The sequence below is a fragment of the Georgenia yuyongxinii genome, assembly GCF_006352065.1.
Taxonomy (GTDB): domain Bacteria; phylum Actinomycetota; class Actinomycetes; order Actinomycetales; family Actinomycetaceae; genus Georgenia; species Georgenia yuyongxinii.
On record NZ_CP040915.1, the window covers coordinates 3,658,446 to 3,773,788 of the forward strand.

General features: G+C 72.6%; 96 protein-coding genes, 4 tRNA genes and 1 pseudogene (2 of these 101 cut by a window edge). 43 read left to right on the forward strand and 58 right to left on the reverse strand.

The window, feature by feature from the left end; translation table 11 throughout:
• A protein-coding gene (locus tag FE374_RS16625) for a CsbD family protein (RefSeq protein WP_139930344.1) crosses the window boundary here: on the reverse strand, positions 1 to 76 show its beginning. The gene continues 95 nt to the left of window position 1, outside the view; 76 of the gene's 171 nt are visible here — the first part of the coding sequence; it begins with the start codon at positions 74 to 76; its stop codon lies beyond the left edge, outside the window.
• A gap of 212 nt (positions 77 to 288) precedes the next feature.
• Here FE374_RS16625 and FE374_RS16630 point away from each other — a divergent pair, with 212 nt between their 5' ends.
• Positions 289 to 1,032, forward strand: coding sequence for a glutamine amidotransferase (locus FE374_RS16630; RefSeq protein WP_139930346.1), 744 nt, complete (start codon positions 289 to 291; stop codon positions 1,030 to 1,032).
• Between the two features lie 48 nt (positions 1,033 to 1,080).
• Here FE374_RS16630 and FE374_RS16635 read toward each other — a convergent pair whose 3' ends face one another.
• The 9 genes from FE374_RS16635 to FE374_RS16675 all read right to left on the reverse strand — a co-directional run bounded on the left by FE374_RS16635 (position 1,081) and on the right by FE374_RS16675 (position 10,588).
• Positions 1,081 to 2,217 (reverse strand): ABC transporter ATP-binding protein, encoded by a 1,137-nt coding sequence (locus tag FE374_RS16635; protein ID WP_139930348.1) that lies wholly within the window; start codon positions 2,215 to 2,217, stop codon positions 1,081 to 1,083.
• A 50-nt stretch (positions 2,218 to 2,267) separates the two neighbouring features.
• On the reverse strand, positions 2,268 to 3,584 hold the full coding sequence (locus tag FE374_RS16640) for an ABC transporter substrate-binding protein (RefSeq protein ID WP_223173565.1): 1,317 nt from the start codon (positions 3,582 to 3,584) through the stop codon (positions 2,268 to 2,270).
• Between the two features lie 158 nt (positions 3,585 to 3,742).
• Positions 3,743 to 4,687, reverse strand: a complete 945-nt coding sequence (locus FE374_RS16645) for a carbohydrate ABC transporter permease (protein ID WP_230978355.1) — start codon at positions 4,685 to 4,687, stop codon at positions 3,743 to 3,745.
• 7 nt (positions 4,688 to 4,694) lie between these two features.
• Positions 4,695 to 5,579: a carbohydrate ABC transporter permease gene (locus FE374_RS16650; protein WP_456319103.1), complete on the reverse strand. Its 885-nt coding sequence runs from the start codon at positions 5,577 to 5,579 to the stop codon at positions 4,695 to 4,697.
• Positions 5,580 to 5,762: 183 nt separating this feature from the next.
• Complete coding sequence (locus FE374_RS16655; protein WP_230978356.1) at positions 5,763 to 6,143, reverse strand: Uma2 family endonuclease; 381 nt, start codon at positions 6,141 to 6,143, stop codon at positions 5,763 to 5,765.
• 216 nt (positions 6,144 to 6,359) lie between these two features.
• Positions 6,360 to 8,936 (reverse strand): ATP-dependent Clp protease ATP-binding subunit, encoded by a 2,577-nt coding sequence (locus FE374_RS16660; RefSeq protein WP_139930356.1) that lies wholly within the window; start codon positions 8,934 to 8,936, stop codon positions 6,360 to 6,362.
• A 155-nt stretch (positions 8,937 to 9,091) separates the two neighbouring features.
• Entirely contained in the window at positions 9,092 to 9,661 is a 570-nt protein-coding gene (locus FE374_RS16665) for an O-acetyl-ADP-ribose deacetylase (protein WP_139930358.1), read from the reverse strand.
• Positions 9,662 to 9,783: 122 nt separating this feature from the next.
• Positions 9,784 to 10,209 (reverse strand): D-aminoacyl-tRNA deacylase, encoded by a 426-nt coding sequence (gene dtd / locus FE374_RS16670; RefSeq protein ID WP_139930360.1) that lies wholly within the window; start codon positions 10,207 to 10,209, stop codon positions 9,784 to 9,786.
• A 37-nt stretch (positions 10,210 to 10,246) separates the two neighbouring features.
• Positions 10,247 to 10,588: a DUF2516 family protein gene (locus FE374_RS16675; protein ID WP_330998420.1), complete on the reverse strand. Its 342-nt coding sequence runs from the start codon at positions 10,586 to 10,588 to the stop codon at positions 10,247 to 10,249.
• Positions 10,589 to 10,769: 181 nt separating this feature from the next.
• Between FE374_RS16675 and FE374_RS16680 the strand changes: the two genes are divergently transcribed.
• Positions 10,770 to 11,222: a QcrA and Rieske domain-containing protein gene (locus tag FE374_RS16680; RefSeq protein WP_139930362.1), complete on the forward strand. Its 453-nt coding sequence runs from the start codon at positions 10,770 to 10,772 to the stop codon at positions 11,220 to 11,222.
• Between the two features lie 114 nt (positions 11,223 to 11,336).
• Here FE374_RS16680 and FE374_RS16685 read toward each other — a convergent pair whose 3' ends face one another.
• Genes FE374_RS16685 through FE374_RS16700 form a run of 4 tightly spaced genes read right to left on the reverse strand, consistent with a single transcriptional unit; the run spans position 11,337 to position 15,210 of the window.
• A complete protein-coding gene (locus tag FE374_RS16685; protein WP_139930364.1) occupies positions 11,337 to 12,584 on the reverse strand; it encodes an FUSC family protein in 1,248 nt (415 codons plus the stop codon).
• The gene (gene ygfZ / locus FE374_RS16690) at positions 12,581 to 13,753 is read right to left on the reverse strand and encodes a CAF17-like 4Fe-4S cluster assembly/insertion protein YgfZ (protein WP_139930366.1); all 1,173 of its coding nucleotides are present in this window, start codon (positions 13,751 to 13,753) and stop codon (positions 12,581 to 12,583) included. Before ygfZ ends, FE374_RS16685 begins: the two co-directional genes overlap by 4 nt.
• Position 13,754: 1 nt before the next feature.
• Entirely contained in the window at positions 13,755 to 14,438 is a 684-nt protein-coding gene (locus tag FE374_RS16695; RefSeq protein WP_139930368.1) for an FABP family protein, read from the reverse strand.
• Positions 14,439 to 14,487: 49 nt separating this feature from the next.
• The gene (locus tag FE374_RS16700; protein WP_139930370.1) at positions 14,488 to 15,210 is read right to left on the reverse strand and encodes a hypothetical protein; all 723 of its coding nucleotides are present in this window, start codon (positions 15,208 to 15,210) and stop codon (positions 14,488 to 14,490) included.
• 178 nt (positions 15,211 to 15,388) lie between these two features.
• Between FE374_RS16700 and FE374_RS16705 the strand changes: the two genes are divergently transcribed.
• The 4 genes from FE374_RS16705 to FE374_RS16720 all read left to right on the forward strand — a co-directional run bounded on the left by FE374_RS16705 (position 15,389) and on the right by FE374_RS16720 (position 18,737).
• Positions 15,389 to 16,132 (forward strand): winged helix-turn-helix transcriptional regulator, encoded by a 744-nt coding sequence (locus FE374_RS16705; RefSeq protein ID WP_139930372.1) that lies wholly within the window; start codon positions 15,389 to 15,391, stop codon positions 16,130 to 16,132.
• Between the two features lie 462 nt (positions 16,133 to 16,594).
• A complete protein-coding gene (locus FE374_RS16710) occupies positions 16,595 to 17,221 on the forward strand; it encodes a DUF47 domain-containing protein (protein ID WP_139930375.1) in 627 nt (208 codons plus the stop codon).
• 5 nt (positions 17,222 to 17,226) lie between these two features.
• Positions 17,227 to 18,228 carry an inorganic phosphate transporter gene (locus tag FE374_RS16715; RefSeq protein ID WP_139930377.1) on the forward strand — a complete coding sequence of 334 codons (1,002 nt, stop codon included), beginning with the start codon at positions 17,227 to 17,229 and terminating at the stop codon, positions 18,226 to 18,228.
• Between the two features lie 71 nt (positions 18,229 to 18,299).
• Entirely contained in the window at positions 18,300 to 18,737 is a 438-nt protein-coding gene (locus FE374_RS16720) for a septum formation family protein (protein ID WP_139930379.1), read from the forward strand.
• A 4-nt stretch (positions 18,738 to 18,741) separates the two neighbouring features.
• Here the strand turns inward: FE374_RS16720 and pstB are convergent, their stop codons facing one another.
• From pstB to FE374_RS16765, 9 genes are all read right to left on the reverse strand, one after another.
• Entirely contained in the window at positions 18,742 to 19,521 is a 780-nt protein-coding gene (gene pstB, locus FE374_RS16725) for a phosphate ABC transporter ATP-binding protein PstB (RefSeq protein ID WP_139930381.1), read from the reverse strand.
• 87 nt (positions 19,522 to 19,608) lie between these two features.
• Entirely contained in the window at positions 19,609 to 20,667 is a 1,059-nt protein-coding gene (gene pstA, locus FE374_RS16730; protein WP_139930383.1) for a phosphate ABC transporter permease PstA, read from the reverse strand.
• Entirely contained in the window at positions 20,667 to 21,647 is a 981-nt protein-coding gene (gene pstC / locus FE374_RS16735) for a phosphate ABC transporter permease subunit PstC (RefSeq protein WP_139930385.1), read from the reverse strand. The genes pstA and pstC overlap by 1 nt, the downstream gene beginning before the upstream one ends.
• Positions 21,648 to 21,682: 35 nt before the next feature.
• The gene (locus FE374_RS16740) at positions 21,683 to 22,753 is read right to left on the reverse strand and encodes a phosphate ABC transporter substrate-binding protein PstS (RefSeq protein WP_139930387.1); all 1,071 of its coding nucleotides are present in this window, start codon (positions 22,751 to 22,753) and stop codon (positions 21,683 to 21,685) included.
• A 363-nt stretch (positions 22,754 to 23,116) separates the two neighbouring features.
• On the reverse strand, positions 23,117 to 24,253 hold the full coding sequence (locus tag FE374_RS16745; protein WP_230978357.1) for a phosphate ABC transporter substrate-binding protein PstS: 1,137 nt from the start codon (positions 24,251 to 24,253) through the stop codon (positions 23,117 to 23,119).
• Between the two features lie 233 nt (positions 24,254 to 24,486).
• The gene (locus tag FE374_RS16750; protein WP_223173566.1) at positions 24,487 to 25,467 is read right to left on the reverse strand and encodes an NUDIX hydrolase; all 981 of its coding nucleotides are present in this window, start codon (positions 25,465 to 25,467) and stop codon (positions 24,487 to 24,489) included.
• Positions 25,464 to 27,677, reverse strand: a complete 2,214-nt coding sequence (locus FE374_RS16755; protein ID WP_230978596.1) for an RNA degradosome polyphosphate kinase — start codon at positions 27,675 to 27,677, stop codon at positions 25,464 to 25,466. Before FE374_RS16755 ends, FE374_RS16750 begins: the two co-directional genes overlap by 4 nt.
• Positions 27,678 to 27,945: 268 nt before the next feature.
• Complete coding sequence (gene mshD / locus FE374_RS16760) at positions 27,946 to 28,830, reverse strand: mycothiol synthase (RefSeq protein WP_139930393.1); 885 nt, start codon at positions 28,828 to 28,830, stop codon at positions 27,946 to 27,948.
• 112 nt (positions 28,831 to 28,942) lie between these two features.
• Positions 28,943 to 30,925: an acyl-CoA dehydrogenase family protein gene (locus tag FE374_RS16765; RefSeq protein ID WP_139930395.1), complete on the reverse strand. Its 1,983-nt coding sequence runs from the start codon at positions 30,923 to 30,925 to the stop codon at positions 28,943 to 28,945.
• Positions 30,926 to 31,061: 136 nt separating this feature from the next.
• Here FE374_RS16765 and FE374_RS16770 point away from each other — a divergent pair, with 136 nt between their 5' ends.
• Entirely contained in the window at positions 31,062 to 32,081 is a 1,020-nt protein-coding gene (locus tag FE374_RS16770) for a zinc-binding dehydrogenase (RefSeq protein WP_139930397.1), read from the forward strand.
• Between the two features lie 49 nt (positions 32,082 to 32,130).
• Here FE374_RS16770 and FE374_RS16775 read toward each other — a convergent pair whose 3' ends face one another.
• A complete protein-coding gene (locus FE374_RS16775) occupies positions 32,131 to 32,763 on the reverse strand; it encodes a hypothetical protein (protein ID WP_230978358.1) in 633 nt (210 codons plus the stop codon).
• A gap of 314 nt (positions 32,764 to 33,077) precedes the next feature.
• Here FE374_RS16775 and FE374_RS16780 point away from each other — a divergent pair.
• The 6 genes and pseudogenes from FE374_RS16780 to FE374_RS16810 all read left to right on the forward strand — a co-directional run bounded on the left by FE374_RS16780 (position 33,078) and on the right by FE374_RS16810 (position 37,025).
• Positions 33,078 to 33,610: pseudogene (locus FE374_RS16780) on the forward strand (DinB family protein).
• Between the two features lie 409 nt (positions 33,611 to 34,019).
• The gene (locus FE374_RS16790; RefSeq protein ID WP_139930402.1) at positions 34,020 to 34,481 is read left to right on the forward strand and encodes a hypothetical protein; all 462 of its coding nucleotides are present in this window, start codon (positions 34,020 to 34,022) and stop codon (positions 34,479 to 34,481) included.
• Between the two features lie 121 nt (positions 34,482 to 34,602).
• Positions 34,603 to 34,675: transfer RNA gene (locus FE374_RS16795), tRNA-Lys, on the forward strand.
• A 208-nt stretch (positions 34,676 to 34,883) separates the two neighbouring features.
• Complete coding sequence (locus FE374_RS16800; RefSeq protein WP_139930404.1) at positions 34,884 to 35,450, forward strand: DUF2207 family protein; 567 nt, start codon at positions 34,884 to 34,886, stop codon at positions 35,448 to 35,450.
• A 128-nt stretch (positions 35,451 to 35,578) separates the two neighbouring features.
• A complete protein-coding gene (locus tag FE374_RS16805; protein ID WP_139930405.1) occupies positions 35,579 to 36,244 on the forward strand; it encodes a DUF2293 domain-containing protein in 666 nt (221 codons plus the stop codon).
• A gap of 37 nt (positions 36,245 to 36,281) precedes the next feature.
• A complete protein-coding gene (locus FE374_RS16810; RefSeq protein WP_139930408.1) occupies positions 36,282 to 37,025 on the forward strand; it encodes an SDR family NAD(P)-dependent oxidoreductase in 744 nt (247 codons plus the stop codon).
• Between the two features lie 49 nt (positions 37,026 to 37,074).
• Here the strand turns inward: FE374_RS16810 and FE374_RS16815 are convergent, their stop codons facing one another.
• Together FE374_RS16815 and FE374_RS16820 are read right to left on the reverse strand one after the other, a co-directional pair.
• On the reverse strand, positions 37,075 to 37,344 hold the full coding sequence (locus FE374_RS16815; protein ID WP_139930410.1) for a GlsB/YeaQ/YmgE family stress response membrane protein: 270 nt from the start codon (positions 37,342 to 37,344) through the stop codon (positions 37,075 to 37,077).
• A 122-nt stretch (positions 37,345 to 37,466) separates the two neighbouring features.
• Positions 37,467 to 38,897 carry a DEAD/DEAH box helicase gene (locus FE374_RS16820; RefSeq protein ID WP_139931667.1) on the reverse strand — a complete coding sequence of 477 codons (1,431 nt, stop codon included), beginning with the start codon at positions 38,895 to 38,897 and terminating at the stop codon, positions 37,467 to 37,469.
• 287 nt (positions 38,898 to 39,184) lie between these two features.
• Between FE374_RS16820 and FE374_RS16825 the strand changes: the two genes are divergently transcribed.
• A complete protein-coding gene (locus FE374_RS16825; protein ID WP_139930412.1) occupies positions 39,185 to 39,877 on the forward strand; it encodes a hypothetical protein in 693 nt (230 codons plus the stop codon).
• On the opposite strand, the gene FE374_RS16830 is transcribed toward FE374_RS16825, so the two are convergent.
• From FE374_RS16830 to FE374_RS16860, 7 genes are all read right to left on the reverse strand, one after another.
• Positions 39,867 to 41,537 carry a methyl-accepting chemotaxis protein gene (locus tag FE374_RS16830; protein WP_168205728.1) on the reverse strand — a complete coding sequence of 557 codons (1,671 nt, stop codon included), beginning with the start codon at positions 41,535 to 41,537 and terminating at the stop codon, positions 39,867 to 39,869. The genes FE374_RS16825 and FE374_RS16830 overlap by 11 nt on opposite strands.
• A gap of 106 nt (positions 41,538 to 41,643) precedes the next feature.
• Entirely contained in the window at positions 41,644 to 42,501 is an 858-nt protein-coding gene (locus tag FE374_RS16835) for an EamA family transporter (RefSeq protein ID WP_223173567.1), read from the reverse strand.
• 11 nt (positions 42,502 to 42,512) lie between these two features.
• Entirely contained in the window at positions 42,513 to 43,436 is a 924-nt protein-coding gene (locus FE374_RS16840; RefSeq protein WP_230978359.1) for an AEC family transporter, read from the reverse strand.
• Positions 43,437 to 43,516: 80 nt separating this feature from the next.
• The gene (locus FE374_RS16845; RefSeq protein ID WP_168205729.1) at positions 43,517 to 44,326 is read right to left on the reverse strand and encodes an endonuclease/exonuclease/phosphatase family protein; all 810 of its coding nucleotides are present in this window, start codon (positions 44,324 to 44,326) and stop codon (positions 43,517 to 43,519) included.
• Positions 44,323 to 44,739, reverse strand: a complete 417-nt coding sequence (gene msrB, locus FE374_RS16850; protein ID WP_139930418.1) for a peptide-methionine (R)-S-oxide reductase MsrB — start codon at positions 44,737 to 44,739, stop codon at positions 44,323 to 44,325. Before msrB ends, FE374_RS16845 begins: the two co-directional genes overlap by 4 nt.
• A gap of 31 nt (positions 44,740 to 44,770) precedes the next feature.
• Positions 44,771 to 46,555, reverse strand: a complete 1,785-nt coding sequence (locus FE374_RS19985; RefSeq protein WP_230978360.1) for a mechanosensitive ion channel family protein — start codon at positions 46,553 to 46,555, stop codon at positions 44,771 to 44,773.
• An 87-nt stretch (positions 46,556 to 46,642) separates the two neighbouring features.
• A complete protein-coding gene (locus FE374_RS16860) occupies positions 46,643 to 47,140 on the reverse strand; it encodes a GNAT family N-acetyltransferase (protein WP_230978361.1) in 498 nt (165 codons plus the stop codon).
• 106 nt (positions 47,141 to 47,246) lie between these two features.
• Here FE374_RS16860 and FE374_RS16865 point away from each other — a divergent pair, with 106 nt between their 5' ends.
• Both FE374_RS16865 and surE read left to right on the forward strand, forming a co-directional pair.
• Complete coding sequence (locus tag FE374_RS16865) at positions 47,247 to 48,308, forward strand: 1-phosphofructokinase family hexose kinase (RefSeq protein WP_139930422.1); 1,062 nt, start codon at positions 47,247 to 47,249, stop codon at positions 48,306 to 48,308.
• A 140-nt stretch (positions 48,309 to 48,448) separates the two neighbouring features.
• Complete coding sequence (surE, locus tag FE374_RS16870; protein WP_230978362.1) at positions 48,449 to 49,306, forward strand: 5'/3'-nucleotidase SurE; 858 nt, start codon at positions 48,449 to 48,451, stop codon at positions 49,304 to 49,306.
• Positions 49,307 to 49,370: 64 nt separating this feature from the next.
• Here the strand turns inward: surE and FE374_RS16875 are convergent, their stop codons facing one another.
• Positions 49,371 to 49,748 carry a metallopeptidase family protein gene (locus FE374_RS16875; protein ID WP_139930426.1) on the reverse strand — a complete coding sequence of 126 codons (378 nt, stop codon included), beginning with the start codon at positions 49,746 to 49,748 and terminating at the stop codon, positions 49,371 to 49,373.
• A 187-nt stretch (positions 49,749 to 49,935) separates the two neighbouring features.
• On the opposite strand from FE374_RS16875, the gene FE374_RS16880 reads away from it, so the two are divergent.
• The 5 genes from FE374_RS16880 to FE374_RS16900 all read left to right on the forward strand — a co-directional run bounded on the left by FE374_RS16880 (position 49,936) and on the right by FE374_RS16900 (position 54,169).
• Positions 49,936 to 50,008: transfer RNA gene (locus FE374_RS16880), tRNA-Glu, on the forward strand.
• 56 nt (positions 50,009 to 50,064) lie between these two features.
• Positions 50,065 to 50,138 (forward strand) — tRNA-Asp (locus tag FE374_RS16885).
• Positions 50,139 to 50,182: 44 nt separating this feature from the next.
• Positions 50,183 to 50,258: transfer RNA gene (locus tag FE374_RS16890), tRNA-Phe, on the forward strand.
• 366 nt (positions 50,259 to 50,624) lie between these two features.
• Positions 50,625 to 51,584, forward strand: a complete 960-nt coding sequence (locus FE374_RS16895) for an ABC transporter ATP-binding protein (protein WP_139930428.1) — start codon at positions 50,625 to 50,627, stop codon at positions 51,582 to 51,584.
• Positions 51,584 to 54,169: an ABC transporter permease gene (locus FE374_RS16900; protein ID WP_139930430.1), complete on the forward strand. Its 2,586-nt coding sequence runs from the start codon at positions 51,584 to 51,586 to the stop codon at positions 54,167 to 54,169. The genes FE374_RS16895 and FE374_RS16900 overlap by 1 nt, the downstream gene beginning before the upstream one ends.
• Positions 54,170 to 54,206: 37 nt before the next feature.
• Here FE374_RS16900 and FE374_RS16905 read toward each other — a convergent pair whose 3' ends face one another.
• Positions 54,207 to 56,717, reverse strand: a complete 2,511-nt coding sequence (locus tag FE374_RS16905) for an ExeM/NucH family extracellular endonuclease (protein ID WP_230978363.1) — start codon at positions 56,715 to 56,717, stop codon at positions 54,207 to 54,209.
• A gap of 396 nt (positions 56,718 to 57,113) precedes the next feature.
• Between FE374_RS16905 and FE374_RS16910 the strand changes: the two genes are divergently transcribed.
• A complete protein-coding gene (locus tag FE374_RS16910) occupies positions 57,114 to 57,557 on the forward strand; it encodes a phage holin family protein (RefSeq protein WP_230978364.1) in 444 nt (147 codons plus the stop codon).
• Positions 57,554 to 57,820 carry a DUF3618 domain-containing protein gene (locus FE374_RS16915; RefSeq protein ID WP_139930433.1) on the forward strand — a complete coding sequence of 89 codons (267 nt, stop codon included), beginning with the start codon at positions 57,554 to 57,556 and terminating at the stop codon, positions 57,818 to 57,820. Before FE374_RS16910 ends, FE374_RS16915 begins: the two co-directional genes overlap by 4 nt.
• Before the next feature lie 103 nt (positions 57,821 to 57,923).
• Here the strand turns inward: FE374_RS16915 and FE374_RS16920 are convergent, their stop codons facing one another.
• Complete coding sequence (locus FE374_RS16920) at positions 57,924 to 58,133, reverse strand: BldC family transcriptional regulator (RefSeq protein WP_139931671.1); 210 nt, start codon at positions 58,131 to 58,133, stop codon at positions 57,924 to 57,926.
• Between the two features lie 426 nt (positions 58,134 to 58,559).
• On the opposite strand from FE374_RS16920, the gene FE374_RS16925 reads away from it, so the two are divergent.
• A complete protein-coding gene (locus FE374_RS16925; RefSeq protein WP_139931672.1) occupies positions 58,560 to 58,760 on the forward strand; it encodes a DUF3073 domain-containing protein in 201 nt (66 codons plus the stop codon).
• 302 nt (positions 58,761 to 59,062) lie between these two features.
• Here FE374_RS16925 and purM read toward each other — a convergent pair whose 3' ends face one another.
• The 8 genes from purM to FE374_RS16965 all read right to left on the reverse strand — a co-directional run bounded on the left by purM (position 59,063) and on the right by FE374_RS16965 (position 70,374).
• Positions 59,063 to 60,193, reverse strand: a complete 1,131-nt coding sequence (gene purM, locus FE374_RS16930; protein ID WP_139930435.1) for a phosphoribosylformylglycinamidine cyclo-ligase — start codon at positions 60,191 to 60,193, stop codon at positions 59,063 to 59,065.
• Positions 60,190 to 61,764 carry an amidophosphoribosyltransferase gene (gene purF, locus FE374_RS16935; RefSeq protein WP_230978365.1) on the reverse strand — a complete coding sequence of 525 codons (1,575 nt, stop codon included), beginning with the start codon at positions 61,762 to 61,764 and terminating at the stop codon, positions 60,190 to 60,192. Before purF ends, purM begins: the two co-directional genes overlap by 4 nt.
• Before the next feature lie 120 nt (positions 61,765 to 61,884).
• Positions 61,885 to 63,396, reverse strand: a complete 1,512-nt coding sequence (locus FE374_RS16940) for an RNB domain-containing ribonuclease (RefSeq protein ID WP_139930439.1) — start codon at positions 63,394 to 63,396, stop codon at positions 61,885 to 61,887.
• A 33-nt stretch (positions 63,397 to 63,429) separates the two neighbouring features.
• A complete protein-coding gene (locus tag FE374_RS16945; protein ID WP_139930441.1) occupies positions 63,430 to 64,893 on the reverse strand; it encodes an HAL/PAL/TAL family ammonia-lyase in 1,464 nt (487 codons plus the stop codon).
• A 44-nt stretch (positions 64,894 to 64,937) separates the two neighbouring features.
• A complete protein-coding gene (locus FE374_RS16950) occupies positions 64,938 to 65,408 on the reverse strand; it encodes a hypothetical protein (protein ID WP_139930443.1) in 471 nt (156 codons plus the stop codon).
• Positions 65,409 to 65,507: 99 nt separating this feature from the next.
• Positions 65,508 to 65,963 carry a sterol carrier family protein gene (locus tag FE374_RS16955; protein WP_139930445.1) on the reverse strand — a complete coding sequence of 152 codons (456 nt, stop codon included), beginning with the start codon at positions 65,961 to 65,963 and terminating at the stop codon, positions 65,508 to 65,510.
• A gap of 149 nt (positions 65,964 to 66,112) precedes the next feature.
• Positions 66,113 to 67,951, reverse strand: a complete 1,839-nt coding sequence (locus FE374_RS16960) for a bifunctional metallophosphatase/5'-nucleotidase (RefSeq protein WP_139930447.1) — start codon at positions 67,949 to 67,951, stop codon at positions 66,113 to 66,115.
• Between the two features lie 287 nt (positions 67,952 to 68,238).
• A complete protein-coding gene (locus tag FE374_RS16965) occupies positions 68,239 to 70,374 on the reverse strand; it encodes an Ig-like domain-containing protein (protein WP_139930449.1) in 2,136 nt (711 codons plus the stop codon).
• 518 nt (positions 70,375 to 70,892) lie between these two features.
• Here FE374_RS16965 and FE374_RS16970 point away from each other — a divergent pair.
• A complete protein-coding gene (locus FE374_RS16970; RefSeq protein ID WP_230978366.1) occupies positions 70,893 to 72,404 on the forward strand; it encodes an MFS transporter in 1,512 nt (503 codons plus the stop codon).
• A gap of 240 nt (positions 72,405 to 72,644) precedes the next feature.
• Here FE374_RS16970 and gdhA read toward each other — a convergent pair whose 3' ends face one another.
• Both gdhA and purL read right to left on the reverse strand, forming a co-directional pair.
• The gene (gdhA, locus tag FE374_RS16975; RefSeq protein ID WP_139930451.1) at positions 72,645 to 73,982 is read right to left on the reverse strand and encodes an NADP-specific glutamate dehydrogenase; all 1,338 of its coding nucleotides are present in this window, start codon (positions 73,980 to 73,982) and stop codon (positions 72,645 to 72,647) included.
• Between the two features lie 106 nt (positions 73,983 to 74,088).
• Entirely contained in the window at positions 74,089 to 76,401 is a 2,313-nt protein-coding gene (gene purL / locus FE374_RS16980) for a phosphoribosylformylglycinamidine synthase subunit PurL (RefSeq protein WP_139930453.1), read from the reverse strand.
• Between the two features lie 110 nt (positions 76,402 to 76,511).
• Between purL and FE374_RS16985 the strand changes: the two genes are divergently transcribed.
• The 5 genes from FE374_RS16985 (at position 76,512) to FE374_RS17005 (ending at position 84,355) form a co-directional block, all read left to right on the forward strand.
• Positions 76,512 to 77,612: a DUF2804 domain-containing protein gene (locus FE374_RS16985; protein WP_139930455.1), complete on the forward strand. Its 1,101-nt coding sequence runs from the start codon at positions 76,512 to 76,514 to the stop codon at positions 77,610 to 77,612.
• A gap of 114 nt (positions 77,613 to 77,726) precedes the next feature.
• Positions 77,727 to 79,151, forward strand: coding sequence for a glycosyltransferase (locus tag FE374_RS16990; protein WP_139930457.1), 1,425 nt, complete (start codon positions 77,727 to 77,729; stop codon positions 79,149 to 79,151).
• Positions 79,152 to 79,190: 39 nt separating this feature from the next.
• Positions 79,191 to 81,272, forward strand: coding sequence for a transketolase (gene tkt / locus FE374_RS16995; protein WP_139930459.1), 2,082 nt, complete (start codon positions 79,191 to 79,193; stop codon positions 81,270 to 81,272).
• 64 nt (positions 81,273 to 81,336) lie between these two features.
• On the forward strand, positions 81,337 to 82,176 hold the full coding sequence (locus FE374_RS17000) for an alpha/beta fold hydrolase (protein ID WP_139930461.1): 840 nt from the start codon (positions 81,337 to 81,339) through the stop codon (positions 82,174 to 82,176).
• A 10-nt stretch (positions 82,177 to 82,186) separates the two neighbouring features.
• Positions 82,187 to 84,355 carry a phage holin family protein gene (locus FE374_RS17005; RefSeq protein WP_223173569.1) on the forward strand — a complete coding sequence of 723 codons (2,169 nt, stop codon included), beginning with the start codon at positions 82,187 to 82,189 and terminating at the stop codon, positions 84,353 to 84,355.
• Here the strand turns inward: FE374_RS17005 and FE374_RS17010 are convergent.
• A complete protein-coding gene (locus FE374_RS17010; protein ID WP_223173570.1) occupies positions 84,321 to 85,997 on the reverse strand; it encodes a hypothetical protein in 1,677 nt (558 codons plus the stop codon). The two genes, FE374_RS17005 and FE374_RS17010, sit on opposite strands and share 35 nt — an antisense overlap.
• Before the next feature lie 722 nt (positions 85,998 to 86,719).
• On the opposite strand from FE374_RS17010, the gene FE374_RS17015 reads away from it, so the two are divergent.
• The 4 genes from FE374_RS17015 (at position 86,720) to FE374_RS17030 (ending at position 94,125) form a co-directional block, all read left to right on the forward strand.
• Positions 86,720 to 90,739, forward strand: a complete 4,020-nt coding sequence (locus FE374_RS17015) for a Pls/PosA family non-ribosomal peptide synthetase (protein ID WP_139930463.1) — start codon at positions 86,720 to 86,722, stop codon at positions 90,737 to 90,739.
• The gene (locus FE374_RS17020) at positions 90,736 to 92,055 is read left to right on the forward strand and encodes a M1 family metallopeptidase (RefSeq protein ID WP_139930465.1); all 1,320 of its coding nucleotides are present in this window, start codon (positions 90,736 to 90,738) and stop codon (positions 92,053 to 92,055) included. Before FE374_RS17015 ends, FE374_RS17020 begins: the two co-directional genes overlap by 4 nt.
• 147 nt (positions 92,056 to 92,202) lie before the next feature.
• The gene (locus FE374_RS17025) at positions 92,203 to 93,792 is read left to right on the forward strand and encodes a CYTH and CHAD domain-containing protein (protein WP_139930467.1); all 1,590 of its coding nucleotides are present in this window, start codon (positions 92,203 to 92,205) and stop codon (positions 93,790 to 93,792) included.
• A gap of 120 nt (positions 93,793 to 93,912) precedes the next feature.
• Positions 93,913 to 94,125, forward strand: coding sequence for a three-helix bundle dimerization domain-containing protein (locus FE374_RS17030; RefSeq protein ID WP_139930469.1), 213 nt, complete (start codon positions 93,913 to 93,915; stop codon positions 94,123 to 94,125).
• A gap of 57 nt (positions 94,126 to 94,182) precedes the next feature.
• On the opposite strand, the gene FE374_RS17035 is transcribed toward FE374_RS17030, so the two are convergent.
• From FE374_RS17035 to FE374_RS17050, 4 genes are read right to left on the reverse strand one after another with little or no spacing between them, the layout of a single operon-like run.
• Positions 94,183 to 94,920: a 4'-phosphopantetheinyl transferase family protein gene (locus tag FE374_RS17035; RefSeq protein WP_139930471.1), complete on the reverse strand. Its 738-nt coding sequence runs from the start codon at positions 94,918 to 94,920 to the stop codon at positions 94,183 to 94,185.
• A 12-nt stretch (positions 94,921 to 94,932) separates the two neighbouring features.
• Positions 94,933 to 96,390 (reverse strand): dihydrolipoyl dehydrogenase family protein, encoded by a 1,458-nt coding sequence (locus FE374_RS17040; RefSeq protein ID WP_139930473.1) that lies wholly within the window; start codon positions 96,388 to 96,390, stop codon positions 94,933 to 94,935.
• A gap of 46 nt (positions 96,391 to 96,436) precedes the next feature.
• Entirely contained in the window at positions 96,437 to 98,674 is a 2,238-nt protein-coding gene (locus FE374_RS17045; protein ID WP_139930475.1) for an acyl-CoA dehydrogenase family protein, read from the reverse strand.
• Positions 98,675 to 98,698: 24 nt separating this feature from the next.
• Positions 98,699 to 99,427: a TetR/AcrR family transcriptional regulator gene (locus tag FE374_RS17050; RefSeq protein WP_230978367.1), complete on the reverse strand. Its 729-nt coding sequence runs from the start codon at positions 99,425 to 99,427 to the stop codon at positions 98,699 to 98,701.
• A gap of 98 nt (positions 99,428 to 99,525) precedes the next feature.
• Between FE374_RS17050 and FE374_RS17055 the strand changes: the two genes are divergently transcribed.
• From FE374_RS17055 to FE374_RS17070, 4 genes are all read left to right on the forward strand, one after another.
• Complete coding sequence (locus tag FE374_RS17055) at positions 99,526 to 100,860, forward strand: acetyl-CoA C-acetyltransferase (RefSeq protein ID WP_139930479.1); 1,335 nt, start codon at positions 99,526 to 99,528, stop codon at positions 100,858 to 100,860.
• The gene (locus FE374_RS17060) at positions 100,857 to 102,278 is read left to right on the forward strand and encodes a 3-oxoacyl-ACP reductase (RefSeq protein WP_139930481.1); all 1,422 of its coding nucleotides are present in this window, start codon (positions 100,857 to 100,859) and stop codon (positions 102,276 to 102,278) included. Before FE374_RS17055 ends, FE374_RS17060 begins: the two co-directional genes overlap by 4 nt.
• Positions 102,275 to 103,246 (forward strand): MaoC/PaaZ C-terminal domain-containing protein, encoded by a 972-nt coding sequence (locus tag FE374_RS17065; RefSeq protein ID WP_230978368.1) that lies wholly within the window; start codon positions 102,275 to 102,277, stop codon positions 103,244 to 103,246. Before FE374_RS17060 ends, FE374_RS17065 begins: the two co-directional genes overlap by 4 nt.
• A 191-nt stretch (positions 103,247 to 103,437) precedes the next feature.
• Positions 103,438 to 103,917: a hypothetical protein gene (locus FE374_RS17070; protein WP_139930483.1), complete on the forward strand. Its 480-nt coding sequence runs from the start codon at positions 103,438 to 103,440 to the stop codon at positions 103,915 to 103,917.
• Positions 103,918 to 103,930: 13 nt separating this feature from the next.
• Here the strand turns inward: FE374_RS17070 and FE374_RS17075 are convergent, their stop codons facing one another.
• The gene (locus FE374_RS17075) at positions 103,931 to 104,857 is read right to left on the reverse strand and encodes a carbohydrate kinase family protein (RefSeq protein WP_139930485.1); all 927 of its coding nucleotides are present in this window, start codon (positions 104,855 to 104,857) and stop codon (positions 103,931 to 103,933) included.
• A 210-nt stretch (positions 104,858 to 105,067) separates the two neighbouring features.
• Between FE374_RS17075 and FE374_RS17080 the strand changes: the two genes are divergently transcribed.
• The 3 genes from FE374_RS17080 (at position 105,068) to FE374_RS17090 (ending at position 107,690) form a co-directional block, all read left to right on the forward strand.
• Positions 105,068 to 105,370, forward strand: a complete 303-nt coding sequence (locus FE374_RS17080; protein ID WP_139930487.1) for a putative quinol monooxygenase — start codon at positions 105,068 to 105,070, stop codon at positions 105,368 to 105,370.
• A 111-nt stretch (positions 105,371 to 105,481) separates the two neighbouring features.
• Positions 105,482 to 106,813, forward strand: a complete 1,332-nt coding sequence (gene fucP / locus FE374_RS17085) for an L-fucose:H+ symporter permease (protein WP_230978369.1) — start codon at positions 105,482 to 105,484, stop codon at positions 106,811 to 106,813.
• 118 nt (positions 106,814 to 106,931) lie between these two features.
• Complete coding sequence (locus FE374_RS17090) at positions 106,932 to 107,690, forward strand: MerR family transcriptional regulator (protein WP_139930490.1); 759 nt, start codon at positions 106,932 to 106,934, stop codon at positions 107,688 to 107,690.
• Positions 107,691 to 107,694: 4 nt separating this feature from the next.
• On the opposite strand, the gene FE374_RS17095 is transcribed toward FE374_RS17090, so the two are convergent.
• Positions 107,695 to 108,330: a hypothetical protein gene (locus tag FE374_RS17095; protein ID WP_139930492.1), complete on the reverse strand. Its 636-nt coding sequence runs from the start codon at positions 108,328 to 108,330 to the stop codon at positions 107,695 to 107,697.
• Between the two features lie 86 nt (positions 108,331 to 108,416).
• Here FE374_RS17095 and FE374_RS17100 point away from each other — a divergent pair, with 86 nt between their 5' ends.
• Positions 108,417 to 110,078: an ABC-F family ATP-binding cassette domain-containing protein gene (locus FE374_RS17100; protein ID WP_139930494.1), complete on the forward strand. Its 1,662-nt coding sequence runs from the start codon at positions 108,417 to 108,419 to the stop codon at positions 110,076 to 110,078.
• Positions 110,079 to 110,087: 9 nt separating this feature from the next.
• On the opposite strand, the gene FE374_RS17105 is transcribed toward FE374_RS17100, so the two are convergent.
• From FE374_RS17105 to FE374_RS17125, 5 genes are all read right to left on the reverse strand, one after another.
• Positions 110,088 to 110,636: a YceI family protein gene (locus FE374_RS17105; RefSeq protein ID WP_139930496.1), complete on the reverse strand. Its 549-nt coding sequence runs from the start codon at positions 110,634 to 110,636 to the stop codon at positions 110,088 to 110,090.
• Between the two features lie 245 nt (positions 110,637 to 110,881).
• A complete protein-coding gene (gene purQ, locus FE374_RS17110) occupies positions 110,882 to 111,595 on the reverse strand; it encodes a phosphoribosylformylglycinamidine synthase subunit PurQ (RefSeq protein WP_139930498.1) in 714 nt (237 codons plus the stop codon).
• Entirely contained in the window at positions 111,595 to 111,852 is a 258-nt protein-coding gene (locus FE374_RS17115; protein ID WP_139931677.1) for a phosphoribosylformylglycinamidine synthase subunit PurS, read from the reverse strand. Before FE374_RS17115 ends, purQ begins: the two co-directional genes overlap by 1 nt.
• A 278-nt stretch (positions 111,853 to 112,130) precedes the next feature.
• Positions 112,131 to 113,240 carry a fatty acid desaturase family protein gene (locus tag FE374_RS17120; RefSeq protein WP_139930500.1) on the reverse strand — a complete coding sequence of 370 codons (1,110 nt, stop codon included), beginning with the start codon at positions 113,238 to 113,240 and terminating at the stop codon, positions 112,131 to 112,133.
• Positions 113,241 to 113,438: 198 nt separating this feature from the next.
• Positions 113,439 to 114,356 (reverse strand): phosphoribosylaminoimidazolesuccinocarboxamide synthase, encoded by a 918-nt coding sequence (locus FE374_RS17125; protein WP_139930502.1) that lies wholly within the window; start codon positions 114,354 to 114,356, stop codon positions 113,439 to 113,441.
• Between the two features lie 155 nt (positions 114,357 to 114,511).
• On the opposite strand from FE374_RS17125, the gene gndA reads away from it, so the two are divergent.
• Positions 114,512 to 115,343 carry the 5' portion of an NADP-dependent phosphogluconate dehydrogenase gene (gndA, locus tag FE374_RS17130; protein ID WP_139930504.1) on the forward strand. Its footprint extends 623 nt past the window's final position, so 832 of the gene's 1,455 nt are visible here — the first part of the coding sequence; its start codon is at positions 114,512 to 114,514; its stop codon lies off the right edge, out of view.

Consider the following 115,343-nt stretch of genomic DNA (forward strand, 5'->3'; position numbering starts at 1 on the left):
TGGCCTTGCCGGCCGCCTCCTTCGCCTTGCCCTTGGCTTCCTCGGCAGCGTTGCTGATCTTGTCGTCCAGCCCCATGGTGCGCTCCCTTCTTCGTCGTCCCGGTCCGGGATCGCGTCAACGGTAAGTCCGCGACCGCCCACTCGCACGGCGAGCCACCCCCTCCGGCGACATGTCATCTTCCCGGCGACATGCCATCTGTCAGTCCCACCACGTGGACAGAGCCCGACGGCGGTTCCACACTTCGGCGACCGCCTGACGTGGCCGCCGCGACCGGGTTGACTGGTGCCATGCCGACCAAGCCCTTCGCACTGCTCGCCTCACGCAGCGAGGACGTGGCGGCGGACGACGAGTACGCCAGCTTCCTCGCCCACACCGGGCTGCGCCCGGAGGAACTGGTGCGCATCCGGATGGAGTCCGGGCCCTTCGCGCCACTTGACCTGGAGGCGTACTCGGGCGTGCTGCTCGGCGGCAGCCCGTACACCGCGTCGATCCCGGCAGCGCACAAGAGCGACGAGCAGCTCCGCGTGGAGGCCGAGCTGAGCCAGGTGCTCACGGAGATCCACGAGCGCGACTTCCCGTTCCTCGGGCTGTGCTACGGCGTCGGCGCCCTGGGCCGGCTCACCGGCGCCGTCATCGACAGCACCTACGCGGAGCAGACGGCGGCCGTGGAGATCGGTCTGACCGACGCCGGCCGGGAGGACCCCCTGCTGAGCGGCCTGCCGCCATCTTTCGCCGCGTACGTCGGGCACAAGGAGGCCTGCACGGTGCTGCCGCCGGGCGCCGTCCTGCTGGCCACCTCGGCGGCGTGCCCGGTGCAGATGTTCCGGCTGGGCACCAACCAGTACGTCACGCAGTTCCACCCCGAGCTGGACCGCGCGGCGATGGTCACCCGCATCGACGTCTACCGCAACTCCGGCTACTTCCCCGCGGAGGAGGCCGACCAGGTGATCGTGCGGATCTCCCGGGCCGACGTCAGCGACTCCCACCGCCTGCTGCGGACCTTCGTGGAGCGCTACCGCACGGCGCTGTGAGGCGGCCGCACCGTCTGCGCTCGGCGTGCCGCGACCCGCTTCCGCCCGTCACAGGTACTCGAGGTTGACCTCGGTGATGGGATCGAAGAACGAGCAGGCACCCCGGGCGGGACGCACGTGCAGAGTCTGGCCCGCGTGGATCTGCTCGGCGCCCTTCTCGAGCCGGATGGCGACGCGTCCGCCGCGGACGCTCACGCGCGCGCCCGGCGTCACCAGCGCGTCGCAGTAGGCGAAGGCCTCCGCGCCGAGCCGCTCCACGAGGGCCACGCGGACCGGCACGGCAGCCTCCCCGATGGGATCCTCCTCGCCGGCGCCGATGACCTGCCAGCCCTCGGGGCGGACGCCGACGACGACGGAGTCGGTCACCTTCCCGGCCAGCTCACGTGTGAGCCCCAGGTCGATGTCGAGCTCCCGGCCCAGCAGGGCCCGGCCGGCGCGGACCGTGACGCCGTCGATCAGCGTCATCGCGGGCGAGCCGATGAAGCCCGCCACGAAAGTGTTGCCGGGATGCTCGTAGAGGTGGGTCGGTGTGTCGGCCTGCTGCAGGACGCCGTCCTTGAGGACCGCGACACGGTCGCCCATCGTCATGGCCTCGGTCTGGTCATGGGTGACGTAGACGGTGGTCACGCCGAGCTCGCGCTGCAGGGCGCCGATCTGGGCACGGGTCGAGACGCGGAGCTTCGCGTCCAGGTTCGACAGCGGCTCGTCCAGGCAGAAGACCTTCGGGTCGCGCACGATGGAGCGCCCCATGGCGACGCGCTGGCGCTGCCCACCGGACATCGCGGAGGGCTTCTTGTCCAGCAGCGGGCCGAGCTCGAGCATGTCGGCGGCGCGCCGGACCTTCGCCGCGATCACGTCCTTCGGCAGGCGGGCGTTCTCGAGGGCGAACGCCATGTTCTGCCGTGCGGTCATGTTGGGGTAGAGGGCGTAGGACTGGAACACCATGGCCACGTCACGGTCCCGGGCGCGCGTCTCGGACACGTCCTTGCCGTCGATGAGGACGGCGCCCTCATCGATCGGCTCCAAGCCGGCCAGCATCCGCATAGCGGTGGACTTACCACTGCCCGAGGGGCCGACCAGCACCAGGAACTCGCCGTCGTCGATGGACAGGCTGATGCGGTTGACGGCCGCCGGCCGGGTCGGGTCGTAGATCCGCGACGCCTGCCGGTACTCGATCGTGGCCATGGTGTTCCTCTCAGTCCTTCAGCGATGCCCGCGGGCGTACCCGCGTGGCGTCACAGGTTGGGGGTGATCTCGCGGTCGATGACCGCCTGGGTCTCGTCCTGGAGGTCCTGCATGACGGTGGCCACGTCCTCCTGGCCGATGGTGATGCGGTCGAGGGCCGCGCCGATGCGCGCGCCGCCACCGTTCACGAACACGCGCGCGAAGTCCTGCGGCGCGGTGTTCTCGTTGAGCTGGTTGATCGCGGTCATCGCGTTGGGGTTGGCCTCGAGGTAGGCCTGCTCCTCAGGGTGCTCGAGGGCGTCCTTGCGGACCGGCATGTAACCGGTGGCCTGGGTGAACGTGATGGTGTTCTCGGTGTTGGTGAGGAAGTCGATGAACTTCACCGCGTTGACCTTGCGCTCGTCGCTGATGCCCGCGGGCACGGCGAGGCCGGCGCCGCCGGTCGCGGCCCCCGGGGTCGGGCCAGGCAGGTAGGTCGTGATGAAGGGGAACGTCGCGGCCTCGGTCAGGCCGCCGAGGGACCCGGTGGACTGCAGCAGGCCCGCGGCGTCGCCGATGCCGAAGGTGTTGTTGGCGTCCTTGGTGATCTGGATGTGGCCGGCCGCGACCTGCTCCTGCAGGAAGCTGGCCGCCTCGATGGTGGCGGGGTCGGTGAAGGTGGGGGTCCAGTCCTCGGAGTAGGCGCCCCCGAAGGTCCAGACCATGCCCTGGAAGTACCAGTCGAGGTAGGAGGTGCCGTCCGGGACGACGAGCGCAGGCTTGCCGTCGTTCGCCGCCACCAGCTTGGGCGCCCACTCGGCGAACTCCTGCCAGGTCTGGGGCCCGCGGTCCGTCGGCAGGCCCGCGGCCTCGAGAACATCGGTGTTGAAGTACATCAGGGTCGTCGAGCGCGAGTACGGCATGCCGTAGTGGTCGCCGTCGTAGGCGTAGTCCTCACGGAGGGTGTCGACGAAGGAGTCGGGGTCCACCCCGGCCTCGGTCCACAGGTCGTCGAGCGGGGCGGTCGCGCCGGTGAAGGCGAAGTTGAACCAGGTGACGTCCGAGGCCACGATGACGTCCGGCAGGCCCCCGCCCGCGAGGGCGGCGTTGAACTTCTGGCCGAGCTCCTCGTAGTTGGCGCCGGCGTCGATCAGGGTCGCCGGGGTGTCCGGGTTCTCCTCGTTCCACAGGTCGATGATGGCCTGCTCGACGTCCTTGGAGCCGCCGGGGTGGTTCGACCAGAACTGGATCGTGCCGTCACCCTCCTCGCCACCGCCACCGGTCGCTGCGGTGGCGCCCGAGGTGCCGGTGCCCGCACAGCCGGCGACGGCGAGGGTCAGCGCACCGGCGGCTGCGACACCGAGCAGCGTGCGTCGTGAAAGAGCCATGTCAATCCTCCATGTCGTGGGATGCATGCGGTCGCATGCGGGGGTCGGCCACCGGGACCTGCTGGCGGACGACGGGCGGGATGTCCCGCGGTCTGTGTGCCGGCGTGGGCCGGCCGGGCAGCTGCCGGCGCGCGCGGGCAGCGTGGATGGCGCCGGCATCAGCCCTTGACTGCTCCGGCGGTCAGGCCCTTGATCATGTGTTTCTGCAGGAGCAGGAACACGATGAGCATCGGCAGGGTGGTCAGGACCGTGCCGGCCATCACCGGGCCCCAGTTGGTCAGGCCCTCGTTGTCCTGCAGCTGGGTCAGGCCGATGGGCAGCGGCGCGACCGCGTCGGTGTCTGAGATGAGGAAGGGCCACAGGTACTGGTTCCACTCGGTCACGACGGTGATCAGGATGAAGGCGACCAGGGTGGGCCAGGACAGCGGCAGGACCACCCGGAACAAGGTCCGCAGGAAGCCCGTCCCGTCGATCTCGGCCGCCTCGAGGATCTCCTTGGGCAGGGACAGGAAGTGGTTGCGCATGAGGAAGGCCCCGAAGGCCACGCCAGCGAGCGGGACGATGATGCCCTGGAAGGTGTTGCGCCATCCCCACCCGGCGACCAGCGCGTAGTTGGAGATGATCGTGATCTGGTTGGGCACCATGAGGCTCGCGAGGACCAGCAGGAAGAGCAGGTTCCTGCCGGGGAAGCGGAGGAACGCGAAGGCGTACGCGCACAGGACGCCCAGCACCACCTGCACGACCGTGAGCACCGCGGTGATGATGACGGAGTTGCGCAGGTACCGGTCGAAGCGGACCTCGCGCATCACGTAGCCGTAGTTCTCGGGGGCGAACACGGTGGGCCACCACGTGATCGGGTTGGCGTAGATGTCCGGGTGGGTCTTCAGCGAGGTGATGACGATGAAGTACAGCGGGAGCGCGACGGCGAGGAACGTGACGGTGATCCCGGCATAGCCGAGGACCTTCCGGCCGCGGCGGTGGGAGCCGGCGGGCGCGTCACGCCGGCGCCGGCGGCGCTGCGCCGGCGTGAGGACCGGCTCGTCGTCGACCCGGGTGCCCGGGACCGGCACCGCGACGGCCCGGCTGTTGGTGGTCATGGTCATGGCTCTCTCAGTCCTGCTTGTCCTGGAGTCGCACCTGGAGCACGGTGATCAGGAGGACGACGAGGAACATGACCGTGGCGACGGCGGCCCCGTAGCCCGCCCGGTTGTTGACGAAGGTCTCCTGGTAGACCTGGTAGACGAGGGTGGTCGTGGACGTGCCGAAGGGCCCGCCGCCCGTCATGACCTCGATGATGTCGAAGACCTGGAACGAGTTGAGCAGCACGGTCACCGAGAGGAAGAACGTGGTGGGGCGCAGCTGCGGCAGCGTCACGCGCCAGAACTTCCGCCATGCGGTGGTGCCGTCGATCTCGGCGGCCTCGTCGAGGTCCCGGCGCCGGGCCTGCAGGGCCGCGAGGTAGATGACGAAGGTGTAGCCGAGGTTCTTCCACACGTAGGTCGAGGTGATCATGAACAGCGCCCAGCCCGGGCGCTGGTAGAAGTTCGGTGCCTCCACGCCGAGGCGCCCCAGCAGGTCCTGGACCAGGCCGAAGCCGGGGTCGAAGACAAACTGGAACGCGACACCGACGGCGGCCCCCGCGATGACGTACGGGGCGAAGACCATCGAGCGCACGATGTTGCGCCCGTGGAGCTTCTGGTCCAGGAGCAGGGCGAGGGCCAGGCCCAGGGCCATCGAGCCGACGACCGCGAAGACGGTGAAGATCACCGTGGTGCGGACGATATCCCAGCTCACGGGGTTGTTGAACCACTCGACGTAGTTGCCGAAGCCGATGAAGCTGGCGGTCGGCGAGGAGATGTTCCAGTCGTAGAACGAGAGCCGGATGTTGTCGAGCAGCGGCCGGTAGGTGAACAGGATCAGCAGGATCAGGTTCGGCCCGATGAGGAGGGCGGCGAGGCCGGTCTGCTGCCAGCTCCTCGGCCGGCGCCGGGTGATCGGCTCGTCAGGCGACGCGGTCGCCTCGAGTCCGGGGATGGCCGGGGTGGTCACGGTCAATACCGTTGCCGGTCCGCGGGAACCGGATGTGTCCGAAAAACGGCTGGTCGGCTAACTCCTCCCGAATGATCGCCGCTTCGCGCCGGGAAGTGTCACGGGCCAGGCAGAATCGTGACGACCGTCTCAGGTCACGGGGTCCCGCGCATCTCGGCTGATCAGGTCGGCTGGCCGGACGTCGACGGCGAACGGTGCCGTCGCGGTAAACGTCTCCTCCCCCGCCACGTGCGCAACCCGCACGTACCGGCCCTCGATCAGCTCCCAGGCCGTGAGGGCGGGCTCGTCCGGGTCGACCACCCAGTACGACGGTGTCCCCGCGGCCTCGTAGCGCGCCCGCTTGAGGTGAAGGTCGATCAGCCGCGTGCTCGGGGAGAGCACCTCGACGGCCAGCACCGGCGGCGCGGGCAGGTCTCGCTCGCTCAGGTCCGAGCGCCGCGCGACGAGGACGTCCGGCTGGAGCACGGTGTCTGCGCGAACGAGCGGCCGGCTCCGCGGCAGCGTGGTCATGCTGTCCATGGTGCCCCCTGGGTGTCATGGCTACCACTATGGCGGGGACTGGTGACCTGCCACTCGGTTCCTCCACAGGCCAGGAGGGAACGCCGTCGTCCACCTCCGAAGGCCGGCCGGCACCACGGTGACTGGCCGTGACACACCCGGCCACGTACGCCGAAGGGCCCGGCGACCGAACGGTCGCCGGGCCCTCGCCGGTGGAGCGCGGTGCGGTCAGGCCCCGGGCTGGAGCTGTCCGCCGCCGCCGGCGCCGCCGCCCTCGGGCGCCGTCGGCATCTCGCGCTGCTCGACCGTCGTCCCGTGGCCCACGGCCACCGGCTCGGGCTTCTCGATATCCCCGGTGGCCACCCCGGTGAAGAGGAACTCGCCGAGCAAGCCCTCGCCCTGGGCGTCGACCATGATCTTCTGGCCGCGCCGAAGCTCACCGAACAGGATCTTCTCGGACAGCACGTCCTCGATCTCCCGCTGAATCGCGCGGCGCAACGGCCGGGCCCCGAGGACCGGGTCGTACCCGCGCTCGGCCAGCAGCTCCTTGGCAGACGGGGTGAGCTCGATCGTCATGTCCTGGTCCCGCAGACGGGAGTCCAGGCGGGCGATCATCAGGTCGACGATCTGGACGATCTCGTCCTCGGACAGCTGCGGGAAGACGATGACGTCGTCCACCCGGTTGAGGAACTCGGGCCGGAAGTGCTGCTTGAGCTCCTCGTTGACCTTCGTCTTCATCCGGTCGTAGCTGTTGGACAGCTCGCCACCGGCCTGGAAACCGGTGAGCAGACCCTTGGCGATGTCCCGGGTGCCCAGGTTCGTGGTCATGATGATGACGGTGTTCTTGAAGTCCACCACCCGGCCCTGGGAGTCGGTGAGGCGGCCGTCCTCAAGGATCTGCAGCAGCGAGTTGAAGATGTCCGCGTGGGCCTTCTCCACCTCGTCGAAGAGCACCACGGAGAACGGGCGACGGCGGACCTTCTCGGTGAGCTGGCCACCCTCCTCGTACCCGACGTACCCGGGCGGGGAGCCGAAGAGCCGCGAGACCGTGTGCTTCTCGGAGTACTCCGACATGTCCAGCTGGATGAGGGCGTCCTCGTCGCCGAAGAGGAACTCGGCGAGCGCCTTGGCCAGCTCGGTCTTTCCGACGCCGGTGGGTCCGGCGAAGATGAACGAGCCGCCCGGGCGCTTGGGGTCCTTCAGGCCCGCGCGGGTGCGCCGGATCGCCTGGGACATCGCCTTGATGGCGGCGTCCTGGCCGATGATCCGCTTGTGGAGCTCGTCCTCCATGTGCAGGAGCTTGGAGGACTCCTCCTCGGTGAGCTTGAACACCGGGATGCCCGTGCTCATGGCCAGCACCTCGGCGATGAGCTCCTCATCGACCTCGGCGACGGCGTCGAGGTCGCCGTTCTTCCAGGCCTGCTCCCGCTTGGCTCGCCGCTCGCCCAGGGTCTTCTCGTCGTCGCGCAGGCGCGCGGCCTTCTCGAAGTCCTGGTCGTCGATCGCCGATTCCTTGTCACGGCGGACCTCGGAGATCTGCTCGTCGAGCTCGCGAAGCTCCGGCGGGGCGGTCATGCGGCGGATCCGCAAGCGCGCACCCGCCTCGTCGATGAGGTCGATGGCCTTGTCCGGCAGGAAGCGGTCGGAGATGTAGCGGTCGGCCAGGGTGGCGGCCGCGACAAGCGCCTCGTCGGTGATCGAGACGCGGTGGTGCGCCTCGTACCGGTCGCGCAGGCCCTTGAGGATCTCGATCGTGTGGGCGAGCGTGGGCTCGGCCACCTGGATCGGCTGGAAGCGCCGCTCCAGGGCGGCGTCCTTCTCGATGTGCTTGCGGTACTCGTCCAGCGTGGTCGCACCGATGGTCTGCAGCTCACCGCGCGCGAGCATCGGCTTGAGGATGCTGGCGGCGTCGATGGCCCCCTCGGCCGCACCGGCGCCGACGAGCGTGTGGATCTCGTCGATGAACAGGATGATGTCGCCGCGGGTGCGGATCTCCTTGAGCACCTTCTTCAGGCGCTCCTCGAAGTCACCGCGGTAGCGCGACCCGGCCACGAGAGAGCCGAGGTCGAGCGTGTAGAGCTGCTTGTCCTTGAGGGTCTCGGGCACGTCGCCGCGCACGATGTCCTGGGCAAGGCCCTCGACGACGGCGGTCTTGCCGACGCCGGGCTCACCGATGAGGACGGGGTTGTTCTTGGTGCGCCGGGAGAGCACCTGCATGACCCGCTCGATCTCCTTGGTGCGGCCGATGACCGGGTCCAGCTTGCCCTCACGGGCGGCCTGGGTGAGGTTGCGGCCGAACTGGTCGAGGACGGCGGAGCCGGAGGGCTGGCCCTCGGTGGGGCCGCCGGCGGCGACGGGCTCCTTGCCCTGGTAGCCGGAGAGGAGCTGGATGACCTGCTGGCGCACCCGGTTGAGGTCGGCGCCGAGCTTGGTCAGCACCTGTGCGGCGACGCCCTCGCCCTCGCGGATGAGGCCGAGCAGGATGTGCTCGGTGCCGATGTAGTTGTGTCCGAGCTGCAGCGCCTCGCGCAGCGAGAGCTCGAGCACCTTCTTGGCGCGCGGCGTGAAGGGGATGTGGCCCGACGGGGACTGCTGGCCCTCGCCGATGATCTCGGTGACCTGTGCACGCACGGCCTCGAGCGAGATGTCGAGCGCCTCGAGCGCCTTGGCGGCGACTCCCTCACCCTCGTGAATGAGACCGAGGAGGATGTGCTCGGTGCCGATGTAGTTGTGGTTAAGCATCCGCGCCTCTTCCTGGGCGAGGACGACCACACGACGGGCACGGTCTGTAAATCGTTCAAACATGTGCACACTCCTCCCGGCTGCTGCCTCGGCCAGCACCCGGCGGCGACCGGTCTGGGCAGCGTCCACCCAATCTAACGGCGGGGGGCGGCCAGGACTGCCCGTGTTCGCCACAGGCGTGACGGGGCTGGGTCACCTGCCGGACTCCGCGGCAACCGTCAGCCGAGCGCGGCGGCGAACGCCGCGAGGACCTCCTCGTCGAACAGTACGAACCGCACCTCGGTGAGGGTGGCCTCCCCGACGTCGGTGACGGTCGGGCCGCACACCTGCTGGCCGTCGCGGACCTCCTGCCGGGCGGCGAAGGTGCGCACCGCGTCGACGGCGATGCGGGCGACGGTGTCGGCCGGCCAGCCGTATGCGCCGGCGCTGATTGCGGGGAAGGCCACGGTGGGCACGCGCAGGTCCGCGGCGACCTGCAAGGAGCTCGTGAAGCAGGCGGCCAGCAGGCCCGGGTCCGTCTGACCGCGGTGGGCGTTCGGTCCGACGGTGTGGATGATCCACCGGGCAGGCAGCCGATAGCCGGCGGTGGGCACCGCCTCCCCGACCGGCAGGCCGTCCGGCAGCTCGGTGCGGCGCAGCTGCAGGCACTCCTCGAGAAGCTCCGGCCCGGCGGCTCGGTGGATGGCGCCGTCGACGCCGCCGCCCCCGAGGAGCGAGGAGTTGGCCGCATTGACGACGGCGCCGACCTGCTGAGTGGTGATGTCGCCCAGAAGGGCCTCGATCTTCATGCCGCGATTCTCTCCCGCGGCGGGGACACGGCGGGAAGGCAGTGCACAGTCCGCCCGGCTGTGCGGCATCGGCCGCCCGGCTGTGCGCCGCTGGCCGCTCGGTCCGGGGTCAGGCACCGCCGTCAGACTTCGAGGAGCACCGTCACCGGACCGTCGTTGACGAGCTCGACGGCCATGTCGGCGCCGAAGCGGCCCGTGGCGACCTCGACCCCCTGCCCGCGCAAGGCGTCGACGACGGCGTCGACGAGCGGCTCGGCCACCGATCCGGGCGCGGCCTTGTTCCAGGTGGGCCGCCGTCCCTTGCGCACGTCGGCGTACAGCGTGAACTGGGAGATGACGAGCACGGGAGCGGCGGCGTCGAGCACCGAGCGCTCCTCACGCAGAATGCGGAGCTCGGCGATCTTGCGGGCCAGGCGGGCGACCTGGTCCGGACCGTCCTCGTGCGTCACGCCGACCAGGGCCACGAGCCCGGGGCGGGTGAGCTCGCCGACCACCTCGCCGTCCACCCGTACCGCCGCGCGGGTGGCGCGCTGCAGGACCGCCCTCATGCGGTCGCCCGCGGGGCCGGTGCGCTGGCGGGGGTGCTCACCACCCGCCGCCGCCGGAGCGCGGCGGACGCCGTCCGCCGCCGTAGTTGGAGACGGCGGGCCGCACGTCGGCGAGGTACACCCCGGCCGGGATGACGGCGAAGAACTGCAGGAACCCGCCGCCGAGCAGGCCGAGCCCCAGGGGCGGCGGGACGGCGATGAATCCGACGACGGCGGCGGCTGCGGTGAGCACCAGCCAGAAGTTCTTCGTCCGCTTGCCCGCGGCGAGGAACGCGCCCGCGGGCCGACGGGCGCAGTCGATCAGCGCCCATGCCTCGATGCCGAACAGCACGAGGGCGAGCACGAGGAAAAGCAGCACCTGGGCATTTGCGAGCAGCACGGGGCCGAGCCTAACGGCTGCGGTGAGGCGATTGGCGGAGCCGCGGGCGGCGCCGGCACATGCGTCGGGCGCGGTGGCGACGGCGCCTGCGGCACGTGCTGGCGCGGGCTCGGCGCGCACCGCGACAAGCACGTCCCCGGAACCCGCGCGCGAAGACCGGCTTCTGCGTCAGCATGAACCCATGAGCTCTGCCCACGTCTGCGAGCACGCCGGTGCGTGCGTGTCCCGGCGGCGGGTGCTCGTCGCCGGTGGCGCCGGTCTCGTCCTCACGCCGCTCCTGGTGGCCTGCGGCTCGGGCGCGGAGCCGGCGGCGCCGACCCCGGCCGGTTCGGGGCAGTCGGGGGAGCGGCTGGTGGCGCTCTCCGAGGTCCCGGTGGGCTCCGGCGTGGTCGTGGAGACCCCCGGTGGCGAGTCGGTCGTGGTGGCCCAGCCGGAGACCGGCAAGGTTCTCGCGTTCAGCGCGGTCTGCACGCACCAGGGTTGCCTGGTGGCGGTGGAGGGCCAGGAGCTGGCCTGCCCGTGCCACGGCTCACGCTACGCGGCCGCCAGCGGTGAGGTGCTGCAGGGTCCGGCCGAGGAGCCGCTGCCGGCGGTACCGGTCCGGGTCGACGGCGAGGACGTGGTGCTGGGCTGAGTGGTGCGCTCAGCGCCGGCCGAGGTTCGGCGGGCGTCGTGACATGTCGCGGAGCATTTGACATCTCGCGGAGGAGTTGACGCCTCGCGGAGGAGTTGACGCCTCGCGCCCGGGTTAGTCCTCGGCCAGCTGGCCGTTGGCCTGGCTCTGCGACATCCCGGAGATCTGCAGCGCGTCGACCGCCAGGGAGCGCAGCAGCGACACCAGGGTCTGCTGACGCCAGCCCTGCTCGGCGTAGCGGTCCGGGGCGAGCTCGCCGGCCACCGCCGCCAGCTGGCCTCGGGCGTGATCGGGCGGGTCACCGCGGCCGAGCGCCGCGGCCAGGGATCGTATGGCGTCGGCGAGCGTGTCGACGTGCGCGGCGATCTCGGGCGAGGGTCCGTCCTCCTCGATGGCGACCACCGAGCGGCGCGAGACCACCCGGGTGTTCCGCATCGCCCGGTCGGCGAGGGTGCACGCCCGGGACAGCTCCGCGATGGTCGCCCGGTCGCTGCGGAGGGCCGGGTTGACCCGCACGAGCTCGCGAGCGCTGCGCACGGCCGCCGCCCACGCGTCCAGGGTGGGCTGTGACCCGCGCCCCTGGGCGAGGGCATCGGCGGCGAGCTGGGCGTCGCCGGTGCGCAGGCCCCGCGCCAGGGTGGCCAGGACTGCGGCGGTCTCCCCCAGCGCGGTGCGGGCGAGCCGGCGGGGCCGGCGGATGACGTTGACGGGCAGGACGGCGGTCACGAGCAGGGCGAGCGCCGCGCCGACGAGGGCGTCGGACCAGCGCCCCAGCGCACCGTCGGCGATCATCGACGTCGGCAGGGCGACGATGACGATGCTCTGTGTGCCCGCCTGGGTGGTGAGCAGGACGCCGCGGTCGAGGAACTTCGTGAGCACCGCGGACAGCACCAGCACGCAGCCGATCTGGACCGCCCCGGTCCCGAACAGCTGGGCGAAGATCTCGCCCAGCCACACCCCCACCGTGGCGCCCGCGCCGAGCTCGGCCACGCGGCGCAGCTGGCGGTCGGCGGTGTGGCCGAGGGCGATCCACGCCGCGACCGGCGCGAACATCGGTACGTCGTGGCCGAGGAGCTCACCGGAGACGAAGTAGGCCAGGCCGGCGGTCAGGGCGGCGGTGAGGATGGGCACGAAGGCGTCGCGCACCCGCCGCATGCCAAGCCGGGAGCGGACGGTGAGCAGGACCCTCCACCGGCGCAGGTCCATCGACTGGCCGAGGCCGGCGGCGATGAGCCGCGCTGCGCGGGCGGGCCGGCTTAGCGGACGCTGTCCCGGTCCGCCGATGGCCCGGTCGGCCCCGGCCGCGCCCGTGGCGGCCCGGTCACCCTCCGCCCGCCCCTCGGGTGTACCGCCTACGGTCATCTGCGCAGGTCGCGGCGGCGCAGACCCGCGCCCGGACGCTCGGCGGGCCGGGCGTCCGTCACGCCGTCGAGCCCGACGACGATCTCCTGCGCGGCGGCCACGCCGCCGACGTCGAGGTCGGCGTCGGCGGCCACGGACCGCTTGACGACGGCCAGACCGACCGGCCCGAGCTCCTCGTGGCGCACCACCGAGGTGAGGCGGCCGACCACCTTGTCCCCGTGGCGCACCTCGGCCCCGGCGTCGGGCAGCAGGTGGTCGGAGCCGTCGAGGTGGAGCATGACCAGGCGGCGGGGCGGGCGGCCGAGGTTGACCACCCGCGCGACGGTCTCCTGGCCGCGGTAGCAACCCTTGTCCAGGTGCACCCCCGTGCGCAGCCAGTCCAGCTCGTGCGGGATGGTGCGCTCGTCGACCTCCGTCGCGAGGCGGGGCCGCCAGGCCTCCACCCGCAGCGCCTCCCACGCCCACGTGCCGGCGAGCCGGCGCGGCGGCGCGGGCCGGGTGACGTCGTCGCCGTCGCGCGCGGGCGTGAGGAAGCCGGTGACGACCTCGTTGAGCGCGGCACGGCGCACGAGACTCAGCGCGCGGTGGATGTCGATGCCGGGATGGTCGGCGTCCTGGGGGCCGTAGGCGGTCGAGCCCGGGGCCGTACGGGGCCAGGGGTCCTGCCAGGTGAGCAGGTGCGCGGGGTCGGTGGCGAGCTCGAGCCACCCGCCCGCGGCGGTGCCCAGCACGGCGACGTCGTCGTGCCGCTCGACCTCGACCCGGAGCATGAAGCGCATCTTGTCGAGGTACTGCGCCAGGGGGGCGGCGTCGGCGGCCTCGGTGATGAGCCAGGTGCGCTCGCCGTCGTCCTGCACCGCCGGGGCGTGCTCGATGTGGCCGTTGACGTCGAGCAGCAACAGCTCGGTGCTCACGCCGGCCTCCAGGCCGAGCAGGAGCTGGGAGCTGAGGGTGTTGAGCCAGCTGGTCCGGTCCGGGCCCGAGACGGTGACGACGCCAAGGTGTGAGAGGTCGGCCACGCCGTCGCCGCGGGCCAGCGCCCGCTGCTCGTGGACGGGGTCGCCGTAGTGCAGCGCCACGCCGGCGTCGGGGCCGGACGCCTCCACGGCTCCGGGGCGGGTCAGCAGGGGGCTGCGGTAAATGGTGACGTGCTCGTCGACGGTGCTCATCTCACTCCTTGCGGCTCAGTCGCCCCGAGGCGTAGGACTGCAGCTCGCGCCCGAAGGCGGCGAGGTCCATCGCCCAGAGCAGGTCGTGCTGCACGAGCCCGTACATGCGGGTCGCGCCGGACATCTCGGCGGCCGTCACGGTGCGGACGACGGCGTCGGTGCTCAGGTCTACGCGGGGGCCGCGGACGGCGCCGACGTAGACGCTCAGGTGGCCCGACGGGTCGGCCACCAGCACCTCCAGTTCGGTGGCGTCCGGGGCCGGGGCCCCCGCGCCGGTGAGCTCCGGCGCAGTCGTGACCCGGCCCGCGGCGTTCCCGGCACCCTCCTGCCCGGGCGTGGCACCGCTCGCGCCGGCGCCGTTGCCGACGGCGGGCGACGTGGGCTCGACGACCGGCCGCCAGTAGGACGTCTCCGTGGACCACAGCTGCCCGGGAGTGAGCGCCGCGGCGCCCTGGGTGCCGGTCATCTCCTGGGAGATCTCGCCGGACCGGGTGGTGTCGGCCAGCCAGATGGTCGTGACCGCACGCAGGTACGGGCCGCCGTCGTGGTCGAAGACGATCTCCTGGACGAACGCCTGCTCGTCCACGCCGGGGTAGCCGAGCATGCCGAAGCCACGCCACCGGCCCAGGAGCCACGCCAGCGGGTAGCACTCGGGCGCCAGGTCGTCGGGGATGGTGAAGGCCATGGTCCCAGGCTAGCCCGCGGCGCTCGGCCGGGGCCCGCGCGGCCGCCTCTCAGGCCGACAGCAGACCGGCGACGAGGTGCACCGCCATGCCGGGCACGAGCAGGGGCAGCATGGCCGCCGAGAGCGCGGGCCGCACACGGCTGGAGGCGGGGAAGAGACCGAACAGGACGTGCAGCGCGGCGGTGAGGATCCCGACGGCGAGCCCCACGAGCAGGCCCGGCACCGGGCCCACGAGCTCGAGCAGCAGGCCGGCGAGCAGCCCCGCGGCACCGGCCACCACCGTCGCCAGCACGGCGACGAGCTCGGTGCGGGCGGGGACGGCGGTGGCGGCTGCAGCCGCCGCGATGCTCGCCGCCCCGGCCACGACGAGCGACTCGGCGGTCAGCCCCTCCCCCACGGCCACCCAGCCGGCCGCCGAGACGACGACGGCGCAGCCGGTGACGACGCCGGCGACGGACTCGACAAGACGTGGCCGGCCGTCCCGGCGCAGCATCTGGTGGACGAACGCGGCCACGACTGCCAGGCCCGCGACGATGGCGAGGCCCGCCACCGTGCCGAACCGCACGGCCGCGAGCGCGGCGATCGCGGTGCCGGCGATGACCAGGGACGCCCCGCGGTAGGTGGGCAGGTCGATCAGGCGCGGCCAGCCGAGGGCGAAGACCAGGCACAGCAGGAGGACGAGGCCCGTGAGGACGTCCCGCGCCGCGAAGCCCGCCAACGCCAGGACCGCCGCACCGAGGGCCGTGACGGCAGCGCGGGTGGAGGCGCCCATCACCGGCCGGCCGCCGTGCTGCGGGACGCCGCGCCCGATGGCGCGGGGTCGGGGGAGGCAGGCACGAGCCCGATTGTTGCAGATGCCGCCCGCGGACCGGCGGAGCCCGGCGAGCCCGCCGCAGCCCGCCGCGGCCCTGCGGGCCCTAAAGTGAGCCCACCGATTCGGAGGAGGGAAGGTGACCGCACTCCTGCTGCTCACCGCGGGACCCGGTGACGCCGCCGACGTGCTGCCCGCCCTCACGCTCCTCGGGCACGAGGTGACGCCCGCCCCGCCCACGCCGTCGGCCGTGCTCGAGCACGCGGACGCCGCGGCGATCGTGCTGGACGCCCGCAGGGACCTCGTCGCCGCCCGCACGCTGTGCCGCCTGATCAGCGGCACCCTGGACGCCCAGCCCGTGCTCCTCGTGCTCGCCGAGGGCGGGTTCACCGCCGTCTCCACCACGTGGGGCGCGGCGGAGGTCGTCGTCGAGACGGCCGGGCCCGCCGAGGTGGAGGCCCGGCTGCGGTTGATGATCGAGCGCACCCGGGCCACCGCGGCCGACGAGGGTCCCGAGCGGCTGGAGTCCGGCGAGCTCGTCATCGACGCCTCCGCCTACACCGCGAAGGTCCGCGGCCGCACGCTCGACCTGACCTACAAGGAGTTCGAGCTTCTCAGGCATCTGGCCCAGCACCCCGGCCGCGTCCTCAGCCGCGCCCAGCTGCTGCAGGAGGTCTGGGGCTACGACTACTACGGCGGCACCAGGACCGTCGACGTCCACATCCGGCGGCTGCGCGCCAAGCTCGGTGCGGAGCACGACCAGATGATCGGCACGGTGCGCAACGTCGGCTACCGCCTGGACCCGCGCGGGCGCGACGCCGTCGCGTCCGCGGGCGAACCGGGCGCGCCGGCGCCCAGTGAACCGGCCGCCGTCGTGGAGTAGGACCTTCGACCCCGGGCCAGGCTTGTCCGCGACGAGCGAAGTGCCCTTGCGCGACCGCCTCGACCCTGCCGTACAGTGGAGCCCGACGCCGGGTCGCGAAAGCCCCGGGCTCCAACATAAGCCGCCACGAGCGGCCTTCGCGCCGACTGGCGCTCTCCGGCCCGGCGTCCTCGTTCCTCTCCCAGCCCCGCCCCCGCCTCTGCGCTCGTACCGGCGGCTTGGTGCCCGCTCCCTGGCTGCACGCGGCGTTCATGACGGGCTGCACCCGGCGTTCATCACGGGCTGCGTGCGCCGTCGTCGCGCGTCGGCCGGCTCGCGAGCCGTGCACCATGTCGCCGTGACGCGCCCCGTCCGTGAGGGTCACCACAGGGGTGCCGCACGGCCTGGTCGACCGCCGTCTCTGCCCTAGCCTGGTGGCTGCAGTCCGCCCTGTGGTCACCTCGCCCTCACTGGAGCAGCTCGGTGCGCTTCCGCTTCCGCCCAGCCCCGCGTGGGGTTCACTTCTTCGACCTGTACACGGAGTCCGCCGCGCACCTGCGCACGGGGGCCGACCTCCTCGCCAGGATCCTCGGTGCGGACCTGCCCACCCGGGCGAAGCTGGCCGCGCGCCTCAAGGACGCCGAGCACGCCGCCGACGAGGCGGCCCACCAGGTGTACACCGCGCTCGCGCAGACCTTCGTCACCCCGTTCGACCGCGACGACATGTACCACCTCGCCTCCGCCCTGGACGACTGCATGGATGCCATGGACGAGGCCGGTGAGCTCGTGGTCCTGTACCAGCTGGGGACCCTGCCGTCCGGCGTCAGCGAGCAGGTCGCCGTCCTTCGGCAGTGCGCGGAGCTCACCTACGACGCGATGCCCCGTCTGCGCTCCTTCGACGGCCTCGAGGCCTACTGGATCGACATCAACCGGCTCGAGAACCAGGCGGACCGGGTCTACCGACGCGTGCTCGCCGACCTCATGAACAACGCCGAGGACGCGATCACCGTCATCAAGGTCAAGGGTGTCGTCGACGCGCTCGAGGAGGCGGCGGACTCGTTCGAGCGGCTCGCCAACCACGTCCAGACGATCGTGCTGAAGGAGTCCTGAGCGACGTGGACCTCGTCCTGGTCCTGGTCGTGGTGGTGGTGACCGTGGCCCTGGCCTTCGACTTCACCAACGGCTTCCACGACGCCGCCAACGCGATCGCGACCTCCGTCTCCACCCGTGCCCTCACCCCGCGGGTCGCGCTGGTCATGGCCGCCGCGATGAACCTGCTCGGCGCCCTGCTCGGCACGGGGGTCGCGGAGACGATCGGCTCAGGCATCATCACCCCGCCCGACGGGACCTCGGGCCTGCTCGTCGTGCTTGCCGGGCTGGTCGGGGCGATCGCCTGGAACCTGATCACCTGGTGGTTCGGCCTGCCGTCGTCCTCCACCCACGCGCTCATCGGTGGGCTCGCCGGGGCGGGCATGGCCTCGGCGACCACCGTGCACTGGGACGTCATCGCCACCTCCGTCGTGCTGCCGATGGTTCTCTCCCCGCTCATCGGGTTCGCTCTGGCGTACATGGTCATGCTGGTGGTGCTCTGGACGTTCCGACGCCGTCCCTACTCGCCCACCATGCGCGGCTTCCGGCTCACGCAGACGATCTCGGCGGCCGCGATGGCGCTGGGTCATGGGCTCCAGGACGCCCAGAAGACCATGGGCGTCATCGTGATCGCGCTCGTCGCCGGCGGGCTGCACGAGGGCACCTCCATCCCGCTGTGGGTCAAGCTCGCCGCGGCGGCCGCGATCTCCCTAGGCACCTACGCCGGGGGGTGGCGCATCATGCGCACCCTGGGCCGCCGGGTCATCGAGCTGGACCCGGCTCGCGGGTTCGTGGCCGAGTCGGTCTCGGCGGCGGTGCTGTACACCACCGCGTTCCTGCTCCACGCACCGGTCTCGACCACGCACATCATCACGTCGGCCATCATGGGCGTCGGCGCCACCCGCCGGCTCTCCGCCGTCCGGTGGGGCGTTGCGGGCAACATCGCGCTCGCGTGGCTGTTCACCATCCCCGCGGCGGCGCTGATGGCCGCCGGCCTCTACGTGGGCGTCGACCTCATCAGCGGCTGACGGCCCCGGTGTCCGGTCCCGGGGCGGCTCCAGTAGTGTCGCGTCCCACCGGCCGGCAAGGAGGACCGTGCATGCACGCCAGCGCCCGTCTCGTCGCACCACTCCTCGGCCTGCTCGCCCTGGTCGCGGTCTCCGGCTGCGGCGGGGGCGACGTCATGGCCCTGAAAGAGGGCGACTGCCTCAAGGCCGCGGCGTTGGACAGCGACACGGCGGTGTCGGACGTGACGGTGATCGACTGTGCCGACCCGCATGACGCGGAGGTCTTCACCGAGCTGACGCTCGACGACCGAGACTTCCCGGGCGAGAAGGCGCTGCAGACCCGGGCGCTGGAGCTCTGCCGCCCCGAGTTCGAGCAGTTCGTCGGGCGCCCGTACGACGAGTCCGAGCTGTACTACTCGGCGCTGACCCCGACGCAGGAGAGCTGGGAGCGGGCCGAGGACCGCACGGCGCTGTGCATCCTGCTCTCCGACGATCCCGTCATCGGCACGCTGGCGGGTACGAAGCGCTGAGCCGTCACCCGAAGCGGCCGGAGATGTAGTCCTCTGTGTCCTTCACCGACGGTGAGGAGAACATCTTCTCGGTCTCGTCGTACTCGATGAGGTGCCCGGGCTTGCCGGTGCCGGCGATGTTGAAGAACCCGGTCTTGTCCGACACGCGCGCGGCCTGCTGCATGTTGTGGGTGACGATGACGATCGTGTAGTCGTTCTTCAGCTCGGACATGAGGTCCTCGATCGCCAGCGTGGAGATCGGGTCCAGCGCGGAGCACGGCTCGTCCATGAGAAGCACGTCGGGCTTGACTGCGATGGCGCGGGCGATGCACAGGCGCTGCTGCTGGCCGCCGGAGAGGGACGACCCCGGACGGTCGAGACGGTCCTTGACCTCGTTCCAGAGGTTGGCGCCGCGCAGGGAGTCCTCGACGAGCCCCTCGGCCTCGGACTTCTTCATCTTGCGGTTGTTCAGCCGCACGCCCGCGAGGACGTTGTCCGCGATGGACATCGTCGGGAAGGGGTTGGGGCGCTGGAACACCATGCCCACGTGCCGGCGGACCATCACCGGGTCGACGTCGGGGCCGTAGAGGTTCTGGCCGTCCACGATCGCCTCGCCCTCGACGCGGGCACCGGGGATCACCTCGTGCATGCGGTTGAGCGTGCGCAGGAAGGTGGACTTGCCGCAGCCGGAGGGGCCGATGAGGGCCGTGATCGCCCGGGGGTCGATCGTCATGTTGACGTCCTCCACCGCGAGGAAGTCCCCGTAGTAGACGTTGAGGTTCTTGACGTCGATGCGCTTAGACAAGGCAGGTCCTTCCGGGGCGGGCGGTCCCGGCGGTCGCGCGGCCGGGCAGGGGGCAGGGGGCGGGACGGTGGAGAGGCGCGGCAGCCATCAGTGGGCACCCTTCGGCGAGAAGAACCGGCTCACGAGCCGGGCGGCGAGGTTGAGCAGCATCACGATGGCCACCAGGGTCAGCGCCGCCGCCCAGGACCGCTCGATGCCGACGCCGCCCTGCGCGAACTGCCGGTAGGCGAAGACGGGCAGCGTCGCCATGCGTCCCTCGAAAGGGTTGTTGTTGATGTTCGCGATGATGCCCACAGTCATGAGCAGCGGCGCGGTCTCCCCGATCACCCGGGCGATGGCGATCATCACGCCGGTGGTGATGCCGGCGACCGCCGTGCGGAGCACGACCTTGACGACGGTCAGCCACTTGGGCACGCCGAGGGCGTATGCGGCCTCGCGCAGCTCGTTGGGGACGAGGCGGAGCATCTCCTCGACCGAGCGGACCACGACGGGGGTCATGAGCACGGCCAGGGAGACAGCACCCATGAGGGCCGAGCGGTAGGCCGGGCCGACGAGAATGGTAAACAGGGCGAACGCGAAGAGACCGGCGACGATCGAGGGGATGCCGGTCATGACGTCGACCAGGACGGTGATGGCCCGGGCGAGGCGGCCGCGGCCGTACTCGACCAGGTAGATCGCGGTGAAGATGCCGAGCGGGATCGAGATGACCGAGGCGATGCCGGTGACCCAAAGGGTGCCGATGATCGCGTGGAGGACGCCGCCCTCGGTCATGTCACCGAAGATGCCGGTCATGTCCGTTGTCAGGAAGTCCCAGCTGAACAGCGTGAGACCGTTCTTGAGGACGATCCACACCAAGGAGACCAGCGGCACCATGGCGAGCAGGAACGCGGCCGTGACCAGCGACGTCGCGAGGCGGTCCTTGGCGGGCCGCTCCCCCTCGACGGAGCGGGCGACCACCCAGTTCGCGACGATGTAGAGAACCCCGCCAAGGAAGAGGACGGAGGCGACGGTCGGCCGGCCGAAGGCGAGCATCAGGGCGTAGACGAGGCCCACGGAGCCCGCAAGGACCGCCCAGGGCGTCCAGCCGGGGAGCTTGCCCGCACCCGTGCTCAGATCGGTGACGGTGGTGGTGGTGGTGGTGGTCATCAGTTCGCTCCAGAGAACTCGGCGCGGCGCGAGATGATCCACCGGGCGAGCAGGTTGACGCCGAAGGTGATGGCGAACAGTGCGAGCCCCGTGGCGATGAGGACGTCAGCACCCAGGCCGGAAGCCTCGGGGAACTGGTTGGCGATGTTCGCGGCGATCGTCTGATGCTGGCCGGGCTTGAGGATGTTGAAGTTCACCAGGAAGCCGGGCGAGAGAATCATCAGCACGGCCATGGTCTCCCCGAGCGCACGGCCCAGGCCCAGCATCGACGCGCTGATGATGCCGGACCGGCCGAAAGGAAACACCGACATCCGGATCATCTCCCAGCGCGTGGCTCCCAGCGCCAGGGAGGCCTCCTCGTGCAGGCGCGGGGTCTGGAGGAACACCTCGCGGATGGTCGCGGTGATGATGGGCAGGATCATCACCGCGAGCACGATGGAGGCCGACATGAGGTTCTTCGCCGGCGCCTGGAAGCCGGCGAGCGGGGGGAAGAACCCGAGCGTGCTGCTGACCCACTGGAAAGCCGGGTTCATGGTCGGGACGAGCCAGGCCATGCCCCACATGCCGTAGACCACGGAGGGGATGGCGGCGAGAAGGTCCACCAGGTACCCCAGGCCCTGGGCGGCCTTCCGCGGCGCGTAGTGCGAGATGAACAGCGCGATCGCGACGCTCAGCGGCACCGCGATGACCAGCGCGAGGACGGAGGAGAGGAGCGTGCCGAAGATCAGCGGCGCGAGGTACTCCCACAGCCCCTTCCCCGTCATGAAGCCGACGTCGTCGTACTGCGCCTGGGAGGCGGTGATCGCCGGCCAGGAGCGGAAGAGCAGGAAGCCGGCCACCGAGGCGAGGATGATGAGGATGACGATGCCCGCACCGGTGGAGATGCCGGCGAAGATCGGGTTGCCTACACGTCCGGGCGGTCGGCTCAGCCGTAGTTCGGACGCGCCTCGTGGGGCGTCGGGGGCGCTGGCGGTTGCCACGGATCCTCCGGGTTCGCTGTTCGGTGCGGGTGTTGTCACGCGACGGAGATCTGCTCGATCGCGGCCTCGACCCGCTCGCGCAGGTCTGTCGAGATGGGCGCGGAGCCGGCGACGCGGGGGTCGGCGGCGCGCTGCTGCCCCGGCTCGGAGGCGATGTAGCTCAACAGGGCCTTGACGTTGTTCACATCCTGCTCGGCTTCGTACCGGGAGCACGCGAGCGTGTAAGAGACCAGGACGATGGGGTAGGTCCCGGCCGTCTGGGTGTCGCGTGCCAGCTCGATCGTCAGGCGCAGGTCGGTGGCGTCCTCGGTGGCCGGGGAGGCGTCCACGACGGCGGCGGCGGCCTCCGGCGAGAACGGCACGAACTCCTCCCCCACCCCGACCGCCACGGTGCTGAGCGAGTCGGGCACCTGGGCGGCATCGGCGTAGCCGATGGTGCCGGGCGCGGCCTCCATGGTGGTGATGACGCCGGAGGTCTGGGCGCCGGACTGGGTGCCCGAGATCGGCCAGGTCTCGCTGGCCTCGTGCGGCCAGGCGCCGCCCGCGGCAGCGGCGAGGTACTCGGTGAAGTTCTCGGTGGTGCCCGAGTCGTCGGAGCGGTTGACGGGCACGATGTCCAGGTCGGGCAGCTCGACGCCCTCGTTCGTCTCGGCGATGGCCGGGTCGTCCCACCTGGTGAGGTCGCCGTTGAAGATCTGCGCCAACACCTCGGGCGTGAGGTTCAGGTGCTCGGCGTCGAGATCGGGCAAGTTGTACGCCACGGCGATCGGGGAGATGTACAGCGGCAGCTCGATCACCTCACCTCCCAGGCACCGTTCGACGCCGTCGGCCCGCTCCTCGTCGTCCATGGGCGCGTCAGAACCGGCGAACAGCACGGCGCTGTTGAGGAACATCTCCCGTCCGGTGCCCGAACCCACCGGGTCGTAGGAGGTGATCACGTCGGGATGGGCATCCTGGAAGCCCGCCACCCACGCAGTCATCGCGATCTCCTGCGAGGAGGCGCCCGCCCCCGGGAGCGTGCCGCCGTTCCCACCGCACGCGGTGAGGAGGAGGCCACCGGCGAGTGCTGCGGCGACGCCGGCACGGCGTCGGCTCTGTGCCCTCATCCCATCCCCTCCGGCCGCCTGCGGGCGGTGCGCCCGGGCGAGGTCGAGGCTAAGCAGCGACGGTGTCCGTACGGGGGGCGGAAGGTGAACAGACGGTGAACGACCCCTGTCGGGTCTCTCACAGGAGCTGAGCTCCGGAACTCGTGCGGCACCCGGTCGGGGCGGTACCCGCCTGGCCGGCGTCACGCCGGAAAGGTTCGTAGCCATCGAGGCGAAGATACGGGATGCCGGTACCTGCTGTGCCAGGGCCCTGAGCCCCGCGCCGGCGGGCCGAGAAAGGTGCGCGTGCCAGGCGGGGGGCCTGTGTGGGCGGGCCGGCCCCGGAGGACCGGCCCGCCACTCACTGATCAGGAGGGATCAGATTCAGGCGGCCGAGATCTGCTCGATCGCGGCGGTGACGTCCCCGCGCAGGCCGTCGGAGATCGGGGCGGAGCCGGCGACGCTCGGGTCGGCGGCGCGCTCCTGGCCCTCCTCGGAGGCGATGTAGGTGAGCAGCGCCTTGACGTTGTTCACGTCCTGCTCGCTCTCGTACACCGAGCACGCGAAGGTGTAGGAGACCAGGACGATCGGGTAGGCGCCCGACTCCTGGGTGTCGCGGGCCAGGTCGATGGTCAGGCGCAGGTCGGTGGCGTCCTCGGTGGCCGGGGAGGCGTCCACGACGGCGGCGGCAGCCTCCGGCGAGAACGGCACGAACTCCTCACCGACACCGACGGCGACGGTGCCGAAGCCGTCCGGCACCTGCGAGGCGTCGAGGTAGGCGATGGTGCCCTCGGCCGCCTGGAGCGTGGAGACGACGCCGGACGTCTGGGCGCCAGACTGGGTGCCCGAGATCGGCCAGGTCTCGCTGGCCTCGTGCGGCCAGGCGCCGCCCGCAGCCTCGGCGAGGTACTCGGTGAAGTTCTCGGTGGTCCCCGAGTCGTCGGAGCGGTTGACCGGCACGATGTCCAGGTCGGGCAGCTCGACGCCCTCGTTCGTCTCGGCGATGGCCGGGTCGTTCCACTTGGTGACGTCGCCGTTGAAGATCTGGGCGAGCACCTCGGGCGAGAGGTTGAGGTTCGCGGCGTCGACACCGGGCAGGTTGTACGCCACGGCGATCGGGGAGATGTAGAGCGGCAGCTCGACGACCTCGCCACCGAAGCAGCGCTCCGCGCCCGCAGTGAGCTCCTCCTCCTTGAACATGGAGTCGGTGCCACCGAAGAGCACGGCGCCGTTGAGGAACATCTCGCGGCCGGTGCCGGAGCCGGTCGGGTCGTAGGAGACCTGGACGTCGGGGTTGGCCTCCTGGAAACCGGCCAGCCAGCCGTTCATGGCCTTCTCCTGGGAGGAGGCGCCCGCACCGGGGAGCGTGCCGGAGAGGGCCTCGCCCTCGGCTGCGGTCTCGTCGCCGGCCGGGCTCTCCGCCTCGTTGCCGTCGGCGTCACTGCTGCACGCGGCGAGCGTGAGTGCCAGCGCGCTAAGCACGGCCATTCCCGCCACGCGGCGGCTACCTGCAAGCTTCACGGTCAATTCCATCCTCTGTGTCGGTGGGGCCGGCGCGTGTGGGGGTTGCCGACCACGATGCGACGTTAGAGACCGGTGGTGACCTTCCGGCGGGCGCGAGGTGAACGGATGGTGAACTTGCTACGTCGGGTGCGTCACAGTTGCACAAGACCTCCCGACACTCATCGCCCGGGGACGATGACATCTGACGGAGAAGATGACATCTCGCGGGCAAGGGGGCCGGGGCGGGAGGGTCACACGGCGCGGTGCTTCTCCAGGGCGACGACCAGCGCCCGTCGGCGCGGTCGCTGGGAGAGGTGGACCACCAGCATCTCCCCCGTCTTGAGCCAGGGGTCGGACTCCGGCACCTGCTGCATGATGCGGTGCGGCGTGCGTCGTGCGACCTCCTCCACCACGGTGGGCAGCACGGGTCGGTGCGTGCACACGGCGACGGGAACGTCACGGTGGGTCATCTCGTGGTCGACGAGCTCGCGCACCGGGCGCTTGCTCTGCGCGTGCGCGTCCTCGGTGAGCTCGGGACGGAGCTCGGCGCCGACGCCGGTCGCCTCGAGGTAGGGCCGCACGGTCGCCGCGCACCGTTCCCACGGCGAGGTGATGACGTCCTCGACGCCAAAGGCGGCGAGGAGCGGCACGAGGTTCCGGGCCTGCGACTCGCCGGCCGGGGTCAGCGGCCGGGTTGCCTCTCCCTTGTCCCACGCCGACCGCTTCTTGGCCCGCGCGTGCCGGACCACCACCATCGTCCACGTGCGTAGCCGTTCGTCCTGCCACTGGTCGACGAGGACGCCGAGGGGGTCGCGGTCGTGGACGTAGGTGAGCAGGTCCCGTGCCGTGGCGATGTCCACCCAGCGGGCACCGTCTATCTCCGCGGCACCCGCCCGGCTGACCGGGTCGCGGCCGTTGACGCTCTGCGCAGCGTCCCCGAGCTCTTGGGCCGCCCAGTAGCGGGCGGTCTTCGCCCGCCCGTTCAGGTCCCGGTACCGCACCGTCGGCAGGGGCTGGCCGAGCGCCACGTGCAGACCGGTCTCCTCGGCCACCTCACGCACGGCGCACGCGGCGATGCTCTCGCCCTCCTCGAGCTTGCCCTTCGGCCAGGACCAGTCGTCGTACTTGGGCCGGTGGACGAGAAGCACCTCGAGCTTGCGGCCGCGCACACGCCAGACCACCGCGCCGGCGGCCTGGATCGTGGACTGTGCGCTGGTGGTCTGCGACGTCACCGGGTAGCCGCCACACGCCGTCGGGCACGGGCCATGAGCATCTCCTGCAGGTCGTCGAGCCGCCGACCGTCCGGGCCGACGTGGCGCCGGTGCCAGCCGTCGGTCTCCAGGTGCCAGGTCGACGTGGTGTCCGCCACGGACTGCTTCAGCAGCTCGACGAGGTAGTCGACCTGCGCCGGGTCGACGATCCGGATGAGCGCCTCGACGCGACGGTCGAGGTTGCGGTGCATGAGGTCGGCCGAGCCGATCCAGACCTCGGGGTCCCCGCCGTTGGCGAAGGCGAACACGCGGGCGTGCTCGAGGAAGCGTCCCAGGATGGAGCGCACCCGGATGTTCTCGCTCAGCCCCGGCACCCCGGCCCGGATGGCGCAGATGCCGCGGACGACGACGTCGACCGGCACCCCGGCCTGGCTGGCGCGGTAGAGGGAGTCGATCACGGCCTCGTCGACGATGGAGTTGGCCTTGAACCGCACCCAGGCCGGCCGACCGGCGCGGTGGTGCTCGATCTCCCGCTCGACACGCTCGACGAGGCCCGGACGGATCGAGCGGGGGGCCACGAGAAGCCGGTGGAACCGGGTGCGGGGCGCCCAGCCGGAGAGCTGGTTGAAGAGCCGGGTCAGGTCCTGGCCCACATCGCGGTCACAGGTGAGCAGACCGAGGTCCTCGTAGCCACGCGCGGTCTTGGGGTGGTAGTTGCCGGTGCCGACGTGGCAGTACCGCCGCAGCCCGTCCTGCTCCTGCCGCACCACCAGGCAGAGCTTGGCGTGGGTCTTGAGCCCGACGATGCCGTACACGACGTGCACGCCCGCCTGCTCGAGCTTGCGGGCCCAGGAGATGTTCGCCTGCTCGTCGAAGCGGGCCTTGATCTCCACGATCGCGAGCACCTGCTTGCCCGCCTGGGCGGCGTCGATGAGCGCGTCCACGATCGGCGAGTCGCCAGAGGTGCGGTACAGGGTCTGCTTGATCGCCAGCACCCGCGGGTCGGCCGCGGCCTGGGCGATGAACTGCTGCACTGAGGTGGAGAAGGAGTCGTACGGGTGGTGCAGGAGGATGTCCTGAGACCGGATGGCAGCGAAGAAGTCCGTGGGGTTGGCCGACTCGACCTCCGCGAGGCCGTGCGCGGTGACCGGCACGAACTTGGGGTACTTCAGGTTCGGCCGGTCGAGCTCGTGGACGAGGTTGAGGCCGGTCAGGTCCAGCGGGGCCGGCAGGTGGAACACGTCCTGCTCGCCCACCTCCAGCTCGCGCATGAGCAGGTTGAGGACGTGGTCGCTGATGCCCTGGGCCACCTCCAGTCGCACCGCGGGCCCGAACCGGCGCCGCACGAGCTCCTTCTCCAGGGCCTTGAGGAGGTTCTCGGCGTCGTCCTCCTCGACCTCGACGTCCTCGTTGCGGGTCACCCGGAAGGTGTGGTGCTCAACGATCTCCATCCCGGGGAAGAGCGTGTCCAGGTGGTAGGCGATGATCTCCTCGAGGGGCACGAACGCGGTGCGCCCGGTGGCGTCGGCGGGGACGTCCTCGGGGCGGTAGGGGCGACCGGCGGCGTCGACGGCGATGAACCGGGGCAGCAGCGGCGGGACCTTGACGCGGGCGAAGTGCTTCTTGCCGGTGGTGGGGTTGCGCACCACGACAGCGAGGTTGAGCGAGAGACCCGAGATGTAGGGGAAGGGGTGGGCGGGGTCCACGGCGAGCGGGGTCAGGACGGGGAAGATCTGCCTGCGGAAGAACTTGTGGAGGCGGTCCTGCTCGCTCTCGCCCAGATCCTCCCAGTGCAGCAGCTCGATGCCGACGTCGGCGAGCTTGGGCTGGACGTCCTCGGCGAAGACGCGGGCGTGGCGGGCGGTGAGCTCCTTGGCCTTGGTGCTGAGGCCCTCGAGCACCTGGCGCGGGGAGAGCCCGGACGCCGCGGTGACGGCCATCCCGGTGGCGATGCGTCGTTTGAGGCCGGCGACGCGGACCATGTAGAACTCGTCGAGGTTCGAGGCGAAGATCGCCAGGAACCACGCCCGTTCGAGGATCGGCAGGTCCTGGTCCTCGGCCTGCTCGAGCACCCGCTCGTTGAACGCCAGCCAGCTCAGCTCGCGGTCGGCGAACCGGCCCTCGGGGAGCTCGGACTCCTCGCCGGGCCGCGTCTCGTCCTCGGCGGCGGCCACCTGGCGTGCGAGGTTCGCCGACGACGTGGCCACCCCGCCGAGCAGGTGGGCCGTCATCACCTTCTCCCGTGCGACGTGCTCGTCCTCGGCGTCCTCCTCCAGGACGGCCAGGTCCGCCTCGGCGCCGGCCGGGTCGGCGTCGGCCGGGTCGACGTCGGCCACGTCGACGTCGGTACGTGCGAGGGGCTCGTCCGCCGGGCGGTCCCCGACCTCCGTGGCGTCGGCTGCGGTGCGCTCGGAGCTGCTCATGGGATCCATCGTTGCACCCGAACGTGACTGACGGGTGACGGGGCTGCCCCCGTCTCGCGAGCGCTCCGTTGCCGCCTCACCGGTACTGGACGTCGATGGCGACGCAGTGGAATCCCTCCCGCTGGTAGGTGCGCAGCGCGGCGGCGTTGTCCCCTTCCACGTAGAGCGTGGCCCGGGACAGGCCGCGCCGGTGCAGCTCGGCCAGGGCCCGCCGGGTGAGCATCCCGCCGAGCCCCTGCCCCTGCGCCTCCGGGTCGACGCCGAGGGCGTAGATCTCCCCGGACCTCTCGCCCGGCACGACCTTCACCCACATGGACGCGAGCGGCGCGCCGTCCGGGGCGGTGACCGGGCGCACCAGCCACAGCAGGGTCGGGTCGAACCAGGCCTCGGCCTCGCGGGCGCGCAGGTCGGCGACGGTCATGCGGCCCTGCTCGGGGTGCGTGGCGAAGGCCCGGGCGTTGAGCGTGACCCAGTCGTGCTCGTCCCGGTCCGGGTCGAACGTCTGCACCACGACGCCGGGGTGGCGGGGCACGGTGGCGTCGACCGGACCGAGCGGGGCGGACATCTGCAGCAGCTCGCGGACCACGGACATCCCTGCGGACGCCGCGAGCGCCTGCGCGCCGGTGAGGTTGCCGTGCGCCCACACCGAGACCCCGGGGGCGGCGGCGCGGACGGCGTCGAGCAGGGCCCGGCCCACCCCGCGCCGTCGGGCGAAAGGTACGACGGCGAGCTCGGCGCTGGCCTCGTCCCCCTCGCCCGGGTCGAGCTGGGCGTACCCGACCAGGCCGCCGCCGTCGTCGTGCGCGAGGAAGTGGCGGACCGGACGCACCGGGGTGCGCAGCTCGAGGACGGTCTGCTCCGACAGGGCCTCGACACCATCGGCCCGGGCAACCTCGTCGGCGAGGTCCAGGACGTCGGGGGCGGCGACGTCCCCGTTGAGCCGGTCCTCCTGGGTGATCACGCGTTCGTCCCTGCCTCCCTGGGCCCGCGCGGGCCCGAGGCCATTCTGTACCGCACGGGTGACACCCACCGCTGGGGTCTCCCCCGCTGGGGTGTCACCCCCGCCTGGCGGCTCAGGCGCCCGGCGGCATCATCCGGCGCGAGACGTCCGGGACCTGCGCCGGGCCTGGGGAGGCGTCGGCGATCCACGGCCCCGTGCCCTCGGAGGCGTCGATCACGCCGACCTCGGCCCACGTGTACTCGCCGTCGAGCACCTCCGCCGCGAGCTGCTCGTCCGCGGCGTCGGTGTTGGTCCACAGCTCGTCGAAGAGGCGCTCCACCCGCAGCCTGGACTGGCGGGCCCAGGCCCCGGCGAGCTTCACGGCCGCCGCCCCCACCCGCGGGTCGTCCTGGAGCTGCATCTGCGCCCGCACACACACGGCGGAGGTCGCGAAGAGCTCGGCGCCGATGTCGACCACCCGCCCGAGGAAGCCCTGCTGGTGCTCGAGCCGGCCCTGCCAGCGGGCCATGCCGTAGAAGGTGGAGCGGGCCAGGCGCCGGGAGGAGCGCTCGACGAAGCGCATGTGCGTGGCGAGCGGGCCGTACTCGGGATAGGCGGTCGGTAGCTGTCCAGGTCCGGTGAGGAGCGGCGGCAGCCACGTCGCGTAGAACGCCCCGGCCTTGGCCGCCGCCCGGGCCTTCCCGGCGAGGTCGACCTCGGGGTCGATGATGTCCCCGGCGACGGCGAGGTGGGCGTCGACCGCCTCCCGGGCGATGAGCAGGTGCATGATCTCCGTCGAGCCCTCGAAGATCCGGTTGATGCGCAGGTCCCGCAGCACCTGCTCGACCGGGACCGCCCGCTCGCCGCGGGCCTCGAGGGAGTCGGCCGTCTCGTATCCCCGGCCGCCGCGGACCTGGACGAGCTCGTCGGCCACCTGCCAGGCCAGCTCGGACGTGAACATCTTGGCCAGCGCCGCCTCGATGCGGATGTCGGTGCGGCCGGCGTCGGCGAGGTGGCTCGCGAGCTCGACGACGGCCTCCTGGGCGTAGGCGGCGGTGGCCATGAAGGCGATCTTGTGCGCGACGGCGGCGTGGCGGCCTACCGACCGGCCCCACTGGACGCGCTCGTGGGCCCACTCCCGCCCGATCTTCAGGCACCACTTGCTCGTGCCGACGCACAGCGCCGGGATGGACAGGCGACCGGTGTTGAGCGTGGTCAGCGCGATCTTCAGCCCTATGCCCTCACGGCCGAGCACATTGGCCGCCGGGACGCGGACCTGGTCGAACCGGGTGACGCCGTTCTCCAGCCCGCGCAGCCCCATGAAGGCGTTGCGGCGCTCGACGGTGATGCCCGGGGTGTCGGCCTCGACGACGAACGCGGTGATGCCGCCGCGGTGCCCCTCGGAGGCCGGTACCCGCGCCATGACGACGAGCAGCTCGGCGACGACGCCGTTGGTGGACCAGAGCTTGACGCCATCGAGCAGGTAGTAGCCGCCGTCGGTGGGGGTGGCGGTGGTGTGCAGCCGGGCGGGGTCGGAGCCGACGTCGGGCTCGGTAAGGAGGAAGGCGGAGATCGCCCCGGCGGCGCAGCGGGGCAGGAACGCGCGCTTCTGGTCCGCGTTGCCGAACTGCTTGACGGGTTCGGGCACCCCGATCGACTGGTGTGCCGAGACGAGGGCGCCGAGGCTGGCGTTGGCGGTGCCAAGCAGCATGAGGGCGCGGTTGTAGTGGACCTGGCCGAGACCGAGCCCGCCGTACTCGTCGGGGATCTTGATCCCGAAGGTGCCGATCTGGGCGAGGCCGCGGACGACGTCGTCGGGGATGCGGGCGTCGCGCTCGATCTGCCGGCCGTCCACGTGGTCCCGGAGGAACCGCTCGAGCTGCTCGAGGTACGCCTGGCCCCTCGCCTCGACGTCGGGCGCGGGGCGAGGGTGGGGGGCGATGAGGTCGGGCCGGAACCGGCCCAGGTAGAGCTCCTTGGCGAAGGAGGGCAGCTCCCACTCCGTCTGCCGGGCCGCCTCCGCGACCTGGCGGGCCTCCTTCTCGGTGACGTGGGCGCGCTGGGCGCCCTCGGCGTTCTGTGTGCCCTCGTGCTTGACCTGTGTCGGTGCCGCCATCAGACCCTCCCCCGTCGTCGTTGCCGGTACCGGCAGTATCACCTACATCGGCGGGGACCGGAAGGGGATCGGGTCGGCGCCACCCCTACTGGCCGCGGCGGCAGACCGCGACAATGGGCACGCGAAGGGAGACAGCGTGCGCGAGCAGGTCATCACCGGGCACGGCGGGCCGACGCGCCTGGCCGGCCGTCAGGCACCGGATCCCGAGCCCGGCCCGGGCGAGCTGCGTGTCCGCGTCGCCGCCGTCGGGGTGAACTTCGCCGACGTGCTGGCCCGGCAGGGTCTCTACCCGGGCGCGCCACGGCCGCCGTTCGTCCCCGGCTACGAGGCGTCCGGAACAGTCGACGCCGTCGGCCCTGGGGTGGAGGCGTCGCGGATCGGTTCCGACGTCGTCGCCCTCACCCGCTTCGGCGCCTACACGGACGTGCTCGTGGTGCCGTCGGCGCAGGCGCTGCCGCTCCCTGCGGGGCTGACGCCGGAGCAGGGCGCCGCCCTGCCGGTGAGCTACCTGACCGCCTGGGCGCTGCTGGTCGTCATGGGGTCGCTGACGGCGGCGGACACCGTCGTTGTCCACAACGCCGGCGGCGCGGCGGGCCTCGCGCAGCTGGACATCGCGGCGCACGTGGGCGCGCGGGTGGTGGGCACGGCGAGCGCGTGGAAGCACCCGTTCCTGCGTGAGCGCGGCGCCGCGGAGCTGATCGACCCGCGCGCCGAGGACTGGGTGAGGCGGGTGCGGACGCTCACGGACGGCCACGGCGCCGAGCTGATCACGGACCCGCGAGGCGGCCGACTGTGGCGGGAGAGCTACCGAGCGCTGCGGCCGACCGGGCGGCTCGGCGTGTACGGCGTCTCCTCGGCGACGGCGCGGCCCGGCCTGCCGGGCCCGGTGCGGCTCGTCCGGGCGGCCCTGGGCGGGCCGCTGCTGCACCCCATCGCGCTGATGAACCGCAACGTCGGCGTGTTCGGCGTCCACCTCGGGCGGATGTGGCAGGAGACGGAGAAGACCCTTGGCTGGGCGGAGCGGCTGCTCGCCGGCGTCGGGGAAGCGTGGGTCCGCCCCCACGTCGACCGGGCCTTCCCGCTGGAGCAGGCCGCCGCGGCGCACGCCTACCTGGAGGCGCGGCGCAACCTCGGGAAAGTCGTCCTCGTCCCCTGAGCCATGAGCAGTCGAGCGACCGAGCTGCCGTCGGTCGGGCGAGCCGATTTCAGTCGAGCTTCTCGGCGCGGTAGAGCTCGGCCGCCTCCTCGAGCTCCTCGGCGGTCGTCAGCAGCGCGCCGGCGCGGCGGGTGACCCGGAAGGCGAGGTCGTCGTCGTCCTCCTGGATCCAGTCCGCGTGCAGCGCGGAGCCGGTGGCCAGCACGCGGAGAAAGGCCGCCGCGCGCTCCAGGGCCACGGCGAGGTCGCCGTCGAACAGCCCGGAGAGCACCTTGTCCACCAGGTCCCTGACCTCCTGCGGTCCGGGTGGATCGGCAACCCCGGCGACGGCGCCGGAGACCTCGGCGCGCTGGAGACCGAGCCGGTAGCGGCTCGCCACGGTGTCCGGGTCGCGGCGGACCCATTCACGCAGCAGGTACAGCCGCCACAGGGTGCCGGGCAGGGTGGTGTGGGGGCTGCGCGACCACAGGGCGGCGATCTCGTCGAGACCCTCTGTGTCGACGAGCTGGACCAACCGCTGGACGAGGTCGGGGTCGTCGGCGCCCTCACGGCCGCCGTGCACCAGCGCGCCGGCGGTGGTGTGGGCGATCTCCGACCGGGTCGCCGGGTCCTCGTCGCCCTGGATGAGCTCGGCCTCGGCCGGGTCGAGCATCGCCGGTCGCCGGAATCGTCGCTCAGCCATCACTGCTCCTCTCGCCCCGGGTCGGGGTCCGTGTGCGCGGCGGTGGTGGCCGCCGCCGGGCGCGTGCCGTGGGGGCGCGCCCCGCGATTGTCTCGCACGGACCCCCGGCGCGCACCGGGCAGATGGTCTCTTGCGTCAGGGCAGCTGCCAGCTTGGCCACGGTGATGAGTCGCGGCGAGGCCGGGCTGGCGTCGTCACGTTGGAGCGACTCCTCGAGTCCGCCATGGTCCACAACGATGACGCTCCGTTGGTGACCGAGATCATTGAGGCGGTCGCGACGGCGGCACGGACGGTGACCTTTGGGAAGTCCGACGATGACACCTACAGTGAGTAGTCTCACCAGGATCGCCGGCGCCGGGCCCTCACCCAAGAACGATCCGGTAACCAACACCCTTACGTCCGTGCTCGACCAGCAGCGAGCCACCGTGGTCAGGAAGCTCACTGGCCTGTCTGATAGGCAGGCGCGCAGCCGACCAGTGCCGACCTCGACCATGACACCCATGAGTCTGGTCCGGCACTTGGCCGCCGTTGAGCGTGGTGGTTCAGCACCGACTTCGCCGCACTGCGCGTCGCGCCGCCGTGGCCCGACGGTGACCTTGTCCGGGACGGGTTCGAGCTCGGTGACGACGACACGCTGGCGAGCAGCATCGCGCTGTACGTCGATGAGTGCGCCACCTCCCGTCAGGTGTTCGCGGCGGCTCGCGGCCTCGACGAGCCCGCCAAGCAACCGCCGGACCAAGCGTTCAACTTGTGGTTCGCCCTCGCCCACATGATCCAGGAGACGGCGCGTCACAACGGTCATCTCGACCTCATCCGCGAGGCCATCGACGGCTCGACGGGCGTGTAGCGGGGCAGTCTCCGGACCTTGTCGCAGCCGCGCCGCGCTGGTCTCCGCGAAAAGGACCGCGCCCCGCTCGTGCGGGGACCGCTGCTCAGCACGTTCGCGATCTTCATTCATCGCCATGTTCGCTACCGCCGTGTAGCACCGCACCACCACGGCAGGCCTCGGACCCACTTCAGGGCCTCTGGGGGTTCCACTCTTTGACTCCGGCTTGCGGAAACACTGAAATGTGCCCCTCTGCGAGGACAGTCGAACGGAACGACGCGAGGGCGAGCCGGAACGCCGAGCGCTGGCGCCCAGAATGTGCTCGAGTCACCACCTGATCTCCCGCCAGGTGGCAACGGTGGGTCCGGGTAGTGCGCGCCGGTAATGTTCCGGCAGGGCTCGAGTAGCTGCCCGGCGAGAAGGGGGACGGATGAACATCACGCCCGAGGTGCGCCACCCCGGTGAGTACGCACACTGGCAGGGCACGGCCTATCAGGCGACCGGGGCGAGGGGTCTCGTGAGGCTGGTCGCCCGGCAGGAGGACAGTCCGGGTCCTCAGTGGCACCGGGGTGTGGACCCCCGCGGCGACACCGAGTTCACCCGTATCGTCGCGGCCACTGACGTGGACTGGTGGATCCACGTGCACGTCGCCGCCACGTGGGAGGACTTGAACTTCCAGCTCATGCGCGTCGAGAGCGACGGCATGGGCTGGGGCTACGTCGTCGATGACCACCGATGCACCAGTGCCCATGCCACCACCGCCGAACTGCAGGGTGGCGAGCTGAAGCAGGTCGACCGTGGCGAGGTGCACCTCGGCGTCCCGCTGCAGTACCTCGCGAACTTCCGTGAGCGCGTCACCGACCGCAAGGCGTCCGCGCTCAAGAACCGCTAGGTGGGCACGAGAAGCTCGGACGCCGGCTGGCCGCGCGACCAGCCGGACGGCCCCCGCGCGACTGGCATACTTCCGTGGAGGGTTCCGTGGAACGTTTCGTGGATTAAAGAGTGGAACCCCCGGGCCTCTAGCTCAATTGGCAGAGCAGCGGACTTTTAATCCGCGGGTTGCGGGTTCGATCCCCGCGGGGCCCACCTTTAACGGACCTACCCTGGGCACCCCTGGCCGTGCGGCGGCGGGCCCGACCACCGCGGTGAACTACGGTGTGCGGCTCGTGATCAGTCGCTATGTGTCCGTATCGTTGTCGGGGCCGGTCATGGCCGTGGTGACGGCGCTGCTGTGCGCCGTCGTCCTTGTCGTGCCCGTGCTGGTCCTGCCCATTCTGCCGGGAGCACCAGCGCCGTGCGTCTGCCCCGGGCGCTCGTCGCGTTCCTCGCGCTCGTCGCCGTCATGGTCATCGTGTCCGAGAACTCCCCGCAGCTCCCCGGCTCGTTGTGGGCGCTGCTGTTTCTCGGCGCCGGTCTCGCGCTCGCCTACGCGGTGATGGTGCGGGTCACGGCCAAGGCGGCCAACGGACCCAGCGCGCCCGGCCGCGCCCTGTACGACCAGGCGCGGGGGTTCCGGCGCTACGTCGCCACGGCCGAGGCGGAGCAGGTCCGCTTCGAGGAGGGCATCGACGTCTTCTCGCGGTACTTGCCGTACGCGATGGTCTTCGGCGAGGCAGAGCGCTGGGGCGAGGTCTTCGCGCAGCTGGCGGGACAGGGCCAGGCCGCCCCGCCTTCCTGGTACGTGGGATCGCACCTCCGCGACGGAACCAGCGGCTCGTCCTTCGCCCAGTCACTGGGCTCGTTCGCCACTGCCTCGAGCTCGACGCTGAGCTCCACACCAGGGTCCTCCGGCTCCTCCGGGTCCCGCGGAGGAGGTGGTGGGTTCTCCGGCGGAGGCGGGGGTGGCGGCGGCGGTCGCTGACGGCGCGGCCCTGTTGCAGACCGGACCGTGGATGACTTGTCACGGAGGAGTTGACATGTCACGGAGAAGAACCGTGGATGACATGTCACGGAGAAGAGGGGACGCGTGCCGGCGGCCATAATCGGTTCATGGCGGAGGAGCCGCTGACCGATCTGCACCTCGACGTGTACGACACGCGCGAGGGGCCGTGGAACCCTGAGCACGGCGAGATCAAGATCCCGGACGACTGGACCTTCCTGCCCTCCGGGGACGCGTTCGTCACGCGCACTGTCAAGGCGGCGGGCCGGTACTGGCTGGCCTGGCGCCCACGCGGACGCAACCGCCCGCACCGCCGACTCGAAGGCCTGTGGGCGCCGGCGGCGGCTATCGCCGAGGCGCAGGCGGCCGCGGCAGCGACCGCCGAGCGGCGGGAGCGGCAGCGCGAGCGGGGCGCGCGCCAACGCGCCCGGTCCGAGGACCGCTACCGCACCGAGCTCGCCGCCGCGATCCTGGTCTACCTCGGCTTCGACGCCGCGCACGTGGACCTCGCCCACCAGATCGCGGACGGGGCCGCCGGCCATGCGGCGATCGTCGGCAGCGGTCGGGTGGGCCGGACCCGGAAGCTGCCGCTCGAGGACCGCGCGGCCCTGGCGGCGCGGGCGTGGATCCGCCACCGGTTCACCGACTACGAGGACCGGCTGAACAGCCTCTACGGCGACGACCTCCTGCTCGACGAGCTGGACTACCGCGGCATCAAGCACGACGCGCACTCCGCCGTCGACGCCTTCCTCGCCGAGCACCGCCCTCCCTGCTGACCACCGCCGTCCGATGCGCTGTCAGGAGGAAGACACCATGATGCGCATCCTCATCACCGGGTCGACCGACGGGCTCGGCCTCGCGACCGCTGAGACGCTGCTCAGCGAGGGGCATGAGGTGGTCGTGCACGCCCGCTCGGAGGAGCGGGTGCCCGCGGTCCAGCACCTGCTCGACCGGGGCGCGCACTGCCTGCTGGGCGACCTCGCCGACCCCGCCCAGGTGCGAAGGATCGCCGACAGCGCGAACCGGCTCGGCAGCATCGACGCCGTCATCCACAACGCCGGGGTCTGGCACGGGCCCGCGGTCCTGGCGGTCAACGTGGTGGCCCCGTACCTGCTGACGGCGCTGATCCCGGGTCCACGCCGCCTGATCTACCTCAGCAGCGGCATGCACCGCGGCGGCGACCCCCGGCTGAGCGGCCTGGACTGGACGGGACGCACCGCGACGGCGTCGTACTCCACGAGCAAGCTGCTGGTGACCGCACTGTCGGCCGCTATCGGACGCCGGTTCCCTGAGGTCCTCAGCAACGCGGTGGATCCGGGCTGGGTGCCCACCCGGATGGGCGGGTCATCCGCCCCGGACGATCTGCGGCTCGGCCACCGGACGCAGGAGTGGCTGGCCACCAGCAGCGACCCGGCGGCGCTGACCAGCGGGGGCTACTGGTACCACCAGCGCACCCGCGCACCGCACCCGACGGTGAACGACCACCACTTCCAGGACGCGATGGTGCACCACCTGGCCGATCACACCGGCGTTACGCTCGACGCCCTGGACGGCTGATAGGCACGGCAAAGGGCCGGCCGCACGACGGCGGCCGGCCCTGCCCAGGTCAGCGTACGGAGCGGCTCCTGCCGCGGATGCCGAGATAGATCGCGATGAAGACGATCGCCAGCACGATCGAGATGACCCACCTGATCCAGTCGATCCCCGGCGTCTCCTCCACACCTAGGAGGTTGGACAGGTAGTACCCGGCAAGGGCGCCGAGCGCGCCGAGGATGATCGTCCAGATGACACCGATGTTCTGGTCGCCCCGCATGAACAGGCGGGCGAGAGCACCGATCACGGCTCCGAAGATGATCAGGCCGATGAGTTCTCCCATGGTGGGACACCCCTCTCTTCCGTCGTCAGGCCGCAGCATGCGGACGCCGCCGTCTGGCGGCTGACGTCGGAATCGTTGCAGGTCACGTGCGGGTGCGCACGCCGAAACTGCGGGCGCCGGACCTACAGGCCGCGACCGTTCGCGGTCGCACGGCGCCGGGCGTGCGGACGACCGGCCGGCTCCGCGGCGCGGGCACGGGGGGTGCCGGAACGCTCGCCCGAGGTGGTGCTGTGGACCGGGCGCGAACCGCCGTCGGACCGGGCAGGACCGGTCTGCCCACCGGATCCACCACGACCGCGACGGCGGGCCGGGCGGCCTGCGGGTGCGGCCTGACCGCCGACCCGCGCAGGGCGGCGCGCCGGCTGCGGTGCGGGCTTGCGGGAAGCGGCGACGGGCGCGCTGTCCGGCGCGACCGGTGCCGCGATCGCGCCGACCAGGGCGCGTACCCGCTGGTCCGATGCCCCGACCCGTGCGGGCGTGGCGGTGATCTTGGCAGCCCGGGCCAGCGACCGGAAGTCCGCGCGCTGCTCGGGCAGGACCACGGTCACGACGTCGCCGCCGTGGCCCGCGCGGGCGGTGCGGCCCGAGCGGTGCAGGTAGGCCTTGTGCTCGGCCGGCGGGTCGACGTGGACGACCAGGTCGACATCGTCGACGTGGATGCCGCGGGCGGCGATGTCGGTGGCCACCATGACCTTGACCTCACCGGAGGAGAACGCGTCCAGGCCGCGCTCGCGCGCGTTCTGGGACAGGTTGCCGTGCAGCTCCACGGCCGGGATGCCGGCGGAGGTGAGCTGGCGGGCCAGCTTCTTGGCCTGGTGCTTGGTGCGCGTGAACAGGATGCGGCGGGTGGCTCCGGAGGCGAGGGCCTGCACCAGGTCGGACTTCTCCGTGGGCGAGGCGACCTCGAAGACGTGGTGCTCCATCGAGGTCACGGCCGAGGTGTCCGGGTCGACGCTGTGCTGGAGGGGCTCGCGCAGGAACTGCCGGACGAGCTTGTCCACCCCGTTGTCGAGCGTGGCGGAGAACAGCAGGCGCTGGGTCCCGGCCGGTGTCGCCTTGAGGATGCGGGTCACGCCCGGCAGGAAGCCGAGGTCGGCCATGTGGTCGGCCTCGTCGAGGACGGTGATGGCGACGGCGTCCAGACGCACGTGGCCCTGGTTCATGAGGTCCTCGAGGCGGCCGGGGCACGCCACGACGATGTCCACGCCCCGCTGCATCGCAGCGACCTGCGAGCCCTGTTTGACGCCGCCGAAGATCGTCGTGACGTTCAGCCCGGCGGCGGTGGCCAGCGGCGTGATCGTCTCGGCGATCTGGTTGGCCAGCTCCCGGGTGGGGGCGAGCACCAGGCCGCGGGGACGGTTCGGCTGGCGGCGGCCCGGGAGTCGCTCCCCCGAGGGCACGAGTGCCGCGAGACGCGCCACGAGAGGCAGGGCGAAGGCGAGCGTCTTGCCGGAGCCGGTGCGGCCGCGGCCCAGGACGTCACGTCCCGCCAGGGTGTCGGGCAGGGTGGCGGACTGGATCGGGAACGGTGCGTCGATGCCGCGGGCGGTCATGGACCGCACGAGCGACGCAGGTACGCCGAGGGCGGCGAAGGTGGTGGTGGTGGGCAGAGTGGTGTCAGGCACGGAAACGGTACTTCTCTCAGCTGGAGGTCACCGCAGGCATCTCCGCTGTCCGCGTCATCGGCGGCCGGGCCGCCGGCGCTGTAGCCGTGCTGTGCGATGTCGGGGCTCGCCGGTGCGGCGGGCGTCCCTGGTGTCCAGTATCGCACGCGCCGTCCAGTTGCGGAGCGTGTGGTCCGGTGAGACGGCGCACGGCGGTGCGGCCGTAGGGTCGGGGCGTGGGCGAGCAACCCGGCTGGAGCGACCGCGACCGTGCACTGTGGGACACCTGCGAGATGGTGGCGGCCCGCGTGCGCGGTCTCCCGGTGCACCCGCCGGTTCCGGTCGGCTCCCCGGTGCGTCCGGTGGCCGACGGCGAGACCTTGCTGGCCGCTGGGCCGGTCACCCGGTACGTGGTCCAGGCGGGGGACGGCTCCTACCGGCGCAGCTCGGGCTTCTTCTTCGCCACCGGTGCGGTGGGACTGGCGGCGACGGCGGCCGTGGCGGCCGGGCAGGTGCTCGGGAACTCCCGCCGGAAGAAGGCGGCACGTCTCGACGCCGCCCCGCGCTGGGTGCCGGCGGGCACCGGCCTGCTGACGGTCTCCACCCACGGCTTCTACATCTCGGCCCCGGCCGGCCTGGCGCCCTGGTCCTTCGCGGCGGTCGGGGCGTGCGAGGTGGGTCGCCCGGGCCTCGTCGACCTGTCTGGCCAGTCCACCGCGGGACCGGTGCGCTGGCTCCTGGAGTCCGACTGGGCCGAGCTGCTCTTCGCCATGTGGGCCCTGGCCGCCCACCCGACGCACCCGCAGCTCGCGACGGGGGCGTGGCTGCCGCCCGGCTGGCTCGAGCACGCGGCCCGGCTGCGGGGCGGGGCGGCAGCCACGGCGGTCAGCCAGCTTCCGGGCCCGGACACGGGTCTGTTCAGAACCTGAAGACGCTCACGCGCTCGCGCAGCTCGTCCGACATGCGGGCGAGCTCGTCGGTCGAGGCCTCCATGTGTCCCGTGACGTCGGACGTGGTGCGGGCAGCGGTGGCGACCCCAGTGATGTTCTGAGCGATCTCCCGGGCCCCGGTGGCAGCCTCGGCGAACGACCGGGACATCGCGTTGGTCGTCACGGTCTGTTCCTCGACCGCGGAGGCGATCGTCATCTGATAGTCGTTGATCTGCCCCACGACCTCACTGATCCGGCCGATGGCACCCACCGCCACGCCCGTCTGGGCCTGGATGGCCTCGATCCGGCGGGCGATGGACTCCGTCGCCCGCGCCGTCTCGTGGGCCAGCTCCTTGACCTCCGAGGCTACGACGGCGAAGCCCTTGCCCACCTCGCCGGCACGGGCGGCCTCGATCGCGGCGTTGAGGGCCAGCAGGTTCGTCTGCTCCGCGATGGCGGTGATGACCTTGACGACGTCGCCGATCTCCTGGGAGGACTCCCCCAGCCGGGTGATGACGCCGTTGGTGGCCGCCGCGTGCTCGGTCGCCTGGGCGGCGACCTTCGCCGCCTCGGCGGCGTTGTGCGCGATCTGCCGGATCGACACCTCCATCTGCTCGGCGCCCGCCGCGGCGGACTGGACGTTGTGCGAGATCTGCTCGGTGGCCGAGGCGACCACGCCCACCTGGGCCGAGGCTTCCGCGGCCCCAGCGGCCACGTGCGTGCTGCCGGCGGAGAGCTCCTCCGCGGCGGTCGCGACGGCCTGCGCCGTCTGGCTGACCGCGGCCATGGTGCGGCCCAGCTGGCGCATGGACGCGCCGAGCGAGGCGGCCATGTGCCCCAGCTCGTCTCGCGCACCCACCTCCGGGAGCGCAGTCAGGTCGCCGCGGCCGAGCGCGGCTACCGACGCGCCGACCGTCCGCACGGTCCGGGTGATCTGCCTGACGATGAGGGTGGCGATCAGGCCGCTGGTGGCGAGGCCGACGATCAGTGCGACGACGAGGTTGCGCTCGGCACGAGTGGCCTGTGCCGCCCCGTCCTCCATGGCGTCGGTGGCGTAGTCGTCCTCGGCGATGAGCGAGGACCGGATCAGGTCGCTGACGTTCTGGGCCAACGGGTGGAGGGTCCGCTCGAAGTACGCCTCGGTCGCGGCGCCGTCACCGGACCGCACGTGTTCGGCCCATCCGGTCCGGACCGCCCCGTGGTAGGCCTCCAGCGCCGTCCGGATCGGGTCGACGAGACTCGGGTTCGCCGCCGTGGGGCGGTACACCTCGAGCCGCTCCAACGTCACGGCCGCCCGCTCGTCGAGCTCGACCAGGTGCTGCTCGACGGTCACCGGCGAGCGCATCGGCAGGGCGAGGGCTTGCGTGCGGCTCTCGGTGAACAGCCGTTCGGCGCTGACGAGATCCAGGACCGACGCGGTCGAGAAGTGGTACTGGTCGTCCATCGCCCCGGCAAGGCCCCGCACGTTGAGGATGCCGAGCGCGGCCATGGTGAGCGCGACGATCCCGAGGATGCCGACCGCGCTGATGATCTTGCGGCCGATCGGCCGGTTCGCGAACCACGCCCGTGCCCGGCCGCGGCCTCGGCCCTCGGCGCGGTCTCGCGTCTGATAGCGGCCACGCAGTGGCATGGGACGGACAGCCGTGGCGGCGTCGGCCATGTTGCCCTCCCCGTCGAGCGCGAGACACGCAGTCCTGTCAGACATCGACCCCGCGGCGACACCCATGACGAGAGCCGGCTGTGATCTTGGTCACACACGGCCCCGGTCACCGGGCGCTGCGGCGCCGCGGCGGGCCTGCCGACGGTTGCGCGGCCAACGCCACGGCGACGCTTATCAGCACCAGCCCGAGCACCTCTCCGGTGGTGGGCACCTGCTCGAGCACCACGAGCCCGACCAGCAGGGACGTCGCCGGCAGCAGCGAGGTGAGCAGCGCGAACGTGGCCGCGGAGAGCCGGGTGAGGGCGACCTGCTCGATCGCGTACGGCACCAGCGAGGAGAGCACGCCCACCCCGACCACGGCCAGCAGGAGGGCCGGGTCGGCCAGGGGCTCGCCGGCCGTGCGCGCGGCCACCGGGACGTAGACCAGCGCGCCGGCCGTCATCCCCACCGCCAGGGAGTCCAGCCCGCTGCGCCCGGCAGCGATCCGCCGGCCCAGGACGATGTAGACCGCCCACGCCGCCCCGGCCGCGAGCGCGAAGCCGACCCCGACGGCGGTGCCGGGAGCCGACCAGTCCAGGCCGAGCCCGGAGATCGACAGCACGCCGAGCAGCGCGACGCCGATCGCGAGCCGGATCCGCCAGCCGCGCCCGCCGATGGCCGCGACGGCCACCGGCCCGAGGTACTCCAGGGAGACGGCGGTGCCGAGGGGCAGGTGGTCGATCGCCACGTAGAAGAGCAGGTTCATCCCGGCCAGCACGAGGCCGAACAGCGCCGAGCTTCCCAGGTGGCGCCACGTCCAGGCCCGGCGCCACGGGCGCCGCCAGGCCAGCAGCAGCACCGCCGAGACGGCGATGCGCCACCACGCCACCGTGGTGGCGGGCATGAGCGTGAACAGGCCGACGGCGATCGCGGCCCCCACGTATTGGCTCAGCCCGGAGAACATGAACAGCGCGGGAGCCGGCACCCGCCCACGGTTCACGTCAGCGCTCCCGCGAACGCGACGACCACCGGGATGCAGACCAGCGTGCTGAGCAGCACCGTGTCCCGCACGAGCGGGACCGCCCGGCCGTACCGCATGGCGTAGACGAAGACGTTCTGCGCCGTCGGCAGCGCCGCGACGACCACGGTGCCGAGCAGGTCCGAGCCGCTCAGTCCCATGACCTTCCACGCCAGGACGTAGGCGACCGCCGGCGCGAGGAGGGTCTTGAGGCCGACGGCGAGCCACAGCGGCCCGCGTCCCGCGCCGGTGCCGGGCAACGGCGACCCACGCAGGGACAGCCCGAACGCGACCAGCATGGTGGGCACTGCCATCGCACCGACCATCTCGATCGGGGCGAGCACGAGATCGGGGAGCCGCCAGCCGGTGACCGAGAACAGCAGGCCGAGCGCGACACCGATGACCAGGGGGTTGCGCACCGGGGTCAGCAGGACGTGTCCGAGGGAGGTCCCGCGCCGGCCGGTCTGCAGATCGAGGACGGTGAAGCTGACCGGCACCATCACCAGCAGCTGAAGCAGGAGGATGGGCGCGATCGCCGCCGCGTCGCCGACCGCGAATACGAGGATCGGGATGCCGAGGTTGCCCGCGTTGACGTAGCTGGCGCTGAGTGTCCCGAGGGTGAGCTCGGCACCGCGCCGGCCCAGCAGGAACCGGGCGACCACGACGTACACCAGCGCGGCGACCGCCACGGTAACGACGTTGACGAGGGCGCCGGCGGAGAAGATGTCGGTGACGTCGGCGCCTGCGACGGTGAGGAACATCAGCGCCGGGGTGGCGGCGAAGAACGTCAGCCGGGACAGGACGAGGTCCGCGTCCTTGCCGAGCACCTCGAAGCGACCGAGCAGGTACCCGAGGACGACGATCACCGCGAGGGTGGCGAAGCCCGTGAGCACTGCTCCCACGCCGGGTCCCCCTTCCTGCGCCGCTCCGGCGGCCCGGGTCATCCTCCCATCCACGGCCGTCCGGGCCGGGCACCGCTGGGTCAGGGGACCGGCACAACCTCGGCGCTGAGCGCGGCGTGGTCCGAGATCGTCAGGTGGTGCGCCCGTCCGGTGCCGGCGGGGCGCACGCCATCACCGAGCAGATGGTCGAGCTGGGTGCGCGGGCGGGCGTTGGTGAAGGTCGGGGCCACCGCCAGCGCAGTCCACCCGGTGACCTCCTCGACCGCGGCGGGCGGGAGATTGAGGTCCCCGCCGAGCACTCGCGGGCCAGGCAGCACGGCCAGCGCCCGCACGCACCGGGCCAGCTGCCGCCGGGCCACGTCGGGAAACACCGACAGGTGCGTCACCGCCACGGTTGTCGGGCCGCCAGGTGTCTCCACGACGGCGGCCAGGCACACCCGGCCTGCGTCCACCTGCGGGAACCACCCGCCCAGCGACCATCCGAGCAGGTCCGCGCCGCGGCGCAGCCGGACGCCGCCGCCACGCAGCCGCAGCGCGTGCCAGGAGCGCACGGGGTAGCGGCTCAGGAGCGCGACGCCGTAGGCGGGCCCGTCGACGGACGAGCGTCGCGGCCGGCGGGCCAGCCCTGTGGCGGAGCCGGCCAGCGAGGCGGCGAACCGGTGGTGCGGCAGGTCCAGCTCGCGGGCCAGCAGCGCCGCCTGGTCCACCCGTCCCGAGCGTGGCTGGTGCCGGTCGACCTCCTGGACGAGCACGATGTCCGCGTCCACCGCGCGGAGCTCTGCGGCCGCCTCGGTGAGGCTGACGCCGTCGGCCGGCTGACCGACCCGTGGTGAGCCGACCGCGGGCAGGGCGTGCTGGAGGTTGACGGTGAGCAGCCGCAGGGCCGTCACGGTGCCGGCGCGCCGTCCGGCCGCTCCTCGAACGTCAGGGAGACGGAGTTCATGCAGAACCGGTCTCCGGTGGGCGTCTGCGGCGCGTCGTCGAAGACGTGGCCCAGGTGGGACCCGCAGGCGGCGCAGCGGACCTCGGTGCGCACCATCCCGTGCGAGCGGTCCACGATCAGCTCGACGGCGTCGCTCTCCTTGGGGGCGTAGAAGCTGGGCCAGCCGCAGTGGGCCTCGAACTTCGTGGCCGAACGGAACAGCTCGGCGCCGCAGGCGCGACAGCTGTACACGCCGGCACGGTCCTCGCCGAGCAGCTTGCCGGTGAAGGGACGCTCGGTGCCGGCCTCGCGCAGCACGTGGTACTCGAACTTGTCGAGCTCGGCGCGCCACTGCTCCTCGGACTTGGAGATCTTGGTCATGGCTCCATCCTGCGCTGCGAACGCGTCCGCGTCACGCCGGCCCGTCTGCGTCGTCCGGCGCCGCGTCCTTGCCGTGGACCGCCCCGCGCCCCCGGCTGTCCTCCCGTTTGCGCTCGGCCACGGCCTCGCGCTCCTCGAGCACCTCCTGGGCCGGACCGCTGAACGCCTCCGCCCGCTCCTCGGCCTCTTTCGAGCCGCTGAAGAAGCTCGCCTCGTGCCCGACGGCCGTGCCGGTGGGCTGCAGCACGGCGGTGCTCGCCGACTCGTCCTCGGCGCGGGGCCGGCGGACACGCAGCGGTGTCCGGGTGGCCGGGCGGGTGGGGACGGGTGTGGTGGCCGAGCGGTCGTCGGCCGCGTGGTCGCGCGCCGCGTGGCTGCCGGCGTGGTCGCGCGCCGCGTCGTCGTTCCCGTGGTCACCGCCCGGTCCCGGCTCGCCGGGCAGCGCGAGCGCGCCCGGCTCGATGAGCTGGGTGGTGTCGGTGGAGGGGCGCGGCCGCAGGTCCGCCCGGCGCAGGCTCTCCCCCGAGCGGGCGCGGCGCCGGTCCTCGCGCTCGGCCCGGCGCCGGGCGCGCCGGGCGGCGAGCTCACGTTCGCGCCGCACGTCGGTGTCCTCGGGCAGCGGCGGCGCGAGCAGGGTGTCGTCCGCTGCGGCCGTCGGCGCGCCGTCCAGCTCGGTGAGCTCGTTCAGCTCGTCGACCACCTCCCGGTAGCGGGGGTCGGAGCGCTTGTCGGTGACCGTCACGACCTCCTGCTCTTCGAACCGCTGCCGGGGCAGGGCGTAGGGGGCGACAGTCTGCAGCCAGTCCACGAGGTTCTCGCGCAGGAAGTACTTCAGGTCGGTCAGCGTGCCGGCGTCCTTGCCCGAGACGAGGGCCCGCATCGTCAGCGTGCCCCCGGTGGCCTTGTCCACCTGGAGCAGGCCCACCCGCTCGTCCCACAGGTCCGTCTGCCGCAGCAGCCGCTCGAGCTCGGCACGCATGGCCGGGACGGGCACGCGCCAGTCGGTCTCGATCTCCACGGTGCCGAGCAGCGCCGGCGCCTGCCGCGTCCAGTTCTCGAAGGGCTTGGTGGTGAACTCGGTCGACGGCATGATCATCCGCCGGTCGTCCCAGAGCCGAACCACCACGTAGGTCAGCGTGATCTCCTCGATGTAGCCGAACTGCCCCTGGACGATGACGATGTCGTCCACCCGGATCGCGTCGGTGAAAGCGAGCTGAAGTCCCGCGAAGACGTTGCCGAGCGTGGTCTGCGCGGCCAGGCCGGCCACCACCGAGAGCAGACCGGCGGAGGCCAGCAGGCTGGCGCCGGCGGTCCGGGCCCCCTCGAAGGTGAGCAGTGCCGCCGCGATCCCCACGACGACGATGACGGCGACCCCCACCCGCCGCAGGACCTGCGCCTGGGTCTGGACCCGGCGTGCCCGGGTGGTGGCGCCCGTGCGGGCGATGCGGGCGAGCGCGGCGTCCTCCACCACGCGGACCATCGCGGCGACGAACCAGGTGACCGCGGCGATCAGGACGATCAGCAGGGCGTGCTGGGCGAACGTACGCCAGGTTGGCTCGACGATCCCCCGCGGGACGGGGGTGGCAAGGACGAGGCCGGTCCACGCGCCGATCACCACCAGGATCGCCTGCAGGGGCCGTCGGCCACGCCGCACCAGCACGCCGGCTACCGGCCGGCGCCTGGCGACGACCCGCATGGTCCCCGTGACCACGTAGCTGGCCAGGAGCCCGGCGATCACGCCACCGGCCACCCACAAGGCGACGGACAGCCACTCGACGGCGATCTCGGCAGTCTCTTGGAGCTCGGCAGACCTCATGGTCCCAGGCTAGGTCGGCGCGCCCGTCGGGCACCCCACGGGATGCCCGGCTGGTACCCGAGTGGATACCCGGTACTTGCCGGGACCTCAGAGGTCCTTGCCGAGGAACACCGTCACGTACGGGTTGTCCTCAAACGGCTGCGTGGCGGTGTACCCGGCGGACGCGTAGAGCGAGATCGCCTCGGTCAGCGACTCGTTGATGCTGAGCACCACCCGCCGCCCGCCGAGCGCCCGGGCGCGGTTCTCCAGCGCGCGCAGCAGGAAGCGCCCCAGCCCCTTGCCGCGGGCGTCGGTCGCCAGCCACATCCGCCGCAGCTCGACGTCGCCGTTCGGGAGCACCCGCACCCCGCCGCACCCGAGCACGGTGCCGGAGGCGAGCTCGGTGAGCAGGAGGAAGTCACCCCTGGGGGGCGTGACGTCGTCGGGGTCCACCTGCTCGGTCAGCTTCGGGTCGAAGCCGCCCTCCAGCCGCCGGTCGAGCTCGGCGAAGTAGGACGAGAGGGCGCGCGCCGCGCGGTCGCTGGCCGCCTGCCCCTCGATGATGCGCACGGGCGGCGTGCTCGTCGTCTGCTGCGGGCTCGTCATGCCCATATGGTGCCTCCGGCGGCTCCCCTCTGCCTACCGGTGGGGAGCGGTCAGAATGCCGCGGCGATCCCTCGCGTGCAGCGCGTGCGGCCCCTACTCTCCGTGCATGGACGGCTTCGCCGCGCCGCTCGGTGCGGCCTTCCCCCTCGTCCCGGAGAATCCCCCGGCCCGGCCGCACGGTGCCGGGACGCCGGGAGCGGCGCCCGACGTCGTCGCGGGGACGCAGCAGCGGCCCAGGATCTGCGTGCTCGCCCCGACCCCGCTGCTGGTCGTGGAGATCGCCGAGACCGAGGGGCTGCCGGACCGGACGGGCCGGCAGGCCGACGTGCACATGCACCCCGGCGGTCAGGGGCTGTGGGTCGCGCGGATGGCGGTGTCCCTCGGTGCCGAGGTGACGGTGTGCGGGCCGTTCGGCGGGGAGATCGGCCCGCTGGTGGCGCAGATGCTCATCACGGACAAGCTGACCATCCACGGGGTGGCCTACAACGGCGGCAACGGCGCGTACGTCCACGACCTGCGCGGCGAGGACCGCGAGACGGTCGCGCACATGCCGCCGTTCTCCCTCAACCGGCACGAGCTGGACGACCTGTATGGCACGGTGCTCGTCGACGCCCTGGAGGCGGACGTGCTGGTCGTGACCGGGGCCGAGCCGGCCGACGTCGTCCCGGCGAGCTTCTTCGGCCGCATCGTGCGGGACCTGAAGCAGGCCGGCTGCACCGTCGTGGCGGACCTGTCCGGCGAGGCCGCGATATCCGCCGCGAAGGCCGGGCCGCACGTGCTGAAGATGAGCCACGAGGAGGTGTGCGCCGCCGGCCTCGCACCCGACGCCGAGGAGGCCTCGCTGCTCGCCGCTGCGCGAAAGCTGGTGGACCGGGGGGTGCGCGCCATGGTGGTCTCCCGCGCGCAGGAGTCCTCCCTGCTGGTCACGGCCGAGAGCGTGCGCCTGGTCGAGGGGCCCGTCATGACCCCGCTCGACCACCGCGGGGCCGGTGACTCGATGACCGCCGGGCTCGCCGTCGGCCTCGGTCGCGGACTCGACATCGCCGACGCCGCCCGGCTGGGTGCGGCGGCGGGCGCCCTTAACGTCACCCGGCGCGGCCTGGGCACGGGCCGGCGGGACCAGATCGAGCGCTTCGCCCGGCGCATCACTGTGCGGGAGTCGCCGTAGCCGGCCGGTCGCGCAGCCCGGGCGCCGACTGCCGCAGGTTGCCGGTGCGGGCGGCGTCGGATGCGTGCAGCGGCACAAGCGGGAAGATGGTGGCAACCGGCTCGGTCCTCTAGAGGAGATGGTGCAAGGTGCGAGTGCTGGTGACCAACGACGACGGCATCGCCTCAGCCGGGCTGACCGTCCTCGCAGAGGCCGCCCTCGAGGCGGGCCACGAGGTCGTGGTCGCGGCCCCGCACCGCCAGTACTCGGGCGCGAGCGCGGCCCTGACCGCGCAGGAGCAGGACGGGCACCTCGTGCTCGTCGACGAGCGGCCACCCGGACTGCCCGACGGCGTCACCGCCTTCGGGGTGAAGGCGGCCCCGGCGCTCATCACCTTCGTCGCGGCCTTCGGCGCGTTCGGCCCCAAGCCGGACGTGGTGATGAGCGGGATCAACCTGGGCGCCAACACCGGGCGCGCCACCCTGCACTCCGGCACGGTCGGGGCGGCGCTGTCCGCCTCCTCGCACGGCATCCGTGCGATGGCCGTCTCCATCGCGTCCGCCAAGCCGCAGCACTGGGACACCGCCCGGCAGGTCTCCGCGCGCGGGCTGCACTGGCTCGTCGAGCAGCCCTGGCACGACCGGGTCCTGAACATCAACGTCCCGGACGTCGCCCCGGACCGGCTCCGCGGCCTGCGGGCGGCCTCCCTGGCCAGCTTCGGTGCCGTCCAGGCACGGGTGAAGGAGAAGGGCAGCGGCTACGTCCAGCTGACCTACTCCGGCGCGGAGGCCGAGGAGGAGCCCGGCACCGACCACTACCTCCTCGCCCGCGGGTGGGCCACGATCTCCATGGTGCGCGCACCGGTGGACGACGAGACGGGGATCGTGCTGCCCACGTTCGACGGCGCCGTCGCCGGTGACGACGCGGAGAAGATCCACGTCAGCACCGGCACCGTGATGTCCTCCGGGGACGACGCGGTGGCCGGGGAGATCGCGGAGGACGACGAAGAGAGCGCCTGACCCGCGCCCTCGGGCGTCACGCGTCAGGTGTCGGGTGTCAGGTGCGGGTGTCGGGTGTCGGGTGTCAGGCCCAGCCGAGCTCGTGCAGCCGATCGTCGTCGATCCCGAAATGGTGCGCGATCTCATGCACCACGGTGATCGCCACCTCCTCGACGACCTCGTCGGCGCTCTCGCACATGCGCAGCGTGGGGCCGCGGAAGATCGTGATGCGGTCCGGGAGCGAGCCGGCCGCCCACCACGAGTCCCGCTCGGTCAGCGGGGTGCCCTCGTAGATGCCCAGCAGGTCGTCCTCGTCTCCCTGGAGCTGCTCGGGGGTGGGCTCGTCCTCGACGAGCACCACCACGTTGTCCATCTTCTCGGCCAGCTCCTCCGGGATGAGGTCCAGCGCGTCCGCGACCGCCTCCTCGAAGGCCTCCTGCGTCATCTCCACCACGAGCCCCATCTTGCCTCCCCGGGCGGCGGCCGTTCTCCGGAGGGATCGCACCGGTTCCCTTCCAGTCCCCGCGGCGGCACTCCGGCGCGTGACCGGGAGCACACCTTGCCGACTTTGCTCCCCGACCCTTCTTCCCCGTATGCTGACCGAGGTCTTGGGGCGCTCCGGCGTCACGGGTAGTCCACAGCAGTAACGGGCCCCCATCGTCTAGCGGCCTAGGACCCCGCCCTTTCACGGCGGTAGCACGGGTTCGAATCCCGTTGGGGGTACGCACCACCAGCAGGACAAACTGAATACGAAGTACCAGGCTCCACGCCTCACACGAGGCCCCGTAGCGCAGTTGGTTAGCGCGCCGCCCTGTCACGGCGGAGGTCGCGGGTTCAAGTCCCGTCGGGGTCGCCGGTACGGACGCCCAGTCCGAGAGGACTGGGCGTTCGTGTCAGGGCTCTGTAGCTCAGTTGGTAGAGCGTTCGACTGAAAATCGAAAGGTCACCGGATCGACGCCGGTCGGAGCCACCACAGAAGGCCCCGCACTTCCGAGTGCGGGGCCTTCGTCGTCCCGGATGGGGATCGCTGTCGCAGACTCGGCACAGGAGCGACGTGATTTCTCGCGGCCCAGCCCGACATCGCAGCACCGTCACACCCGACAAGACCGGCCCGCGCCAACGGGGTCGATTGCGACGATGTTGCCGTCTCCGTAGCCCGCCAGACAGCAAGTTCGTCGCAGTGGGGAGGACGCCACGCGCACGAGCCCACCGAGTGCGACGAAGGTGCGGCCAGTCGGGCAAGAACATCGTCACGCCGGACGGTGGACGCTGCGCGGAGACCTGTGGCAAAGCGTCATTGAGGACGACGGCGCTCCCGTCCCTGAGCGAGAATCGCCGCATGGGCAAGCACAGCACCGGTGAGCCGGACGGTCCCGCCGCCGGGCATGCGACAACGACCGCTCGGGAGCACTCGACAGACGTCCCCGAGGCGGCCCGCGACGAGACGTCCCGGCTGGATAGTGCGGCCCGCCCGGCCGGCCCTCCTCCCGACGGGCTCCGACGCCGTCCCACCCCGGTGCACACCCCCGCCGAGCCCGCACCCGACACCATCGCTTCCGCGCGCGGCCTGACCAAGGTTTATGGCGCCGGTGACACCCAGGTGCGCGCGCTCGACGGCGTCGACGTGGACCTCGCACGCGGCGAGCTGACCGCCGTCATGGGTCCGTCCGGCTCGGGCAAGTCCACCCTCATGCACTGCCTCGCCGGCCTGGACTCCCCGACCGCCGGCTCCGTGGTGGTCGACGGCGTCGAGATCTCCCGGATGAACCAGCGCCAGCTGACCAAGCTCCGGCGCACCCGGATCGGCTTCGTGTTCCAGGCCTACAACCTCGTGCCGACGCTCACCGCCGCGGAGAACATCCGCCTCCCGCTGGACATCGCCCGCCGGCCGGTCGACCACGAGCGCTTCGACGCCGTCGTGCGCGCCGTCGGGCTGCAGGACCGGCTCCACCACCGGCCCAGCGAGCTCTCCGGCGGGCAGCAGCAGCGGGTGGCGTGCGCGCGGGCGCTCATCGCCGAGCCCTCGGTCGTCTTCGCGGACGAGCCCACCGGCAACCTCGACTCTCGCTCCGCGGCGGAGGTGCTGAGCTTCCTGCGCCGCAGCGTGGACGACCTGGGCCACTCCGTCGTCATGGTCACCCACGAGCCCATGGCCGCGGCCTATGCCCATCGGGTCCTGTTCCTGGCGGACGGCCGGCTCGAGGCCCAGCTGCTCGACCCCGACGAGGCCGCGGTGCTCGACGCACTCGGCGAGCTCAGCGTCGCCCGCGAGCGCCGGCGCGCGACCGAGCCCGCCTGATGCTGCGCGTCGCGCTACGGGAGGTCCGCAGCCACCTCGTCCGGTTCCTGCTCAGCGTGCTGGCGGTCACGCTCGGCATCGCGTTCGTCACGGGCACCTTCTCCCTGCGCGCCATGCTCGCGGACACGTTCGGCTCGATCATCGCCTCGACCACTCAGGGCGACCTCTATCTGCGCGGCGCCCCGGAGACCGGGGGTCCTCAGGAGTCCGACGGCGGTGAACCGTCCGGCGCGGGCGCCGCACCGGGCGGCACTCTCACCGAGCCCCGTGATCCCGTCCCCGCCACCCTGGCGTCCGAGGTCGCCGGGCTCGACGGCGTCGCCCAGGCGGTGCCGGACCTCCTGGGCACCGTCGTCCTGATCGGCGCCGACGGGCAGGCCGTCGTCAACGGTCAGGCCCCCTCGCTGGGCAGCGTGCTCCGCGAGAACGACCCCTCCGGCACCCTGCTGGCCGGCCACGCACCGCGGGACGCCGGCGAGATCGCGCTCGAGACCACCACGCTCCAGGCCTCCGGTCTGCGCCTCGGGGACACCACCCGCGTCGTCGTGGGCAACGGCCGGCTCACCGACGTGACGGTGGTCGGTGAGGTTACCTACGGCAACCCGATGGTCGGGACCACCCTCGTCCTCGTCGACCCGGCCACCGGGGAGGCGGCGTTCGCCCCGCAGGGCCTCGTGCCCCAGGTCGCGATCTTCGCCGACGCCGGCGCCGATCTCCCCGCGCTCGAGGAGCGGGTCGCCGCCGCGGTCCCCGACGACGTCGAGGTGGTCACCGGCGCGCAGCTGCGGGACGAGGCTACCGAGGCCATCAACCAGCTGCTGGGATTCCTTGGCACCTTCCTCCTCGTCTTCGCCCTCATCTCGCTGTTTGTCGGGGCCTTCATCATCGCCAACACCTTCGCGATGGCGGTGCGCCAGCGGCAGCGGGAGTTCGCGCTCCTGCGGGCCGTTGGCGCCTCCCCCGGCCAGGTGCTCACCACCGTGCTGGGCCAGGCCGCCGTGGTGGGCGCGGTCGGCTCGGCGGCCGGGGTCGCCGCCGGTGTCGGTCTCGTGGCTCTCCTGCGCGTGTGGCTCGCCACGATGGGGATGGAGCTGACCGGCGACGTCGCCGTCACCCCCGCGCAGGCGGGAGCGATCGTGGCGCTCGGCACGGGCATGGCCATGGTGGCTGCGCTGCTGCCGGCCCGCCGCGCGGCGGGCACCCCGCCGGTCGAGGCAATGCGCGACGACGTCGTCGTGGTCGAGCGCTCGCTGCGCCTGCGCGCCGCGGTCGGTGCCGTGGTCCTGGCCGGCGGCGTGGCGGCCACCGTGGTCTCGGTCCAGCCGGAGACCACCCGGGCCGGCACCTGGCTCGGCGTCGGCGCGGGCGCCGTGCTGCTCGGCGCGCTGGCCGTCTCCCCCGCGATCGCACGGGCGGTGCTGGCGGTGCTCGCCGCCCCGTTCGTCGCCCTGGCCCGGCCGATGGGCCGGCTGGCCCGCGGGAACGTCACGCGCAACCCGCGCCGGACCGCCAGCACCGCCGGGGCGCTGATGATCGGCATGGCGCTGGTGGGCGCGTGCGCGGTGCTCGCCGAGTCGGCGCAGGCCTCGACCAGCGCGATCGTCGCGACCGAGTCCCGCGCAGACTTCTGGGTGCAGTCCGCCACCCGCGCCGTGCCGCCGCAGGTGGCGACGGACATCGCCGCGCTCGACGTCGTGGCCCGCGCGGACACGGTGACGGTGGGCCAGGCCACCGTCACCGAGGCCGACGGCACGCAGGAGGGATTCCGGGCGGCCGGGCTGCCGGCTGGCGCCCTGGGGCAGACCATCGAGGTCGCCGTCGACACCGGCTCACTTGCCGGCCTGGCCGAGGGTGAGATCGCCGTGTCGCGCACCGCCGCCATCGAGCACGGCTGGTCCGTCGGCGACGTCTTCACCCTGCCCACCGCCGACGGCCCGCGCGAGGCCCGGGTGGGCGCCGTCATCGAGTCTCAGCTCCTCGCTGCCCCGCTGATCATGGACTCCGCCCTCTTCACGGCAGTGGTCCCGGACATCGAGACCGTGGTGCTTGCGGTGCTGGTCGACGGGGCGGACGGGGTGAGCCAGGACGAGCTACGGACGGCGCTCAACGGCGTCGTCGAGCCGTACGTGGTGCTGACGGTGCAGGACTCAGCGGAGCTGACCAGCTCGCTGGCTGAGCAGGTGGACCAGGCGATGGTGATCCTCTACGCGCTGCTGGGGCTGAGCGTGGTGATCGCGGTGCTGGGGATCGTCAACACCCTCGCCCTCGCCGTCATCGAGCGCACGCGTGAGATCGGGCTGATGCGCGCCGTCGGGCTCGGGCGTGCGCAGCTCGGCTCGACGATCGTCATCGAGTCGGTGCTCACCGCCGTCTTCGGGACGCTGCTCGGGGTGGCGATCGGGGTGGGGCTGGCCTCGGCCCTGCCCAGCGTGTTCGCCGAGCAGGGCCTGACCGAGCTCGCCGTGCCGTGGGACCTGCTCGGGGTGATGGTGCTGGTCTCGGGGGTCGTGGGCGTGGTCGCGGCGGTGCTGCCCGCGTGGCGGGCGACGTCGTTGCCGGTGCTGCAGGCGGTCGCGGACGAGTAGCCGGGTGCCGGCCAGGCCGGCACCCGACCGTCGCCTGCTACCCCTTGCCGCCCTTCTCCCAGGCGTGGTCCGGTGCCTTGCCGGGCAGCACATCCAGCCCCACGATCACCGGGTCGTGGTCGCTTGAGCGGAACGGTGAGGCGTCGTAGAGGTTGGTGACGTTGTAGTTGTGCCGGCTGTACTCCAGGCCGACCGACTCCCCGGCGTTGATGTTCCAGATGTCCGCGCCGGTCACCAGCTTCGTGGCTGCCTGGTTGGCGAAGACGTGGTCGAGGGAGCCGACCAGTCCGTCGAAGGAGTAGGTGTCCTCCTCGGTCCTGGTCTGGCCGATGTTGGTGTAGCCCGCGTCCCCGAGCACCACGAGCGGGTCCTCCTCGGTGTAGGAGTTGAAGTCGCCCACGAGGAAGACCGGCGTCGCCCTGTACTGGGCAGCGAACGCCACGAGTGCCTCCGCCTGCTTGACGCGGTCGGCGTTGGACAGGCCCTGCCCCTCGTCCACATCGTTGCCAGGGCCCACGCCCGACCCCTTGGACTTGAAGTGGTTGGCGATGACGACGAACTCCGGACCCTTGGGCTGGCCGCCGGGGTTGAGCGCCCGGAACGCCTGGGCCAACGGCTCACGCGCGTTGGCGAACGCCGCGTCCCCGACGAGGATCTGTGACTGGCCGACCGGCGCCACCCGCTTGGTCTTGTAGATGAACGCGTTCCGGATGATGTCCTCGGCTGCGGGCACGTTCGCCGGGGAGGGCACGTAGGCCCAGGTCCCCGCGCCGGCATCGGCGTTGAGCGCGTCGACCAGGTGCGAGAGGGCGGTGTCGCGGCTGCCGGTGAAGATGAAGGAGTTCTCGATCTCGGCCAGCGCGACGACCTCGGCGTCGAGGGCGTTGATGGCTGCGACGATCTTGGCCTGCTGGCGCTCGAGGTCCTCATCCTCCGCCGCGCCGCGCGGGTCGCACCGGTCCCGGACGGTGACCGGGTCACCGACGCGGTCGCTGAAGTACCGGCACCCGGCCACCTCGTCACCGGTGGTGGTGAAGTAGTTCAGCACGTTGAAGAAGGCCAGCTGGATGTCGCCGCCGACCTGCTCGGGCGCGGCCTCCCGGGTGTTCTCGAACGTCGCGGGGGCCGCACCGTTGGTCCCCGTCACCTGGGTGGTTGGCTGGAAGTTCCACTGGAAGCGGTAGTCGAGGATCACCGGGTCGGTGAAGGTGACGGCCGCACCCACCCGGACGGGGTTCTCGAGGCTGAGGTACGGGATCGGCGTCTGGTGGTAGGGCTGGTTGAAGTTGGTGTAGTCCCAGCTCGAGCCGTCGTCGAGGGTGACGGCGCGCGCGGCGTTGCCGGCCGCGACGGCGTCGAACGCGGCCCGGTCCGTCACCGGGTTCGCGGTCTCGCTCGGCTGCACGAGCGGCTCGGTGCCCGCCGCGAGCCCCACGGAGCCGAACCGGTTGGTGTCGAAGGTGTCGGTGACCGTGTACTCCCCCTGCGGGGCGACGAGCATGCCCTCGAAGACCTCACGGCCGGCGTCGGTGGCTGGAAGCGCGATGGCGGCGGGAACCACCGGATCAGCCGGTTCGTCGAGGACGGCCCACTCGTCGGCGGTGATCTCGGTGAGCGTGCCGAACTCCGACACCTCCCCGGTCACCTCGAGGTACTGCCCGACCTCGGCCTGCTGGGCGAGGTCGCCGGAGAAGACGAAGATGCCGTCCGAGGCGTCGTGACCGGTGAGGTCGGCGCCGGTGCCGGGGGTCTGGAGGTAGACACCGTCGAAGTTGCCGGTCGGGTACGCGGCAGTGACGACGCCGCGCGTGACCACCGTGCGGCCGACGAGCGGCGAGGCTGCCCCGGTGCCCTGGATCTCGGCGATCGTGGCCTCGACCGTCTCGTCGTCGCCATCGCTGCCGGAGCCCTGGGGGGTGGGTGCGCCCATGGTGAAGTCGGCGGCGTTGTTGTCGGTGTCGGCGAAGGCCGTGCGCGACCACGACAGCGGGGTGGCGTTGGTGCCGGTGGTGGCCGCCACCGCGCCCTCGAAGGTGTTCGAGGTCCCGTAGCCGATGAGGTCCACGATCTGGGCGTTCCCGGCGACGTTGCCGGTCGGCAGGGTGACCGCGGACGCGGCTCGTACGAGAGCGACGGTGCCCGTGGTGCCCGAGGGGTTCAGCGCACCGGCCACGAGGTCCACCTCGGGCACAGCCTCCCCCACGCCCCCGTTCGAGCCACCCGAGACGAGGAAGTGCCCGCCCGCCGCGATCGTGCCGGACAGGGGCACGGTGTTGTTGCTGCTGCCCGACGCGGTGGCCGCGCGGTACTGCAGGCTCAGGCCTGCGAGGTTCACCGGAGCGTCGGTGGGGTTGTACAGCTCCACGAACTTGTGCGTGAACGGCTGGTTGGCGCTGCCACCCCGGGCGTAGACCTCGTTGATGACGACACCGCTGCCGTCCGGCGCGGCGACCGCCGGGATGACGGCGACGGGCGCCGCGACCAGGGCACCAGCTGCCGCTGCGGTCACCCCCGCTCTTCTCAGGAACGACATATTGCGTGGACTCACGACCATCTCCTTCGTGCCGGACGAGCCGGCAAATGTCCGGGGGTGGGGAGGATCCCCTCTTCCTCTACCTCTTCCGGAGCGGGCATCGTCGACCGCGCCGGAGCGCCATTCACCCAGATGGTCACAATTCGGTCAAGGGTTTCCGCGCACCTCAGCCGAGAAGTCATGCGCGGGCCATCGGCCGTTCGCTGACCGGACGCTGACGCTCAGAAAAGTCCCCTGGGCCGGGAGTAGTCTCCACTGAAACAGCAGCACCGCCCACCACAGGAGCCACAGACGTGAAAGCTTTGCGCCCATGAGCGTGCACAGCAGGGCGGGTGCCGCAATCATGGGATGTCCGGACCGGTCCGCCCAGCAGGCGCCCCACCACCGGCCACGAACGAGGAGACGATCGCGGTGAGCACATCCGCAGAGCACACCACCCCGGTGGTCGAGGCGACGAAGGTCGAAGGGCCCGGCAAGGGACGTAGTGTCGGGGAGCTCATTGCCACGGTGTCCGAGCAGTTCTCGCGGTTGATCCGCGACGAGCTGCAGCTTGCGCAGGTCCAGCTCGCCGAGAAGGGCAAGCGCCTGGGCATGGGGGCCGGCCTCCTCGGCGGAGCGGCGATCGTGTCGCTGTACGCCGTCGGCGTGCTGCTGGCCGCCGCGGTCCTCGGCCTCGCGACGGTGCTCCCGGCGTGGCTGTCAGCCCTGATCATCGGCGTGTTCCTGCTCATCGTGGCGGCCGTCGTCGGGTTCGTCGGCAAGAAGGCGATCGATGCCTCCAAGCGGTTCGCTCCCAAGCCCCAGGAGGGCCTCAAGGACGATCTCGACGCCGTGAAGAAGGGGATCCAGAAGTGAGCGAAGAGCGCAAGCGCACGGCCGAGGAGATCGAGGCGGACCTCGCTCGCACGCGGCGGGCCCTGACGAGCACCGTCAACGAGCTCTCCGACAAGCTGGACCCGCGCAGCCAGGTGGAGGCGGCGCGCACGGCCGCGCAGGCCAAGGCACGCACCTTCGCCGACGACGTCAGCAGCGGTCAGCCCAAGGCGCTCGCGATCGCGGGTGGCGCCGTGGCGTTCGTGGGGCTGCTCGTCGTCGCCGCTGCACGCCGCCGCGGCTGATGGCCGCGCCCGCGCGGTAGCGTCCCGCGGGCCACACCGCCCGCATGGCAGCCGAACGGCCGTGACCGCCGCCCTTGGCGACGGTCACGAACGTGCGGTGAACTCAGATTGCGGTGGGGTGGTGCGCGTCGACCAGCCCGCTGGCGGCAAGCAGCTCCTCCACCTCACTGCGGCGGAAGCGGCGGTGCCCACCCAGGGTGCGGATCGAGGAGATCTTCCCGGCGTTGGCCCAGCGGGTCACGGTCTTGGGGTCCACACGGAACCTCGCCGCCACCTCGGACGGGGTCAGCAGCTGCTCCGTCGTGCCTTCCATCGTGCTCATGGGAAACCTCCCGGGGTCGTTATGGCTCGCGCCTCCCGCGCGCTGCTGTTTGTCAGTCCATCACGGCTCCGACGGCTCCACCCGGGCCGATGGTCCCGACAAACTGGACTATTGCCGCGTAGGTTCGTTGACCGCGTTGAGTGTCCGTATCTGCGGGCGCCGGCCGGTGCGAGCCGCCGTTCCCCCAGCGCTGCAATTCCACGGCGCCTGAGCCGCCGCCCAGACCGCCTCATGGTGAGACGAAGCCTCTTGCCTCTTGAGCACGTGAGAGACGACCCACAGCGCTCGGAGGTGTTCAGGAATGGCTGTAGGGCGCTTCGACCATGTACCGTGGCACCACGACACAGATGACCATAAACACGGGGCCGCACCAGTAGAGGTGCCTGCCCCGGTTCTACGTTGGAGGGGGTCGACGCCATGGGGCGCGGCCGTCAAAAGGCCAAGCAGACGAAGGTCGCTCGCAAGCTGAAGTACTTCAGCCCCGAGACCGACTATCGAGCCCTCGAGAAGGAGCTCACGTCGCGTACTGACGACGACGGGTACGGCCAGATCCCTCCCGCCACGGACGACTGGGAAGACACCGAGGACCAGGGCTGGGACATCCGTTCCGCCCATTGATCGTCGGCGTTCCCCGGCCGTCCCTGCACATCGCGGCGCCGGTTCGCAGCAGGTGGCCGATGCCCGCGTAGAGCGGGCACTGCTGCGTCCCGCCCGCGCCGCTCGGTGAGCGGCGCGGGCCCTTCCGGCGTCACTCGTGTGTGGCGCCGGCCGGCTGCTGCCGGGATCGGGTCGAGGGGCAAGGCACGGCAGGCCGGTCACGGCCCGCCGTGCCGACGTGCCTGCCTTCGGGCCGGCGGGCCGACATCTCGCGGAGAAGATGACATCTCGCGGCGAGAGGGGGCTCTGCTCGTGCGGGGTGGTCAGCTCGTGCGGTACTCCCCCACGAGGCGCACCGCGCCGCCGTCGACACCCTTGGTGCCGCGGACGACGTCGGGCCCGGCGACCCCGTCGTCCTGGCGCACCGAGCCGAGCACCCATGCGTCGATGCCGCGCGCGCGCACGGCCGCGAGGGTGGCGTCGGCGCTGTCGGGTGCCACGACGGCGACCATGCCCACCCCGAGGTTCAGGGTGTTCTGCAGGTCGTTCCACGGCACCTGGCCGAGGCGGCGGACGAGGTCGAAGATCGGCGGGACCACCCAGGTGGACCGGTCCACCTCGGCCACCAGCCCCTGGGGCAGCACCCGGGCAAGGTTGGCGGCGAGCCCGCCGCCGGTGACGTGGCTGAACGCGTGGACGTCGACGGCGTCGTCCCCCACCAGGTCCAGGCAGGCGGGCGTATACAGGCGGGTGGGCTCGAGGAGCTCCTCACCGAGGGTGCGACCGAGCTCGGGCACCTCGCGCTCGTAGCCCCAGCCGGCGACGTCGAAGACCTTCCGCACCAGCGAGTAACCGTTGGAGTGCAGGCCCGAGGCCGCCATTGCGACCACGACGTCACCGGCGCGCACACGCTCGGCGCCGAGCACGGCGTCGGCCTCGACGACGCCGGTCGCGGCGCCGGCGACGTCGTACTCGTGCTCGCCGAGCAGCCCGGGGTGCTCGGCGGTCTCCCCACCGAGCAGCGGGGTGCCGACGAGCGCGCAGGCCTCGGCGATGCCTCGGACGATGTCGGCGACCCGCTCGGGGACCACCTTGCCGGTGGCGATGTAGTCGGTCATGAGCAGCGGCCGGGCGCCGACGACCACGATGTCGTCGACGACCATGCCGACGAGGTCGTGGCCGATGGTGTGGTGGACGTCCATCGCCTGGGCGACGGCGACCTTGGTGCCGACCCCGTCGGTGGAGGTGGCCAGCAGCGGCCGGCGGTAGGCCTTGAGGTCGGAGACGTCCACGAGCCCGGCGAAGCCGCCGACGCCGCCGACGACGCCGGCGGTGTGCGTGGCGCGCACGGCGTCCTTCATGAGCTCGACGGCGCGGTCCCCCGCCTCGGTGTCCACACCGGCGGCGGCGTAGGTCAGCGGCGCGGTCTCGCCGGCGGGGCTGGTCTCGGTCACTGGGGGGCTCCGGTGGTCGTGGGCGTCGGGGTGGCCCCGCTGACCGCTTCCGCGGGCACGCCGGGGGTGTCGGCCCCGGCGACCGGCGCGTGGCCGGTGTCGGGGACGGACGGGGCGTCCGCCCCGGAGACGGTCGCGCCGTCGCGGATCGTGATCGGGTAGCTGCCGGTGAAGCACGCGGTGCACAGCCGCTCGCGCGGCACGGTGGTGGCCTCGATCATCCCGTCCAGGGAGATGTACCCCAGGGAGTCGGCGCCCAGGGAGGCGCGGACCTCCTCCGAGCTCAGACCGTTGGCGATGAGCTCGGCGCGGGTGGCGAAGTCGATGCCGTAGAAGCACGGCCACTTCACCGGCGGGGAGGAGATACGCACGTGCACCTCGGCCGCGCCGGCCTCCCGCAGCATCCGGACCAGGGCCCGTTGGGTGTTGCCGCGCACGATGGAGTCGTCGACGACGACGAGGCGCTTGCCGGCGATGACCTCCTTGAGCGGGTTGAGCTTGAGGCGGATGCCGAGCTGGCGGATGGTGTCGGTGGGCTGGATGAAGGTGCGGCCCACGTAGGAGTTCTTCACCAGGCCCTGCGCGAACGGGATGCCGGACTCCTGGGCGTACCCGATGGCCGCGGGGGTGCCGGACTCGGGGGTGGGGATGACGAGGTCGGCCTCCACCGGGTGCTCGCGGGCCAGTGCCCGTCCCATCTCGGTGCGGGCGGCGTTGACGGACACCCCGGCGATCTTGGTGTCGGGCCTCGCCAGGTAGACGTACTCGAAGACGCACCCGTGCGGGGTGGGGGTGGCGAAGTGCCGCGACCGCAGCCCGTCGGCGTCGATGATCAGCAGCTCGCCGGGCTCGACCTCGCGGACGAAGGTGGCGCCGACGATGTCCAGCGCGGCCGTCTCGGAGGCCACCGCCCAGCCGCGTTCGAGCCGGCCCAGCACCAGCGGGCGCACGCCGTGGGCGTCGCGGGCGGCGTAGAGGGTGTGCTCGTCCATGAACGTCAGCGAGAAGGCCCCCTCCAGGAGGGGCAGCACCTCCATGGCCACGTCCTCGAGCCGGTCCCCGGCGGCGGTCCGCCCACCCAGCAGGGCGGTGACCACCGCGGTGTCGGTGGAGGAGCCGCGCCCCAGCTCCCCGCGCAGGTCCTTGCCGAAGCGTTCGCGCACCAGGTCCATCAGGATCCGGGTGTTGGTGAGGTTGCCGTTGTGCCCCAGGGCCACGGTGCCCGACGCCGTCGGGCCGAGCGTGGGCTGGGCGTTCTCCCACGAGGAGGAGCCGGTGGTCGAGTAGCGGGTGTGGCCGATGGCGATGTGGCCCTTGAGCGACTGCAACGCCCGGTCGTCGAAGACCTGGGACACCAGCCCCATGTCCTTGTAGACCAGGATCTTCTCGCCGTCGGAGGTGGCGATGCCGGCGGACTCCTGCCCGCGGTGCTGGAGGGCGTAGATGCCGAAGTAGGTCAGCCGGGAGACGTCTTCCCCGGGGGCCCAGACGCCGAAGACCCCGCACTCGTCCTGCGGGCCCTTCTCGCCGGGGAGGAGGTCGTGCGAAAGCCGTCCGTCGCCGCGTGCCACGTCCCCCATGGTCCCACACCGCTCCGTGGCCGGCTGCGGTGTCCACCACCGGTGCGCACCTGGTCACACGGTTTGTCACCGGCCGCGCCCGCCGGGCGTCACGCCGGGACCAGCCGGGTGTCACGCCGGGGCGAAGAGCACCTTCCGGTCGGCCACGTCCACCTCGACCAGGCGCACCTCCAGCTGCTCGCCCAGCGGCAGCACGTCGCCCTCGATGCGAGCCCGCACGGCCGGCTCGCGCAGCACCACGATGCCGCGCTCGGGGCGCGCGGGTCCGGCCCCGGGACCACCCGCGCCGGGGTCGCGGTCGTTGCCGTCCACGTCGACGACGACGCCGTCGAAGGTCTGCCCGACCCGCCCGTCGAGCACGAGCGCCTCGATGGCGTCCAAGGCACCCCGCTCGTACGCGTTCGCCCGGCGGGTCGCGCCGGCCATGATCTCCGGCAGCTGCGGGAGGGCCGCGCGCACCCAGTCCGGGACCGCGGCGCCGGCGCTGTGCGCCAGGCACACCTCCAGGCCGTAGCGGTCGACGAGCCGCCGCAGCGGCGCGGTCACGTGCGCGTACTCGGCGGCGATGGCCGCGTGCTCGGCCGCACCCGCCGGCGGGACGGGCTCGGCGCCGTCGACACCGAAGGCGAGGTAGCCCGCGCCGCGGAAGAGGGTCGTGGCCTCGGAGAGGAACGCGGCGTGGGCGGGGACGTTGGAATCCAGGGTGGGCAGCAGCTCGGCGTAGGTGGTGCTCGCCGGCCAGCTCAGGCCGAGGGCGACGGCGGTGCGGCGCAGACGCGCGACGTCCCGGGGATCGGCGGGCGGCAGCGTGCGCAGGACGCCGACGCCGGCCTCCCGCATCAGCCGCGCCGCCGCGATGCCGGTCAGGAGGGAGATCTGCGCGTTCCAGCCTTCGACGGGGAGCGTCGCGCGGTGCCGCAGCACGTAACCGTCGTTCTCGGGCACCGCCTCCTGCTCGGGGATGTCCAGCGAGACGGCGCCGCGTGCCCGCTCACGTGCGATGCGCAGCTCCCCCACCGTCCGCAGCAGCACGGGCAGGTCTGCCGGGACGCTCGGTGGCAGCGAGGCATGGCCGTCGTGCGCGGCCTGCACCTGCTCGTAGGTGAGCTGGGCCCGGGACCGGACCCGGGCACGGGTGACCCTCACCGTGGCCGCGTCGAGCGTGCCGTCGGCGCGGACCCGCAAGCTCCATACGCAAGCCGGCCGGTCCTGACCTTCGAGCAGGCTCGCCACGCCGGCGCTCAGCTCGGGCGGGTGGAGCGGGTAGGAGCCGGTGGGGCCGTAGACGGTCACCCCGCGCTCGTGGACCTCCTGGTCGATCGCGCCGCCGGGCTCGACGAAGGTGGCGACCGAGGCGATCGCGTAGCGGACCAGGTAGCCGTCGCCGTCGGCCTGGATGTGCAGGGCCTGGTCGAGGTCCTTCGAGCCGGGTGGGTCGATGGTGACGAAGGGGACGTCGGTCGCGTCGGCGCCGGGCAGCGCGGCGGTGGCCGCCCGCCGGACCTCCGCGAGCACCGGCTCGGGGAAGTCGGCGGGGATCTCGAGCTCGGCGCGCAGGCCGTCCAGGGCCTGGCGCACCTCGTCGGACGCGGCGGCGGGCAACCTCAGCTGGCGTGCGGGCACAGCGGAAACCTTAGCCGGGCCGGGTCCGGGTCCTCAGATGGAGGGGAACCGGCTCCGGAGCTCGACGTGCACGGCGTCGGCGTAGGGCGCGGCGGCGGCGATGGCCTCCTTCACCGTGGCCAGGACGGCCGCCGTGCCCGCTCCGGTGACCGACGCGGCGGCCTGGGCGAGCACGTCGTGGGCGAGGAGGAGCTCGATCGCGAGCAGGTCCTCGAGCATGTGCAGTGCCTCGTCCGTGCGGCGCACGGCGAGCGGCGCGCCGGTGCCGTGGTCCTCCACGCCCAGGTCGAGGGGCGGGACGCCGAGGGTGGCGGGGGCCGCGGCCTGCACGAGCTCGGGCAGCAGGGCCGCGGCGGTGGGGCGCAGCTGGAGGCCGTACACGGACGGCGGGGGCGTGCCCTCCGGCATCTGCCGGAAGAAGGCGTCCCAGAGCTGGACCGTCCGGCGCTCGCTGAGCTGGCCCACGTGGGCGACGGCGATCCGCAGGGCGTCGAAGGCGATGGCCAGCACCATCGGGTGAAAGTTCCCGTTGCTGAGCAGCGCGTCGTCGGGCACCGACACGAGCGGGTTGTCCGCCGCAGCGTTGAGCTCGGTGGTCACCGCGCGCCCCGCCGCCGTCACGTACTCCCGCAGCGCGCCGTGCACCTGCGGCACCACCCGGAACGACAGCGGGTCCTGGACCGAGCGGGCACCGCCCGGCGCCGTCAACGCGCTTCCCGCGAGCACGTCGCGGAGGTGGTCCGCGGCGGCGACCTGCCCGGCGATCCCCTTCGCCCGTCCCACGGCCGGGTGGAGCACCGTGAGGTTGGCTCCGGTCGCCTCCATCGACAGCGCGGCGGCGACGTCGGCCGCCTCGGCCACCCGGGCGGCGCGAGCGAGGACGAGGGCACCGTGGCCGACCGAGACGCCGTTGGCGGAGATGAGCGCGAGGCCGTCCTTCCCACCCAGCTCGAGGGGCGTGATGCCGGCCCGGCGCAGCGCCTCACCGCCGGGGAGCACCTCCCCGCCGTACTCGGCGCGGCCCGCGCCGACGGCGACCTGCGCCATGCTCGCCATGTGCCCGAGGTCGCCGGCGCCCACCGACGAGGTCTCCGGGACCACGGGGTGGACGTGCGCGTTGAGCATGTCCGCCAGGATCTCGGCCGCCGGTACGCCGGCGCCCGAGCCGCCGCGGGCGATGCCGTTCAGGCGCACCGTGAGCGCGGCCCGGACGACGTCGGTGGGCAGCGCCCGGCCGATCCCACCGCTGTGGGACATGACCAGCCAGAGCTGCTGGTCGCGGATCTCCTCGTCCGTGAGCCGGGTGTCCTTGCCGTGGCCGACCTGGGTGGTCAGGCCGTAGACCGCCTGGTGGGCGCCCAGCGTCCGGTCCACCACGGCGCGGCCTGCGGCGATCCGTGCGCGGGTGCCGTCGTCGAGCTGCACCCCGGCGCCGGAGACGACGCCGAGCAGATCCGCGATCGACAGTGGCGACTCACTGATCGTCACGGTGGCCATGACCGTCCTCCGGTGGTCGAGCGACGAGCGCGTCGCCCGGGATGTTACGACCGCGCCGCCGGGGGCGCCTCACCGGCGGCGGGCACATCGCGGGTCGGCGTGTCGAGAGCACCGGGCGCGGCCCGGCGTCGCCAGGAGCGGCGGTCGAGCACGATGGCGACACCGAGGCCGGCCAGGCCGCCGGTGACGCCGAGTCCGATGAAGAGGAGCCAGAAAAGGTCCGACCGCGCCAGGTCGCTGGGCGGGGTGAGCAGTGCCAGGGCGAGGGAGAGCAGGGCGCCGAGGACCACCCCGAGGAGGATGAACCGGCCGAAGCGGGGGGCGTGCCGGACGGTGGCGGGGTCGACCCGGTACTCGCTCGCGTCGACCTCCGCGGCGGTTGCCGGCGGCCCGGCGGGCTGGGCGGTCGGTGCGGACGGTTCCGACCCGGCGTCCGGACCGTCCGGGAGGGCCGCGCGCGCCTCCGGCGGGACGCCGTGGGTCGTCGTCCGAGGGTCCTGATCCGCTGCGCTCACCCGACCAACCTACCCGCCGGGCTCCGCGGGGACGGAACCCGGCGCCCTCAGGGCCGGGCGCTGCGGTGGCCGGCGTGCTTGGTACGCCGGAACCGCCGGTCAGCCCCTGGCACGCACCAGAGGCAGGACGGGGCTCAGGTCGGCGCGTGTGCCGGAGGCGAGGACGCGGCCGGAGGCGACGGCGTCGTCCCAGGCGAGCCGTCCCGTCGCCAGGGCGAGCCACGTCTCCTGGTCCGTCTCGACGACGTTGGGCGGGGTGCCTCGGGTGTGGCGCGGGCCGGCGATCGCCTGCACCGCCCCGGCCGGTGGCACGCGCACCTCGACGCTGTTGCCCGGCGAGCTGGTCGCCAGCTCCTCGAGCGTGAAGCGCACGGCGGTGCGCACGACGGCGGTGGGCAGGTCCGCCGGGACGGGCGCGCCGCCGTCGTCCGGGCCGTCCACGTCCGGCCCGCCGCCTCCTGGGCCACCGTCCTCAGGGCCGTCCTGCCGTGCGGTCAGCCACCGGGTGAGGGCGGCCATCCCGTCGGTGGGGTCGATGCGTCGGCGCGGGGGCACGGCTCCACGATAACCGGCGCCCGCGTGGGCGGCTCGCGCCTGAAGTACTCGCTCGGCACGCGGTCCACGACGCACCCCGCACCGCGCACGACGGCGGGGCCCGCCCCGAGAGGATCCTGGGGCCGGCCCCGCCGCTGATGTGCCGGCAGTCAGCCCAGCTCGTTCACCCGGTCTGTCCCCGGCGGGGCGATCGGGCCCTCGGAGCCGAGGTAGGCGATGAGTGCGTCGAGGTCGCCACCACCGCCCACACGCAGGCTCGGGTCGATCTCGTTGAACACGGTGAAGCTGTCCCCGCCGTCGACGAGGAAGTTGTTCACCGTGACGAGGTACGTCGCGGCCGGGTCGATCGGCACGCCGTCGAGGGCCATGTTGGTGACCTCGATGCTGCCCGGGGTGCACACGCGCCCGTCCAGTGTCCGGGTGACGTCGTAGGTGAAGCCCGCCGAGACCCCCATGTGCAGATACCGAGGCTGGCACTGCTGGAGGAGCATCCGGTGGATCTGGTCACCGGTCATGGGGATCGTGCTGAGCAGGTTGCCGAAGGGCTGGACGTTGAAGGCCTCGGCGTAGGTCACCACGCCGTTGCCTTCGGCGCCGCTGGCCGCGTAGAAGAGGTCCGCGCGGATACCTCCGGGGTTCATGAACGCGATCTGGGCGCCATTGTCCTGAGTGGCCCAGAGCTGAGCGTCGGCGATCATGTTGCCGAGATCGGACTCGGCGCCGCGGTTGTCCGAGCCGCCGGTCTCGTACTGGCGCCGGATGTCCGCGGTGATCTGGCCGACCTCGACGTTGCCGACGACGTCGGAGAGCGCCTTCCACTTGGCGATGATGTCCGTCTGCTCCTGGTCCTTCGCCACGTCCTGGCTGACCACGTGGTTGACGGCGGTGACGGCGTCGCGTCGCACGTCGCCGGTCTTCCGGCTGATCGTGAGGTTGACCTCCGAGACGATGCGGCCGAACGAGGCCGCGCTCGTCACCCGGCGGGGCTCGCCGTCGGGGTCGTCGATCTCGCAGTTGTAGGCCTGGTGCGTGTGCCCGGTGAGGAGGACGTCGATCTCGGGGTCGAGGTTCTGCGCGATGTCGACCACCGGACCGGAGATCCCCACGCACTGGTCGTAGGTGCCTGTCTGCGCACCGCCCTCGTGGAGGAGGACCACGATGGCCTCGACGCCCTGCCGCTGAAGCTTCGGCACCAGGGCGTTGGCGGTCTCGACCTCGTCGAGGAAGTCCCAGCCCACGATGCCGGACTGGGCCACGAGCGCGTCGGTGCCCTCGAGGGTCATGCCGATGAAGCCGATCTTGGCGCCCTGGAACTTCTCGATCCAGTACGGCGGGAGCGGCGTCTTCCCGGTCTCCTCGTTCTGGACGTTGGCGGCAAGCCACTGGAAGTCGGCGCCGGGGTACGGCTCGTCGGGGAAGTAGCAGCCGTCCACGGGGTGGCAGCCGCCGTCCTGCATGCGCAGCAGCTCGGTGACGCCTTCGTCGAACTCGTGGTTGCCGACGCTGGAGACGTCGAGCCCCATGGCGTTGAGCGACTCCACCGACGGCTCGTCGTGGAAGAGGCCGGAGAGGAAGGGCGAGCCACCGATGAGGTCGCCCGCCGCGACCGTCAGGGTGTTGCCGTGCCCTTCGCGCAGCTGCTCGAGGTGAGTCGCGAGGTACTCGGCCCCGCCGGCCGGCACCGTCCCGATCACGCCGGGGGTGTTCGCCTCGAGGTGGCCGTGGTAGTCGTTGAACGCGAGCAGCTGGATGTCGACGTCGCCCGGGCGGGGCTTGTCGTCGTTCTTGCCCTTGTCGTCGTTCTTGCCCTTGTCGTCGTTCTTGCCCTTGTCGCGGTCGCTGTGGCTCGTGTTGTGGTCACTTCGGCCACCGCGGTCGTCGGCGGGGCCACCGGCCGTCGCGCCGCTGGCTATGAGCGCGACCGAAGCTAGCGTCACCCCTGCGGTCAGCGTCACACGCTTCAGCAGCCCTCTTCTTCCTCTGGACATGACACTCCTTTGTGGTGGTCCATCGAGTGGGCCGAGGTTAGCGGTGGGCCGCGTCCGAGGGAAGACGTCGCGTAAGGCACCAGGTCAGGACAGGTTCCCGAGGGGTAGGGCAGTCAACTGCCGGAGCTGGTGCCGCCGTCGGCCCGGGCCGCGGACCTACAGCGGGCGACGACGGTCAGCACCCGGCCAGGACGGCGGTGGGCCGCCGGAGTCACCCCGGCGGCCCACCCACTCCACATGTCCAGCCACGCCCGGCCGGATCTCAGCGAGCTCCGGCAGGCCGCGTTTCATCGCCCGAGCAGGCCTCCGAAGATCGACCAGATCAGGTCGATGATGCCCCGGATCACCCGCCCGATGACACCTCCGTGCTTCACCACGGTGCCCTCGACCTCGGCCGTGGTGTCGTTGAAGTTTGAGTTGGAGTCGAAGGCGAGCTGCACCGCGTGCGTGCCCGGCTTCCAGCTCTTCGGCGCGGTGAACGTCGCGCTGAAACTGCCGTCACCGGCGAGGCGGACCGCCCTGCCGACGTTCTCGCCGTCGACCACGAGCCGGATGGTCCCCTGCGGCTGCCCTTCGTTGCCCGGCAGGGCCGTGACGCGTCCCTCGACGGTGACCTTCTCGCCGGCCTTGAACTTCGCCGGGGTGAGCGCCGCCTCGACCTGGACGTCCGCCTTGACCACCTGGAGCTTGGCCGAGACGTTCGCGTCGGTGTAGCCCTCGCCGGAGAACGCCGCGTTGAACCAGTAGCCGCCGTGGTTGAGCGCCCAGCCGTGGACGGAACCGAACGCCTCCGTCGTCACCGCCACGGTGGCACGGCCGTCGACCACCTCCGCCTTCGCGGTGCGCCCGTTGAGCATGAAGGTCACGGTGCCACCCGTGACGGGCAGGCCGTCCTCGGTGGCAACAGTGGCGACAAGCTCGCCGGTGGTGCCGTAGGTCATGGCCGCGGCGGACGCCGACACGGTCACTGCCTGCGCTGCCTCGATCACCCGACCCTCGGCGTAAAAGTTCCACAGGCGGAAGCTGCCGTCACCGAGGTAGCGCACGCCGACGCGGTGGAGCCCGGGCTTGGCGTCCTCCGGGACGGTCCAGTCCAGCTCGTAGGCGCCGTCCTCGCCCAGGTTCACCGGAGCGCCCAGCGCGCCCCCGTTAGGCCCGTTGTCCCACAGCTGGACCTGACCGGTCGGTGCCTTCTCGTTGCCCGGCTCGGCGGTGACGTTCCCGGTGATCTTCACCGACTCGCCGGCGGTGAACTCGCCGGGTTGGAAGGTGGCGAAGTTGTCGATGTCCGCCTCGAAGACCTTGTACCGGCCGCTCGCCTCGGACGGCGCCACGCCATCTGCCGAATAGGCGACAGTCACGTCGTAGTACCCCACCGCGCGACCGGCCGGCACCTCCAGCACCGCCTGCCCCTCCCTGACGGCAACGGGGGACTGCGCCTCGTCGCCGATCGTGAAGACGACCTCGCCGGACGTCGCGGCCGCACCGTCCACCGTCACGGAAGCCTGAAGCTGGCCGGCGCGGCCGTACTCGATCGCCCGGTACTCGTAGACCGTCTCGGACGTGGCCGCCGGGGCCTCGACGACCGTCCCGCTGGCGTAGAAGTTGGACTTCGTGAAGTTGCCGTCACCGTGGTAGCGCACCCAGACCCGGTGGAGGCCGGGCTTGGCGTCCTCCGGTACCACCCAGTCGAACTCGTACGCGCCGTTCGCGGCCAGCGCCACCGGGTCGCTGAGCGGACCGGCGTTCGCCCCGGTGCTCCACAGCTGGACCTCGCCGGTCGGCGTGCCGGCGGCAGCCCGTTCCGCGACGATCTTCCCGACGACCTTCACGGTCTCGCCGGCCTTGAAGTCGCCGGGCTGGAACGCGGCCGAAGGCTTGACGCCAGCCTCGGACACCTTGAACCGCCCGCTCGTAGAGGACGCCTCCACGCCGTCGGCCGAATAGCTGACCGTCACGGGGTAATAGCCCCCGGCCCGACCGGCCGGCACCGTCAGAACCGCCTGCCCGTCCGTGACGGCGACCGGGGCCTGCGCCTCGTCACCGATCGCGAAGACTGCCTGGCCCCCGGTCGCGGGCGCGCCATCCACCGTCACGCTGGCGCTGAGCTGGCCGGCCCGGCCGAACTCGATCACTTGGTACGCGAACGCCGTCTTGGAGACGGCCGCGGCGTCCGACGCAGCCGGGGCCGCCGGGGCTTCCGGGGCTTCCGGGGCTGCGGCCGGCGGCTTGGCCGCAGGCGTGCTGATGGACTCGGGCGTGCTCGGGGCGACCTCCCGGGCGGTCGGGACCTCCGGCGTCGCCGGCGGGGTGACCGCCTGCGCGCCGGGGACCACCGCGAGGCTGAGCGCGACCGCGGCCGCAGCCACGCTCAGCGCGCGCCCGTGGCCGGCTCGGCGGCGCGCGTCATCTATGCCGTTCATGGGTTCCCTGTTCTCGAGAATGTTCGGGGCGGACGCTAAAGGATTCGCCCCCTGCGCCAATCACGCTAACCATCGGACGGATCCTCCCGGAAATTGTTGTTTAGTAGTTCCCCGGCCGTTCACCGCCCCGGCCTTCAGTGCCTCGGAGAGGACATCTCAGCCATCTCCCGGACACCTCTGCGGTTTGCTGCGCGCGGCGGCACAGGGGCCGTTCCCGGTTGTCGGCCGCGCCCCCCGCGACCGGTACCGCGACGTGGGAAGCGACGGCCCGTCGTCGGCCCGGGAGTGCGGCCCAGTGGACAGAGAGTCGCGATGGATATGCGTCGACGCGGTGAAACCTGCTCTTACCGACCGACACCTGCCGTTCAACAGGCAGGTCTCGGCGCAACAGGCAGGTCTCGGCGCAACAGGCAGGTCTCGGCGCGGCGGCGACGCGGCGGCACAGGGCCCTATTTCCGGCTTTCCGCGCGGGACGATCCGGAGGTGCCGGCCGTGCGCGTCCCTGCTACACCAGTGCGGTGACCCCTCCAGCCACCCCCTCACCCGACGGTGGCGGCGCCCGGCACGACGCCGCCGACCGGGCGCGGTGGCGCGCGTTCGCCATCTGCCTCGGCGCCGGGTTCATGACATTGCTCGACGTCTCCATCGTCAACGTCGCGCTGCCCTCCATCGAGGCGTCCCTGGGCGCCGGACCGAGCGAGCTGCAGTGGATCGTCGCCGGTTACACGCTCGCCTTCGGGTTGTCCCTGGTGCCCGCGGGCCGCTTCGGGGACGTGCTCGGCCGGCGAGGCGTGTTCGTCGTCGGGCTCTCCGCGTTCGTGCTGTCCTCGGCCGCGTGCGGGCTGGCGACGACGGCGGAGATGCTCGCCGTCACCCGGCTCGTCCAGGGCATCAGCGCCGGGGTGCTCAACCCGCAGGTGGTGGGGCTCATCCAGCAGCTGTTCACCGGACGGGACCGGGCACGCGCATTCGGGTACTTCGGGGCGACGGTCGGCATCTCCACCGCAACCGGGCCCCTCGTGGGCGGAGCCCTGCTCGCCCTCTTCGGGGAGGCGGAGGGGTGGCGCGCGGTCTTCCTCGTCAACGTCCCGATCGGGGCCGTCCTCGTGCCGCTGGCGCTACGCCACCTGCCCCGGCCCGAACCTGCTGCCCGCACCCACCGTGCCCGGCTGGATATCGACGTCGTCGGCCTGGTGCTCATGGCGGCGTCGGTCCTGTGCGTCATGCTGCCGTTCATCGTGGCGGCCGAGGGCCGGGCGGCGCCGTGGTGGCTGGTGGGTGTGGGGGCGGCCCTGTTCGTGGTCTTCGCCTGGTGGGAGCGGCGCACTGAGCGGGCCGGGCGCGCGCCCGTGGTGACCGCCGCCCTCGTCCGGACCCGCTCGTTCACGTTCGGCGCGGCGATCGGCACCGCCTATTTCGCCGGCTTCACCACGATATTCCTCATCGGCACGCTGTACCTGCAGACCGGGCTCGGGCTCACGCCGTTCCAGGCCGGGCTCGTGCAGACACCGTTCGCCCTGCTCGGGGCACTGTCAGCCGGGCAGAGCGCCTGGCTCGTGGGCCGCTTCGGGCGCTGGGCGGTGGTGGGCGGGATCGTGGTGATGGCCGCCGGCATCGTCGGCCTGGATGTCACCGCCAGCCGGTTGGACGGCTCCGCGGCCGCCCTGGCCATGGCGGCGTGGATGGCCCTCGCCGGGCTGGGCAACGGCGCGGTGATCTCCCCCAACCAGGCACTCACGCTCGACGAGGTGCCGGTCGCGCAGGGCGGTACCGCCGGCGGGGTGCTGCAGACCACCCAGCGGATCGGGACGTCGGTGGGGGTCGCCGTCGTCACCTCGGTCTTCTTCGCGACCCTGGCCCGTGGTGGCGGCGCCGGCCCGGCGCACGGCTACGGCGTGGCGTTCCAGGTGGGGCTGCGCGTGACGCTGGCGCTGATCGGGGTGGCGCTCGTCGTCGCCGTCGTCGATGCGCTACGACGGCGGCACGTGCCCGGCACGTTCAACCCTGCAGGTGCTCCTCCACACGCCTGACCTTCTCGGTGAGCGGGCCACGCGGTGGTGGAGCGACGGAGAAGGCAACGAGCATGCCAACCAGCGTGCCGGAACCCCGGTGCCGCCGTCGCGGGCGCATCGGCGGGCCGACGGCGCATGGCCCACCATGCGCCCTCGGCCCGCCGACCAGCCCTCGACGCAGCCGACCAGCCCGCGGTGAAGCAGGCCCGATGAGAGCCCTCGAACACGTTCTCTCGGGCCACCGGAGGGCCGTAGGGCTCAGATGATCCCGTGGTCGATGACGGCGTCGGCCACCTTCGTGAACGCGGCGATGTTCGCACCGAGCACGTAGTTGCCCGGCTCGCCGTACTCCTCGGCGGTGCAGGCGCACTCGTCGTGGATGCGCTCCATGATGATCTCGAGCTTGGAGGCGACCTTCGCGAAGCTCCACGGGTCGCGCGCGAAGTTCTGCGCCATCTCCAGCGCCGAGGTCGCCACGCCACCAGCGTTGGCCGCCTTGCCGGGCCCGAAGAGCACGCCCGCGGAGCGTAAGGTCTCGACGGCGTCGGGGGTGGAGGGCATGTTCGCACCCTCCGCGACCGCGACCACCCCGTTCTTGACGAGCGTCTCCGCGGCGTGGTGGTCCAGCTCGTTCTGCGTCGCGCACGGCAGCGCGACGGTGGCGGGCACGTCCCACACCCGCCCGCCCTGGACGAGGCGGGCGCCGGGCCGGCGGGCGACGTAGTCGGCGACGCGTCCCCGCTCGACCTCCTTGACCTGCTGGAGCAGCTCCAGGTCCACCCCGGCCTCGTCGACGACGTAGCCGGTGGAGTCGGAGAACGTGACCACCTGGGCGCCGAGCTCCTGCGCCTTGGCGATGGCGTAGATCGCCACGTTGCCGGAGCCGGAGATGACGACCCGCTGGCCCTCCATGTGCTGGCCGCGGGTGGCGAGCATGCGGTCGGCGAAGATCACGGCGCCGTAGCCGGTGGCCTCGGTGCGGGCGAGCGAGCCGCCCCAACCGATGCCCTTGCCGGTCAGCACGGCACTCTCGTACCGGTTGGTCAGGCGCTTGTACTGCCCGAACAGGTAGCCGATCTCCCGCCCGCCCACGCCGATGTCACCGGCCGGGACGTCGGTGTATTCGCCGATGTGCCGGTGCAGCTCGGTCATGAACGCCTGGCAGAACCGCATGATCTCGCGGTCGCTGCGCCCGTGCGGGTCGAAGTCGGAGCCGCCCTTGCCGCCGCCGATGGCCAGGCCGGTCAGCGCGTTCTTGAAGATCTGCTCGAAGCCGAGGAACTTGATGATGCCCAGGTTGACGCTGGGGTGGAACCGCAGGCCGCCCTTGTAGGGGCCGAGCGCGGAGCTGAACTGTACGCGGAAGCCGCGGTTGACCTGCACGTCGCCGTTGTCGTCGACCCACGGCACGCGGAACATGATCTGGCGGTCCGGCTCGCAGATGCGCTGCAGCACGGACAGCTCCTGGTACTCCGGGTGCTTGCGCACCACGGGCCCGAGCGTCTCGAGGACCTCCCGGACGGCCTGGTGGAACTCCGGCTCCCCGGGGTTGCGGCGCAGGACCTTGTCGTAGGCCTCCTGGAGCTCATCCAGCACGGGTGGTCCTTCCATCGTCGATCTGGCCGCCGGAGGTTCGGCCGGTGACATCTCGCGGAGGAGATGACATCTCACGGAGAAGATGACATCTCGCCGCACACGCTCGTCAGCCGAAGTACCGCGGCAGGGTCGCCGCCGAGGTCTCCTCGAGCTCGTGGAGGGGGAGCCGGAACGCCCCCGTGACGGTCAGGCTCGGTTCGCCCTCCCCGCCGGTGGTGCCGATCTTTGCCACGGGAACCCCGTGCGTCGCGCACAGGTCCAGGATTCTAGCCTCCTGATCGGGGTCCACGGCGACGAGCGCCCGCGCCCCCGTCTCGGCGAACAGCAGCGTGGCCAGGTCGACCCCGTCACGGGCGGCGACGTCGGCCAGGTCCACGCTCACGCCCACCCCGAACCGCAGCGCGGCGTCGGCCAGGGACTGGGCGAGCCCGCCGGTGGCGAGATCGTGCGCGGCGTGCACGGCGCCGTCGGCGGCGGCGCCCACGAGCACCTCGGCCAGGGCCCGCTCGGCGGCCAGGTCGACCTTCGGCGGCAGCCCGCCGAGGTGGTGGTGGACGACATCGGCCCAGGCGGACCCGTCCAGCTCGGTGGCGGTGGTCCCGAGCAGGAGCACGGACAGACCCGGCCGGGTCCAGCCCGACGGCGTGGCGCGGGCGACGTCGTCGAGCACCCCGAGCACGCCCACCACCGGGGTGGGGTTGATCGAGGAGTCGAGCCGGCCGGGCTCGCCGGTGCCGTTGTAGAGGGAGACGTTGCCGCCGGTGACGGGGACCCCGAGCTCCTGGCAGGCGTCGGCCAGGCCGGTGATCGCCTGGACCAGCTGCCACATGGCGTCCGGATCCTCCGGGGAGCCGAAGTTGAGGCAGTCGGTGACGGCGAGCGGGCGGGCCCCCACCGTGGCAACGTTGCGGTAGGCCTCGGCGAGGGCTTGCCGGGCGCCGGTGTACGGGTCGAGCTTGGTGAACCGGCCGTTGGCGTCGGTGGACAGCGCCACCCCCAGGCCGGTGGCCTCGTCCACCCGGACCACGCCGGCGTCGTCGGGCTGGGCCAGTGCGGTGTTGCCCTGCACGTACCGGTCGTACTGGTCGGTGACCCACGCCTTCGAGGCCAGGTTCGGCGAGCCCACGAGCGCCAGCACCTGGGCGCGCAGCTCCTCCCCGCTGACGGGCCGGGGCAGGGCCGCGGCGGAGTCGGCGTTGAGCGCGTCCTGCCAGTCGGGCCTGGCGTAGGGGCGGTCGTAGACCGGGCCCTCGTGCGCCACGGTGCGAGGGTCGACGTCGACGATGCGGTGCCCGTGGTGGTCGATGGTCAGCCGGCCGGTGCCGGTGACCTCGCCGATGACGGCGCTCTCGACGTCCCACTTCGCCGCGATGGCGAGGAACGCGTCGAGCTTGTCCGGGGCGACGACCGCCATCATGCGCTCCTGGGACTCGCTCATGAGGATCTCGCCCGCGGTGAGGGTGGGGTCACGCAGCAGCACCGTCTCCAGGTCCACGTGCATGCCGCCGTCGCCGTTGGAGGCCAGCTCGGAGGTGGCGCAGGAGATGCCGGCCGCGCCCAGGTCCTGGATGCCCTCGACCACCCCGGCGGCGAAGAGCTCGAGGCAGCACTCGATGAGCACCTTCTCCATGAAGGGGTCGCCCACCTGCACGCTGGGCCGCTTCGCGGGCATGCCGCCCTCGAAGGTCTCGCTCGCCAGGATCGAGGCGCCGCCGATGCCGTCCCCGCCGGTGCGGGCGCCGAACAGGACCACCTTGTTGCCGGCGCCGGAGGCGTTGGCCAGGTGGATGTCCTCGTGCCGCAGCACCCCCAGGCACAGGGCGTTGACCAGCGGGTTGCCCTGGTAGGAGGGGTCGAAGTCGACCTCGCCGCCGATGTTCGGCAGCCCCAGGCAGTTGCCGTACCCAGCCACGCCCGCGACGACGCCGTGCACCACCCGCGCGGTGTCGGGGTGGTCGACGGCGCCGAAGCGCAGCTGGTCCATGACCGCGACCGGCCGGGCGCCCATGGAGATGATGTCGCGCACGATGCCACCGACACCCGTGGCCGCACCCTGGTAGGGCTCGACGTAGCTGGGGTGGTTGTGCGACTCGACCTTGAAAGTCACCGCCCAGCCCTGCCCGATGTCGACCACGCCGGCGTTCTCGCCGATACCGACGAGCAGGTGCTTGCGCATGGCGTCGGTGGTCTTGTCGCCGAACTGGCGCAGATGCTGCTTGGAGGACTTGTAGGAGCAGTGCTCGGACCACATCACCGAGTACATCGCCAGCTCGGCGGCGGTGGGCCGGCGGCCGAGGAGGTCGACGATCCGGTCGTACTCGTCGGGCTTGAGGCCCAGCTCGCGGTAGGGCAGCGCCACGTCGGGGGTGCTGGCCGCGTGCTCGACGGTGTCCGGCAGGTGCTCGGCCACGCTGGTCATGGGGGTTCCTCCGCGGTCGCTGGGCCGGTTCTCGCCGCCCAGGGTACCCGCGTGGAATCTGCTCTCCAGGGGCCGTCCGCGCCACGCGTGACGTGCGCCATGATGGGGCGATGCTCCCGGAGATCACCGAGGCCGTGGACCTGTGCCTGCCCTCCGGGGCCCTCGACCCGCGGGCGATCGGCTGGTCTCGGGTGCCGCTGCACCGCGCGAACCTACGCACCGGCAACCCGTTGGGCCGGGCGGCCACCTGGTCGCGGACCAAGCGGTGGGAGTACTGGTGCGTGATCACCCCCGACCACGTGGTCGCGCTCTCCGCGACGAGCCTGAACTACGCCGGGATCTACCAGGTGTGGGTGCTCGACCGGCACACCGGCGAGGAGATCGACTGCAGCGTCACCGACCCCCTCTCGCGGGAGGTGCGCATGCCCAGCGTGTGCGGCGGGGGCCCGGTGCGTGCCCGCAGCGGCCCGGTCGCCATCGCCGTCGACCCGGTGCCGGAGGTGGTCCGTCCCGCGGACCCGCGGGCCTGGTCGGTACCCGTGCACGGCCCCACGCACCCCGAGCGGCCGCCGCGGCCCGGGGCCCGGCTGCGGGCGGTGACGCCGAGGGTGCGCGTGGACCTGCTCGTCGACGTGCCGGCCGGGCACGAGTGCCTCGCGGTGGTGGTGCCCTGGAGCGACCGGCTGTTCCAGTACACGGTCAAGGACGTCACCCTGCCGGTGCACGGGCGCCTCTGGCTTGACGGCGAGGAGATCGCCGTCGGCGGGGACGGGCGGACGGACACCTGGGCGGTGATGGACTACGGCCGGGGTCGGTGGCCGTACTCCGTGGTGTGGAACTGGGGCGCCGGGTCCGGGGTGGTCGACGGCGTCGCCACCGGCCTGCAGCTGGGCGGGAAGTGGACCGACGGCACGGGCTCGACCGAGAACGCCCTGGTGCTCGACGGGCGCCTGCACTACCTCGGCGAGGATCTGTCCTGGGCGTACGACGCCACCGACCGCACGGCGCCGTGGTTCGTCACCGGCCCGCGGGTGGAGGTGCGGCTGACCCCGTTCCATGAGCGGAGCGCTCGGACGAACCTCGGTGTGGTCTCCACCGAGACCCACCAGTGCTTCGGCACGTGGTCGGGGTGGGTGGTCGACGACGACGGCGTGACCCGCAGCGTGGACGGCCTCGTCGGCTGGGCCGAGGAGGCCGCCAACCGCTGGTGACCGCTCCACTCCCCCGCGACAGGTCGTCTCCTCCGCGAGGTCACGTTCTCCGCGAGAAGTCGTCCGGCACCGAGCCCCCTCGCGCCAAAGCCCGTTCAGGAGTTTGATCGGGGCATGTGGACCGTCGACGTCGACCCCTCCCCGCTGGCGGCGCTCGCCGCCCAGCTGGACGACGTCGCCGAGCGGCGGTTCACCGCCGGCGCCGAGCGGGCCCGCACCCTGCTGGCCGGCCGGCGCGTGTGGAACGTCAGCGCCACCGCGACCGGCGGAGTCGGCGAGCTGCTGCGGACGCTGCTCCCCTACGTGCGCGACGCCGGGATCGACGCGCGTTGGCTCGTGGTCGACGGCGACGAGCAGTTCTTCCGGATCGCCACCCGACTGCACCACGTGCTGCACGCCCACCCCGTCGACGGCGGGCCGCTGGGCGCCGAGGAGATGGCCCACTACGACCGCGTGCTGGCCCGAAACCTCGACGAGGTGCGGGAGAACATCGCCGCCGGCGACGTCGTGCTCCTGCACGATCCGGCCACCGTCGGCCTGGCGCCCGAGCTCCGCCGTCGCGGCGCGCTCGTGGTGTGGCGCTGCCACATCGGTACCGACGCGCCCGACGGCGTCACCGACCTGGCGTGGGCCTTCCTCGAACCCTCGATCGCCCAGGCGGACCGCGTGGTGCTCTCCCGCGCCACCTACCGGCCCGGCTTCCTCGACGCCGCCGTCGTGCGGGTCATCTCCCCCTCCGTGGACCCGCTGTCGGCGAAGAACCGCATGCTCGAGCCCGCAGAGGTCGAGCAGCTGCTGCTGGACGCCGGCCTCCTCGCCGGTGACGTCCCGGCCGGGGCGCCTGCCGCCGTCGCCGCGTCCGGAGACGACGGCGGCCCGCCAGTCTCCGCCGACGTCCCCACCGGCGCCACGATGCGCGCCGGCGGCCCAGTCCCCGCGAACGCCCGGATGCTGCTGCAGGTCTCGCGCTGGGACCGCCTCAAGGACATGTCCGGGCTGCTCATCGCGTTCGACGAGGGCTTCGAGGACCTGCCCGAGGACGTCCACCTGCTCCTCGCGGGCGAGGAGGTGGCGCCGCACGACAGCGCCGCCGCCGAGATTCTCGCGGACTGCCTGCAGATGTGGGAGGGCCTCGAGCCCGCCGTCCGCGCCCGCACCCACGTGGCCTGCCTGCCGCTGGTCGACCGGGAGCGCAACGCCCTCCTGGTCAACGCCCTGCAGCGCCGCGCCGCCGTCATCGTGCAGAAGAGCCTGGCGGAGGGCTTCGGGCTCACCGTGGCCGAGGCGCTGTGGAAGGGCCGGCCCGTGGTGGCGACGGCCGTCGGCGGCATCCAGGACCAGATCGCCGACGGCACCAACGGCCTGCTGGTCAAGGACCCGACCGACCTGCACGGCCTCGTGGCCGCCGTTGCCCGGCTCCTCGCCGAACCGGCTTTCGCCGAGCAGCTTGGCCTGGCCGCGCACGACCGGGTGCGCCGCGACTTCCTCTCCGACCGGCACCTGCTCCAGTACGTGGACCTCCTGGACGAGCTCCTCTGACCTTCGCCCGCCGCCGACCCACCACCGAGGAGAACTCCCATGGCTGCGAGAACCGACGAGGCCACCGAGCGCGACACCTGGCGGTCGGTGAACACCCTGCGGACGCTGGCGATGGACGCCGTCCAGGCCGCGAACTCCGGGCACCCGGGCACGGCGATGGCCCTCGCACCGGTCGCCTACACGCTCTGGCAGAAGTTCCTGCGTTTCGACCCCGAGCTGCCGATCTGGGCGAACCGGGACCGGTTCGTGCTCTCCGTCGGGCATGCCTCGGCGCTGCTGTACGGTCTGCTCCACCTCTCCGGGGTCAAGGCCGTCAACGCCGACTACGAGAGCGTGGGCGAGCCGGCGGTGACACTGGACGACATCAAGGCGTTCCGGAAGCTGGACTCCAAGACTCCCGGCCACCCGGAGTACCGGTGGACCTCGGGCGTGGAGGCCACCACCGGGCCGCTGGGCACCGGCATCGCCACCTCGGTGGGCATGGCCATGGCGGAGCAGTGGCTCGCTGCCACCTACAACCGGCTCGGCTACGACCTCTTCGACTACGACGTCTACGCCCTGTGCGGGGACGGCGACCTCATGGAGGGCGTCGGCGCCGAGGCCGCGTCCCTGGCCGGGCACCAGCGACTGGGCAACCTGTGCTGGCTCTACGACTCCAACGACATCACCATCGAGGGCAGCACCGAGCTGGCGTTCACGGAGGACGTCGCCACCCGGTTCACCGGGCTCGGCTGGGCCGTCGAGCACGTCGCCGACGCCAACGACCTCGGCGCGCTCGAGCGGGCCCTCGAGGCGTTCCGGGCCCGCACCGACCGGCCCACGCTCATCATCGTGCGGACCGTCATCGGCTTTGGCGCCCCGAACAAGCAGGGCACCGCCTCCGCGCACGGCGAGCCGCTCGGCGTGGACGAGGTCCGCGCCGCCAAGGCGTCTTATGGCTGGCCCGAGGACGCCCAGTTCCTCGTGCCCGACGAGGTCTACGCCGACTTCGAGCAGGGTGTGCGGGCCCGCGGCGCTCGGCTGCGGCGCGAGTGGGAGGCCCTCTTCGGCCGATACTCCGGCGAGCATCCCGACCTCGCCGACCAGCTCAACCGCATACAGAAGCGCACCCTCCCCGACGGCTGGGACGAGCTGGTCGAGGAGTTCCCCGCCGACGCCAAGGGGCTGAGCGGCCGCGACGCCAGCGGGAAGGTGCTCAACGCCGTCGCGCAGCGGGTGCCCTGGCTGCTCGGCGGGTCGTCGGACCTGGCGCCGTCGAACAAGAGCCGGCTCACGTTCGACGGCGCGGGCGACTTCGGCCCCGACGACCGGGCCGGGCGCAACCTGCACTTCGGGGTCCGGGAGCACGCGGCCGCGGCGGTCACCAACGGCCTGGCCCTGTCCAAGGTGCGTGCCTACCAGGCCGGCTTCCTCATCTTCTCCGACTTCCAGCGCGGCGCGCTGCGGCTCTCGGCGCTCATGGAGCTGCCGGTCATCCACCTCTACACGCACGACTCCATCGGGGTGGGCGAGGACGGCCCCACCCACCAGCCGGTCGAGCACCTGGCGTCGTTGCGTGCCATGCCCGGCATGATCGACATGCGCCCGGCGGACGCCAACGAGGTGGTCGAGGCGTGGCGCACCATCATGCCGATCCGGCACGAGCCCGTGGCGCTGGTGCTCTCTCGCCAGCCGCTGCCCACGCTGGACCGCACGAGGTACGCCTCCGCCGCGGGAGTGGCCAAGGGCGCCTACGTGCTGGCCGGTGACCCCGGCGCGACGCCGGACGTGATCCTCATCGCCACCGGCTCCGAGGTGAGCCTCGCCGTCGCCGCCCATGAGCAGCTCACCGGCGAGGGCATCGCCTCCCGGGTGGTGTCCATGCCGTCGATGGCCCTGTTCGACCAGCAGTCCCAGGAGTACCGCGAGCAGGTCATCCCACCCGCGGTGACCGCCCGGGTGGTGGTGGAGCAGGGGTCGTCCTTCGGCTGGCACCGCTGGGTGGGCCCGGCCGGGCGGGTCATCGCGATGAGCACGTTCGGCTCGTCCGCACCGCTGAAGGACCTGCAGACCAAGTTCGGGTTCACGCCCGAGGCGGTCACCGCCGCCGCACGCGAGCTGGTGCGCGGGTCGGCCGGCTAGGGCGGCCGCCGCTCACCCGGCGCGAATGATCCCGGTGGGAACCCGCGGTGCCACGATCGCGGTCATGACGAGCGACGGCGCGGGGTGGGTCCGGGAGACCGTGTCGCTGGCCGGCCGGTCCGTCTTCTACCGGCGAAGCCAGGGCGACGTCGGAGGCGTCCCGATCGTCCATGTCCACGGGTTCGGGATCTCCGGCTCGTACCTCATGCCCACGGCCCGGCTGCTGACCGGCCAGGGGGTCAACGTGGTGCCGGACCTGCCCGGGTACGGCCACAGCGAGCGGCCCGAGCGCACGCTGGGAATTCCCGCCCTGGCGGATGCCCTCCTGGCCGTGCTCGACGCCCTCGAGCTCGACAAGGCGGTGCTCCTGGGCAACTCCATGGGCTGTCCCATCGTCCTCCAGGTCGCGCACACGGCGCCCGACCGGGTGCACCGCCTGGTCCTCGTCTCGCCGGCGGGCGGGGTCCAGAACCAGCCACTGTCGCGCGCGCTGGGCCAGCTCGCGGCCGACGTCGTCCGGGAGAGCCCGCGGATGGCCAGCGTCGCGGTGCCGGACTACCTCCGCTTCGGGCCGGTCAACACGCTGCGCCTGTTCGCCCAGCTGACGCGGTTCCCCTCGCTCGCACGGCTCCTGACTGCGCCGGTGCCCTCGCTTGCCGTCCTGGGCTCCCGGGACCCGCTCATGCCGCCACCGCACCGGGTCAAGGCGATCGCGTCCCTGGCGCCGCCGCACGTCAGCGTGGCGCTCATCCAGGGCGCCGCCCACGCCCTCAACTTCAGCCACCCCGGCGAGCTGGCCAACATCATCTCCTCCTGGCTCGCGGGGCGGCCCATCCGGGACGACCCCGACCAGCCGGGCTTCGCGCGTGTGCTGACGATCCCCCGGCTCGTCGCCGCGGGATAGGGCGAGCACGGTGCAGGACGCGCACGGCGCGGCGCCCGGGCCGCCGTCCCGGTCCCGTCTCGGGTGGCGCCTGCTCCGCCGTCGGAGACTGAAGTCGTGGACCGAGCTCCGGCGTCTGGCGCTGAGCCTCCTCCTGTCCTGGCTGGTGCTCTCGGTGACGATCGCGGTCATGCCGGGCGTCGGTGCCACCACGCGGGTGGACGTCCTGGTGGCGGCGCTCCTTCTCGGTGTGCTCTCGGCGGCGTTGCAGCCGGTGGTGACGGCGCTCGCGCTGGTGGTGGGGTGGGCGGGCGTCCTGCTGGCGGGCCTGTTCACCGAGGCGATCCTCTTCTACGCGGCCCTGACCCTGACGCCGGGCATCACCGTCGACGGGTTCTGGAGCGCCTTCTGGGCGTCGTGGGTGTTCTCGCTCCTCGTCACGATCGTCACGTGGCTCGTCACGGCAGGGGACGACACGGCGTTCCTCACCCACATGCTGCGGCAGTCGCGTCACGCCCGGGCCGCAGCCGCCCCGACCATGGTCCCCGGCGTGATCTTCCTCCAGGTCGACGGCCTGTCGGCGCCCCTGCTGCGGTGGTCGATCCGCAGCGGCGACCTGCCGACCATGAGCCGGTGGGTGCGCTCGGGGAGCCACACCGCGGCGCAGTGGCAGGTGCAGCTGCCCTCGACCACGCCGGCGAGCCAGGCGGGCGTCCTGCACGGCCGCAGCGCAGAGATCCCGGCGTTCCGGTGGTACGAGAAGGAGTCCGGCCGGCTGCTGGTCTCCAACCGGCCCCGGGACGCCCTGGTGATCCAGGAGAGGTTGTCGGACGGGCACGGCCTGCTCGCCGACGGCGGGGTCAGCATCTCCAACATCTTCACCGGCGACGCCCCTACTGCCCTGCTCACCATGAGCGCCGTGACTGCGCGCGGAGCGGGCAGGGGCCCGTCGCGCGGCTACGCGACGTTCTTCATCAACCCCTACGGGCTGGCCCGCTCACTGGTGCTGTCGGTAGGGGAGATGCTCAAGGAGCGCCATCAGGGGCGCCGGCAGCGCCGTCGCGGCGTCGAACCGCGGATCGACCGCCGGGGCTCCTACGTGGCGCTGCGCGCGGTGACCAACGTCCTGCTGCGCGACCTGAACGCGGGGCTGATCGTCGAGCAGATGATGGCGGGCACTCCGTCGGTCTACTGCGACTTCACCGACTACGACGAGATCGCCCACCATGCGGGCCCCACCCGGCCCGAGTCGCTGGCCTCGCTGGAGGGACTCGACCACCTCATCGGCGTGCTGCAGACCGCGGCGGAGCAGGCGCCCCGGCCCTATGAGCTCGTCGTGCTGTCCGACCACGGGCAGAGTCAGGGCGCCACCTTCCGGCAGCGCTACGGGCACACCCTGGAGGAGCTGGTGCGAGACCTCGTGGCGGGCCGCGGCACCACGGTCGCCGCCGCCACCGACGTGGCGGAGACGGCCGGGCCCGCGAACACCCTGCTGTCGCAGGTGGGGCAGCAGGGCGGCGCCACGGGAAAGGTGGTGCGCCGGGCCCTGCGGGGGCGTTCCGTGGGCGACGAGGTGCACCTCGAGGGCCGGTCCGCCGACGGCCCGGACCTGCTGGGTCCCGCGACGGGACATTCCGACGCCGACGTCGTCGTCATCGCGTCCGGGAACCTCGCGATGATCTACTTCACCGGCTTCGCCGGGCGCATGACGCAGGAGGAGATCGACACCGCGTACCCGGGACTCGTCCGGTCCCTGGTCGCTCACCCGGGCGTCGGGTTCGTGGTGGTGCGCACGGTGCGACACGGGTTCGTCGTCCTTGGTGACGGCGGGACGCACTACCTCGACGAGGACCGGGTGACGGGACGCGACCCGCTCGGTCCGTTCGGGGAGCGGGCGGCCGCGGAGGTACGACGGCACGCGGGGCTGGCGAATGTCGGCGACCTGGTCGTCAACAGCCCGGTGTACCCGGGGACCGGCGAGGTCGCCGCCTACGAGGAGCTCGTGGGCAACCACGGGGGGCTCGGGGGCTGGCAGACCGAGGGAGTGCTGCTGCACCCGTCCGCGTGGACGGCGGACGGCCCGTTGGTAGGCGCCGACGCCGTGCACCGCCAGCTCGTGCGGTGGCTGAGTGCCCTCGGGCACCGGTCCGCGCTCGCCGAGGCCGTCATGCCTCCGCCGCGCGGCGGGGGCGCAGGTTGATCAGCAGCACCGCGACGAACGGCACGACCACGCCCACCAGCATGGCGAGCACCATGCCGACCGTGTCGGTGGCGACGAACGGCGCGACGACGGCGGGCAGGTAGGCGGTGGCCTCCGTGCCGGTGGCACCCACCACGAGGCCACCGAGCGTGGCGGACCCGAGCGCGACGGCGAACACGCGCTTGTCGGCGAAGAGGAAGGGGTAGGACGCCTCGACGAACGTGCCGAACCCGAAGTTCACCGCCGCGCCGGAGGCCGCGAGCGCCCGCTCGCCCGAGGTGCGCGGGCGCACCACGTTGGCCAGCGTGATGCCCAGGGACACCATGACGAGGCTGACCATGTCGACCGCCCCGAAGAAGCTGTGCCCCTTCTCGCCCATCTCCAGCAGCACCAGCGGCAGGATCGCGGCGTGGTAGACCCCGCCCATGATGGCGGGCCAGATCACCAGTCCCGCCAGCGCCCCGGCCAGCAAGGGGTTGAGCGCGACGAGGTACTCGATGGCGTCCTTGACGCCCTCTCCGAGCGCGTTGGTCAGCGGCGCCAGGGCGAGGAATACCACCAGCCCGGCGGCCAGCCCGGACAGGCCGCCGGCGACGATGTTCGCCGTCGTCACCGGGAACCGGCGGGCGAGGGTCCACCGCAGCAGGTACGCGACCAGCGCACCGGCGAGGATGCCGCCCACGAGCCCACCGATGATCCCGCCCGCGGTCGAGAGCACCCCGGCGACGACGCCCGCGACGAGCCCGACCTCCCCCAGCCCGGACACCCGCCGCGCCGCGACCGCCGCGACGACGACCGGCAGGCCGGCGATGAGCGCGTCGAAGACAGGGGTCAGCGCGTCGAGGCCAGGAATCTTCCCGACGGCGAGGATCAGCGCGAGCGCGATGAAGGCGGGCAGCGAGCCGACCATGATCCCGCGCACGGAGATCCGCCGCCAGGGTGAGCCGGTGGCGTCCTGCGCCTCCGCCGAGCCCAGCACCGGGCGGTAGCGCGTGCCGAAGTACCGGGCGAGGCCGGCGATGTAGGACACCGCACGGGTGGTGCTCGTCGAGCCCGTGGTCCCCGACGCGGCGACCAGGTTCAGTCCCAGCGCCTGGGCTGCGGCGATCGAGCTGCCACCGGTGCCGGCGGCGGGCAGCCCCGCGGCGACCGCGGCCCCGACCGTGGCGGCGTTGACGCCCTTCGGGGCGGCGCTGACGAGGACGAGCGCGTCGACCTCCCCGGCCGCCACGGCCCGGGCGAGCTCGGCGTCGTACGCCGCAGCGGTCGCATTGACCTCCGCGAGGGTCCCGCGGGCGGCGACGGTCACCTCGATGTTGCCGACGCCGACGCCGTCGCCGTCGCCGTCGCGCAGCGTGAGCAGCTGCGCGGGCGTGCTGTCCTTGACGGCGTCCATCGACGCCCCGGCCGCCACCAGCTGCACGGCGCTCACCTTGAACCCGCCGGCCTCGGCCTGACGGAAGATCTCCGCGAGCAGCCGGTGCGGCTCGTCACCGCCGTGGCTGAAGAGGTTCCCGCCGGTGCTGCCGACGACGGCGATGCGCCGCGGCGCGGCCTCGTGTGCGAGGGTGGAAGCCCTGTTCGACGCCGGGGCGACCGCGCCGCGTTCGGGTGCCGCTTCGGGCGTGGTGTGCTCGGGCATGACGACTCCAGGGACGGGGATGGGAGCGCCCGCACGATAGTGCGACACCTGCCGCCGCCTCCGGCCCGTCCAGCGCTGGGATGAACGTCGTCACACCCCGTTGGTCGCCGCGGCCGCGGGTGCGGTCGGGCTCGGTCTGCCGCGCGGGTGTCCGCACGTCGGGCCCTGCCAGGAAGCCGGACATGACGTCGGGTCTGCCGAACAGTCGTCAGGTTTACGTCGACCCTCACGGTCGGGCCCGTCACGGCCGCCGGCGACTACTCGATCGGGCGCCTCCGCGGGCCCCGCCGGCCGCCTACTTCGGCACCGCCGTGGCGAGCCCAGATCGACGCCGCTCTCCCGCGACATCGCTCGCACTCGCACCCGCGTCTGCCCCAAGCGGTGCGCGTGGCCGATGCACCGCCCTCGTGAGAAGAGCGTGACCAGGTAAACCCGACACTGGTTCGGCAAACCGGGCGCCAGGTCGGCTCCGCTGACAGAGCCTCGCAGCGCACATCGGCAAGCGCCCAAACAAGACCCACCGAGCACGCAGGAGTGAGGAGTGGGAGGGCCGCGGTGCCCCCGGTTCCCGACCGTACGGTGGGATTGACGCGCAGCCGCTGCCGCACCCGCAGCCGGTCTTCGATGCCGCCGGGCGCGCGTTCACCACTGCGTGAGAACATCACCCCCACCGGCCTGCCCGCTCCGGCGTCCGCTCGCCCGCATCAAAGAGGACCCACCCCATGTCACCAGCACCGCTGACCGCCGACCCGTTACTGGCGGCGCACCGGGCACCCGCGGTGCGCACACTCGTCGAGGTCTTCGAGGCGACTGCCACGAGCCACCCGACAGCCACCGCCATCGACGACGGCGACGAGGAGCTCAGCTACGCGGCACTCCTTGATGCGGTGCGGGCCCGCGCGGCGAGGCTGACGGCGGCAGGTGTGCGCCGCGGCGACCGCGTCGGGATCCGCGCCACCTCCGGGGCGGTCGACCTGTACCTGTCGATCCTCGCGATCATGTTCGCCGGGGCGGCGTACGTCCCGGTCGACGCGGACGACCCCGACGAGCGGGCGTCCCTGGTGTGGGAGGAGGCAGGCGTCGTCGGCGTCGTGCACGACGACGGCCACCTCACCCGACCCGACGGCACGACCCTCTCCCGCCGTCCGGCGGGTGCCGCGGAGGGCGAGGTCGACGCGGAGGGCGAGGTCGACGCGGACAACCTCCGCGACGCCGTCCGCCCCACCCCGGCCGACGACGCCTGGATCATCTTCACCTCCGGCTCCACCGGCAAGCCCAAGGGCGTGGCCGTCTCGCACCGCAGCGCTGCCGCCTGGGTGGACGCCGAGGCGCGCCTGTTCCTCCAGGAGGACCCGCTCCGCCCCGGCGACCGGGTCCTGGCCGGCCTGTCCGTGGCCTTCGACGCCTCCTGCGAGGAGATGTGGCTGGCCTGGCGGCACGGCGCCACCCTCGTGCCGGCGCCCCGCGCCCTCGTGCGCACCGGCACCGACCTGGGCCCGTGGCTCGTCGAGCGCGAGATCACCGTGGTCTCCACCGTCCCCACCCTCGCGGGCATGTGGCCGGTGGACACCCTCGACGGCGTCCGGCTGCTGATCTTCGGCGGCGAGGCGATCCCGCCCGAGCTGGCCACCCGGCTGTGGCGGCCCGACCGCGAGCTGTGGAACACCTACGGCCCCACCGAGGCCACCGTTATCGCGTGTGCCGCGATCCTCGAACCCGACGAGCCCGTCCGCATCGGGCTGCCCCAGGACGGCTGGAACCTAGCCGTCGTCGACGCCGCGGGCGAGCCGGTGGCCGAGGGTGAGACCGGCGAGCTCATCATCGGCGGGGTCGGGCTGGCCCGGTACCTCGACCCGGACCTCGACGCGAAGAAGTTCGCGCCCATGCCCTCGCTCGGCTGGGAGCGCGCGTACCGCAGCGGCGACCTGGTCCAGCTGGACCGGGCCGGCCTGATCTTCGTCGGCCGGGCCGACGACCAGGTCAAGGTCAACGGCCGCCGCATCGAGCTCGGCGAGGTCGACTCCGCGCTGCTCGCCCTGCCCGGGATCGCGGCCGCGGCCGCCGCGGTGCGGCGCACCCCGGCGGGTACCGCCGTGCTCGTCGGCTACGTGGTGCCCGCCGGCCCCGACGGGCTGGACACCGCCGAGCTGCTCGCCGCGCTGCGCGAGGAGCTGCCCGCGGCGATGATCCCGCTGCTCGCCGTCGTCGAGTCCATCCCCACGCGCACCTCCGGCAAGGTCGACCGTGACGCGCTGCCCTGGCCGCTGCCCGGCGTCGAGGCGGGCGCCGGCGCGTCCTCGCTGACCGGCACGGCCGCGTGGGTCGGTGAACAGTGGGCGGCGGTGATCGGCGTGCACCCCTCCGACGCCGAGGACGACTTCTTCTCCTACGGCGGCTCCTCGCTCACGGCCGCGCAGCTGGTCTCCGCGCTGCGGGTGCGCTACCCGCTGGTGACGGTCGCCGAGGTCTACCGCCACCCCGAGGTCGGCGACCTCGCCGCCCATCTGGAAACGGCCTACCCCGACGCCGCCGCCTCGGACCTCGGCACCGCCCGCACGGTGCGCCCGGTGCCGCTCACGAGCCAGGTGGCCCAGCTGGTCGCCCTCGTCCCGCTGCGCACCCTCGTCGGGCTGCGCTGGCTCACCATCCTCGCCGCGATGAACAACGTCCTCGCCTGGGCGTGGCAGGTGCCGTGGGCCCTGCCGGTCTCGTGGTGGTGGGTGGCCGCCGGCTGGCTGCTCACCGTCAGCCCCCTCGGCCGCATGGGCGTCAGCGCCCTCGGGGCCCGGCTGCTGCTGGCCGGCGTGCGGCCGGGCACTTACCCGCGCGGCGGCGGGGTGCACCTGCGGCTGTGGGCCGCCGAGCGGCTCGCGGAGGGCTTCGGCGCGGTGACGACGGCGAGCGCCCCCTGGGTGGCGCTGTACGCCCGGGCCCTGGGGGTGCAGATGGGCCACGGTGTCGACCTGCACGCCGTCCCGCCGGTCACCGGCCTGCTCACCCTCGGCCGGGAGTGCGCCATCGAGCCCGAGGTCGACCTCGCCGGGCACTGGGTGGACGGGGACCAGGTCCACATCGGCCACATCACGGTGGGTCCGCGTGCGGTGGTCGGCGCGCGCAGCGTGCTCTACCCCGGTGCCCGCGTGGGCGCCGGGACCGACGTGGCCGCCGGCTCCGCCGTCCACGGCCGTACCGGCGAGGAGGAGTACTGGGCCGGCTCGCCCGCCGCCCGCGTCCACCAGGCGCGCCATCCCTGGCCGCCGCACCGGCCCCCGGAGCGGCGCGCGTGGCAGCTGGTCTACGGGCTGTCCGGGGCCGTGCTGGCGGTGCTGCCGGTGCTGGCCGTCGCCGCCGGTTTGTGGGTGGTCGGCCTGGCGGTGCGCGACACACCGAGCTTGGGGGCCGCCGTCGGGCCGGCGCTCGCCGCCGGCGTGGCCGGCACGGCACTGGCGTACGTGCTCTACGCGGCCGCGATCGTGATCGCCGTGCGGCTGCTCGGCATCGACCTGACCGAGGGTTTCCACCCGGTCCGCTCGCGGGTGGGCTGGCAGGCCTGGTGCACCGAGCGGCTCATGGACTCCGCCCGCACTGTCCTCTTCCCGCTGTACTCCTCGGTCATCACCCCGGCGTGGCTACGGCTGCTCGGCGCGCAGGTGGGCGAGGACGTCGAGGCCTCCACGGTCATCGGGATCCCGAGCATGATGCGGGTGAAGTCCGGCGCGTTCTTGGCCGACGACACCATGGTCGCCCCCTACGAGCTCGGCGGCGGCTGGGTGCGGGTGGCCCCCGCCAAGGTCGGTCGCCGCGCCTTCCTGGGCAACTCCGGGATGACGGCGCCCGGGCGCACCGTGCCCAAGAACGGCCTGGTCGCCGTCCTGTCCGCCACGCCGGCGAAGACCCGGGCCGGCTCGAGCTACATCGGCAGCCCGCCCGTGCTGCTCCCCCGCGCCGCCACCCTCGACGACGGCGAACGCACCTTCGCCCCGCCTGCCCGGTTGCGCCGCGCGCGGGCGCTGGTGGAGCTGGGCCGCGTGGTCCCCGCGCTGCTGGTGGGTCTGCTCGGGCTCGGGGTGGTGCTGACCCTGCAGGCGGTCGTCCTGGTCGGGGGTTGGGGTCTGGCCGCGGTGCTCGGTGGCGTGGTGCTGCTGGGAGCGGGCGTCGTCGCCGCCGTCCTCACGATCCTGGCCAAGCGTGTGCTCGTGGGCCGGGTCCGGGCCGGTGAGCACCCGCTGTGGAGCTCGTTCGTGTGGCGCGGCGAGGTCGCGGACACGTTCACCGAGATGCTCGCCGCGCCCTTCTTCGCCGACGCCGCCGCCGGCACCGTAGCCCTGGTGTGGTGGCTGCGCGGCATGGGCGCCCGCATCGGGAAGGGCGTGTGGAGCCAGACCTACTGGCTGCCCGAGGCGGACCTGGTGCGCCTCGGCGCCGGCGCCACCGTGGGGCCCGGCTGCGTGGTCCAGACCCACCTCTTCCACGACCGCATCATGAGCCTGGACGTCGTCACCCTGGGCGACGGCGCCACGCTCGGCTCGCACGGAGTGATCCTGCCCGCGGCCACCCTCGGTGAGGGCAGCTGCGTGGGCCCCGCCTCCCTCGTCATGCGCGGCGAGGGCGTGCCGGCCGGCACCCGGTGGGTGGGCAACCCCATCGCGCCCTGGCAGGACGCCGGCCACACCGGGGCGGCGGACGACGGCGGCGCGGACGACGGCGGCGCGGACGTCCAGGGCGGGGCGGACGTCGCATGAGGGCCGACTCCTACGACCCGCGCGGCTGCCCCGACATCCACGTCGAGCACTACGACCTGGACCTGATCTACAAGCTCGCCGGCAACCGGCTCAGCGCCACGGCGGTGCTGCGGGTCACGGCGCTGACCAACCTGCAGCAGCTCGAGCTGGACCTGACCGGCCTGACGGTGAAGAAGGTGTCCGTCAGCGGTGCCCGCCTCGCCCGGTATGCGCACCGAAGCGGCCGGCTCCAGCTACGGCTCGCGGCCGAGGTGCCCGAGGGCGCCACGTTCGAGGTGACCGTGCGCTACGACGGCCATCCCGTACCGGTGCCGAGCCCGTGGGGCACCGTGGGGTGGGAGGAGCTGACCGACGGCGCGCTCGTGGCCAGCCAGCCCACCGGGGCGTCGTCGTGGTTCCCGTGCAACGACCGGCCGGCGGACCGGTCCACCTACCGCACCTCGGTGACCACCGACAACGGCTATTACGTGCTCGCCCACGGCACGCTCGTCGCGCACCGGGCGCGGGCCGCGACCACCACCTGGGTGTACGAGGAGCGCCACCCCACCGCGGCCTACCTCGCGACCGTGCAGATCGGCCGCTACGTGGCGCTGCCCCTCGGGGACTCCCCGGTGCCCCAGCACGCCCTCGTGCCGGCCACGCTGCGCCGGCCGGCCTCGCGGCTGCTCGCGCGCCACGGCGAGATGATGAGGACGCTCACCGAGATGTTCGGGCCGTACCCGTTCACCGCGTACACCCTGGTCTTCACCGAGGACGAGCTCGAGATCCCCGTCGAGGCCCAGGGCATCTCGGTGTTCGGCGCCAACCACGTGGTGCCCACCGACGGCGACGAGCGGCTCGTGCCCCACGAGCTCGCGCACCAGTGGTTCGGCAACTCCGTCTCCGTGACCACGTGGCAGCACATCTGGCTCAACGAGGGGTTCGCCTGCTACGCGGAGTGGCTGTGGTCCCCGCACGCCGGCGGCCGCGCCACCGACGCGATGGCCCGGCACTGGCACACCGTGCTCGCCCGCGCCCCCCAGGACCTCGTGCTGTCCGACCCCGGCCCGGCGAACATCTTCGACGACCGCATCTACAAGCGGGGCGCCCTCACCCTCCACGCGCTGCGGCTGACGGTAGGCGACGAGGTGTTCTTCGACCTCGTCCGGGACTGGACCGCCCGATACCGCTACCGCAGCGTGACGACGGCGGACTTCCGTGCCCTGGCGCACGAGCACGCAGAGCTCCGCGGCGGCGAGGCGCTGGCCGGCGCCGTCGGCGCGCTGCTCGGTGCGTGGCTGGACCAGCCCAGGCTGCCCGCGCTGCCTCTCCGGTAGCGGGGGGGCAGGACGCCCGCCGTGCGCCCGCCCGGCCGAAGCGGTCACCGCCCGGGCCCTCTGGCCCCCGCCCACCGGCGCTGCGACGATGGGCGGGGCAGGGGCGCGGTCGGTCGGCCTCTCGGCACGCGGCGGAAGGGGCACGACATGGCAGACGGTTCCACGCCCACCCAGGTGCGCGAGGTGGAGCGCAAGTACACGATCCCCAAGGGCCAGGCGCTGCCACCGGTGACCGATCTCCCCGGTGCACGGGCCGAGCCCGTCGAGCTGGCCAGGCTCGTCGCGCGCTACTTCGACACCCCCGACCTGCGGCTGCTGCGGCTGGGCATGACGCTGCGCCGTCGGGAGGGCGGGCCGGACGAGGGCTGGCACCTGAAGGTGCCCGACGGCGGCGCCCGCACCGAGGTGCGCCTGCCGCTGGACGCCGGCGGCGCGGCGCACCCGCCCGAGGGGCTCACCCGGCTCCTCCGCGCCGTGGTCCGCGGCCGACCGCTCCTCGAGGTGGCGCAGATCGCCACCGAGCGCCGTCGGCACGGGTTCCTCGACGGCGAGGGGCGCGACGTCGCCGAGGTGGTCGAAGACCGGGTGCGGGCGACTGTCGACGGGCAGACCGGCGAGCTGCGCTGGCGGGAGATCGAGGTCGAGGACCACACCGACGACGGCGGGCTAGCCGGCACGATCGACGAACGGCTCACCGCCGCGGGCATCCTGCCCGCCCAGAGCCCGTCCAAGCTCCACCACGCCCTGGCGACGGCCGGACGACCGGTGGAGCCCGAGACCTCCGACGGTGGCCACCCGCTGCGCAGGTACCTGCGCGAGGAGCTGGCCAACCTGGTGCTGGCCGACGTCGGGGTCCGGCTCGAGGCCCACGAATCGGTGCACTCGATGCGCAAGGCGGCGCGGCGGCTGCGCAGCGCCCTGCAGTCCTACGGCCCGGTACTCGACGCGGCCGAGCGGGCGGCACCGCTCGTCGAGGATCTGCGCTGGCTGGGGCGGCGGCTGAGCGAGGCCCGGGACGTCGAGGTCCAGCACGAACGGGCCCTGACCCGGATCGCGGACTCGCCCGTGCCGCACCGTGAGGCGGTGCAGGCGCGGCTGGAGGAGTTCTTCACCCAGCGGGGCGCCACGGCCCGCACCCTCATGCTCGAGACGCTCGACAGTGCCCGGCACGTCGAGCTCCTCGACGCGATGGAAGCCCTCGTCGGCGAGCTGGACGCGCGAGACGCGCGGGACGAGCTGGACGCGCGGGACGGGCTGGACGGCGCCGCTCCCGCGACGCCCGCGCGCCGCCCCGCCAAGCGCCGGCCGGCCGACCTCACCCCTCGCGCGGTCGCCCGCACGCTGCGGAAGCAGGCCCGCAAGATCGACACGCGCGTGGCGAAGGTGCGCGAGGCGGCCTCGCCCGAGGAACGCGACGAGGCCGTGCACCGCGTGCGCAAGGCGGCCAAGCGCCTGCGCTACGCGATCGAGACGGCGAGCCCGCTCTTCCCTAAGAAGGCCAAGCGGGCACTGACGGCGTTCGACGACCTGCAGGACATGCTGGGCGAGTTCCAGGACGCCACCGTCGCGCGCGCGCACCTCCTCGAGGCCTCGGCCGACCAGGGCCACTCGGCGGAGTCCAGCTTCGCGCTGGGCATCGCCTATCAGCGTGAAGTCGAGATCGCCGAGGCCCAGGTGGCCGAGCTGCGCCCGATGTGGAAGGGGGCACGCCGGCGGGCCCGGCCGCTGTGGAGCTGAGGGCCTGCCGGCGGGCCCGGCCGCTGTGGGGCTGAGCCTGCCGAGCACGATCGTCGCAGGTCGCGCCCGCCCCGACTTGTCGGGCCTTGTCGCCCAGGCGCAGTGCACCGACGATGGACCATGGCCTCACGGGCAGACGAGCTCCATCAGCTCGACATGATCATCGAGCGCCTGGCCGGCGCCCACGCGGGGACGCCGCGCGAGCACATCGTGGCGACCGTGCACGCGGCCTACGCACGGTTCGACGCGAGCCCGGTGCGGGACTTCGTGCCGATGCTCGTCGAGCGGGCCGTCCGGCGGCAGCTCGGTTCCCCGGTGGCACAGGCCTCCTGACGCCGCCAAAGGTCCACGTCGGAACGGGCACCTCCGGAGCGCGCCCGTGCCCGCGGGTCAGAGCCGAACTCTCCTGAGCGCGGCGGATCCGTCGTGCGTGCGCACCGCGATCGGTCCCGGGCCGAGGAGGGCGACGGCGCCCGCCACGCCCGGCTCCAGGGACAGGTCAGCCAGGGCGACGGCGATCGGGTCCCCCACACCGGTGCGCACCGCTGCACCCGGCAGCAGCCGCGGCCCGCCCGGCCCCGCCAGCTCGAGCCGCGCGGGCTCCAGGTCCAGCCCGCACCCCAACGCCTTGAGCACCGCCTCCTTACGCACCCACGCCCGGGCCAGCGCCGGGCCGCGCCGTGGCGGCGGCAGCCGGTCGTGGGCCGCACGCTCCGCCGGGGAGAGCGCGACGTCGGCCAGCTGCGCCCAGGTCACAGCGGCCTCCGCCTCGACGTCGACGCCGATCTCCGCCCCGTCCGCGAGCGCCACGAGGGTCAGCGGACCGGACCGGGTCACGCTCACCTGGGGCCCACCACCCTGGCCGCCGGCCGGCGTCCCGTCCACCCGGACCTGCCCGTGCGGCCGGCCGCACTGCGGGCAGGTCGCGTCGAGCGGCACGACGTCTGGGGCCAGACCGAGCCGGGCGCTCAGGACGCGGCGTAGCAGCACGCGGGCAGCGACGAACCGGGCGGCCCGGTCAGGTGGCAGCGCGGCGGCCCGGTCCCGCTCGAGGTGGTCGAGCTCGTCCCCGACGACGGTGATGCCGGCCGGGAGCAGCCAGATCTCGACCTCCCGGGCGGCACGCACCCGGCCATCCTGTCAGGCGGTCCGCTCCCGGTCGTCGTCGAGCAGCCGGAGCCACACCTCGCTGAGCGTGGGGTAGGCCGGGACGGCGTGCCACAGCCGCTCCAGCGGCACCTCGCCGACGACCGCGATCGTCGCGGCGTGGAGCAGCTCGGCAACGTCCGGGCCCACGAAGGTGACGCCGAGGATGACGTCCCGGGCGTCGTCGACGATGAGCTGGGCCCATCCGGCGTAGTCGTCGGCGAGGATCGACGCGCCGGCGACGTCGGCGAGGTCGGCCGTCACGGTCCGCACCGCCCGGCCCTGCTCCCGGGCCGCGGCCGCGGTGAGCCCGACGTGCGCGACCTCCGGGTCGGTGAACACCACCTGGGGCACGGCCACGTGGTCGGCCGTGGCGGCGTGCGCGCTCCACGGGGCCGGCTCGCCGGCCGCCCGGCCCGCGGCCCGGGCGCCGATGACCTCACCGACGGCCCGCGCAGCGTACTTGCCCTGGTGGGTCAGCGGAGCACGCCCGGTGACGTCGCCGGCGGCGTAGAGCCAGCCGGCGGGCACCGCGGTGACCCGACCGGAGTCGTCGACCATCAGCGGGCCGCCGTCGGACCGGTCGATCCCGACCGTCTCCAGCCCGAGCCCGCGGGTGCGCGGGCGCCGGCCGGTCGCCACCAGCAGCTCGTCGCCCACCAGCGCCGTGCCGTCCTCGAGGTGGAGCACGACCGGCCCGTCCGGGCCCTCGGGCCGTTCGGCGCGGACCGCGGAGCTGCCGGCGTGGACGTCCACGCCGGCACCGGCCAGGCCGCGGGCCACCCGCTCGCCGACCTCCGGCGCGAAGCTGGACAGCACGCGGCTGCGCGCCACGAGGCTGACGGCGGCGCCGAGCCGGGCGAACGCCTGACTCAGCTCGGCACCGGCCACCCCGGCGCCCAGGACGACCAGGCGGCGAGGTACCGCCGGGGCGGAGGTGGCGTCCCGGGTGGTCCAGTGCCGGGTGGCCGGCAGACCTTCGACCGGTGGCGTGGTGGACACCGAACCGGTGGCGAGCACGACGGCGTGCCGCGCGCGGAGCACCTGCTCGCCGTCGTCGCCGCTCACCACGACGCGGCGCTCGCCGTCGAGCCGGGCGGTGCCGCGGACCAGGTCGAGTCCCGCACCGTCGGCCCAGCGCACCTGGGCGCCGTCGTCCCAGTGGTGGGTGAAGGAGGTGCGCCGCGCGAGGACGGCCGCGACGTCGGGCATGCCGTCCACCGCCGACGCCGCGCCCCTGACGTCCCGGGCGGCGGCGAGCACGCGACCGGGGCGCAGGAGCGCTTTGGACGGCATGCACGCGTAGTAGCTGCACTCCCCGCCCAGGAGGGCCCGCTCCACGAGCGTGACCTCGAGGCCCCGGCGGTGGGCGTAGTCGGCCACGTTCTCACCGGTCGACCCGCCGCCGATCACGACGACGTCGACGGCGCGTTCGGTCAGTGTTCCGGTCATCCCCCGACCCTGGCACGCCCGCGGGCTGCCGGCGAGACGTCCTCCGTCAGTCGGCCGGCTGGGCCAGGCCGGACTTCTGCTGGCTGGCGTGCAGCTCCTTCTCGTTGACCGGCTCCTGCCCGGCTGCGCGCAGCCGGCGGTAGTACGCGCGTGCCTCCTGCTGCCGCTCGGTCTCGACCCCGGTGGCGATGGTGGCCCGCAGGTGCGCCGGCGTGTACCCGAAGGCCTCCACGAGGTCCGTCGCGTGCGGACGCAGCCGCACCAGGAGCCGGTCGACGTAGCTGGTGACCGTCTTCGCCCGCTGCGCAGTCAGGCGGCCGTTCATCAGGTACCAGGCGAGGTTCTTCTCGATGAGCGTCAGCCCGAACAGGTCCCGCAGCGTGCCGAGCACCTCCCGGGTGTGCGGGTCGCGCACCGTGGTCAGCGCGGCGGTGAAGGCTTCCCACTGCATCAGCTCGCCGTGGGCGCGGGCCGCCTCGATGAGGTCGTGCTGATGGGCGTTGAACAGCGCGGCCGCCTCCACGGCGGGCGCCGTGCGGGCCGGCCGAAGCGCCGTGGCGATCTCCGCGACCATCGCCTCGACCCGGTCCTCGAGCAGCTCGCGCTGGGTGTCCGCCGCGCGCAGGTGCCCGGCGGAGCGGGCGCGCGAGCCGGTGTCGAGGATGGACTGGGCGGCCCGGCGCAGCGGCGTGCGGTGCAGCGTCATGTCCGCGGCCCGGGCGGCGACGTACCGCGCCGCCCCGGCGATGTCGATGCGCGCCATCTCCTTGCCGTAGTCGGTGAGCAGCCGCTTGCCGACCAGCTGGAGCAGCACGTTGTTGTCGCCCTCGAATGTGACGTAGACGTCCATGTCCTGGCGCAGGCCGACCAGGCGGTTCTCCGCCATGTACCCCGCACCGCCGCAGGCCTCGCGGGCCTCCTGCAGGGCGTCCAGCGCCAGCCAGGTGGTCAGCGGCTTCGCGGCCGCGGCGAGGGTCTCGAGGTCCTGGCGGTCGGCGTCGGTGTCGTGGGCGCCGGAGAACACCTCGTGGAAGCGGTCGAGCATCTGGTGGTGGGCGAACGTGGCCGCGTAGGTGCGGGCGAGCAGCGGCAGCAGGCGGCGCTGGTGCTGCTGGTAGTCCAGCAGCACCACCTCGTTGTGCTCGTCCGCCCCGGTGAACTGGCGGCGCTCGGTGCCGTAGGTGACCGCGATCGCCATCGCCATCTTGGCCGCGACCAGCGCGGCCCCGGAGAGGGAGACCCGGCCCTGCACGAGCGTGCCGAGCATCGCGAAGAACCGCCGGCCCGGGCTGGCGATCGGCGAGGAGTAGGTGCCGTCCGGGGCGACGTCGCCGTACCGGTTGAGCAGGTTCGCGCGCGGGACCCGCACGTGGTCGAACCACAGCTGGCCGTTGTCGACGCCGCCGAGCCCGCCCTTGAGGCCGTCGTCCCGCCCGGCCACCCCAGGCAGGAAGGTGGGCTCGCCGTCGTCGACCTCGGCGCGGATGGGCACGTAGAAGGCGTGGACGCCGTGGTTGACACCCTTGGTCACCAGCTGCGCGAAGACGACGGCGGCACGTCCGTGGACCGCGGCGTTGCCGATGTACTCCTTGCGGGCCGCCACCACCGGGGTGGTGAGCACGAACTCCTCGGTGCCGGCGTCGTAGGTGGCCGTGGTGGCGATGGAGGCGACGTCCGAGCCGTGGCCGATCTCGGTCATCGCGAAGCAGCCCGGCACGGTGAGGTCGAGGATGCCGGGCAGCAGCCGGGCGTGGTGTTCGTCGGTGCCCAGGTGCAGCACCGCCGCGCCGAACAGGCCCCACTGCACGCCCGCCTTGATCTGGATCGAGGGGTCGGCGGCCACGAGCTCCTCGAAGGCGGCGAGGCTGGCGCCGGGGTCGTCCCCGCCACCGAACGCTGCCGGGTAGGCGCGGTGGACCACACCGCGGCGCGCGAGGTCCTGGATCTGCGCGAGGGCCCGCTCACGGTGCTCGGCCAGGGGCAGCCCCTCGATCTTCTGCATCGCGGGGTCGAGCGCGAGGTCCCGTGCCTCCCGGCGCACCTGCCACCACCGCCCGTCCAGCAACCGGCCCAGCGCCGCGCCGTCGATCCGCTCGGCGGGCTCGGTCCGGGTGGCGCCCGGGCTCGGTGGGGTGGGTGCGCTGGCCGGGGACGCCGCGCCCATGAGGGCGACGGCGTCGGCCGGGCTCGCGGGCGAGAGGGCGTCGATGGAGTCCGCCGGTGCGGTGGCCGGGGGTGGTGTGGTACCGCGGGCGGTGCCCCCGGATGCGGTCGTCGTGCTCATGGGCTCCACTTTCGGGTGGGAGGGTCAGGGGCTGCGGCGGCGGGCACGGCGCGTGACGCCCACGGCGCCGTCCCACAGCCAGTCGGACAGGTGGGCGGTGAGCTCCTGGCGCGTCATGCGGGCCAGTGCGGCGTCGGTCCCGGCGCGTCCGGCCGGCCCCACGATCTGCTCGGTGATCCACCGCTCGGCGGCCGAGCGGACCAGCCCGACGACGCCGGACGCCCAGAGGCTGGCCACCGCGAGCGTCTCGTCGTCCACGTCCGTGCCGGGCGGCTCGGTGCCACGCAACGCGGGCAGCAGGGAGTCGGCGACGAGGTCGTTGACCTCGGCGACGAAGCCGCGCAGGTCACCCGCCTGGGTGGGTGCCTCGGGCCTGGTGACGAACGCGTACACGTGGGGGGAGGAGGCGACCATCTCCAGGTAGACCGTGACCATGGCGGAGATCCGCTCGCGCGGCCCACCCACGTGCGCGGCAGCCTCGGCGAGCGCCTCGCGCATCCGGTCCAGCACCGCCTGCCCGACGGCGGTCTGCAGACCAGCCTTGTCGGTGAAGTACCGGTACAGGATCGACTTCGAGGTGCCGATCTCGGTGGCGATCTCCTCCATCGAGACGTCCGGCCCGCGGTGGTGCACCGCCCGGCGCGCGGCGTGGACGAGCTCGGCGCGCCGCGAGCTGCGATGTCCCGCCCAGCGGGTGGCCCGCCCGTCCGCGGCCTCGTCCCCGGGAGCGCCGTCACCTGTGGTCGGTATCACGATACCGACGGTATCAGGTACTGTCGGTATCGCACTGGTGGTCCAGGACCAAAGACCCATGACAACGGCCGCCGCACCCTAGCCAAGAGGACGACGACGTGACTGACTCCCCGCGCACCGACGGCGCCCAGCGGGCCGCCGTCGTCGGGTCGAACCGCATCCCCTTCGCCAAGGCCGGCGGCTCGTACGCCGAGGCCTCCAACCAGGACATGCTCACCGCCGCCCTCGAAGGGCTCGTGGCCCGCTTCGGGCTCGCCGGGGAGCGTCTGGACGAGGTCGCCGCCGGCGCCGTCCTCAAGCACCCCAAGAACTTCAACCTCACCCGCGAAACCGTGCTGGGCTCCTCGCTCGACCCGCACACCCCCGCCTACGACGTGCAGCGTGCCTGCGGCACCGGGCTCGAGGCGATCATCGGCGTCGCCAACAAGATCGCCCTCGGGCAGGTCGAGGTGGGCGTGGGCGGCGGCGTCGACTCGGCCTCGGACGCCCCGATCGTGGTGAGCGAACGGCTGCGCCGGGCCCTGCTGGAGGCCAACCGGGCGAAGTCGCTGCCCGACCGGCTCAAGGCGCTCGCCAAGGTGCGCCCGCGGGACCTGGCGCCGGTCGCACCGGACGTCGCCGAGCCGCGCACCGGGTTGAGCATGGGTGAGCAGCAGGCGCTGACGACGGCGCGCTGGGGCATCGCCCGTGAGGACCAGGACGCCCTGGCGCTCGCCTCGCACGTCAACCTCGCCGCGGCCTACGAGCGTGGGTTCTTCGAGGACCTGCTCACTCCCTACCGCCGGCTCACCCGCGACGAGTCGCTGCGCCCCGACACCTCGCTCGAGAAGCTGGGCAAGCTCAAGCCGGTCTTCGGCAAGCACGCCGCCCCGGGCGGCCCGGCGCCGTCGATGACCGCCGGCAACTCCACCCCGCTCTCCGACGGCGCGTCGGTGGTGCTGCTCGCGTCCGACCAGTGGGCCGGGCGCCGGGGGCTGCCGGTGCTCGCCCACGTCGTCGACGCCCAGGCCGCCGCGGTGAGCTTCGTCGGCGGGGAGGAGGGCCTGCTCATGGGCGGTGCCTACGCCGTGCCGCGGCTGCTCGCCCGGAACGGGATGCGCCTGGAGGACTTCGACCTCGTGGAGATCCACGAGGCCTTCGCCTCGACCGTGCTGGCCACGCTCGCCGCGTTCGAGGACCCCGACTTCGCCCGGCGCGCCGGGTTCGACGCGCCGCTCGGCGCCCTGGACCGGTCCCGGCTCAACGTCACCGGCTCCTCGCTCGCCGCCGGACACCCCTTCGCGGCGACCGGCGGGCGCATCGTCGGCACGCTGGCGAAGCTGCTGCACGAGCGCGGCGAGTCGCAGGTGCGCCCCGGGCGGCGGGCCCGTGGCCTGATCTCGGTGTGCGCGGCGGGCGGGCAGGCCGTGACGATGATCCTGGAGGCGGCGTGAGCGACACCTATCTGGACCTCGTCAGCGGCGGCGCGGGCGCGCGCGTCGCGAAGAAGCTCGGCCTGCCGCGCCCGGCGCGGCTGCGCCGGACCGACCCGGCGGCGGTAGACGTGCCGCTCACGCCGGGGCCGGTGCTCGTGCTCTCCGACGCCCGGTCCACCGCCGACGCCGACGCCGTCGCCGAGGGTCTGCTGGGCTGGGACCTGGACGTACGCCGGGACACCCGGCTCGGGCAGGGCCGCTGGGGCGCCGTCGTCCTCGTGCTCACCGGGCTCGCACACCCGGCCGACCTGGCCACCCCGGCGCTCGAGCTCAGCGGGGTCCTCCGGCAGCTGGCGGCGGGGGCACGGGCGGTCACCGTCTCAGGCGCCGCGCCGGCGCCGGGCGTAGAACGCCACGCCGCCGCCACGGGCGAAGGCCACGCCGCCACGGGCGGCGACCCGGCCGTCGCCGCCGCGCGAATGGGCGTGGACGGGTTCCTCCGCTCCCTCGCCAAGGAGATGCGCGCGGGCGCCACCGCCAACGGGCTCGTGCTGGCCGACGGCGTCACCGTGGGCGCCCCGGCGGTGCGCGGTGGTCTGCGGTTCCTGCTCTCAGGGCGCTCGGCGTTCGTGGACGGCCAGCTGATCGCCGTCGCCTCCGACGGCGGCAGCGAGCCGTCGGACTGGGCCAGGCCGCTGGCGGGCACCGTCGCCGCGGTGACGGGCGCCGCGCGCGGCATCGGTGCGGCGACCGCCCGGGTGCTGGCCCGCGACGGCGCGCACGTGCTCGGCGTCGACGTCCCGGCGGCCGGGGAGGGGCTGGCCGCCGTGATGAACGAGGTGCACGGGACGGCACTGCAGCTGGACATCACCGCACCCGACGCCGCCGAGCGCATCCTCGCCGTCGCCCGCGAGCGCTACGGGCACCTCGACGTCGTGGTGCACAACGCCGGCATCCTGCGCGACAAGCTGCTGGCCAACATGACCCCCGAGCGGTTCGCGGACCTCCTAGCGGTGAACATCACGGCCCCGCTGCGGATGAACGAGACGTTCGCCCGGCCAGGGGTCCTCGGCGGCGCCGGTGCAGCCCCGCGGATCATCTCCCTCGCCTCGACCTCCGGCATCGCCGGGAACCGCGGCCAGACGAACTACGCCACCGCCAAGGCCGGCATCATCGGCATGACCCGGGCGCTCGCCGAGCCGCTCGCCCGGGCGGGCGGCACCGCGAACGCCGTGGCGCCGGGGTTCATCGAGACCGACATGACCGCCACGATCCCGACGGTGCCGCGCGAGCTGTCCCGCCGGTCTAGCTCGCTGCAACAGGGCGGGCAGCCGGTGGACGTGGCCGAGGCCATCGCGTTCCTCGCCTCCCCCCAGGCCGGGGGCATCAACGGGCAGGTGCTGCGCGTGTGCGGCCAGCTGATGGTGGGTCAGTGAGCGGCGCGGACGGCGACCGGGCCGACGCCGTCGTGCGCCCGCTCGCGGACCCGCCCGCGGACTACCGCGAGGAGGTCCTCGCGGCCATGCCGTCGCTCGGCCGCCTCTACGCCAAGGCTCTGGCGCGCAGCCGCACGCTCGTGCTGACCTCGCGGCCCCTGGCCCGGCACGGGCTGCCGCAGGTGGTCCTGCGCGTGGACGGCGTGCGGGCTGACGCGGCAGGGCTCTCGCAGTACCAGCACCTCGTGGGCGAGCCCGGCACCGACGTGCTGCCCACCGGGTACGTCCACGTGCTGGCCTTCCCGCTGGCGATGGCGGTGATGGTTCGGACGGACTTCCCCCTGCCGGCGGTCGGGATGGTCCACGTGGCGAACCGGGTCGAGCAGCACCGCGCGCTCCACCTGGACGAGACGCTCACCGTGCGCGCCTGGGCCGAGAACGCGCGCGGCCACGCACGGGGCACGCAGATCGACCTCGTGGTGGTGGTGAGCGTCGACGACGAACCGGTGTGGCGCGGGATCTCCACCTACCTCGCGCGACGGCGGCTGCCCGGCCTGACCGCGCCCGAGGCGGACCCGGGCGTGGCCCACCAGCCGGTGCCGGCCACCGCGACGACGCTGTGGCGCCTCGGCGCGGACGCCGGGAAGCGCTACGCCGAGGTCTCCGGGGACCGCAACCCCATCCATGTCTCCCGCCTGGGCGCTCGGCTCTTCGGCTTCCCCCGGCCGATCGCCCACGGTATGTACACCGCGGCGCTCGCCCTGGCCGGCACGTCGCCCGTGCGGGGGATGCCGCTGGTCTGGACGGTGGACTTCGCCCGGCCGGTGCTGCTGCCCGCCACGGTGGGGTTCGCCACCACCCGCGACGGGGACGTGGTGCGCTACGCCGCCTGGTCTGCCCGCACGGGCAAGCCGTACCTGATCGGGACGGTCACGGCCCGCCTGACTGAGACCGTCACCCGCCGATAGTGCTTCTGTCGTCCACCCGTCACCCATGTGCACCTGCGCACCGAGGTGCGGTCGCGTCTGTGGCGCGGGGCGCGATTGTGTGGAGAGGTGGTGGACACGGCCCCGGGCGAGCGGCGACGCGCGGGGATATCCTGCAGGTGTCGACCGGCTGACCGGCTCGGCGGACCCTGTCTCAAGGGAGCGAGGGCGTCATGAGCGAGATGGGCACACCTCCGGCACCGGCAAAGCACTTCCTGGTGGTCGCTTACCAGACGCTCGGGAGCCAGGAGCTCAGCGAGGCCATCAGAGGACGCATCGCCGCGGGACCGGCGGACGTGTGGGTAGTCGTCCCCGCCACCCACCTGGTCGAGCTCGCGCCCTTGCCACCGCCCATGCCCACGATGGGCGGCGTGGCGTCCATCCCGGACCCCGAGCACGACCGCCAGGTCGCCCAGGGCAAGCTCGACACCGCGCTGCAGCAGTTCACCGCCCTTGGTGCGAAGGTCGGCGGCGAGGTCGGTAACGCCGACCCCGTGCGGGCGGTGAAGGACGTCCTCCGGCGCCGGCAGGTCGACGAGATCATCGTCGCCACGCTGCCCGCCCACCTGTCGAAGTGGCTCCGGCAGGACCTTCCGCACCGCTTGGAGCACCGCTTCCACCTCCCGGTGACCCACGTGGCCGCGGCGGCATAGGGGCCGGTCGGGCTCACCGCCCCTTCGCGACGGCGTCCAGCTCCTCGCGGGTGGGCGGGTCCGCCCCGGGCCGGGAGCACGTGATGGCCGCGACCATGGCCGCGGCGTCGACGATGCTCAGCAGTGTGGTCCGGTCGATCCGCGCGAGCGCCTCCCGGCGCGGCCCGCCGAGCAGGTCGGCGCGGCGCAGGCCGTCCAGCAAGCCGGAGCTGAACGAGTCCCCGGCCCCCACGGTGTCGACCAGGTCGATCGGGACGGCGGGGCGGCGGACCTCCAGGTACCGGGTGACGGCGTAGACACCCTCGCCGCCGCGCGTGATCACCACCAGCGCGGGCCCGGAGGCCAGCCAGGCCCGGGCGACGTCCTCGTCGGGGCGGCCCGGGTAGAGCCACCGCAGGTCCTCGTCGCTCACCTTGACCACGTCGGAGAGTGCCACCAGCCGCTCGATCTCCGGACGCGCCGACTCGGCTGCGCCCAGCAGCGCCGGCCGCACGTTCGGGTCGTAGGAGATGGTCGCCCGGCCGCGTTCGCGCTCCCGCTGGACGAGGTCGATCACGTGACCGTTGCCCGGCGGCAGCGCGGTCGCCAGGGACCCCGTGTGCAGGCACCGGGTCTCGACCGGCAGGGGCGCGAGCGCACCGACGTCCCACTCGATGCGGAAGTCGTAGGAGGCGACCCCGGCGGCGAGCGTCGCGATGGCCAGGCTGGTTGCGATCTCGTCATCGGGACCGGCGACGCGCACGCCGCTGCCTTCGAGGTGCGAACGCACCATGTTCCCGAAGGCGTCCCGGCCGAGCCGTGTCACCAGCGTCACCGGATTACCCAGGCGTGCCAGACCGAGCGCGACGTTGGCGGGGCTGCCACCGGGGTGCGCCACCCATGTCCGCCCGCCGCGCTGACCGACAAGGTCCACCAGTGCTTCCCCGACCACGACGAACATCGCTCTACCTCGTCCCCCGACGATGACGCGCGTCTTTCCGACGCGCCGGGATCAGCATGTGTGCCCAGCAGACCAGCGTGCCTGCCCAGCATAGGGAGGGCGGGGGCGCGTCGCGCGGGGGGCGCCGGCGGTCCCGACGTCACCCGTACTGGGGTGGCGAAAATCGGGCCCCGGCGCGAGTGTGCGCCCGACGAGGAGTATGAAGGAGCCATGAGCGAGCAGGGTGGCCCTCTCTTCCTCGTGGTGACGATCAAGCCGCGCCCGGACAAGAGGGCGGAGGCCGAGGCGCAGCTGCAGTCCATGCGCCGTCACACCCTTGAGGAGCCCGGGTGCGTCTTCATGCACCTGGTCCAGCCCGAGGACGACCCGGACAACTGGGTGATGCTCGAGATGTTCCGCTCACGGGCGGCCTGGAACGAGCACATGCGCCAGCCGTACAACACCGAGGGCAACAAGATTCTGGAGGACCTGCTGCGCGAGCCCTCGGACCTACGGTTCCTCACCGAGAAGTAGACGCGCCTCGCCGTCGCCGTGCCCGATGGCGCGACGCCCTCCGGGGTGCTTACCTGAACTCACGCAACGTCAGCAACACGTGCAGCCCTATGTGAGCGTCAGGTGAGTGACATGGCGGACATGGCCGTTCCCCAGCAGCAGCCGATCGAAAACACCAAGAAGGCCGGCCTGGTCTATCCCGGCCTGGGCGTCCCGTTCGTCCTACTCATCGCCTGCTTCGCGGCGTGGGGCTCGGCGGCCAACCTCACCGACGTCCTCGTGGGCGTCTTCCGGCACATCTTCACGATGTCCAACTTCCAGTCGGCGCTGGTGCAGTTCGCCTACTACGGGGCCTACTTCTCCCTCGCGATTCCCGCGGCCTTCATCAACCGGCGCTACGGCTACAAGACGGGGGTCCTCACCGGTCTCGGGCTGGCCGCACTGGGCGGATTGCTGTTCATCCCCGCGAGTCGGCTGCTGGAGTACGGCTTTTTTCTCATAGCCCTCTTCGTGCTCGCCGCCGGCCTGTCCATCCTCGAGACGTCGGCGAACCCCTTCGTCATCGCCATGGGGCCTGAGGAGAACGCGACACAGCGCCTCAACCTCGCCCAGGCGTTCAACCCAGTGGGGGCGAACGTCGGCGTCCTCATGGGCGCGCTGCTCATCCTGCCTCAGATCACCCCGGAGGACGACAAGGCGAACATGACTGAGGCGCAGCTGCGCCAGGCCCAGGAGAGCGACCTGTCGCTGGTGCTCAATCCGTACATGGGCATTGCCGCCGTGCTGCTCCTGATCTGGCTGCTGATCGCCTTCCGCAAGATGTCCACGCCGGCCGAGCGGACAGAGTCCACGGAGGTGCGCAAGGGGGCGCTGGGCCGCCTGTGGCGCAACCGGCACTACCGGTACGGCGTGGCGGCGCAGTTCTTCAACGTCGCCGCGCAGGTGTGCACGTGGACGTTCACCATCCAGTACGCCCAGGACGTCGTCGGGGTCTCGGTTGCCAACTCCGGTTGGTTCCTGCAGGCCAGCCTCATCCTCTTCCTCATCACGCGGTTCGTCATGGTGTACCTGCTCGGCATCTTCCGGCCGACGAAGCTGCTCTTCGCCATGGGCGCGCTCGGCGTGGTCCTGGCCCTCATCGGGGTCTTCTCGCCCAACCTCGTCGGGCTCATCGCGATCGTGGCGATCTCCATCTCGCTGTCCCTGATGTTCCCGACCATCTACGGCGTCGCCCTCCAGGGGTTGGGTCAGGACACGAAGTTCGGTGCCGCCGGCCTCGTCATGGCCATCCTCGGCGGCGCGCTGCTGCCGATGGTCCAGGGCCGCGTGATGGACGCGGCCAGCACGAACTTCTCGTTCATCGTCCCCGCGATCTGCCTCGCCCTGGTCGCCGCGTACGCGCTGTTCGACCTGCGCACCGCCCGCACCAGCCACACCCTGGCGGCCGAGGGCAGTCACGCCTGACGTTGGCGCCCACCGGGACACCGGCCGCGCGGCGGCCACCGTCGTCCGGCTCACATCGCCTGTTGACTTTGACGCGACGTCAACCTTCATGCTGGTGCGTGAAGGAGGGACACCGGCGATGGAATGGTCGATCACCGAGGTCGCCCGGGCGACGGGGACGACTAGCCGCACGCTGCGCCACTACGGCCAGCTCGGCTTGCTCGAGCCGTCCCGGACCGGTCACGGCGGGTACCGCTACTACGACGAGGCCGCGTTGCTGCGCCTGCAGCGCATCCTGCTGCTGCGCGACCTCGGCCTGGGCCTGCCCGCGATCGGCGAGGTGCTGGCCGGCCAGCGGGACATCACCGCCGCGCTCGAGACGCACCTGGACCTGCTCGAGCAGGAGCGGGACCGCCTCGAGAGGCAGATCGCGTCGGTGTCCCTCACGATCCGCAAGAGGAGAGGAGGAGAGCAGCTCATGGCACAGGAGATGTTCGACGGGTTCGACCACACCCAGTACAAGGAGGAGGTCGAGCAACGCTGGGGGAAGGAGACCTACGCGGCCAGCGACAGCTGGTGGCGCGGACTTGGGAAAGACCAGCAGCAGGCGTTCCACGCTGCGGCCGAGGCACTCGGCACGGACTGGACCGACGCGGCCCACCGCGGCGTCGACCCGTCCTCGCAGGAGGCGCAGGCGCTGGCGCACCGGCAGCTCGAGTGGCTGCGTGGGATCCCTGGCACACCGGGCGGCGGCTCGGCCGGTCCGACGAAGGAGTACTTCGTCGGCCTGGCGGAGATGTACGTCGCGGACCCGCGTTTCGGGAAGAACTACGGCGGGGAGCAGGGGGCCGCGTTCGTCCGTGACGCGATGACGGTCTACGCCGAGCGGCACCTGTAAGCGCTCACTGCCCGACCGTGAGGATCACGCAGGTCGGGGCGACGGCGGACTCGTTGCACTCCCTGAGCGTGTCATCCGTGCGGGCCGCCCGGATCCGCACCGACGACGCGAGCTCACCGGGCAGGGTGAGCGTGGCCTCGTGCTCCACCCGGCCCAGCGGGGAAGGCCGCAGCGTGGTGACCAAGACCTGCTCGGCGAAGTCCGCGCCGGCGCCCACCTCCACCGCGATGCGCTGGTCGCTGTCCAGGCTGTCCGCCTTCACCACGAACGCCAGCTCCGCCCCGCCGTCTGCCGTGGTGGCGAGGGACACCGAGGTGAACGTGGGCCGGCCGGCGGTGTTGGCGGCCGACGCGGCGGAGAGCACGGCCAGGAGCAGCGCGAGCAGGTAGGCGACGGCGGCGCCCGCCAGCAGGGCGGCCTCCCGCCTGCGCTGCTCGACGAGCAGGGCCAGGAGCGAGAGCCCGATCGCCACGACGGCCGCGACGGCGGCGGCGATCAGCGGCAGGTGACCGGCGTCGTCGTCGAGCGTGGCCCAGATGCGGTCGCTGTTGAGGCCCAGGAGCGTCATCAGCCCGGCGACGGCGGCGATCGTGCCGATCATCGCCTGCGCGAGGACATCGAGCCGGCGGGTGTCCTCCATCGCCCCTCCTGACCGGCCGGGCCACCAGGTCCGGCCCACGATCCTCCCGCTGCTACCTGGCGTCAACGCTCACGTACGCTCATCCCGTGCCAGCCACCCTCCACGTCACCGGCTTCGGTGCTGCCCACGGCGCCCGTCCGCTCTTCGCCGACCTCACCTTCACCATCGCCCCGGGCGACGTGTGGGGCCTGGTGGGCGCGAACGGCGCCGGCAAGTCGACCCTGCTCGCGGCGCTGGCCGGGCTGCCCGGTGGCGCGGAGCTCTCCGGGACGACCACCCTCGCGCCGCCGGAGGCCACGATCGGGTACCTCGCCCAGGAGCCCGAGCGCCGGCCCGGCGAGACCGTCCTCGATCTGCTGCAGCGGCGCACGGGCGTCACCGCCGCCACCGCGGAGATGGACGCCGCCGCGCACGCGCTCGGCGACCGCCCGGAGGATGCGGCCGTCGGGGCCCGCTACTCCGCCGCCCTGGACCGGTGGCTCGCCCTGGGCGGGGCGGACCTGGACGAACGCGCCGAGGCCGTCGCCGCCGACATCGGCCTCGGGGTGACCCTGGACGCGCAGATGACCACCCTCTCCGGGGGTGAGGCCGCACGGACGTCGCTGGCGGCGCTGCTGCTCTCCCTGCACGACGTCCTGCTGCTGGACGAGCCGACCAACGACCTGGACCTGGCCGGCCTGGAGCGGCTGGAGCAGTTCGTGGCGGGCTCGCGGGCGCCGATGGTGATCGTGAGCCACGACCGGGAGTTCCTGGCCCGGTCTGTCACCGGCATCGTGGAGCTCGACCTGGCCCAGCAGCAGGTCAGCGTCTACGACGGCGGCTACGAGGCCTACCTGGCCGAGCGTGAGCTGGCCCGGCTGCACGCCCGCGAGGCGTACGAGGAGTACACCGGGCGGCTCACCACTCTCAAGACCCGGGTGCAGACCCAGAAGTCGTGGGTGGACAAGGGCGTGCGCACGGCCCGCAAGAAGGCAGCCAAGGAGCCCGACAAGCACGTCAAGGCCCACGCGATCTCGCGCACCGAGAAGCAGGCGGCCAAGGTCAGCCAGTCCGAGCGGGCCATCGAACGGCTGGAGAAGGTGGAGGAGCCTCGCAAGGAGTGGGACCTGCGGCTGTCCATCGCGGCCGCCCCGCGCAGCGGCAGCGTCGTCGCCACGCTCGACGGCGCTGTCGTGCACCGCGGCGGGTTCACCTTCGGGCCGGTGACGGCACAGGTGGACTACGGCGACCGGATCGTCATCACCGGCGCGAACGGGTCAGGCAAGTCCACCCTGCTCGCGGTGCTGCTGGGTCGGCTCGTGCCCGACGGCGGGCGGGCCTCGCTGGGTGCCTCGGTCGCCGTCGGCGAGGTGGACCAGGCCCGCGCCCTGTTCGACGGGCCCGACCCGCTCTCGCGCACGCTCGGCGACCTCGTGCCGGACTGGCCGGAGGCCGAGGTCCGTACCCTCCTGGCGAAGTTCGCGCTGGGCGGGGAGCACGCCCTCCGGCCGGCCTCCTCGCTCTCCCCGGGCGAGCGGACCCGCGCGGCGCTGGCCCTGCTGCAGGCGCGCGGGGTCAACCTGCTGGTGCTGGACGAGCCGACGAACCACCTGGACCTGCCGGCGATCGTCCAGCTCGAGCAGGCGGTGGAGTCGTTCGCGGGCACGGTGCTGCTCGTCACGCACGACCGGCGCATGCTCGCCGAGGTGCGGGCCACCCGGCGCTGGCGCATGGACGGGGGCGGGCTGACCGAGCTCCCGACCGACTGAGCCGCGCGGTCAGTCGACCTTGACCGCGGAGATCTCGAACTCCAGGGTGATCTTCTCGGAGACGAGCACGCCGCCGGCGTCGAGAGCGACCTGCCACTCCAGTCCCCAGTCGCGACGGTTGACGCGGCGCGTCCCCTCGAACCCGGCGCGCAGCTTGCCCGCGGCGTCTCGCTGGACGCCGACGAGGTCGAGCGGGATCGCCACCTGCTTGGTGACGTCGCGGATGGTGAGGTCGCCGACGACCATGAAGGTGTTCTCCTCGACCTCATCCACGGTCGTGCTCTTGAAGACGATCTCGGGGTAACGCTCGACGTCGAAGAAGTCGGCGCTGCGCAGGTGCTCGTCGCGCTGGGCATTGCGGGTGTCGATGCTGCCGGTCTTGATCCGGACCTCGACGGTCGACTCCTGGTGGTTGTCCGCGTCCACGTAGATGCGGCCGCTCACCTCGTTGAAGGCGCCGCGCACTTTCGTCACCATCGCGTGCCGGGCCGAGAACCCCACACGCGTGTGGTCCGGGTCGAAGACCCACTCCCCGTTCACGTCCGCGTTCAGCGCCATCTGGGTCCTCCTCGGTGAACGTCTGCGCGCGAGTATGTCAGACGCGTGTCGCCGACACTAGCGCGCTGACCTGCACTGCGGGATCGATTTCGGACCCACCGGGAAGCGCCGGCGACCCTTTCGCCGCACGTCACGGCGTCTTGGATCTCTCGGAGAAACGACACGTCGCTTCCCGCAGGGGAGGGACGTCGTGACTTCTCGCGGAGAAGTTGACATCTCGCGGGTGGGACCTGGAGCGGGCGGGGTCAGGCGCCGACGAGCGAGCCGATCACCGAGGTGAACAGGGCAAGACCGTCGGTGCCGCTGCGGGGGGCGTCGCCCATGTCCGGTCCGAAGCCCGCCTCGACGGCATGCTCGGGGTGCGGCATGAGCCCGACCACGTTGCCGCGCTCGTTGCTCACCCCGGCGATGTCGCGCAGGGAGCCGTTGGGGTTGTGCCCCTCATAGCGGAAGACCACCTGCCCCTCGCCCTCGAGCCGGTCGAGCGTGGCGTCGTCGGCCACGAAGCCGCCCTCGCCGTTCTTCAGCGGGATGGTGATGACCTGGTCGACCGCGAGGTCGGCGGTCCATGCCGTCCGCTCGCTGACCACCCGAAGCTGCTGGTCGCGGCAGATGAACTTCTGGTGGTCGTTGCGGATGAGCGCGCCGGGCAGCAGGTGCGCCTCGCACAGGATCTGGAAGCCGTTGCAGATGCCGAGCACGGGCAGCCCGCCGCGGGCGGCGGCGACCACCTCGGTCATCACCGGGGCGAAGCGGGCGATGGCACCGCAGCGCAGGTAGTCCCCGTAGGAGAAGCCGCCGGGCAGGACGACGGCGTCGACGCCGTGCAGGTCCGCGTCGGCGTGCCACAGCGACACCGGCTCGGCGCCCGCCAGCCGCACCGCGCGGGCGGCGTCGCGGTCGTCGAGGGTGCCGGGGAAGGTGACGACGCCGATGCGGGCGCCCGTGGCGGCGGCCATCAGCGCTGCCCGTCCGCGTCGTAGACGCCCACGACGTCCTCGATGATCGGGTTCGACAGCGCCGTCTCGGCGGCCTTGCGCGCCGTGTCGAGGAGTGCGGGGGTGACCTCGCCGTCGACGCTGAGCTCGAAGCGCTTGCCCTGCCGCACGCCGGTGAACGCGTCGAGCCCGAGCCGTGGGAGTGCACCGGCCACGGCCTTGCCCTGGGGGTCGAGGATCTCCGGCTTGGGCATGACCTCGACGACGATGCGTCCCATCATTGCGCTCCTGGTTCGGCGGTCGGCGGCGCAGCCAGGGTAGCCCTTCGGCCGGGCGGGCCGCAGGTGGCGTCCACCGTGGGCGAGAGCCGCGCCACAGCCGGTCCCTCTGGCCCGCCGGCTGACGGCGAGAGCGGCCGCCGACGGCGACGGCGCCCGTTCGCGGCACGCGCGGGTGGCCAACCACCCGCCCGAGCCGCATGGACCCGCCCTCGTCGAGAGCGGCCGCCGACGGCGCGGCGAGACGTCACAGCCTCGCCCAGAAGCGAACCAGCGCGTCAGACCCGGTACTGCACTGCCAACGGGCAGGCCCACACGTCCAGGCCGCCGCGGCCCACCCGGTTGACGTAGTCATGCACCGCTCGTAGGGACTGCGCGAGAGTGGTCTCGGTGTAGCGCACACCGAGCTCCTCGCAGTGCGCGCGCACGGCCGGGGCGACCTTCCGCAGGTTCGGGCGGGCCATCGACGGGAAGAGGTGGTGCTCCACCTGGTAGTTCAGCCCACCCATGAAGGTGTCGACCCAGCGCCCACCGGAGACGTTGCGGCTCATGAGGACCTGGCGGCGCAGGAAGTCGATCTTCACGTCCGGGGGCACGATCGGCATCCCGATGTGGTTGGGCGCGAAGGCGAGTCCCATGTACAGGCCGAAGACGGCGAGCTGGACACCGATGAACGCGGCGGCCTTGCCGGGCGGGAGGATGTAGAAGACCAGCGCGACGTAGCTGACGAGCCGGACGGTGATGAAGCTGAGCTCGACCCAGCGGCGCTTGACCTTCTCCCGGCCCACCGCCCGCTTGATGCCCTGGACGTGCAGGTTGACGCCCTCGAGGAGCAGCAGCGGGAAGAAGAACCAGCCCTGCTTGGTGGCAAGCCAGCGCGTCAGGCGGGTCTTGCGGGCCGAGGCGTCCTCAGGGGTCCACACCAGCACGCCGGGCTCGATGTCGGGGTCGGCGTCGACCTTGTTGGGGGCGGCGTGGTGCTTGTTGTGCTTGCGCTGCCACCAGCCCAGCCCCATGCCCGCGAAGAGGTTGATGATCACCAGAGAGACCCACTCGTTCCACTTGCCCGAGACGAAGATCTGGCGGTGGGCGGCGTCGTGTCCGAGGAACGCGATCTGGGTCAGCAGGAGTGCGAGGACGACGGCGGTGACCATCTGCCACCACGTGTCGCCGACGAGCACGAAGACGACGGCGAGCGCGAGGCCCGCCGCGGTCAGGCCGATCATCTTGGACCAGTAGTACCCGTAGGCCCGGCGCATGAGGCCCGCGTCCTGGACCCGCTGGGTGAGGTTGGTGAAGTCGCTGACCTGCCGCTCACGGGCGCTGCCCGGAGCGCGCCGCGGGGCCGGCGTCGGATCGGTGGGGGTTTTGTCGAGCGTCTGGCTCATGCCGCCGCCTTGGTGTTCGAGGGGGCGCGACCGGAGCCGCACTGTCGGGCAAGGACACCCGCCACTGCCGAGTGTGGCACGGATCGCACGGTCGCGACAGTCGAAACCTACGGTGCCGTAGCCGGCACCGGACGAGCTGTCCGGCTGCCCCGTCCGGCCGGTCGCGAAGCCGAGACGGGAGCCGCGGCGCTCCGCGGCTTAGGCCACGAACGCCTTGCCGGTGAGCTGCTCGTACGCCTCGACATAGCGGGTCCGTGTGCGCCTGATCACGTCGGCCGGCAGCGGGGGCGGCGGCGCGTCGCCACGCCGGTCCCAGCCCGCGTCGGCCGAGACCAGCCAGTCCCGGACGAACTGCTTGTCGTAGCTCAGCTGCGCCTGACCGGGCCGGTAGCTCGCGGCGCCCCAGAACCGTGAGGAGTCCGGGGTAAGCACCTCGTCGCCGAGGACGATGTCGGGCTCCCCCGGCAGCGGTGAGGCACCGAACTCCAGCTTGGTGTCGGCCAGCAGGATGCCGCGCTCGGCCGCGATCTCGGCGGCCCGGGCGTACACCGCGAGGGTCAGCTCCCGCAGCTGGCGGGCCACGCCGTCGCCCACCCGCTCCGCCGTCTGCTCGAACGTGATGTTCTCGTCGTGCTCGCCGACCTCGGCCTTGGCGGCGGGCGTGAAGATGGGCTCGGGCAGCTTCTGGCTCTCGACGAGGCCGGGGGGCAGCGGCACCCCGCACACGGAGGACGTGGCGGTGTACTCGGTCATCGCCGAGCCGGTGATGTACCCGCGGGCCACGCACTCGATCGGGTACATGCGCAGCTGCCGGCTGATCATGGCCCGGCCCGCCACCGGCGCGGGCACGTCGAGGGAGACGACGTGGTTGGGGACGACGTCCTTGAGCTGCTCGAACCACCACAGGCTCAGGGCGGTGAGGATCTTGCCCTTGTCCGGGATCGTGCTCGGCAGTACGTAGTCGTAGGCGCTGATGCGGTCCGAGGCCACCACCAGCACGACGTCGCCCGCGGCACCGGCGGAGGCGTCCTGCGGGACGTAGAGGTCTCGGACCTTGCCCGAGTAGATGTGCGTCCAGCCCTCGAGGTCGGGGTGGGCCCCCGCGGCGGTCGTCATACCTGCCATCTTGGCAGCCCGCCGGCGACGGCGTCCGCCCGGTCCCGGCATACGACCCCGGGGCAACTCATGGCACCCTGCAGCGCTCGGTGGGGCCGACGCGTACCGTTCCTGGCGAAGCGACCCTGCCCAAATGCCCTGGAGGATGAAGAGACATGGCAAGCGAGAAGCCCGTCGGTGTGGCCGACATAGGCGTGACCGGCCTGGCAGTCATGGGATCGAACCTGGCCCGCAACTTCGCCCGCCACGGGCACACCGTAGCCATCCACAACCGCAGCTACGCCAAGACCGAGCGCCTGGTGTCGGAGCACGGATCGGACGGCACCTTCGTGCCGTCGGAGTCCGTCGCGGAGTTCGTCGCCTCGCTGGCCAAGCCGCGCGTCGCCGTCATCATGGTCAAGGCGGGCGCCGGCACCGACGCCGTCATCGACCAGCTCGCAGAGCACATGGAGCCCGGCGACATCATCGTCGACGCCGGCAACGCGCACTTCCCCGACACGATCCGCCGCGAGCAGGCGCTGAAGGAGAAGGGCCTGCACTTCGTGGGCTCGGGCGTCTCCGGCGGCGAGGAGGGCGCGCTGAACGGCCCGTCGATCATGCCGGGCGGGACCAAGGAGTCCTACGACCGTCTCGGGCCGATGCTGGAGTCGATCTCCGCGCACGTGGACGGGGTGCCCTGCTGCACCCATGTCGGCCCCGACGGCGCCGGCCACTTCGTCAAGATGGTGCACAACGGCATCGAGTACGCCGACATGCAGCTCATCGCCGAGGCCTACGACCTGCTTCGCCTGGGGCTTGGTGCCTCCGCCGGTGAGATCGGCGACATCTTCGAGGAGTGGAACTCCGGCGACCTCGAGTCCTTCCTCATCGAGATCTCCGCCGACGTCCTGCACCACACCGACCCGCAGACCGGCAAGGCGTTCGTCGACATCATCCTCGACCGCGCCGAGCAGAAGGGCACCGGTCGCTGGACCGTGCAGAACGCCC

Coding starts and splice junctions, on each gene's coding strand:
- FE374_RS16630 (WP_139930346.1), top strand. CDS start 289: ATGCCGACCAAGCCCTTCGCACTGCTCGCCTCACGCAGCGAGGACGTG.
- FE374_RS16635 (WP_139930348.1), bottom strand. CDS start 2,217: ATGGCCACGATCGAGTACCGGCAGGCGTCGCGGATCTACGACCCGACC.
- FE374_RS16640 (WP_223173565.1), bottom strand. CDS start 3,584: ATGGCTCTTTCACGACGCACGCTGCTCGGTGTCGCAGCCGCCGGTGCG.
- FE374_RS16645 (WP_230978355.1), bottom strand. CDS start 4,687: ATGACCATGACCACCAACAGCCGGGCCGTCGCGGTGCCGGTCCCGGGC.
- FE374_RS16655 (WP_230978356.1), bottom strand. CDS start 6,143: ATGACCACGCTGCCGCGGAGCCGGCCGCTCGTTCGCGCAGACACCGTG.
- FE374_RS16660 (WP_139930356.1), bottom strand. CDS start 8,936: ATGTTTGAACGATTTACAGACCGTGCCCGTCGTGTGGTCGTCCTCGCC.
- FE374_RS16665 (WP_139930358.1), bottom strand. CDS start 9,661: ATGAAGATCGAGGCCCTTCTGGGCGACATCACCACTCAGCAGGTCGGC.
- dtd (WP_139930360.1), bottom strand. CDS start 10,209: ATGAGGGCGGTCCTGCAGCGCGCCACCCGCGCGGCGGTACGGGTGGAC.
- FE374_RS16680 (WP_139930362.1), top strand. CDS start 10,770: ATGAGCTCTGCCCACGTCTGCGAGCACGCCGGTGCGTGCGTGTCCCGG.
- FE374_RS16685 (WP_139930364.1), bottom strand. CDS start 12,584: ATGACCGTAGGCGGTACACCCGAGGGGCGGGCGGAGGGTGACCGGGCC.
- ygfZ (WP_139930366.1), bottom strand. CDS start 13,753: ATGAGCACCGTCGACGAGCACGTCACCATTTACCGCAGCCCCCTGCTG.
- FE374_RS16695 (WP_139930368.1), bottom strand. CDS start 14,438: ATGGCCTTCACCATCCCCGACGACCTGGCGCCCGAGTGCTACCCGCTG.
- FE374_RS16700 (WP_139930370.1), bottom strand. CDS start 15,210: ATGGGCGCCTCCACCCGCGCTGCCGTCACGGCCCTCGGTGCGGCGGTC.
- FE374_RS16720 (WP_139930379.1), top strand. CDS start 18,300: ATGCACGCCAGCGCCCGTCTCGTCGCACCACTCCTCGGCCTGCTCGCC.
- pstA (WP_139930383.1), bottom strand. CDS start 20,667: ATGACCACCACCACCACCACCACCGTCACCGATCTGAGCACGGGTGCG.
- FE374_RS16740 (WP_139930387.1), bottom strand. CDS start 22,753: ATGAGGGCACAGAGCCGACGCCGTGCCGGCGTCGCCGCAGCACTCGCC.
- FE374_RS16755 (WP_230978596.1), bottom strand. CDS start 27,677: ATGACGGCCCACCTGCTCGGCGGGGTGGCCACGTCGTCGGCGAACCTC.
- FE374_RS16765 (WP_139930395.1), bottom strand. CDS start 30,925: ATGGCGGCACCGACACAGGTCAAGCACGAGGGCACACAGAACGCCGAG.
- FE374_RS16775 (WP_230978358.1), bottom strand. CDS start 32,763: ATGGCTGAGCGACGATTCCGGCGACCGGCGATGCTCGACCCGGCCGAG.
- FE374_RS16790 (WP_139930402.1), top strand. CDS start 34,020: ATGAACATCACGCCCGAGGTGCGCCACCCCGGTGAGTACGCACACTGG.
- FE374_RS16805 (WP_139930405.1), top strand. CDS start 35,579: ATGGCGGAGGAGCCGCTGACCGATCTGCACCTCGACGTGTACGACACG.
- FE374_RS16810 (WP_139930408.1), top strand. CDS start 36,282: ATGATGCGCATCCTCATCACCGGGTCGACCGACGGGCTCGGCCTCGCG.
- FE374_RS16815 (WP_139930410.1), bottom strand. CDS start 37,344: ATGGGAGAACTCATCGGCCTGATCATCTTCGGAGCCGTGATCGGTGCT.
- FE374_RS16820 (WP_139931667.1), bottom strand. CDS start 38,897: ATGACCGCCCGCGGCATCGACGCACCGTTCCCGATCCAGTCCGCCACC.
- FE374_RS16830 (WP_168205728.1), bottom strand. CDS start 41,537: ATGGCCGACGCCGCCACGGCTGTCCGTCCCATGCCACTGCGTGGCCGC.
- msrB (WP_139930418.1), bottom strand. CDS start 44,739: ATGACCAAGATCTCCAAGTCCGAGGAGCAGTGGCGCGCCGAGCTCGAC.
- FE374_RS19985 (WP_230978360.1), bottom strand. CDS start 46,555: ATGAGGTCTGCCGAGCTCCAAGAGACTGCCGAGATCGCCGTCGAGTGG.
- FE374_RS16860 (WP_230978361.1), bottom strand. CDS start 47,140: ATGACGAGCCCGCAGCAGACGACGAGCACGCCGCCCGTGCGCATCATC.
- FE374_RS16865 (WP_139930422.1), top strand. CDS start 47,247: ATGGACGGCTTCGCCGCGCCGCTCGGTGCGGCCTTCCCCCTCGTCCCG.
- FE374_RS16875 (WP_139930426.1), bottom strand. CDS start 49,748: ATGGGGCTCGTGGTGGAGATGACGCAGGAGGCCTTCGAGGAGGCGGTC.
- FE374_RS16895 (WP_139930428.1), top strand. CDS start 50,625: ATGGGCAAGCACAGCACCGGTGAGCCGGACGGTCCCGCCGCCGGGCAT.
- FE374_RS16900 (WP_139930430.1), top strand. CDS start 51,584: ATGCTGCGCGTCGCGCTACGGGAGGTCCGCAGCCACCTCGTCCGGTTC.
- FE374_RS16920 (WP_139931671.1), bottom strand. CDS start 58,133: ATGGAAGGCACGACGGAGCAGCTGCTGACCCCGTCCGAGGTGGCGGCG.
- FE374_RS16925 (WP_139931672.1), top strand. CDS start 58,560: ATGGGGCGCGGCCGTCAAAAGGCCAAGCAGACGAAGGTCGCTCGCAAG.
- FE374_RS16945 (WP_139930441.1), bottom strand. CDS start 64,893: ATGGCCACCGTGACGATCAGTGAGTCGCCACTGTCGATCGCGGATCTG.
- FE374_RS16960 (WP_139930447.1), bottom strand. CDS start 67,951: ATGTCCAGAGGAAGAAGAGGGCTGCTGAAGCGTGTGACGCTGACCGCA.
- FE374_RS16965 (WP_139930449.1), bottom strand. CDS start 70,374: ATGAACGGCATAGATGACGCGCGCCGCCGAGCCGGCCACGGGCGCGCG.
- purL (WP_139930453.1), bottom strand. CDS start 76,401: ATGACCAGCGTGGCCGAGCACCTGCCGGACACCGTCGAGCACGCGGCC.
- FE374_RS16985 (WP_139930455.1), top strand. CDS start 76,512: ATGCTCCCGGAGATCACCGAGGCCGTGGACCTGTGCCTGCCCTCCGGG.
- FE374_RS16990 (WP_139930457.1), top strand. CDS start 77,727: ATGTGGACCGTCGACGTCGACCCCTCCCCGCTGGCGGCGCTCGCCGCC.
- tkt (WP_139930459.1), top strand. CDS start 79,191: ATGGCTGCGAGAACCGACGAGGCCACCGAGCGCGACACCTGGCGGTCG.
- FE374_RS17000 (WP_139930461.1), top strand. CDS start 81,337: ATGACGAGCGACGGCGCGGGGTGGGTCCGGGAGACCGTGTCGCTGGCC.
- FE374_RS17010 (WP_223173570.1), bottom strand. CDS start 85,997: ATGCCCGAGCACACCACGCCCGAAGCGGCACCCGAACGCGGCGCGGTC.
- FE374_RS17015 (WP_139930463.1), top strand. CDS start 86,720: ATGTCACCAGCACCGCTGACCGCCGACCCGTTACTGGCGGCGCACCGG.
- FE374_RS17020 (WP_139930465.1), top strand. CDS start 90,736: ATGAGGGCCGACTCCTACGACCCGCGCGGCTGCCCCGACATCCACGTC.
- FE374_RS17025 (WP_139930467.1), top strand. CDS start 92,203: ATGGCAGACGGTTCCACGCCCACCCAGGTGCGCGAGGTGGAGCGCAAG.
- FE374_RS17030 (WP_139930469.1), top strand. CDS start 93,913: ATGGCCTCACGGGCAGACGAGCTCCATCAGCTCGACATGATCATCGAG.
- FE374_RS17040 (WP_139930473.1), bottom strand. CDS start 96,390: ATGACCGGAACACTGACCGAACGCGCCGTCGACGTCGTCGTGATCGGC.
- FE374_RS17045 (WP_139930475.1), bottom strand. CDS start 98,674: ATGAGCACGACGACCGCATCCGGGGGCACCGCCCGCGGTACCACACCA.
- FE374_RS17070 (WP_139930483.1), top strand. CDS start 103,438: ATGAGCGAGATGGGCACACCTCCGGCACCGGCAAAGCACTTCCTGGTG.
- FE374_RS17075 (WP_139930485.1), bottom strand. CDS start 104,857: ATGTTCGTCGTGGTCGGGGAAGCACTGGTGGACCTTGTCGGTCAGCGC.
- FE374_RS17080 (WP_139930487.1), top strand. CDS start 105,068: ATGAGCGAGCAGGGTGGCCCTCTCTTCCTCGTGGTGACGATCAAGCCG.
- fucP (WP_230978369.1), top strand. CDS start 105,482: ATGGCGGACATGGCCGTTCCCCAGCAGCAGCCGATCGAAAACACCAAG.
- FE374_RS17090 (WP_139930490.1), top strand. CDS start 106,932: ATGGAATGGTCGATCACCGAGGTCGCCCGGGCGACGGGGACGACTAGC.
- FE374_RS17095 (WP_139930492.1), bottom strand. CDS start 108,330: ATGGAGGACACCCGCCGGCTCGATGTCCTCGCGCAGGCGATGATCGGC.
- FE374_RS17105 (WP_139930496.1), bottom strand. CDS start 110,636: ATGGCGCTGAACGCGGACGTGAACGGGGAGTGGGTCTTCGACCCGGAC.
- purQ (WP_139930498.1), bottom strand. CDS start 111,595: ATGGCCGCCGCCACGGGCGCCCGCATCGGCGTCGTCACCTTCCCCGGC.
- FE374_RS17115 (WP_139931677.1), bottom strand. CDS start 111,852: ATGGGACGCATCGTCGTCGAGGTCATGCCCAAGCCGGAGATCCTCGAC.
- FE374_RS17120 (WP_139930500.1), bottom strand. CDS start 113,240: ATGAGCCAGACGCTCGACAAAACCCCCACCGATCCGACGCCGGCCCCG.
- FE374_RS17125 (WP_139930502.1), bottom strand. CDS start 114,356: ATGACGACCGCCGCGGGGGCCCACCCCGACCTCGAGGGCTGGACGCAC.